This is a genomic window from Arthrobacter sp. 05N33_2 (assembly GCF_056397425.1).
Genome location: NZ_JBFTNJ010000008.1, coordinates 1 through 93,116, shown reverse-complemented (window position 1 = coordinate 93,116; position 93,116 = coordinate 1). Strand labels below are relative to the sequence as shown.

The window sequence follows — 93,116 nt, the reverse complement described above, 5'->3', positions numbered from 1 at the left end:
CCCACGTCCAGGGGTTCGTCCAGCAGCGGCACCACTGTCAGGCCCTGGCCGCCGAAGACTTCCGGACCGTCGACACTGTGCGCCAGGACGATGTCGTAGTCCGCGGTCAGCCCGGCGAACCCTGCAACGCCCGGGTCCTCGAAATGCGCCTCGAACCGCAGCCCCTCGACGGCCTTGACCCGGTGCAGCATGCCCGGCAGGAACATCTCCGCGGCGCTGGGAAAGAAGGCTGCCACCACCCGCGTCTGCCAGCCGCGCCGGTACGTGTCGATGGTTGCTTCCGCCCGCGCCATGGCCGTCGACACGTCGGCGGCGGCGCCTGCCATGGCCAGCCCTGCCTCGGTAAGGCGCACTCCCCTGCCGGACTTCTCCACCAGGACGACGCCCAGTTCCTCCTGGAGGGTCTTCAGTTGCTGCGACACTGCAGATGGCGTGACCTTCATGGCCTCGGCCGTGGCGCCTACGGTCCCGCGGCCGGCGAGTTCACGCAGTATCTGCAGTCGCTTGAAATCCATGAGGCGAGGCTACACGCCGGGCCGGGTTTGGTTCCGGTTCCGGGTTGCTCACCGGGCCGGGGATCCGCTCCAGGAATGCCCGGCATTTGGCCGCCGGGAGGGTGGACAGCCGGCTTTGCCCGGACGTAACGTCAAGCATCGGCAACCATGCCTCATGGGCTGAATACGGACTGAAAGGCTCTGCTATGGACTGGATCGTCTGGCTCGTTGTCATCATCGTGGTGGTCGCTGTGGTCTGGCGGCTGCTGAACCGCAACAAGAGCCGCCCGGGCGCAGATTCCTCATCCGCCGCAGGCACCAGCACCGGCACTGCTGGCGGCATTTCTTCTGGCAGCCCCGCCGGTTCGACGCCGGTGTCTGGCGCGGCGAGCGGTTCGGCGGCCAGTTCGACGGCGGCGGCCAGTCCGGTTGGCCCGGCAGCGGCCGGGGCCGCGGGTCCGACGTCGGGTGCCGCCGGTGCCGGGATGGCCGCGCCCGAGGCAGCGCCTGCGCCTGAGCCGGACGCAGCGGCCCGGGATGCCACGGCTGCCCCCGAGGCGACCGAGCCCGCAGCGGCCACCGCGGCCCCGACCATCGAGCCGGGCGCCGAGGCCGCCCCGGAAGCAACGGGAGCCCCGGGCAATGCCGAGTGGGAGACCCAGTGGTCCGAGACCGCCCCGCYGGCGGAGACACACACCGCCGCCCACGCTGAGCCGGCCCGCGGTGCGCACGCCGTGACGGCCGCCGAGCTTGGCGCTGCTGCGGAGACTGGACCGGCAGGCCTGCCCGTCCACCACCCCGAATACACTGAGCCCCACGCGCCGACTCTGCCCGGGGCGGAATCGGCAGCCGCGGAACCGGCCGACGACGAGGACACCGTTACCGGCACGGCCACTTCAACCAGCACTGGCGCTGGTACCGGCATCGGCACGGCGATGCCCGGAGTGCCCGACGCCGGGACACAGCCCGCAGGTCACGCTGACACGGAAACGACGCAGATGGCAGCCTCGCCGGCAGGGGCCGAGGCCTCCGCCAGCCAAACGGCCGAGCCCACCGGCCATTTGGCCACCGAACAGCCCTACGGCGAGGGGTCAGCGGCTCCGGTGGCCGACGGAAGCGGCCCTGAGGGTTTCACAGTCAAGGGCAATGCCTCGTCGATGATCTACCACGACGAGACCAGCCCGGCGTATGAAGAAACCCGGGCTGAGGTGTGGTTTGCCTCCCCGGCCCACGCCGAAGCAGCCGGGTTTCGGCCGCCGCGCCGGACACGGCAGTAGCCGGCGGTCCGGGCGGCCGACCTATCCCCTCTCAACGCGTCCCTTGATACTCCCGCGTTTTACCGGCAGGCGCTTCGCTGGCAGGGCAGCGGCCCGGGCCGTGGCGCTTGCCGTTGTCCTGTTTTTCTTGAGCGCCTGCACCGGCGGCTCAACCTCGCCCGTGGTTCAGCCGGGAGACCGCACTGCCACCGGCGCAGCGGGTACGGCCGGGTCAGCGGGTGAGCCCACGGTTGCGGGCCGGGTTAATGGGCTGCAACTGCCGTGGTCCACGGTCCATCTACCCGACGGCACCGCGGTCATCTCCGAGCGCGACACAGCACTGCTCAGGACCATCAAAGACGGACAGCTCGGCACGGTCGGCAAAGTGCCCGGCGTCGTGCCCGGCGGCGAAGGCGGTCTCCTGGGCCTTGCCCTTTCCCCCAACTTCGCGTCGGACCGTTACCTCTACGCCTACTTCACCTCGGCGGCGGACAACAGAATCGCCCGCATGCGGCTGGAGGARCGYGGCGGCAGGCTGGAGCTCGGCGCCCTGSARCCSGTTTTCACSGGSATTYCCAAGGCCGGCACGCACAACGGCGGMCGGATCCGCTTTGGGCCCGACGGTTTCCTCTATGTGGGGACGGGCGACTCCCAGCGCCGGGAGCAGCCGCAGGACCGCGCGGCGCTGGGCGGGAAGATCCTCCGCCTCACTCCGGATGGCAGGCCGGCACCAGGAAACCCGTTTGGCGATAACCCGGTCTACAGCTTTGGCCACAGGAACGTCCAGGGACTGGCCTGGGACAGCGCGGGCCGGCTCTGGGCCAGCGAATTCGGCCCGGACGTCAACGACGAGCTCAACCTGATCGTGCCGGGCGGCAACTACGGCTGGCCCGAGGTGACGGGCGCCCCGCACCGCCCCGGCTTCCTGGACGCCAAGGTGGTGTGGCCGTCGACGGCGGAGTCTTCCCCCAGCGGACTCGAAATTGTCGGCAGCACCGCCTACTTGGGCGCCCTGCGCGGCCAAAGGCTCTGGGTCGTTCCCCTCAACGGCGAATTCGCCGGAGATCCTGTGAGCTATTTCACAGGAAAGTACGGCCGGGTGCGCAACGTTTCACTCGCTCCTGACGGGCGCCTGTGGCTCCTCAGCAACGGGCAAAACCCTGATTTCGCGCTGATTTTGAACCTCCCCGGCTGACCCGGACCATCCCGCGCCCCTCGATTTCACACGACAGCCAATCTCGTGTAGAGTTTCATGTCGTTGCGGAGAACAACGCGGGAAATAAAAAGCCCCGGTGAACGAAAACAACAGATGCACCTCTAGCTCAACTGGCAGAGCAATTGACTCTTAATCAATGGGTTCCGGGTTCGAGTCCCGGGGGGTGCACAAGCGAGAAACCCCGTCTTACAGGCTTAGCGGCCTGCGAGACGGGGTTTCTTTTTTGTTGGCGAAAGGCCGGCGCGACGCCGCGACAAGCCGGATCCGGGCTGGTGCCGCAGACCAGACTCGTAATGAGGTTGGCTAAGTCCTCCCGACCGGCCGGCCCGGGATGACTCGCCATTTAGGGCACTGACCGTAGACTCGGCCCATGTCTGGTCCTGGGGGAACGAAAACAGTCCGCTGCGCTGCGGCATACGTTGTTGGCCTGCTGCTCGCCGGTAGTTTGGCCTCCTGCGCCTACGAGGACGAGGGCGATCCCCGGCCGACGGCGGCCGGGCAAAGCCACCGGCCGGCGCCCGCCGCCCCGACCAAAGATCCGGGGGTGCTGGGCGTGGAAGCGAGCAACTACGCCGAGCTGCACAAGCGTCTGGCCGAGGCGCCAGGGTCCGTCCTCCTCTCTGACGCCGGTCCGGCGGACGGGCCAGGGGTTGGCTTCACCAAAGCCGCAACGGTGACGACCGCCGGTCCGCACACAGTCACCGCGGCGTGCGTGGGCATCCCCCATGCCCAGATCTTCCTCTCCCAGAACTCGCTGGCCGGAACAGAGCACACGGTGTTCGAGGTCGATTGCTCGCGAACCCAATCGCAGGTCGTCCAACTGCAGAAGGGCTACGTCAGTGCCCAGTTGACCCGCCCGGACCCGACCGGCGCCTGGACCGGGGCGGTCGCCGGAATCAAAGTCACGGGCCAGTGAGGCTAACGAGCCTGTATGGACTCAACTCAGCGCATCGGACCCAGCCCAACATGTGGTGGAGGGACTCGCGCGGTGGAGGGACTACTGATGCCGACCGTAAATGCTGCTCTCGATCCCTTTCGCGTTGCGAGGCGTGGCTGTTCCAGGACATCGACTACGGCCGGGACGGGTGCGCGTAGTCTGTCGCCATGACCTCGGGAAGCGGTGATGGCGGTAGAACGTACGAGTGGCAATCGTGGCCGTCCGACTCACTGGAGGGAATGCCGCCGAAGCGCCGCCGGCTGGTCGTCTGGGGGTTGCTGTGGCTCTTCCTTTTGAGCGGTGTCCTGCAGGGCGTCCTGAGCGCAGCGGGCATACCCGAGCCGTGGCGGTCCGTGGTGTTCGCTGCCGCCTTGGCCGCGGTCTTCGTCCCCCTGATCCGGGGAGCAGYCGCTGAAACCCGCGCCCTGCGAGCCGAAGGTGTCGACATGCCCGCCTTCGTGATGAACCGCAAGGCGCTTGTCGTCCTCTCCGTCGTCACCGGCGGGCTCTGGATCGTTTTTGCGGTCCTCGCATTCCTGGGTGAGTCCGCCTCCCCGCTGGTGCCGATCGCCTGGACCATTGTGCTGGCCTTCCAGGGCCGCAGCTGGAGATCCTTGCCGCGTTGAGTGCCAGGTCTGCTGTGCGGCCGGAGCCGGTCCTACAGCTGCCGGCCCCGTTGGTCCCAGTCGGCTCGGCGGGCCTCTTCCGCGTCCCAGAATGGTGCATCGTTTCTCCGGACCCGGAGCAGATGCAAGAGTTGAATCACGCCCATCGCAAACATGGCCGTGTAGATCCAGAAGGAGACGGCGTCGAAGCCTCTTTCCGGCCAGAGCTTGTTGAAGGCGAGYAGAGCACCGATCAAGGCCAGCCCGGCGGCCGACCAGGCGCTGAACTTCCAGGAGCCGCGAGTCATCCGGGGTTCCATTCGCTTGCGGCCCTCAGTGGTCGGCATGAGTCAGATCTCCGGATGCTTGGGGCCTTTGGCTGGAGCGGGGTTCGCTGTCGCTGCCCAGTGCTGATGGCTCACCCTACCGATTCTTGGTCCACAGTGACGATGGCTTGCTGAGCGAAGACCTTGCCCGGGCAATGGAGACACGCAAAGGCCGGGATTCCGTGGCTGCCGGCGGTGGAACCCTACGATGGTGAGGATGAACTCCACCCGGAAGGTCTCGTCCGCATCCGCCGTGGCCCTGCTGCTCGCGGTCCCGCCGTTGGTCCTTGCGCTGCCCGCGGCGGCCGCGCCCTGCAAGCCTGCCGGCCTTCTTCCAGTGAAGATCTGTCCCGCCTCGCCGACGCCGGGCCCACCGTCCGCTTCCCCGGCGCCCAGTGTGACTCCCCCGGGCAGCACAGCGCCGCCGTCGGACCCCGCGCCGCCCCAACCACCGTCACAGTCGCCGTCTCAAAGCCAGGTCCCCGGACAGGACGCGGCTCCGCCGACGCCGGGCCCCGCCCCCTCCGTCAGCCAGGGAGCCCCCACCCCACCGGCCACGGGTTCCGTTCCGGTCCCGGCCACGGCGGGAACGTCCGCCCCTCAGTCGCCGGACGCTGGCCAGGGCCCGGAGTCCGCAACGGCGAATCCTTCCGCAGCGGCGGCCGGCAGGGTCGGTCCCGGACCGGACGGGCAAGGCAGTCTCGCCGGCGGATTCCTGCTGGCGCTCAGCGGCCTGCTCATAGGCGTCTCCGCGGCCATTGGCCTCCGCCGGCCCGTCCGGCCATGAAACGGCCGCCGAACCGTCACAGTGAACTGTGTGGTTCAGCGGCCGCCTCATGCACATCGATTTATCAGACCTTCTCGCGGGAACGGTCGCGCACCTTCTCCGGTTCTTCGACCGTGAACTCCTTGCTGCGGCGGGGGAAGGCCCAGAACTTGATTTCCGGCGCCTGCGCCCGCGTCTCCGGGCGATCCTCAGATTCCTTTGCGGCATCCTTCCTGGTTTCCCGCCAGGAATCCCTGTTGTACGAATAGCACATCACTGACCTCCTTCGTGGTGATTGCCTATTAATCGTCCTCCCGATCGGCTGGCGCGTCGATACTTCCGGACTGCCCTTTTGCGTCCGGGCGGCAGGCCGGCCCAAGGGTTCCAGCGGACGGGTCTGCGCCGTCGGCCGGCCTTTCCGCCGGCACGGGCCGCGGTTAGACTCCATCCAATGCACCACTGCGACCAATGGGGGAATCATGGAGTTGCCCATCCCCCTGTACGCTCTGTCACGGAACAGAAGAAGCCAACGCGCGCCACGCCCCGCAAAGGATGAACAGCCATGACCGTCCCGCCCAACGCCTCCGCCCCTGGCCCTGGCTGGTATCCGGACCCGGCGGGCTCGGGCCGGCTTCAGTGGTGGAACGGTTCGGCCTGGACCGGCCAGTTCAACGCACCCCAGTTCCAGGCGGCGCCGCCCCGCCACCCGGTGGCGCCGCGCAGGCGCATCAGCGACCGGACACCGGTCTACAACGCGTACATCTGGACAATTGTGGCCCTGCCGCTCGTGCCGCTCATCCTGCTGATGTTCTGGAACCCTGTGCTCCGGCTGCGCACCGTGGGCCCGCGGCAGATCCAGACAATTGATCCGGCGTCGATTTTCACGGCGCCTTACTTCCTCTTCATAGCAATCAGTTTCGTGGCCTACGGTGTGTCCGCCCTCCTGGCGTACCTGGACTGGGACCGGCTGCGCAAGGACGGCGTTGTCCGGCCGTTCCACTGGGCGTGGGTGTTCCTCAGCAGGGAGGTCTACGTGATTGGCCGCTCCGTGATCGTCCACGAGGTCGCCCCGCGGCGGGGGCTCGCCCCGGTGTGGGTCACGATCAGCATCGTCTTGCTCACGGCGGTGCTCACCGGCCTCAAAATGTCAGCCATCGTAGCCACCCTGGCGAACCAGGCCGTAACGGTGTAGGCAGCGTCAATCCAGGCAGCGGCCAACGTGCCGGGCTGCTCCGACCGCCAACATCCTGGCTCCTGAAGCGATACGTCCGATTGCGGCAGAAACAGGGTCTTTAGTCCCTTTTGAGAGTCAATGCTGGGGCGTTGACTGGAAAGGTGCTCCGGGCAACAGTTCTGGAGCGACCGGTCCTGCAGACCCGGACCGACAACAACGCCGGCCAGAGGGCCCGACGCGACCACCAAAGATGATATTCAGATCTCCCGGTGCCCACACTGAGGATCGCGTCAGCAGACACGGAAATCATGGGCCTCCGGCAGCATGCCTGCACGGCCCGCCCCCCCGGGCCAGGGAAATCGATCTCCGTAAGGACCAAGTTTCATGAACAAGGCTATTCGCATCATTGGAACAACCGCGGTGACCGCCGCACTGGGCCTGGGCGCCAGCGCCGTGCCTGCCAGCGCCGCCGCTACCACTTCGACCGCCTCCGCCAGCTCCTGGAGTCAGTCCTCATTTGTGAACCGGCACCACATGCGGGACAACAACCGGCACGACACGCGCAATGGCTGGTGGGACGGGGAGAACCGGTGGCATGACAACGCCGACGGATGGGGTTGGCGCGACGATCATGGCAATTGGCGTGACGACAACGACCACCGCGGCTCGTGGACGGGCCGGGACGGCTGCCGGCATGACAAGGACGGGTTCTGGGACCATCACGGAAACCGGCACGACAATAAGCACCACAACCACCACAGGAACACCTGGTGACCGGTCACCACTGAAGGCCTCGAGAACGGAACTGATTGGGACGGCGGGAAACCCTGYCGTCCCGTTCCCGTTCCCCCACAGCAGCGTGGCTAATTCAGCGGGGTGGCCCCGGCAATGGCGCCCGGCTCGGCAGCCGTGACGATGGCATTGGCCTCCGGCGAGGAAGACTTGGTTGCCAGCACCCTGACCACGGCCTGGAGCTCCTGCCGCAGCACGTCGGGGTCAATGGGCGTGGCGGCGAGCACGGAACGTTCCATGTCGGCGGCCGCGGCAACCGCCTCGCGCCCCTGGTCAGTCAGCGACACCACATGGCTGCGCCGGTCGGAGGTGCTGCGGTGCCGCGAAATGTGGCCGTGCGCTTCCAGCCGGCTCAGTGTCTTGCCCATCGTCTGGGCCTGGACCCGGACGAGCTGGGCCAATTGGGCTTGCGTCATCGGCCCATTCGCCGAGAGCACCTCCATGGCGATCACCCCGGCATGGGTCAGGCCAATGGCCCCCAATTTTTCGTTCCAGGAGTGTTCTACAAGACGTGCTGCCGTGGACAATAGGCGGCCCGTGGGCCAGCGATCCATATCAGGCATACCCAAGAGTATAGCGAGCAGCGGATTCGTCCGGCGCCGATCGCGTCACTACGCTGGATTATCACCCCGCTTCATGACCAACCTCACCAAGGAGACACCCGTGTCCGAGCGACTCACCGCCGGTGCCACAGCACCGGATTTCACCCTCAAGAACGCCGAAGGACAGGACGTCAGCCTGCGTGATTTCCGGGGCCGGAGGACCGTGCTCTACTTCTACCCGGCAGCCGCCACGCCGGGATGCACCAAGGAGGCCTGCGATTTCCGGGATTCCCTCGGCGCGCTTCAGGCCGCAGGTTATGACGTCGTGGGCATCTCCCCCGACCCCGTCGGGAAGCTTGCCGCGTTCGCGGCCGCCGAAGGGCTGAACTTCCCGCTGCTCTCCGACGAGGACCACTCCGTCGCCGAGGCATACGCGGCCTGGGGCGAAAAGAAAAACTACGGCAAGACCTACCAGGGCCTGATCCGCTCGACCATCGTCGTCGACGCCGACGGCCGGGTTGCCGTCGCACAGTACAACGTCCGGGCCACCGGGCATGTCGCCAAACTTCGCCGGGACCTGAAACTCGACGCCTAGTCCCCGGTCTCCGGTCCGTCCGCCCGCGGCAGCCGTTGCAACCAGCAAACCGGCAAATAGGTACAATGGAGCCTGGCGTCCGCCGCCGGGGTTCTTTCCCGGGACGACGACGGCGCCGCGCGCGAGTGGTGAAATTGGCAGACACGCAGGATTTAGGTTCCTGTGCCTTCGGGCGTGGGGGTTCAAGTCCCCCCTTGCGCACAGAGAGAACCCCGGTCTTCGGACCGGGGTTCTTGTGGTTTCCGGCGCTGTTCCGGGATTTTTCAGGAGTTTTGTCCCCGCCAAAAAGAATTTCACATCCGCACCCATCCGTTTCCTCCGAGCAGCCGAATACCCATTGAGACACCAACCAAGGGTCGGTGCCCAACAGTCGGGAAAGGGCCGCAGCGGCAAATATTCGCCGCCGGCAAACATCGGCACAACAAAGGAGAAACCGAAATGCAGAACATCAAGCGCACCACGTTCGCCGTTGCAGGTATCGCAGCTGCCGCCATGCTCAGCCTCACTGCCTGTGGCGGATCCAGCGCCTCGTCGGCCCCCGCTTCCTCGGCCCCGTCCTCCGCACCGGCGGAATCCAGCATGGCGTCCCCCTCCACGAGCGCCTCCGCCGCGGCCATGGATCCGGCCGCCAACCTCGTCGGCTCCGGCTGCGCCGCCTACGCCGCCCAGGTTCCCAGCGGTGCCGGCTCCGTCTCCGGCATGGCGCTTGACCCGGTAGCCACCGCGGCGTCCAACAACCCGATCCTCACCACCCTGACCGCCGCCGTGTCCGGCAAGCTCAACCCCAAGGTCAACCTGGTGGACACGCTCAACGGCAGCGAATTCACCGTCTTCGCCCCGACGGATGACGCCTTCAAGAAGATCGATCCGGCCACGATCGAGGCCCTGAAGACGGACGACGCCACGCTGAGCAAGATCCTGACCTACCACGTTGTTCCCGGCAAGATCACCCCGGACCAGATCGTCGGCACCCACAAGACGGTTCAAGGCGGTTCGGTGACGGTCACCGGCACCAAGGATGCCCTCAAGGTTGACGGCGCCAACGTTGTCTGCGGCGGCGTCCAGACCGCCAACGCCACTGTCTACATGGTCGACTCAGTCCTGATGCCCAAGTAGTCAGCCCATTTGCACTCCTGCCCGGCTCCAGCCTGACTCCCTGGACCACTAGGAGAAGCGGAGGCCCGCACCACCAGGTGCGGGCCTCCGCTTTTTGCGCTCCCGTGCGCCTTGCGGCGGTGTGCCACAAGAGCTGGCGGACCCGGCCGTCAACTAGACTGGGGCTGGTCCGCAGCCGGCGGACCATCCAGTTCCCAGAGGTGATTCTCGAGTGCCCAGCAGTACAGTGCCCAGCAGGACAGTGCGGCGGATTGCCGCCAGCATCGGGGCCGCCCTCCTTGTCCTGCCGCTCGCGTCCTGCACGGGCAGCCTCGGCCCGGCACCCAGCTCCCCCACCGCCTCTGCCACCGCCAGCGCGGCACCTACCGCGCTTTTCACCTTCGGCACCGGCTCGGAGCCGCTCGGGCTCGATCCTGCCCTGGTCTCCGACGTCGAGTCATACCGCGTCACCCGGCAGGTACTGGAAGGCCTCGTGGGCGTAGACCAGACCACCGGCCAACCCACGCCGCTGCTGGCCACCGAATGGTCCCAGAGCGATGAAGGCCGGACCTATGAGTTCAAGCTGCGCGGGAACGTTAAATTCCAGGACGGGACACCGTTCGATGCCGCCGCGGTCTGCACCAACTTCAACCGCTGGTTCAACTTCTCACCGGCCCTCCGCGAACAGGCCACCGGTACCACCTTCAAGGGCGTCTTCAAGGCCCATGCGGACCAGGCGTCGCTGTCCATATACAAGAACTGCACCGCCGTCGCACCGGACAATGTGCGGATCGGCCTCACCCAGCCCTTCACGGGTTTTCTCCAGGCCCTCACCCTSCCGGCCTTYGCGATCTCTTCGCCCAAGGCCCTCGCCGCGGAGAACGCTGACGTCCTGAACCAGCGCCGGGGCGGGCAGCCGGTATCCGCCTACGGCCTCCACCCGGTAGGCACAGGGCCGTACGTTTTCGGCTCCTGGGACTCGGGCAGCGTCTCCCTGGCCAGCAACAAGGACTACTGGGGTGACAAAGGGCAGATCGGCACCATCAAGTTCGTGACCTACGATCACCCGCAGACCCGGATGCAGGCGCTCCTTGAYGGCAAGATCGACGCCTACGACGCCGTCACCGTGGGAAACTTTGACCAACTGGTCAAGAGCGGAAAGCAGATCATCCAGCGGGACCCGTTCTCCGTGATGTACCTGGGCATGAACCAGCAGGTCCCCATCCTGCAGAACCTCAAGGTCCGCCAGGCGATYGAAATGGCGCTTGACAAGGACACTCTGATCCGCCGGTTCTTCATCGACAACACGGCCCAGGCATCCCAATTTGTTCCGCCCAAGCTCAGCGGCTTCAACAACAATGCCGCGGCGCTCGGCTACAACCCGGGCAAGGCCAAGGAACTCCTGGCCGAGGCCGGCTACAAGGGCGAGGAGCTGAAGTTCTACTATCCGCTCAACGTCACCCGGCCCTACCTGCCAACGCCGGAAAAGGTGTACGCCGAAATCAGCCGGCAACTGACCGCCGTCGGGCTCAACGTCAAGCCCGTACCGGTGGACTGGGCTGACGGCTACCTGCAGAAGGTCACGTCCCCGGGCGACCACGCCCTGCACCTGCTGGGCTGGAACGGCTCGTATTCAGACCCCGACAATTTCGTGGGCCCGCTCTTCGGCGAGAACACCGGCGAATTCGGTTACCAGGATCCCCAGGTCTTCTCCAAGATCGCCCGGGCCCGGGGCCTGCCGGACGGCAAGGACCGCACCGAGGAGTACCAGACCATCAACGGGCAGATCGCGGCCACGGTGCCCGCGGTTCCCATTGCCTTCCCGATCTCGGCCCTGGCGCTCTCGGACCGGGTGCTGAAGTACCCGGCGTCGCCGGTGCTGAACGAAGTTTTCACAAAGGTCGAGCTAAGGCCTTGACGCCCGGGGCCAATTTCAGTTAGTGGGCGGTGCGGGATATTCTGTGACAGCCAGAGCCGCTGCTATCGGAGACTGATTGTGACTTTCATTTCCAAGACCCAACACGCCGACGTCGTCCTGATTGGCGGCGGCATCATGAGCGCCACGCTCGGCGCCTTCATCAAGCAGCTTGAGCCGAACTGGACCATCTCGCTCTTTGAGCGTCTGGACGAGCCCGGACTGGAAAGCTCCGACCCGTGGAACAACGCCGGCACCGGACACGCTGCCCTGTGTGAGCTTAATTACTCCCCCGCAGCCAAAGACGGCTCGGTGGACCCCGGCAAGGCCCTGAACATCAACGAGCAGTTCCAGCTGTCCCGCCAGTTCTGGTCACACCTCGTCTCGAACTCGCTGATCGGCTCCCCCAAGGGCTTCATCAACACCGTTCCGCACATTAGCTTCGTGATCGGCGAGGACCACACCAAGTTCCTCCGCACCCGCTACGAGGCACTCAAGCCGAACCCGCTGTTCCGTTCGATGGAGTATTCCGAGGACCACGCGCAGATCGCCAAGTGGGCCCCGCTGATCGTCAAGGGCCGCGACCCCAARCAGCGCGTCGCGGCAACCCGCGCMGCCGAGGGCACCGACGTCGAYTTCGGCGCCCTGACCCGCGAGCTGACCACSTACCTGGGCAACAACGGCGTGGAGATCAACTACGGCCACAACGTCAGYGACATCAAGCGCGCGTCCGGCGGCGGCTGGGACCTGCGGCTGAAGCACGCCACGAGCGGCGAGCACGGCTCCATCCACGCGAAGTTCGTGTTTGTCGGAGCCGGCGGCGGTGCCCTGCACCTGCTGCAGGCCTCCGGCATCCCGGAAGGCAAGGGGTTTGGCGGTTTCCCGGTCTCCGGCCAGTTCTTCCGCTGCACCGACGAGAGCATCGCTGCCCGGCACAGCGCGAAGGTCTACGGCCAGGCGTCTGTCGGCGCCCCGCCCATGTCCGTGCCGCACCTGGACACCCGCTACGTCTCCGGCAAACGCTCTCTGCTGTTCGGCCCGTACGCCGGCTTCTCCACGAACTTCCTCAAGAGCGGCTCTTACCTGGACCTGCCGCTGTCCATCCGCCCCTCCAACATCATCCCGATGCTGGCCGTGGCCAAGGACAACATGGACCTCACCGCCTACCTGATCAAGGAAGTCGCCAAGCGTCACGGCGACAAGGTCGAGGCCCTGCGGGAGTACTACCCCGAGGCCAAGGACGGCGACTGGGAGCTCATCACCGCCGGCCAGCGGGTCCAGATCATCAAGAAGGACCCGAAGAAGGGCGGCGTGCTGCAGTTCGGCACCGAGGTCATCGCCGGACGCGACGGCACCATCGGCGCCCTGCTTGGCGCATCCCCGGGCGCGTCCACCGCCGTGCCGATCATGATCGAGCTGCTCCAGAAGTCCTTCCCGAAGAACTTCAAGGGCTGGCAGTCCAAGCTCAAGGACATGATGCCCGGCTACGGCGTCAAGCTCAACGACAACCCTGAGCTCGCCGCCACGCTGGAGGCCGAGACGGCCAAGGCGCTGCAACTCGAACAGGTCACCGCCAGCAACTAAGCCGGTGCCCGGCCGCGGCTGGTTTACACTGCTGGTTTGGGACCGCTGCAACCCGTGACGTCCCCGTTTTTTGATGTCCCGTTGTGCAGGACGCCCCCGACCCACCAGGAGACCATGAGATGTTCCGGCTCGCAAAGCTGTCTCTCGCCAACCGGGCCCTGATCGCGCTGATCACGGTGTTCGCTTGCGTTTTCGGCGTGATCACGATGTCCTCGCTGAAACAGGAGCTCATCCCCTCCATCGAGTTCCCGCAGATCACCGTGATCTCCTCGATGCCCGGTGCGTCGCCGGAAGTCGTGGACAAGCAGATCAGTGCCCCGTTGGAAAAGGCGCTGAACAGCGTCGAGGGGCTGGAATCGACGTCGTCAACGTCCCGGAACGGCGTCTCGCAGATTTCCCTGGCGTTCACCTACGGCTCCAACCTGGACCGGGCCCGGAACCAGATCGACCGCGCCATCTCCAACGCCAAGCAGGCCCTGCCGAAGGACGTCCAGCCGCAGGCGATCGCCGGGAGCATCAGCGACTTCCCGATCGTCTTCCTGGCCGTGTCCTCCGACAAACCGCTCAGTGAACTCAACGCCGATCTCGCCCGGCTCAGCGTCCCTGTGCTGCAGAAGCTCGACGGCGTGCGCGGCGCCGACGTGACCGGCGGCGCCACGCAGCACATCCAGATCCTGCCGCGGCCCCGGGACCTGGCGGCATCGGGCACGAGCCTCCAGGCCATCAGCGACGCGCTGAAGAACAACGGTGCATTGGTCCCGGCCGGCACCATCGAGGAACAGGGCAAAACCCTCTCGCTGCAGATCGGCAGCCCGGTCGACTCCCTCGACGCCATCAAGGCCCTCCCGCTGGGCGCGGCCCGTGATGCGGCGACGATCGGCAGCGTGGCGGATGTCAGCCTGGTCGAGGACGCCCGCACGTCAATCACGCGGACCAACGGCAAGGAAACCCTCGCCCTGTCCGTGACCAAGAAGCCCGAGGGCGACACCGTCGCGATCTCCCACGCGGTCAAGGACGCCATCCCGCAACTTGAGGCCGAGCTTGGCTCCAACGCCAAATTCACCCCGGTCTTCGACCAGGCGCCGTTCATCGAGAAGTCCATCAAGGACCTCACCACCGAGGGCCTGCTGGGACTGGGCTTCGCCGTCCTGGTGATCCTGGTGTTCCTGATGTCAGTGCGCGCCACCCTGGTGACGGCCGTGTCCATCCCGCTGTCCCTGCTGATCACGTTCATCGGCCTCGCTGGCACCGGCTACTCACTCAACATCCTCACCCTTGGCGCGCTCACCATCGCGATCGGCCGCGTCGTGGACGACTCGATCGTGGTCATCGAAAACATCAAACGGCACCTGAGCTACGGCGAGGACAAGATCACCGCGATCGGAACCGCCATCCGCGAAGTTGCCGGCGCCATCACGGCGTCCACCCTGACCACCGTGGCCGTCTTCCTGCCCATCGCCTTCGTCGGCGACCTGGCCGGTGCGCTGTTCCGTCCGTTCGCCCTGACAGTGACCATCGCCCTGCTCTCCTCGCTGCTGGTCTCGCTGACCATCGTGCCGGTGCTGGCCTACTGGTTCCTGCGCACGCCCGCCGTCACCGGCTCTCCGGCTTCTGCGGCTGGCATTGCCGCCAAGGCGCACGAGGCCGAGCAGAGCACGCTCCTGCAGCGCGGCTACCTGCCTGTCCTGTCCGGCACGCAGCGGCACCCGGTCCTCACCCTGGTCGCCGCGGCCCTGGTGCTTGCCGGCACCGTGGCGATGTCCCCGCTGCTCGCCACCGACCTCCTGGGCCGCTCCGGCGAGAACAGCATGACCGTCAAGCAGGCCCTGCCGGCAGGGACCAGCCTTGACGAGGCCAGCGCTTCGGCGATCCGCGTCGAGGACACCCTGCGGGGCATCGACGGAATCAAGGACGTCCAGGCCACCACCGGCAACGCCCAGACCGGCTTCTCGGCCCTGCTCTCCTCCGGCGCGTCCAATTCGACGTTCACCGTGGTGACGGACGAGAAAGCCAACCAGGGCAAGCTCCAGGAGACTGTCCGCAGCGAACTCTCCAAGCTCGGCGACGCCGGAAAGATCACGGTTGGTTCCCAGCAGGGCGGCTTCGGCACTTCGTCAACCGTGGACATCACCCTCAAGGCCGCCACCACCGCCGATCTCCAGACGGCCAGTGACGCGATGGTCAAGGCCATGGACGGTGTCCCGGGCAGCAGAGAAGTGGCCACCAACCTGGCCGCCAGCCAGCCGGTGGTCCAGGTCAAGGTGGACCGCGCCAAGGCCGTCGCGGCCGGCCTGAACGAGGAGCGCGTGGCCGGGGTCCTGGCCGCCACGATCAGCCCGATTCCGGCCGGGACGATCCGCATCGACACCAACGACTTCCCGGTCCGGATTGGCGAGGGCACCCGCTTCACGAGCATCGAGGCCGTCCGGGACATGCCGCTCCCGACGGCGGCCGGCGCCGTTGCGCTGGGCAGCATCGCCTCGGTAGAGCAGGTGGACGTCCCCGTCTCCATCACTGCCAGCAACGGCCAGCGCACCGCTCGGGTCTCGGTGACGCCGTCGGGCTCCAACCTCGGCGCGGTCAGCACCGAAGTGCAGAACCGGCTCAAGTCAGTCCAGCTGCCGCCCGGGGTGACCGCCACGATCGGCGGTGCCACGACGCAGCAGGCCGATTCGTTCCGCCAGCTCGGGCTCGCACTGCTCGCTGCCATCGCGATCGTCTACGTGATCATGGTGGCTGCGTTCAAATCGCTCGTGCAGCCGCTGATCCTGCTGGTCTCCGTCCCGTTCGCCGCGACAGGCGCAATCGCCCTGCTCGTGGTGACCGGTGTGCCGTTGGGCCTGCCGTCGCTGATCGGCATGTTGATGCTAGTGGGCATCGTGGTGACCAACGCGATTGTGCTGATCGACCTCATCAACCAGTATCGCCAGCCGCGCAACGGCGAACCCGGGATGAACGTGGCGGACGCGATCATGCACGGCGCCCGCCAGCGCCTCCGCCCCATCCTCATGACGGCGCTCGCCACGGTGTTCGCCCTGACACCGATGGCGCTGGGACTGACCGGCGGCGGCGGATTCATCTCCCAGCCCCTGGCGATCGTGGTGATCGGCGGCCTGATCTCCTCCACCGCCCTCACACTCATCCTGGTCCCGGTGCTGTACCGGCTCGTGGAAGGGCGGCGCGAGCGCAGGACACTGCAGAAGTCGCTGCGCCGCGGACGCCATTCCGGGCCGGCCGTGACCGAGGACTTCCCCGACGACTTCCCCGAAGACGCTCCCCTGCCAACCAGTTCGCACTAGGAACCAGAACCCGGCGTCCCTGCCTTGTCCTCGGCCTCGACGTTAGGCTTGACGAGGGTCCGCGCTGCCTTGGGCGCCCTGTGCGTTCCGTGAGTTGCGTAGGTTCCCTTCGAGAGTCTGACGAGTCCAGCGGGTACTGCGACGGCTTCCCGGTGGCGGGGGCCACCGTGGCGCGGAACGCCGTAGCGAGGGCTCCCAGAAACCACGGCCGCGAGCGGTTTAGGGGCGACGGGGCTTGTCACCTCCCGCGCCGGGTTGCCGGTATAGGTTGCATCTTCCGGGACGTCTTCGCCCTTCATCAAGAGGGCGTCGGCACCGAGTGACGAACCATCCTGCATCGTCACCCCGTAGTTGACCCACGAATCCACGCCAAGGGAGCAGCGGTTGCCGAGAACGATGTAGTCGGACTTGAAGGCCCCGTCTTCCATGGAGTGGCCCTGAATGGTGGCTCCTTCATTGAACGCACAATCATCACCGATAGCCACAAGAGTTTTCTCCGGTATGTTGGCGCCGGCATCGTAGAGCCGCTTGCCGACCTTGACGCCCAGCATTCGCCAGATCACGGGCTTGAACGGGGTTCCGTTGAAGCCCGGCATGGCCAGCAGCTTCCATAGACGTTCGTGCCGCCAGAAGTAGGGGTCGTAGATGGAGCAGTATTGCGGCTTCAGGTGGCGGAAGCCCATGACCGAGCGCTCAACAAGCACGGCAATCAGTACGCGGAACAGCAGCAAGGTGAGCATCATGGCTGCGATCGCCAGCACACCGAGGAAGCTGAATGCCGACACGGCAACGGCGGCGCTAAACGTGGCAACAAACAACAGGAACCAGCGCACGGCCAGGAACAGCACCATGCTCAGGATGTTGTGCCGGTTCTTTGCCGGGAGAGCGCTGTTCCGCGCCTCTGCAATCGTCTGTTCGTCAAACTGGGCGTCACGCTGAACAGACCGGGGAATCTCGAACGGCGGTGACCCCAGCAGGCCCACATCCGCACGGATCGGACCGTCGATCGGAATCATCACCTTCGTGGCCAAGAGACAGTTCTCCCCGACCCTGGATCCGATCGGAACACTGATGGCATTACCGAGAAAGTTGTGGCCAGCCAGGTGGACCCGCGAGAGACGGAACGACGTGCTTGAGAAGTCGGCGTTCATCATGTTGAGGCCGTCCGCGACCATAGTTCCTGTTCCCACTGAGCTCAGGAACGGCGACTCGTGGGCCAGTGTGGGGCCGAAGTTTGACCCGGTTTGCTCCACCCTGCCGAGGTTATAACCCAAGGCCTTCAGATAGTGCACTATGTACGAACTGTCGCCGAAGACGTCTTTGTACAGTTTGACGTTGGACACGCGGGCGATCATGCGCTGGATGGTGAAGTGCACGCCGTACAGCGGATAGACCTTTTCCGGCTTGATGAAGCGATTGAGCAAACGCGGGATGCTGAAGATGATGATCAGGCCGGTGATCAGYCCGACAACGAACAGAACCAGTGTTACGGCGAGTACGTCAATGAAAAAGTTTGGGGAGCCCGGCTGCAGGTGTCCCGTGCTCAGGTAGGGGGGCAGGAGCACGGCCAGCCCGAGAAGGCCCGCCGGAACCACCAGGACCAAACGGTTGAACAACTGGAGAAGGCTGAAAATGACCCTGCGTCGCGTGCCGCAATTAGTGGGCGGGACACGCAGGTAATTGGTGTTGGTGCGCGCAGCAGGCGAACCGTGCCAGATTTGTCCACCAGGTACAACCTGCCCGGTCTGCAACGATGAAGCATGTCCCAGCTGAGTGTCGTCTCCCATCGACGTAGCGATGTCCAACGTGGTTTTCTCCGACACAAGGACATTTCTGCCCAGCATCACGGGACCGGTTTCAATCATGCCCGAGCGTGCCCGATAGCATTGGAACGAGGAGTTCTTGTGGATGACTGTGTTGTCACCGACGGTGAGCAGGTCCGGGCACGCGGGCACCTTCCGGGAGAAGATCACCACCCCCTTGCCGATCTTTGCGCCCAGGAGCCGCAGGTACACCACATACAGCGGAGAGCCGGCGAACAAGACCAGTGGATTTGCCCTGGTAAGTGTCTTGACTGCCCAAAAACGGAGATAAGCCAGACTCCATATTCGGATGTTGCCCGGCTTCCACCGCCCAACCAGAATCCACTTGGCGAGGATCGGGGTCGCGGAAAGGATCAGGAACATGGCGGCGCCGAAACCAATGGACCGCAGCCACATGTCAAATGGATTGCTGCCCCCGGATGTCCACTGGAAGCCGATAATCAGCAGGGAAGCAGCGTACGAAGTGTAACCCAGGAAAATCAGCAACTGAATTGCCCCGCACATGACGAACTGGAAGGTGCTGGGTGGTGGCATCGGAACCGGGGGTACAGCGTCGGTCTCTGCTACGGCCGCGCTGAGGACGGATTCACTGTGCCGGGCTTCGAKGCAGGCGGCGAGCTGCCGGACCGTCGGGTTCTCATAGATATCCTGCATCGCGGCTGCGGGCAGGGCGGTTTCTTTCCTGATGCGGGCGCAATAGCGGGCCATCAACAGCGAGTCGGCGCCAAGGTCGTTGAAGAAGTGGGCATCGGTGGAAACCTTCTCAAGGCTCAGGACGGTGCCAAGCTGCGCGGCCAGGGCCTCTTCGGCGGCAGTTGTGGGGGCGGTAAAGGACCCCGCGGCCGCCCGGCTGATCCTGTGCTCGGGACGGGGTAGCCGCTTCCTGTCCACTTTGTCACTGGCCATCATGGGAATGGAGTCCAGCTGTTCAAAATAGGCAGGAACCATGTATCCGGGGAGCCTGGTGCGCAGCATCCGGTGGAGGTCATGAGCATCCACGCCCTCCACGTCCTGGCGCAGGGTGTAGTAGGCGGCCAGCTCCACGGTTCCTTGTTCCGGCTCATACGTCTGTACGACTGCCTGTGCAATGCCGGGGAGCTGCAGGAGGACGGATTCTATTTCGCTCAGTTCGATGCGGTAGCCACGTATTTTGACTTGGGTATCGATCCGGCCGAAATATTCGAGCTGCCCGTCGTCGTTCACCCGTCCGAGGTCCCCTGTGCGATAAATCCGGCCGGACGGGTTGTTCTCGATTCCGAGGAAATCCGGGACAAAGGCCCGCTCCGTCAGGTCCTGACGGTTCACGTACCCGCGCGCCAGCCCCACCCCTGCGAGGCCGATTTCTCCCATTTCACCGCGCGGCAGGGCCCGAAGCTCGGCGGGATCCACAATGACCGCGGTGTAGGTGGGCAAGGGCACTCCGAGGGACACGGGCAGGTCCGGGTCCAGGACCGACCAGGTGGCAGTCACGGTCGCTTCGGTGGGGCCGTAGACGTTCAGGAAGCGCCGGCCGGGGCGGTGCCAGCGCATCACGAGATCCTTCGGGCACGCCTCTCCGGAGACCAGCAGGAACCGCAAATCGGGCAGGTCCTCGTCAAGCGTCGCCAGCAGCGTTGGAACGCAGCAAAGGGCGGTGATCCGTTTTTCCTGCAGGTACTCCGCGAGTTCGGCACCCAGCATGCTGGACCGGCCCGGCTTGGGCACCAGCGTGGCTCCGACCATCCAGGCAACCCAGATTTCCTCCACCGAGAAATCGAAGGCGATCGTCATACCTTGGTACACGCGGTCCGTGGACTCAATCCCGTAGATGTCAGAGGCCACCCGGACAAAATTGCAGATGCTGGCCTGCTCCACTGCCACGCCCTTGGGCCGGCCGGTCGAGCCGGAGGTGTAGATAATGTAGGCCAGCTCATCCTTGGTTCCGCCATGGTCCGCGCTTCCCAAACGGGAGGAATCCTTGGCGTCGATCTGGGCCTGCACATCATCGACGCACACYGTGACAGCGGCCACCTCAGGCAGCAGATCCCTCAGATGGGACAGAGACAGGACCATGGCCACGTTGGCGTCCTCGACAATGTACTGAAGACGGTCAGGGGGGAAACCCGGGTCCAGGGGAACATAGGCCGCGTGGATCTTCAGAACGGCCAGCATCGCCACGTAGGCCCGCCATGGCTGGTCAAACAGCAGGGCGATGCGGTCACCCGGCCGGGCACCGCACACCAAGAGATGCCGCGCCAGCTGGTTCGCCCGTTCATCCAGCTCCGTGTACGTCAGGACAACGTCCCCCGCATCGACGGCAACCTGGTCGCCGCGCCCCTGTTCCCGCAAGCGGTCGCAACTATCCTCAAACAGCTGGTCCAACCGCTCGCCCCGCCGCCAGCGGGCGGCCTGATCGGGCGCAGCCGACGTCAGGACAGTTCCGCCTTCCGAGCCGCCGATCATCGACATGATTCCCCGCAACTCGGGAGGTCTGGTGAGGCCGTTTCCGGTCCTCGCGGTCTTGCCCATCCTTTAGCTCCTTCGCTAGAAGTGACGTGCCACAGTTCTGTCGCCCGCCGGAACAGGGGTCATATCCTGGCCGGAAATCGGGACCCACGTCTGGAGCGGGGGGCCAACAGCGGGTGTGAGATGGCCTTCATGACCGGCCGCCGTTGCCTCGTCCGCCGGGGTCATGCCGAAGGCCCGCCGGACAGCGCGCTCGGCATCCGCGAGCCGGTCGGCGTGCGTGACAGCCCCCACGGACGTCTCGGAGATGTCGACGAGATCGAGCTCCACGTCGGCGTCGGACAGGGCCTTGAGGAAGGTGCAGAAGATTTGCGGGGACGACCGCATGCCCAGTCCAGTAATGGACACCCGGCCCACCCGGTCGTCGTGCTGCAAACCTTCAAATCCAATGCTTCCCTTTTCGGCATCCAGCACAGCAAGGGCGTTACCTGCATGGGCAGCAGGCACGATCAGTGCAACATCGGAACGCCTCGGGCCGGGGCCGGCCGTATTTTGGACAATTGCCTGGACATGCGCCCCGGACCGAGAGAGGACATGCAAGATGCGCGCCATGCTCTCCGGCTGGTCCGGAATTCCCACGACAGTGATTTTCGACGCCGAGTTGACCCCGGCTACAGCGGTCACCTCGGGTTGTTCCCTGGCGGGCTGGAGCAGTGGATGACGGTCAAGGCCGGGCAGGATCAACGTCCCGGGCTCCGGCACGAAGGAGGACCTCACATGGATCGGAATACCGAACCGGCGGGCGTATTCAACACACCGCAGGTGCAATACCTTGCAGCCGGAGGCGGCGAACTCAAGCATTTCCTCGCTCGAGAGGATCTCGATCTTCCGCGCCGTCGGGACAACCCGGGGGTCCGCGGTGTAGACGCCGTCGACGTCCGTGTATATCTCGCAAATATCGGCTTCGAGCGCAGCGGCCAGGGCGACCGCGGTGAGATCCGAGCCGCCACGGCCGAGCGTGGTCACCCTGTTCCGTTTCTGCGTCCTGCCCTGGAATCCTGCGACGATGGGGACCTCGCCACGGGCCAGACTACTGCGGACGCGGTCCGGCCTGACATCAGTGATGTGTGCCTTGCCGTGGATGTTGTCGGTAATGAGGCCGGCCGCACTGCCCGTAAATGTGCGGGGCAGCTGGCCGAGATCCGCCAGGGCAATCGCCAAAAGGGCCGAGGACACAAGCTCGCCGATGCTCAGCAGGGCGTCAAGGTCCACAGGCAAGGGCCGGGCGGAAACTTCCGCGGCAAGATCGCAGAGTTCATCGGTGGTGTCCCCCATGGCGGACACCACCGCCACGACCCGATAGCCGTTGGTCCGTGTTTTGGCGATCCGCTCGGCTGCCCGGAGAATACCCGCGGCATCCGCCAGGGACGAACCGCCAAACTTTTGAACAATGACACTACCCGGGGGAATCGCCCGGTCGGTTTCCGCTAGATCACTGTCGTTGAAAGCTGTTGCCTTGCGGGTACCCATTTTGCTCCCCGAAATCTACTTCGATTCTTGCAAGGGGCACTGGCCCCTTCGAGCCGTTTCGCCCTGATCGGATGCTCAAATGGTTGATCCCAAGGCCACCGGCTCCCCGGTCACAGTCACTGCGGCTGCAGCGAGAATATCGAGTCCCTTCTGAAGATCCTCGGGGCTGATAGTCAGCGCGGGCATCGTCTTGACCACTTCACCTTCGGGTCCGGACGTTTCCACGAGCAGACCCCGGGCAAAGGATTCGGCCGCAATCTTCTCCGCAGTCTCGGGGTTGGGGTAGTAAACACCCGCGAGCAGTCCCCGGCCACGGACCGTGGCGCCTTCGACGCCCGCTGCGATCTGGGTAAGCCCCTCGTGGAGCTGGGAAATGAGCCCCGCGACGCTTGACTGGAAGCTGCCGTCCCGCCAGTAGTGCTCCAGGGCGGCGGCGCCGGTGACGAATGCCGGGTTGTGCCCCCGGAACGTTCCGTTGTGCTCGCCAGGCTTCCAAATATCCAGTACGGGTTTGAACAGTGTCAGTGCCAAAGGCAGCCCAAAGCCCGAGATGGACTTCGACAGGCAGACGATATCCGGAGTGATCCCCGCCTCCTCGAAGCTGAAGAAGGTCCCGGTCCGTCCGCAGCCGGCCTGGACATCATCCACGATGAGCAGGATGTCGTGTTGCCGGCACAGCTCGGCAAGGCCTCGCAGCCAGGACACCCGGGCGGCCCTGAGCCCACCCTCGCCCTGGACGGTTTCCACGATCACCGCTGCGGGCTTATCGATGCCCGATCCCCTGTCCTCCAGGGCTTGCCGGAGCCACAGAAAGTCCGGAATCTGACCATTGAAGAACCCGTCATAGGGCATGCTCGATGTGTTCGTCAGCGGGACGCCGGCTCCCTGCCGTTTCATTGAATTTCCCGTGACCGACAACGATCCCAGGGTCATCCCGTGAAACGCGTTGGTGAAGCTCAGGACATGCTGCCTGCCGGTAACCTTCCGGGCAAGCTTCAGGGCTGCCTCCACTGAGTTTGTTCCCGTCGGTCCGGGGAACATGACTTTGTAGTCCAAATTCCTGGGCTCAAGGATCAACTCCCGGAAGGTTTCCAGGAAGCGCCGCTTGGCCGGTGTTTTCATGTCGAGTGAATGAACGATTGCGCCGGAGAGAAGATAGTCCACCAGCGGCTGCAGCAGCACCGGGTTGTTGTGCCCGTAGTTCAGTGCTCCGGCACCGGAAAAGAAGTCCAAATATTCTCTGCCGTCTTCACTGTAGAGGCTGCTGCCGGACGCACGTTCAAACACGGTGTCCCAACTGCGGCAGTAGCTGCGGACCTCAGACTCCAAGCTTTCGAAGATATCCATCTGTCGATGTCCCCCGTACTTCCGACTAGCGACGTTGCCCGAGCGCAAACACAACCCGGGTTTTCCGGATGACGGGCGCGGGAAGGGGACAGCGCAGCGCCTGCGGCGCACTGACCGTTGCTTTCACGGGGCCCGTATTTACTCCCGCATAGAGGTGCTCTAGGCGGGAACTGGGCAGACCCTAGACGCCTGCCCAAATGCTTTTCCGTTTCTTATCGTAATCTCAGGAAACTCACAGCACCTGAGTAGCGGGTACCTGTCTTTTCCCCTCAAACGGCTGATTAACTACCCGATTCGGCGGGGTTTCTCACCTCTTGCGGCCCCGGGCTACTCGGAAAAATGCCGGCCGCCGGGCATCCGGCAGACATGGGCGCCGGCGCCATGGACATCCGACTTCCTCTGCCAACGGGGACGGCGAACGCGGCGAGGGATGGGACACCGTTTTGAGAGTCGTTTGAAAGGCGAAGCTGGTGTTTAGCCGGTCTTGGCCATCGCGTAGGCCACGGTGCCGTAGGCCAGGGCGCCGGACATTTCGGTGAGCAGTTCCGGGTTGGTGTTGGCGATCGTGTCGCAGGCCTCGTGGTAGCAGGGATCCAGGTCCTTGCCGGCCACCCCGCCAAAGGACTGCGCCTGGGCCTGGGTCTTCCTCTCGACATCGCCGGTGAACAGCCCGCCGCCGGGAATGCCGGCCGAGAGGAAGGCGTCGTAGTCCGAGCCGCCGTCAAAAGGCGTGGTCTCGGCCGGCAGCGCGTTCTCCTGGAAGTACCGGAACAGGATGTCCTCGATCGCCTTGGACCCGGCCGGGCCGCCGTCGCCGAAATCCGATCCGTCCCCGTCATGCACGGACCGCACACCGTTGGGCGAGGCCGCCATGTCCACGTTCAGGTTCGCCGCGGTCTGGCCGATCTCGGCCGCACTGAGTTCGTCGACGTAGTGCTGGGACCCGTACAGCCCGTCCTCCTCGCCGCCCCAGAACGCGAACCGGACCCGGTTGGCCGGGGTGATCCCGGCCTCCTTCATCCACCGCGCGGTCTCCAGGACGGCCGCGACCCCGCTGGCGTTGTCGTTGATGCCCGGGCCCTCCTGCACGGAGTCCAGATGCGCACCCACCACCACGGTGTGCCCGGCATCGCCACCCGTGTCGGCGAGGATGTTGAAGGACTCCACCGTCTTGCCGCGCCGGCCGTCCTCTTTGAACGTGAAGCTCTGCCGCACCGGCGAGTACCCGGCCGCGCGCAGCTGTTCCTCGACGTATCGGGCCGACTCCTCATACCCCGAGGTGCCCGAGGCCCGGTTCCCGCCGTTGGCATCGGCAACCCGCTGCAGCGCCTGCAGGTGCCCCACCACGTCCCGGGACTCGAACGCCGCCAGCACCGCGCGCGCGTCCACCGTGCTCGCCGGGGCCAGCACGGTGGGTGCCGAACATCCCGAAACCAAAAGGCTGATTGCCACCAGGACAGCCGCGGCCGCCGCGCGCCCCCGCTCGTACCTCCGCGTACCCGTCACGCTAAGAACATACTGCCTCAGTCGCCGGGGAGGAAGGCCACCCCTAGTGCGAGCCGGCCCTAAGCGGTGCGGCGGCCACGGCCGCCGGGTCGGAGAAGGCCAGACGGGGCACCACCACCAGCGCGGCAGCGGCGGCAAGCCCGGTGACTCCGCAGATGGTCCATACCGTGAGGTAGCCAGCGAGCGGCGCCGCGGTCTGACCGGCGTCCCCCGCGCCGGCCCCGGCCTCGGCCAGGACGTGGCTGACCAGGGCGATGCCGAACACCGCGGACGCGAAGGCTCCGCCGATGGTCTTGGTGGTGTTGGTCAAACCCGTGGCCATCGCGGTCCGGTTGAGGGGCGCGGCCGCGGCGGCCGCCGAAGGCAGCGCCGCCACGAGGGCCCCGGAGCCGACACCGGCGATCGCCATGTTGGCCAGCGCTTGGGCGAGACTGCCGTGGAACGGCAGGAACAGCMGGTAGCCCAGGCCCACGAGCGTGGCGGCGCCCACGAGGGTCCAGCGCGGGGTGAGCCGGCGGGTCACCACCGGGTACAGCAGCGCGCCCACCAGCAGCGCCAGCACGTAGACCCCGATGATGATGGAGACCTGCCCAGCGCGCAGCCCGAGGCCGTAGCCGTGCAGCGCGGGATCCGTCCGGGCGAAGGTGGACAGCGGGGCCTGCGCGCCGAGCACCGAGACGCCAAAGAGCCCGGCGGTCAGCTGGACGGGCCACATGGACTTACCCCGCAGCATTCGGATGTCGACGAGCGGATCGGCCGCGCGCAGCTCGAACCGCGCAAACGGAACGAACACCAGAATTCCGGCTCCCACCAGCGCCCACGGCCACCACGCGCCGGCCCCGTTGAGGCGCATGAAGGTCAGACCGGACGTGATAAGCAGCAGCCCGAGGGCGAGGAGCGTGAAGCCGCGGGTGTCCACGCGTCCGCCGCTGCGCTCCCGCGACTCCGGCACGCCAAACCTGACGGCGAACCAGCATGCGGAGACGGCCACCGCGGGGACCAGGAGCACCAGCTGCAGCTGGCCCGCGAACACTTCCACGAGCGCACCGGCGGCGAGCGCCCCGGCGATGACACCGGCTTCCAGCGCCCCGACGAGGACGCCGGCCGCGCGCCGCGTGCGGGCGGCGCCGTCGGGCAACTGATGGACGCGGCTGAAGATCAGGGCAATTTCCAGGGGCAGCCAGACCACGTAGAAACCCTGGAACGACCACGCGGCCAGGAAGGTCCAGAAGTCCGGGGCGAGCGCGACGCCCCAGGAGGCCGTGGCGGTGACCAGCGTGGAAACCAGCAGGATCCTCTTGTGCCCGTACATGTCCCCCAGCTTGGCCAGCACCGGGACGGCGAGGGCGCTGACCATGAGCTGCGCGGCCTCGAACCAGTTGACGTCGGCGTCGTGGATTCCCAGGTGCCGGGCGATATCGGTGAGGATGGGCGTGTAATAGCCCTGCAGGACTCCACTGGTGAGCTCCACCAGACACAGAAAAGCTACAACACGGCGCATGGCGGCCTTCCGGGAGGGCGGGCACCTCGCGGCCAGCCGATTGATTGCATCCTAGGCCCGCGCCGTCGCCGAAGGCGGGAACGCGGCCGGCAACGCGGCCGGGAAGACGGGGCGGCAAACCCGGCCGGAACGGCGCGGGAATATTCGTCCACGCCGGGCGTTATACCGGTCGATAGATGCAAACGCATCTAAATCGGCTATAGTAGAAACAGATCCCGGATCCACCCCGGCCACGGAAAGGCACACCATGCAGATCGGCGTATTCAGCGTCAGCGACATCACTACCGACCCCACCACGGGCCGCACCCCGACTGAGCACGAGCGCATCAAGGCGTCCGTGGCGATCGCCAAGAAGGTCGAAGAGATCGGCATGGATGTCTACGCCATCGGCGAGCACCATAACCGGCCGTTCTTCTCGTCCTCCCCCACCACCACGCTGGCGTACATCGCGGCCCAGACCGAGCGCATCATCCTGTCCACGGCCACGACCCTGATCACCACGAACGACCCCGTGAAGATCGCAGAGGACTTCGCGATGCTCCAGCACCTCGCGGACGGACGCGTGGACCTGGTCCTGGGCCGCGGCAACACCGCCCCCGTCTACCCCTGGTTCGGCAAGAACATCCAGGACGGGATCGAACTCGCGATCGAGAACTACTCCCTGCTGCGCCGCCTCTGGGACGAGGACACCGTCAACTGGTCCGGCAAGCACCGCACCCCGTTGCAGAACTTCACCTCCACCCCCCGCCCGCTCGACGGCGTCGCCCCCTTCGTGTGGCACGGCTCGATCCGCACGCCGCAGATCGCCGAAGTGGCGGCGTACTACGGTGACGGCTTCTTCGCCAACAACATCTTCTGGCCCAAGGAGCACTACCAGCAGCTGATCGGCCTCTACCGCGAACGCTATGAGCACTACGGCCACGGCAAGGCGGACCAGGCGATTGTGGGCCTCGGCGGCCAGTTCTTCATGCGGAAGAACTCCCAGGACGCCGTCAAGGAGTTCCGCCCCTACTTCGACAACGCCCCGGTCTACGGCCACGGCCCCTCGCTGGAGGACTTCACGTCCCAGACCCCGTTGACCGTCGGCAGCCCGCAGGAAGTGATCGAAAAGACCCTGACGTTCAGGGAGTACTTCGGCGACTACCAGCGCCAGCTCTTCCTGATCGACCACGCCGGCCTGCCGCTGAAGACCGTCCTGGAACAGCTGGACCTGTTCGGCGAGGAAGTGCTGCCGGTGCTGCGCAAGGAATATGCCGCGCTCAAGCCGGCACACGTTCCCGAACCGCCCACGCACGCCGGCCGGGTGGCGGCCGCGCTGGCAGCGGGCACCGTCGACGCCCCCGCGGCAGAGACCACCGTTCAGGGCTCATGATGCCCGCCAAGACTACCGAATCGCCGGTACGCCTGGCCGCGGAAACCTGGGAGTCCCTGTTCCGGGCCCAGGTGGCGGTGATGCGCAAGCTGCAGGCGGCGCCGGCATTCAAAGCCCTGGCGCTCAATGAGTACGACGTCCTGTTTACGCTCTCCCGCTGCCCCTCCGGGTGGCTGCGCCTGAACGAACTCAACGACAACGTGCTGCTGAGCCAGTCCAGCCTGAGCCGGCTGGTGGAGCGGCTCGGGAAGCGCGGGCTCGTTGAACGGACTCCAGCCCCGGAGGACGGACGCGGGATCCTCATCCGGCTCACCGATGCCGGACGGGACCTGCAGAAGCAGATCGGCCGGGAACACGTGCGCGACATCGCCGCGCTCGTGGGCCCGGCCCTCTCCGCCGCCGAACAGCAGGAGCTGCTGCGGCTGACCGAGAAGCTCCGCGCCGCTGTCTCCGTGCGCTAAGACCGTGCCCTGAGGCCGTGCGCTGCCTAGTGGATCGCGACGAGCTGGGCCGGGTCTTCCTGCGGCAGGTCATCGACGACGGCGGTGACGCTGAGTTCCTTCAGGGACAGGCTGCCGCCCACGGTGGACAGGAAGGCGGTGTCCGAGGAATCGCGTCCTGCCGTGATCCGCAGCATGCTCTCCCGCGGCGCCAGCCCCGTGGGGTCGATGACGTGCCAGGCGCCGTTGATGTGCGCCTCGGCCACGGCGTGGAAGTCCATCGGGGTCAGTCCCGGGGCGTAGACGGCGGCCAGCCGGGCCGGGACGTTCTTGGAACGCAGCAGGGCAATGGCGAGGTGGGCAAAGTCCCGGCAGACGCCGCGGCGGTGCAGCAGTGTTTCGACCGCGCCGTCGGTCCCCCGCGAGGATCCGCTGACGTAGCGCAGCTCGTTGAAAACCCAGTCCCGGACGGCGTGGAGTAGCTCCTCGCCCTGGAGCCCGCCGAATTCGGCATAGGCGGTGGGCAACAGCCGGTCCGATTCCGCGTAGCGGCTGGGCCGGACATAGCGGATCAGTTCCATGAGCCCGGGTTCCTCGGGCAGCGCGAAGCCGGTGACGGTGGCCGAATACTCAACCAGGACTTCGGTGGGTTCGGCGAATTCCATGTAGTGGAAGCGTCCGCCGTGATGGTCCGAGAGCTCGGTCAGCGGCACGTCCCCGCCTCCCGCGGTCACCCTGAGCGATTCTTCAATCGAGTCGTAGCCGGCGTTCCGGGCCACCGCCACGGCGAGAGCCACCTTGGTTTCGGCAACGGTCTTGAAGGCCAGGCGGGCGGCTACGGCGCGTTCCATGTATCTCTGTCTCCGGGATGTGGGATTGAGGTGGGTGCAGGGGAAGCCGCCGTCAACGGCCCGGGGATGTGCGGGGCGGGCGGGACTAGTTTTTGATCTTCAGAGACATTAGCATCCGCTGGAGGTTCGCGAATTCGGACCCCTCATTGACGTACTTGGCCGCCTGGTCGAGAGTGTCGAAGGCCTTGGCGGGGGCAACCTTCTGGTCCGGCGCCAACGCTTTGAGCACTGTCAGGTCCCCGAACGAATAGTCCCCCTTGCCGGCCGGGCCACGGACCACGTTCTGCAACGCGCAGCTCCTGCCGCCGGCGCCGCCCGCCACGTTGGTGATGCCGTAGGAGCCGAAGTACTTGTAGCCCTGGATCACCCGGAACACCACGTGCGGGTCAATGGTTCCCCCGCCGCCGGCGTGCGGCAGGTCAACCGGCACGCTGCTGACCACGACGTAGTTGCGGGCGGTGTCGTCCGGGCAGGCCGCGGCCGGCTGCGGGGGCAGGCCGGTCTGCAAGGTGGCCAGGTAAGCGCCGCCGGCGTCCTTGACGGTGATCTTCAGCGCCCCGGGCAGCGCACCGGCGTCGGGAGCTACGGACTGGACAATCCAGTCCTGCGGCACCTCAAAACTGACGGACTTTGCCGGGTCGGTAAAGACCTTCCAGGCCGCTGCGCTCGAGCCCGCGCTGGGGGAAGCGCCGGCCGAGGCGGCGGCACCAGTGGTGGCAGACGGCGTCGCACTCTCACTCGCACCGGGACCCGCACTGTCCGCCGCGCTGCTGCCCGCGGTCCAGACCGGCGTCCCCTTGCCGTCGCTGCTGCAGCCCGAAAGGGCTGCCGCCGCGACCGCGAGCACCGCGCCGGTGCGCAGCACAGCGCACCGGATTCCTGCAGTGCCTGCTGAAGAAGCGGTGCCTGCTGAAGAAGGGGCCTTCCCTGTCATGGTGCCAGCGTAGCCGGGACGCCGCATGACTCAGAGCTCCCGCATCAGTGTTTCGTAGAACCGGACCCCCTGCTCCAGCGTCTCCAGCCCGATCTTTTCGTCAACGGCGTGGATAGAGCCGCGGGCCCGGACGTCCATGAAGAAGGGCGCGAAGCGGTACACGGCACCGCAGATCCCGGTGAAACGGCGCGAGTCGGTGCCGCCCATCATGATGTAGGGGGTGATGATCGCCTCGGGGAAGACCTGCCCGATGCAGTCCGCCAGCAGGTCCCACTGGGCCCCCGAGGACGGCGACACCGGAGACGGGTCGTTGCCCTCCACGACGCGCAGTTCGACTTTCGGGTCGCGGATGATTTTCCGCAGCAGTGCCATGGTGCCCTCGACCGTCTCCCCCACCGCCACCCTGATGTTGGCGTTGGCCTTCGCCGTGGCGGCGAGGACGTTGGCCCCGGAGCTGCCTTCGAGCGTGGTGATGGCGACGGTGGTTCGGGTCATGGCGTTGGTCTCGCTGCCGAGCCGGCCGAAGAGCCAGGTGATCGGCGCCCGGAGCAGTGCCACGTTCGCGAACACGGCCCGCAGCGGTGGCGGGGTGTGCGGRCCGAAGCGGCGCAGCATCTCGGCGGTCACCTCCGGCAGCGACTGCGGGAACGGGCTGCGCTCGATCCGGGTGATGGCGCGGGCCAGCCGCGCTGTCGCCCCCATCCGCGGCGGCGTGGAGGCGTGTCCGCCCGGGTCCCGGGTCAGCAGCTCCACGTCCAGGATTCCCTTTTCGGCCACGCCGACGACGGCGGCCGGCCGGCTCACTCCCGGGAAGGCGCCGCCCGCGACGGCACCGCCCTCGTCCAGCACGAGCCAGGGCACCACGCCGCGGCCGGCCAGCAGGTCCGCGGCGGCCGCCGCGCTGTTGCCGGCCGTCTCCTCGTTGTTGCCGAACGAGAAGTAGAGGTCGTGCGCGGGCGCATACCCCGCCAGCAGCAGGCTCTCGGCCGCTTCCAGGATGGCCACGAGCTGGCCCTTGTCATCAAGCGTCCCGCGGCCCCAGAGGAACGTGCCGTCGTTGTGGCCGGAGAACGGCGGGTGTGTCCACTCCCCCGGGTCGTCTGCCGGGACGACGTCGTAGTGCGCCATCAGCACCGACGCCCGGTGCACGGCCGCTGGGTCCTCCGCTGGTGCGGCGCCGGGCCAGCGGTACAGGAGGGCGTGGCCGTTGACCCGCTCCAGTTCCAGGGCAGCATGGACCGCCGGATACAACCGGGGCAGCGCCGCGATGAAGGCCTCGAACTCCGCTGTTTCCACCCCGGCCCCGGCATGGGAGGCCCCGGCCCGGGAGGACCCGGCATGGGAGGACCCCGCGGCCCGGATGGACACGGTCCGGTACGTCACGAGCTCCGCCAGCGACGCCGCCGCGCGCCCGGCGCCCGGCGGGTGCCCGGGGCCGCCCGGTGTTCCGCCGGGGCTCTTGAGGGTATTGCCGGCGGCCGCGTCCTGCAGGGGGTTGCGCATGCGCGAAAGTCTACGGCCGGAGGGTCCGCCGGAACGGGCTATTCGGCGCGCGGGTCCGGCCCCGGAATCCGGGGCACAATTTCGGCGCACAAATTTCGGCCCCGCGAAAGCGGATACGCTGGGGGCATGGCCGAACAGAGCATTGACGGAACGCACTTTGGGGATCTGGGCGACGTGGCAGGCATGTCGGCCCTCGATATCGCGGACTGGCGGCTGCGGACCTTTGCCCTCTACGCCACCACGCGAAAGATTGCCGCGGACAGCCCGGCCGAGGCGCATTCCTACTGGCGCCAGGAGCGGGACCGCATGTTCGGCACCCACCCGGCCTCCGCGCTGACGGCCGAGGCCAAAGCCACTTTCGGCGGCCTGAAGACGGCGGACTACGATCCGATCTACCGTTTCCACGTCCCGCTGACCCCCGAGGGCGCCGGGCGGGAGATGAACGTAGAGACCGGGACCGACGGCCTGGTCCGGTTTGTGCGGCTGGGCACCTTCGACCTGCCCGAGATGGGACAGCTCGCGGTCTGGAAGCTCAGGGGCTACGGCGGGGGCATCTTCGTGCCGTTCCGTGACGCCACCGCAGGCCAGCCCGGCGGCAGTTACGGCGCTGGACGCTACCTCCTGGACACCATCAAGGGAGCTTTCCACGGCGTGCGGGGCTCCGGGCCCCAGGCCGAATTCATCCTGGACTTCAATTTCGCCTACAACCCCTCGTGCGCCTACAACGAGGCTTGGGCATGTCCGCTGGCGGGCCCGGCAAACCGGCTGGCCGTGGACATCCCCGTGGGCGAGCTGTACTGAGCGGATGGAGTCCCAGCTCGAACAGCTTGACCCTGCCCCCGCCGTCGTCCTCGGGCCGAAGACCCGCCGGTACCGTGGAGTCCTCCGTTACCCCGTGGTCCGGCAGCTCATCCGGTTCACCGGCGTCGGCGTTGTCTGCACCCTGACCTCCCTGGCCCTGTACGCACTCTCCCGGCCCTGGCTTGGGGCCCAACCGGCCAACGCGGCGGCCCTGATCCTGACGTCGTTCATGAATACCGCCCTCAACCGGCGCCTGACGTTCAAGATCACCGAACGCCGCCGGATGAAGCGCGACCACCTCAACGGCCTGATCGTGATCCTCGTCGCGCTGCTGATCACCGGCGGCAGCCTCGCCGTCCTGCACTGGGTCAACCCGGACGCCACCGTGGCCGAGGAGCTGTGGACCACCACCCTCTCCGGTTTCGCCGCCACCGCCGTGCGGTTCACGATGCTGCGGCACTGGATCTTCCGCCGCGCCCGCCACCGCTGACGTCGCCCGGGGCCCTCACCCCGGGTTGAGCTATCAGTTCAAGCCGCTATGGAGGCCCGATAAAGACATTTAGTGACAGCTCAACCGGTGGAGGGGGTGCCGAGGGAGCGGACGCCGGCGACGGCGGTGCGGACCGCGGCCGCCGCCTCCTGCAACTGCGCTGCCGTCCCGGTCGAGTCGAAGCTGAACCGCACCGCCGTCTGGGCGATCTCGGGCTCGATGCCCAGGGCCAGCAGCACCGGCGAGGGCGCATCCGAGCCGGCGGCGCACGCGGAACCGCTGGAGCAGATGATGCCCTGGCGTTCGAGCTCAAGCAGCACGGACTCGCCGCTGGTGCCCGGGAAGCAGAAGGATGCCACCGAGGGCAGCCGCTCGGTGGGGTGGCCGGTGAGCAGTGCGCCGGGAACACCGGCCAGCACGGCGTCAATGAACCCGTCGCGGAGGGCAGCGACGTGCCCGGCCGGTTCCCGTGGCAGCGCCAGTGCCGTCGCCAGCGCCACGGCCCCGGCCACGTTTTCCGTGCCCGACCGGCGGCCCCGTTCCTGCCCGCCGCCGTGGACCAGCGGTTCAAGCCGGACCCGGCCGCGCACAAACAGCGCGCCGCTGCCTTTGGGCGCGCCCAGCTTGTGGCCGGAAATGCTCAGCGCGTCCACGCCCAGTGCGCCGGTGTCCAGCGGCAGCCAGCTGGCGGCCTGGACGGCGTCGGTGTGGAACGGGACCCCGTGGGCATGGGCCAGCGCCGCGAGCCGGGCGATGGGCTGGACCGTGCCGACCTCGTTGTTGGCGTACATGATGCTGACCAGGGCCGTGCCGGGCTGCAGCACGGCGGCGAGGGCCTCTTCGCTTACCTGCCCGAAGCGGTCCACGGGGATCACGTCGACGGCGAACCCGTGGACCCGTTCAAGGTACCTGGCGGATTCTTCCACCGCGGGATGCTCGACGGCGCTGATCGCCACCCGGTCCAGGCGCGGATCGGCGGCGCGCCGGGCCAGGGCGATGCCCTTGACGGCGAGGTTGTCCGCTTCCGTGCCGCCGGAGGTGAAGACGACTTCCCCGGGGCGGCAGCCGAGGGCCCTGGCGGTTGCGGCGCGGGCCCCTGCGAGCGCCGCGGCAGCCGCCTCACCCAGGGAGTGATGGCTTGACGGGTTGCCGAATTCGCCCGTGAGGTACGGCCACATGGCCTCCAGCACCTCGCGGCGGACCGGGGTGGTGGCCGCGGCGTCGAGGAAGATCATGGCGCGCCTCAGCCGGCCGCCGGGCCGGCGCCTGAGTCGACGGCCGGCTCGACGTCAAGCTCAATGTCCAGGCCGAGGTCCAGTGCCGTGACACTGTGCGTCAGGGCACCGATCGAGATGACGTCCACCCCGGTGGCCGCGATGTCCGCCACGGTGGCGAGGTTGACGTTGCCGCTGGCCTCGACGCGGGCCCGGCCGCCCACCAGCCCGACGCCGGCCGCGAGCTCGGCCAGGGAGAAGTTGTCCAGCATGATGGTGTCCACCCCGGCGGCCAGGACGGGCTCGATCTGCTCCATGGTGTCCACCTCCACTTCGAAGTGTGTTGTGTGGCCGAGCTGGGCCTTGGCGCCGCTGAGCACTGCGGTCAGCTTCGCCGGATCGCCGCCGGTGAGGACGGCCAGGTGGTTGTCCTTGGCCAGGACGGCGTCGGAGAGGCTGAAGCGGTGGTTGGCGCCACCGCCGCAGCGGACGGCGTAGCGTTCGAGCACCCGCAGCCCCGGCGTGGTCTTGCGGGTATCGGTGATCCGGGCCCGGGTGCCGGCCACGAGCGCCACGAACTCGGCCGTTTTGGTGGCGATGGCGCTCATCCGCTGGACCAGGTTCAGTGCGACGCGTTCGGCCAGCAGCACGGCGCGGGCGTTCCCGGTCACGCGGGCCAGGGCGGTTCCGGCGGCGAAGGCCTCGCCGTCGTGGACCAGCAGTTCGACGACGGCGCCCGGGTCGGTCAGCCGCATCGCCGCGGCGAAGACCTCCCCGCCGCTCAGCACCCCGGGAACGCGGGCGTTGAGCACCGCGGTGGCCCGCGCCTGCGCCGGGATGAGCGTCTGGGAAGTGACGTCCCCGTACGGGGCGTCCTCCTGCAGCGCCGCGCGGAGGACGGCCAGGACGGCAGCCTCGGGCAGGCTCCCGGCGAGCGCCGCGGTGCGGGAGGGCAGGGTTTCCGGGGCAGCGGTTGCGTGGGCAGTGGTGGTCACGAGGAAATCCTTTGCATGGAATGGGTGAGGGCTGAGGCGTCGTCCGTGTCCGCCCGGTAGTGGGCTCCGACGGACTGCGTGCGGTTCAGGGCAGCCGCCACAAGCAGGCGGGCCGCGAGGAGCAGGTTCCGGTCCTCATGGGCATCCTGGCAGAGCCAGTCACTGTGGCCGGCATCGGGAGCGGTCTCAGAATGGACAACGGCGTCCCAGGCCGCAAGCACGGTCTCCGCCTCCCGCAGTTGCTCCCCGCTGCGCATTACCCCGGCGTCCGCCGTCATCAACCGCCGAAGAGCGTCGCGCGAGAAAACCCCGTACGCGGATACCGACTTCACAAGATCTTCGGACACGCTCGCTAAAGTGTCCTCCCCTGACGTGAAGTCGTGCGACGGCGCCGCGGAAGCGTGCGTCAAGGGGAGGCCGCCCGCGGCCGTAGGCCCACACGATCCGGGTTCCCTGGCCGAGCTTGCGAGGCTAGGGGGATCGTGGGGAGCACACGGAGCAGTGGTGTCGTGCGACGGGTCGGCGTGCAGGAAGTCCTCGACCGCCCGGCGGCCGAACACCAGGCCCTCCAGCAGCGAGTTGCTCGCCAGCCGGTTGGCCCCTTGGGCGCCCGTGCGGGCCATCTCGCCGGCGGCGTACAGGCCGGGAACGGACGTGCGGCCCCGCAGGTCGGTGCACACGCCGCCCATCCAGTAGTGCGCTGCCGGGGAGACTGGGACCGTTTCTGTGGTCCAGTCGTAGCCGGCGGCGAGGGTGGCCGCCGTGACGGTCGGGAACCGCCGGGCCAGGAAGCCCGCGCCCCGCTCTGCCTCGATGCCGCGGGCGTCCAGGTAGACCGGACTGTCCGGCGCGGCCCCCGTGGCGGCCAGGTGCAAGGCGATGCTGCGGGAGACGACGTCGCGGGGGGCCAGTTCGGCGTCGGGGTGGTAGTCGGGCATGAAGCGGTATCCCGCGGCATCCAGCAGCACCGCGCCCTCGCCGCGGACCGCTTCGGAGATGAGCAGGGCCGGCGGCCCGCCCGGAATCTCCCCGGCGGCAAGGGTGGTGGGGTGGAACTGGAAGAACTCGAGGTCCCGCACCGCGGCGCCGGCACGCCAGGCCAGGGCCAGGCCGTCGGCGGTGGCGACGGCGGGGTTGCTGGTGCGGGCAAAGAGCCGGCCCGCACCGCCGGTGGCGAGGAGGACGGCGTCGGCGGCCAGCTCCTGGGGCCGTCCGCCGGCCAGGTAGGCCACGCCGGTGACCCGGGCCGGCGTCGGGGGTGCGCTGCCGGGCTGTGACGGAGCTTCCGGGCGGACACCAGGTTCGGTCAGGAGCCCGGTGACGAACGCGCTGGTCTCCACCCGGAGCCGGCCGTGGCCGGCGCGGTCCAGGACGGCGCGTTCGAGGACGGCGGCGACGAGCCCGCGGGCGATGCAGGCGCCCGTCGCGTCCCCGCCGGCGTGCAGGATGCGCGGGGCCGAGTGTGCCGCTTCCAGGCCCAGGGCCGGTCCGCCGTCGGGAGCTGCGTCGAAGTGCACGCCGTAGCGGCCCAGGCCGGCGATGTCCCGGACAGCCTCCGTGCACAGGATCCGGACTGCCTCGGGGTCGTTGAGCCCGGCACCGGCGGCGAGCGTGTCCGCGATGTGCGCTGCCACGGAGTCCCCGGGGGCAGCATCCTCCGGGGCCAGCACGGCCGAGATGCCGCCCTGGGCGTAGAAGGTGTTGCTTTGCTCCAGCGTCCCCTTGCTCAGGAGGACCACTTCGATGTCACGGCCGCCGGTGGGGGCGTCGTCGGTGGCGAGCAGCGCGGCGTAGAGCCCAGCAATCCCGCTGCCGACGATCACGAGCCGCCTGGTCACGGCCGCGCCGCCAGCATGCGTTCCAGGGCCACCCCGGCCGGGGCGGCCACGTCCTCGTCCACGGTGATGCGGTTCAGCACCTCGCCGCGGACGAGCGCTTCCAGGACCCAGGCGAGGTATCCGGGGTGGATGCGGTACATCGTGGAGCAGGGGCAGATCACCGGGTCGAGGCAGAAGATGGTGTGCTGCGGGTATTCCGCAGCGAGCCGGTTCACCATGTTGATCTCGGTGCCGATCGCAAACGTGGTGGGCTCCGTGGCCGCGGCGATGGCCTTCTTGATGAAGTCGGTGGACCCGGCGGAATCGGCGGCATCCACCACCTCCATGGGGCATTCCGGGTGCACGATCACCTGCACGCCGGGGAACTCGGCGCGGGCCTTTTCGATCTGGCCCACGTTGAAGCGCTTGTGGACCGAACAGAAGCCGTGCCAGAGGATTACCCGGGAGTCGAGCAGGGCCTGTTCGTCGTTGCCGCCGAGGTCCTTGCGCGGGTTCCACATCGGCATCTGCTCCAGCGGCACCCCCATGGCCTTCGCGGTGTTGCGGCCCAGGTGCTGGTCGGGGAAGAACAGCACGCGCTGGCCGCGTTCAAACGCCCATTCCAGCACGGTCGCGGCGTTCGAGGAGGTGCAGACGATCCCGCCGCGCTCGCCGCAGAAGCCCTTGAGGGCGGCGGAGGAGTTCATGTAGGTGACCGGGATGACAGGGACCCGGCCCTCGGCGTCGGGCTCGGTGCCGAAGACCTCCTCAAGCTGTTCCCAGCACTCGGTGACCGAGTCGATGTCCGCCATGTCGGCCATGGAGCAGCCCGCGGCCAGGTTGGGCAGGATCACGGCCTGGTCGGGGCGGGACAGGATGTCCGCCGTCTCGGCCATGAAGTGCACGCCGCAGAAGACGATGGCCTCCGCGTCGGGCCGGGTCAGGGCGGCGTTGGCGAGCTGGAACGAATCTCCCACGAAGTCGGCGTATTCGATCACTTCGTCGCGCTGGTAGAAGTGCCCCAGCACGACGGCGCGGTCCCCCAGTGCCGCTTTGGCGGCGCGGATCCGGGCGTCGAGCTCGGCGTCGGAAGCGAGCTTGTATTCTTCCGGGAGCTGGCCCTGCCGGGGAGTGGAGGCCGGTGCGACGTCGGTGGAGGAGGCCCCCGGCCCGTAGGCGGGCACGCCGGCGAGGGCCTCGGCGAGGTCGTAGTCCCAGGGCCCGCGGGCCAGCGCGGGGCTGCAGGTGGAGGCGGCCGTGCCCTGTGCCAGAGTAGTGGCCTGCTCGCGCGTGATCAGCTGGATTGCCGTGTTGACGCTGCTCATGGTGTGCTCCTGTTGTCTGGGTCGAGGCCTGGGCGGCCGGTGAAGCGGTAGAGGCGGGGCGGGCGGTGCTTGCCGCCCTGCAGATAATGGTCGGTTTCTTCGATTTCCGGCGTGGCCTTGACCTGCCGGCGGAAGTTGGCGGGATCGAGTTCGCGGTCCAGGACGGCCTCGTAGACCTCCCGGACCTGGGCGAGGGTGAAGTACTCGCCCAGCAGGTGGTAGGCGATGGATCCGTAGGCCATCTTGTTGCGCAGCCGCCACAGCGCGTAGTCGACGATCGAGTTGTGGTCGAAGGCCAGCCCGTCCAGCCTGTCGGCGCGGAACCAGCGCACGTTCTCCGATTCGTCGGCCAGCGCGGCCTCCGTGGGCTGGACGAGTGCCCAGTACACGATCGAGACGACGCGCTGGGTGGGCGAGCGGTGCAGCCCGCCAAAGGCGTAGAGCTGTTCGAGGTAGTTCGGGGCCAGCCCGGTGGTCTCGCGCAGGTTCCGCGAGGCGGCGTCCTGGAGTGACTCGGAGTGCGTGAGCGGCCCGCCCGGCAGCGCCCAGAGGCCCTTGAACGGTTCGCGGATCCGGCGCACCAGCGGGATCCACAGCGTGGGCCGCCCGGAGCGTTCGCTGGGACGCAGCGCAAAGATCACCGTGGAGATGGCCAGCGACGGCGGCGCGGTCTGGCGCTCCGAGACGTTGGCTGCTGTGGTGTAAACGGTGATCTACCCGCCCTCTGAGGTCCCGGGCGGGTCCCGCGATGGACTGCCCGGCTGGATCCGGCCCGACCGCCGGATTAGTTATAGTCACATTGACTAGAACTAATGATACGGCCGCGCCGCCCGGGCGCAAAATGTTTCAGGTCACATGGGCCGGACCGGGATGCCGCCGGCGCACGGACCGGGCTTGTCCGCGGGTGCCGGCAACGGTATTAATCGAGGCTATGGACGGAGAAGTCATGGACGCAGAGGGTACGGACGCAGAGGCGGTCAGGGCCCGATACGCGGGAGCGGCCCAGGCATTCATGGAGCTCGCCGGGCAGGTACCGCACCAGGCGTGGTCGCGGCCGGCACTGGGTGAATGGGATGTCCGGGCGCTGACCGGCCACACGAGCCGGGCCCTGACAACCGTGGAAGCCTACCTCGCCACCCCGGCCGCCGGGGCGCGGGTGCCGGGTCCGGTGGAATACTTCCTGGGCGTCCGGGGCGCCACCTCGCCCGCCGCGATTGCGCAGCGGGGCAGGGAAACCGGGGAGGCGCTGGGCGAGGACCCTGCCGCTGCCGTGCGGGAGCTTGTCCAACGCGTCACGGCCCTCGTCAGGAACACGCCCGACGATGCCCTGGTGGCCACCCCGGCCGGAGTAATGACGCTCATCGACTACCTGCCGACCCGGACCTTCGAGCTGGCCGTGCACACCCTGGATCTGGCGCGCGCCCTGGGCCTGCCGCCGCCCGCCGCCTTGGCCCCGGCGGTCGCGGCCTCCCTGGAGCTCGCCGGAGCCATCGGCTCCCGGTTGCCGTCCGCCGGTGATTTGCTGCTCTTGCTCACCGGCCGGACCAGCCTGCCCGAAAACCTGAGTGTCCTCTAGCCCGTGCCGGCGGCCGCGGCTTCCAGCAGCGGCAGGGTGCGGCCCTGGAAGTGCGTATTGAGCACGATCACGGAGGACGAGCGCAGGACCGATCTGGTGGCGATCATGGCATCGAGGACGCGCTGGAGGTCCGAATTGGAGCGGGCGGCTATCCGGGCCATGAGGTCCGAGCTCCCGGAGACGGTATGGATCTCAATCAGCTCGGGGATCCGCGCCAGGGCCTCCACGACGGCGTCGTGCCCGAGGTCCTGGTTGATCGTGAGGGAGCAGAAAGCCACCACGGGGTAGCCGAAGTGCGCCGGATCGGGCTGGGGCACCCATGAGCCAATCACGCCGGCGTCCTGCATCCGGTCCAGGCGCGACTGCACCGTGGCGCGGGCAACCTTCAGCACCCGGGAGGCCTCCAGGACCGAGGCCCGGGGGGAATCCGTGAAAAATCGGACAATCTTTGCATCAAGCGGATCAACGTCCACTGATTCTTCCTTCCCAAGCGGGACCGGGCCGGACAAACAGCCACCGATGCCCCGATTCAGTTAGCAAACTGCCACCATGCTCTCACGGCGGAGGCGCCCCGGCGGCCGGGGGCCGGGCCCAAATCCGGTAAATTCAATAGGTCCCATAAGGACGCAAAGATCCAAACCACACGAAGGTTCGCCATGACGATGAAGTCCACCGCGACGCTACCCACCGCGGTTCCCGCCCCGAGCCTGGGGCACAGCATGAAACCACGCCAGCTGACCATGATGGGACTGGGCAGCGCGATCGGCGCCGGCCTGTTCCTCGGCTCGGGGGCAGGAATCCAGGCGGCGGGACCGGCCGTGCTGATCTCCTACCTCGTCGCCGGAACCCTGATCATCCTGGTGATGTGGGCGCTCGGAGAGATGGCCGCGGCCAATCCCAACAGCGGCGCCTTCTCCGTGTACACGCAAAAGGCCATGGGCAAGACCGCGGGCGCCACCGTCGGCTGGCTCTGGTGGCTGCAGCTCGTGGTGGTCATCGCCGCCGAGGCCCTCGGCGCGGCCGGGCTCCTGTTCACTGTGTGGCCGGTGATCCCCGTCTGGGCACTGTCCCTGATCTTCATGGCCCTGTTCACCGCCATCAACCTGGCGGGCGTGAAGAACTTCGGCGAGTTCGAATTCTGGTTCGCCATCCTCAAGGTGGCTGCCACCGTGATATTCCTGGCCATCGGCGGGGCCCTGCTGCTGGGCTTGCTGCCGGACGTCCCGTCTCCTGGCCTCGGCAACTTCACATCCGGCTTCGCCCCGGCTGGCCTGGGCGGCATCGCAACGGCACTCTTCGTCGTCATCTTCGCCTTCGGCGGCACCGAGATTGTCAGCGTGRCCGCGGCCGAGACGGAAAACCCGGAGCGCAGCGTCGCCCAGGCGATCCGCACCGTCGTCTGGCGGATCCTCGTGTTCTACATCGGCTCGGTATTCGTCATCGCGGCCGTCCTTCCCTCAACCTCCGCGGCCCTGAAGTCCCCCTTCGCCGGCGTCCTCGACGTCGCCCGGATCCCCGGCGCCGGCGCCGCGATCACCCTGGTCGCCGTGATCGCGCTGCTGTCCGCCCTGAACGCCAACCTCTACGGCGCGTCCCGCATGGTGTACTCGCTCTCTGAGCGCGGCGAAGCCCCCAAGTTCCTCTCCAGGCTCAACACGGCCCGGGTCCCGGTCGTGGCGGTGAGCGTCTCCGTGGCCTTCGGCTTCCTGGCCGCCGTCCTGGAACTGCTCTTCCCCGACCAGATCCTGCCGGCGCTGTTCCAGCTGGTCGGTTCCACCTGCCTCGTTGTGTGGGGCTCGGCCCTGGTGTCCCAGCTGATCCTGCGCCGCCGGGCAGACCGCGACGGCACGGCGCTGCCGCTGCGGATGAAGGGCTTCCCCGGGCTGACGATCTTCGGGCTCGTGCTCCTGGCACTGATCTTCGCCGTCGGCTTCAGCAGCCCGGAGAGCAGCAAGCAGCTGGTCAGCACCCTGGTACTGGTGGCCGGCATCGCCGTGGCGTGCTGGACCGGCGCCCGGATCACCCGGAACCGCAACGCCGCCGCCGCCGGCGCCGGCGCCGGCGCCGGCGCAAAAGCCGACCAGGCGGAACAGCCCAGCCGCTAGACAAATTGCCAAGCTCACCGGCGCGCGGGGCGGCATAAGTGTGCAGTCTGGGCACCCCAGCCTAGGCTGATTGCCCACCCCGCCGCCGGTGACTAGGGTCACAGGCATGGACACACTTCTCCCCGTGGCTTCCGGCAGCGCTGCCGGGCCGCTCACAGCCGATGAACTCCGCGAGCTCTATTCGCTCATGGTGGCCGTCCGGCACCTCGACACCTCGGCCATCGCCTGGCAGCGGCAGGGCATCATCCCCGGCTACGCCCCCGAACTCGGCCAGGAAGCGGCCCAGGTGGGCAGCGGCTACGCCGTGGACACCACCCGGGACTTCGTCTTCCCCACCTACCGCGAAATGGGCGTTGCCCGGACCATGGGGGTGGACATGGTGGCCTACATGTCCACCCACAAGGCCACGTGGCACGGCGGTCTGTACAACCCGCTGGAATCCCGGCTGGCCCCGATCCAGGCGGTAGTTGCCGGATCCGTCCTGCACGCCGTCGGCTGGGCCCACGGCCAGACGCTGGACAAAAAGGACGGCGTCGCAATGACGTACTTCGGCGACGGCGCCTCCTCCCAGGGCGACGTGCACGAGGCGATGAACTTCGCCGCCGTGATGAAGGCGCCCGTCGTGTTCTTCGTCCAGAACAACGGCTGGGCCATCTCGGTCCCCACCGAACGGCAGGTGGCCGGGGGCTCCGTCGCGGCCCGCGCCGCGGGTTACGGCATGCCCGCGCTGAAGATCGACGGCGACGACGTCGTCGCGGTCCTCGAGGCGACCCGCCGCGCCTTCGCCCACGCCCGCGCCGGCAACGGCCCCGTGCTCATCGAGGCCATGACGTACCGCCGTGGCCCGCACTCGACCTCCGATGACCCGGGCCGCTACCGCTCCCTCGACGAGGAACGCGACAGCGCCGGCACCGACCCGCTCGAACGGCTGCGGCAGCGGCTGCTGGCCGATGGTATCGCCGACGAGGCGTTCTTCGCCGAAGCGCTGGCCGCGGCCAAGGCCGAAGAGGAGCAGATCCGTACCGGCATCCAGGCCCTGGGCTCCCGGCCCGGCACCGAAATGTTTGACCTGGTCTTCCAGGAAACCACCCCYGCCCTGCAGGCCCAGGCCGCCAACTGGCGCGAGGAGTCCGAACATGTCTAACTCGATTCTCGAAAGCGAAAGTGCCAGCGGCAACAACACTGCCGACAACACTGCCGACGACACTGTCACCAACCCGGCCGGAAGCGAGCCCGCCACCACGGTGATGTCGATGCAGCAAGCACTCAACCGCGCCCTCGACGAGGTCCTCGCGGACAACCCCAAAGCCGTCATCTTCGGCGAGGACTGCGGCCGGCTCGGCGGCGTCTTCCGCATCACCGACGGGCTGCAGGCCAGGCACGGCGCGCAGCGCGTCTTTGACACCCCGCTGGCGGAATCCGGCATCCTGGGCATGTCCGTGGGCCTGGCGATGGCCGGGTTCCACCCCATTCCCGAGGTCCAGTTCGACGGCTTCGCCTACCCTGCCATCAACCAGATCGTCTGCCAGATCGCCCGGATGAACTACCGCAGCCGGGGCACCATGCCGATGCCCATCACCCTGCGGGTGCCCAGCTTCGGCGGCATCCGCGCCCCCGAACACCACGGCGAAAGCCTGGAGGCGCTCTTCGCCCACGTACCGGGCCTGAAGGTGGTCTCGCCGTCGAACCCGCATGAGGCCTACCACCTGCTCAAGTACGCCGCCACGCGGCCGGACCCGGTGATCTTCATGGAGCCCAAGTCGAGGTACTGGCAGAAGGGTGAGGTGGACCTTGCGCACTGCGATGCGGACGACGATGCAGACGGCGGCTCCCCCACCGGCGCCAAGGTGATGCGCGAAGGCCGCCACCTCACGCTGGTCGCCTGGGGCGCCATGGTGGCCCGCTGCCTGCAGGTGGCGGAGCTCGCGGCCGAGGACGGGATCGATATCGAGGTCCTGGACCTGCGCTGGCTCAAGCCGATCGACGCCGAGGCCCTCGCCGCCTCCGTGCGCAAGACGCGCCGCGCCGTCGTCGTCCACGAGGCGCCGCTGACCTCCGGCCTCGGCGCCGAAGTGGCGCAGCTGATCACGCAAAGGTGCTTCGACACCCTCAGGGCGCCGGTGGAGCGCATCACCGGCTTCGACGTCCCGTACCCCTCGGGCGACCTGGAAGATGAATACATCCCGAACATTGACCGGATCCTCTTCGGCATCCAGCGAGTATTGGAGTACAAACGTGGCTGAAATTTCCTTCCCGCTCCCGGATCTCGGCGAGGGCCTGATCGAGGCCACCGTGCTGGAATGGCTGGTTTCCCCGGGCGAGCAGGTGGAGCGCAACCAGCCGCTCGTGGAGGTCGAAACCACCAAGTCGGCCGTTGAATTGCCCAGCCCGCAGGCAGGTAAGGTAGTGCGTATCTACGGCGGGCCCGGCGACAAGATCAATGTCGGCGAGCCCCTGATTGTGTTTGAGGTGCCGGACAACACCGCCGGCATCGTGGGCACGGTCCCGAAGGAAGAGGCACCTAAGCGCCGGGTCCGCCTGAGCGCCGTACTTGATGAGGACTGAGAGCATGAGCGGCAGACACACCGGCGAGCAGCATTCGCACACCGTTGAGGGCACCGACCCCCAGCTGTACGTGCAGGTGCATGAGCCCCAGAACGACGCCGGGTTCCGTCCCGTCCTGCTGCTGCACGGCTTCTCCTCCTCCTCCAAGCTCAACTGGGAAGACAGCGGCTGGCTCACCGCGCTCCTGGAAGCCGGCCGGCGCGTCATCACCGTGGACCTGCCCGGCCACGGCCGCAGCGGCGCCCCGGAGGACATGGACTCCTACTCCCCCAGCCGGATCCGTGCGGACCTGCTGCAGATAGTCTTCGACGCCGGCGCGCGGCCGCTGCGCGACGGGGACCCGTCCAGCGGGCTCGACGTGATCGGCTATTCGCTGGGGTCCCGGCTCGCCTGGGAGTTCGGAGCCACACAGCACGAGCTGGTGCACCGGCTGGTCCTGGGCGGCCCGAATGTCGCCGACCCCCTGGCGGACTTCGACCTGATCGCCGCGCAGCGGTACCTGGCCGACGGCACGCCGATCGCGGACGAGTCGACCGCCGGGCTGCTGAAGATGGCCATGCTGCTGCCCAGCAACAACATCTTCGCGCTGCTGTCCCTGGTCGAGGCAATCAAGGCCGAGCCGTATGACCCCGCCGAAGCGGTCCCCCACATGCCGATGCTCCTCGTGGCGGGGGAAAACGACGACCGGGCCGCCACCATGCCGGAGCTCGCCGCCCTGGGCGCCAAGGCCGGCGGCATGGTCGAACAGCTCGTGCTGCCGGGCCGCAACCACACCAACGCCATCACCAGCCGCGCCTTCAAGCAAGGCGCCATCAGCTTCCTGGGCGTCTAAACCCGCCTCACAAAAGCGACGCGGGGTCACTTACGGCCCATCCGAATGATCTGGATGGGCGCGAAGTGACCCCGCGTTGCTCTTTAACCCAGAGGGGCACGGACCTTGCGGTCCGCGCCCCTCGTGCTTGCCTGGTTGCTAGTGCTTTGCGGCTTCGGCCGGCGCGTGGTGCGCGACGCCGAGCGGGCGGCCCTTCGTTTCCCCGGCCAACAGGACGCCGACGGCGGAGATGACGCAGAGGATCATGATGTAGATGCCGATGGAGCCGGTCCAGTGGGTGCCCTGCAGGAGGACTTCCGCGATGGTGGCCGCGAACGCGCCGCCGAGGATCGCGCCGAAGGCGTAGCCGATCGAGATGCCCGAGTAGCGCACCTCCGGCGGGAACATCTCGGCGTACATGGCGGACATGGGGCCGTAGGACAGGCCCAGGCCGACCGTCAGGACGAACAGCGCGACGCCGTAGAGCACAATGTTCTTGGTGTCGATGAGGGCGAACATCGGGATCATCCAGGCAAAGACAATGCCGTAGCCGATCAGGAACGTCTTGACGCGGCCGATCTTGTCCGAGAGCCAGCCGCCGACCAGGGTGAAGATCAGCCAGCCGAAGGAAGCCAGCGTCGTGGCGAGCAGGATCTGCGGGGTGGGCATCTTCAGCGTCTTGGTGGCGTAGGAGATGAAGAASGCRATCARCAGGTAGCCGGCAGCGTTGTTGCCGATGAAGATCATSGTSGARTAGAGGACAGCCTTCTTGTGCTTGCGGAKCAGCTCGCCCAGSGGCGCCTTGCTYTCTTCCTTGCGGTCCTGCATCTCCTTGAAGACGGGGCTCTCAGCGACTGCCCGGCGGATCAGGTAGCCGACCACGATCAGCACGATCGAGAGCAGGAACGGCACACGCCAGCCCCAGGATGCGAAGTCTTCCTTGGACATGGACGTGTTGAGGAAGTACAGCAGGCCGGTMGCGAGGATCATGCCGACCGGAACGCCGATCTGCGGGTAGGCGCCGAACAGACCGCGCYTGCTCTTGGGMGCGTGCTCCACGGCCATCAGGGCRGCGCCGCCCCATTCACCGCCGGCGGAGAAGCCCTGGATGACGCGGAGCAGGATCAGGAGGATCGGGGCCCAGACGCCGATCTGCGCATAGGTGGGCAGCATGCCGATCAGGGCCGTGGCGGCGCCCATCATGATCAGGGTGAAGACCAGCATGGCCTTGCGGCCGAGGYGGTCGCCGAGGTGGCCGGCGAYGATCGCGCCGAGCGGGCGGAAGAGGAAGCTGATGCCGATCAGGGCGAAGGACAGGATCTGCGCCAGGCCAGGGTTGGAGGCGTTCAGCGGGGCCAGGAACAGCGGCGACAGCAGCGTTGCTGTCAGCTGGGCAAAAATAAAGAAGTCGTACCACTCGATGGTGGTGCCGACCAGTGTCCCGGCGAGGACCTTGCGTTCCTCGTGTTTGCTGCTGGGACCCGCCTCGGAATCTACGGATGAAGTTACGGTCATTGGAACTCCGTTGCTGGGGGCAGAGGTACTGCCCGGGTGGGTGCGAAGTGGATAACTGATGCCTCATGAATTACTGATCGAACGGTCAGTTAGTATCCTGAATACTACTACGAAAGATGTGATAAGGCACACATGTTCCCGGAAAGTGTCTTCCGCGGGTCAGTCGGTGCGGTTGAGCAGCTCGCGGACCCTGGCCCGGACCGGCTCGCGGTCGTAGGTGTTGACCAGGGCGCCGGCCATGCGGACSGGRTCTCCGAAGAAGAAGTACTCGTAGAGCGACTGGCGCCCGGAGAACCCGGAGATCGAGGCGTCGAAGGCCAGTTTGAACAGCCGGACCCGCTCGGGGCCGGTCAGGGTCTTGCCCTGCAGGTACAGCTCGATATCCTCCCGGGCCTCGCTGTTGACGTCCGCCTYCCCCGGCAGGGCCATGAGGCCCGACGCCGAGAACTTCCGGATGATCTGCGGGAAGCGCTGGGCGATCTTCGGGTACCAGTTGCGGGCGGCGTTCAGGGTGGACCACTTCGGCAGCATGACGCCGGCGTCGTTGAGTCCGGCGTCGGCCTCGGACGCGCGGACCAGGGCCTTGCCGATTTCGACGTCGATAATCAGCTCTGCGATGTCCTCCTGGATGTGCTGGAATCCGTCGATGCCGATCGATTCGGCCAGTTCCGAGGCCAGGCCCAAGTAGAACTCGCTCTTGGCGATCGTGCGGGTGACCACCTGGTGGGTCATGAGCGCGCCGGCCCCGGTCTCGGTGTAGAAACTGTTGCACAGCTGCGGGTGGCCCAGCATGAAGATGCGCTCGTTGGGCACGAAGACGTGGTCAAAAACCGCGACGGCGTCCATTTCCTCATAGCGGGAGGCCAGCGGCTCGTCGTGGGTGCTGCCGCCGTTGTACAGCGAGGTGCGGCAGAGGTAGCGCAGGCCCGGGGCGTCGTTGGGGATGGCGAACGCGTAAGAGTAGGGGGCGTCCTCCGGGGTGCCCCGCAGGACCGTGGACGGAAACACGAGCAGTTCGTCGGCGATCGGGGCGATGGTGGCGAGCATGCGCGCGCCCTGGATGACGATCCCGTCCCCGCGCTCCTCCACGATCCGGGCCGAGAGCTGGCCGCCGAGCTGCTCCGACCCGGAGACGGACCGGTTGACCTGCGGCGGGATGAGGGTGTGGGTGGCGAGCACGTCGTTTTCCCGGGCCCACTCGTAGTAGTTGCGGATGTTCTCGCCAAACTTCGGATCCGCCTGCGCGAACCACTTCCCCGCCGTGCCCAGCGCGGTCAACGCGGAGTTCATATAGTCCCCGGAGCGGCCAAGGAAGCCGTTGGAGGACTCGGCCCAGGTGGAGATGGCGCGGCGCCGCCGCTGGAGGTCCTCGACGGTCTTCGGCACCAGGAAGGAGGCGCTGACCAGGTCCCCGGTGCTGGGCGAGGCGTAAGTGAGTGCCTCCTGGTACTGCGGATCATGCTGCATGTCGAAGAGCCTGGCGTAGGAGCGGGCCACATTGCGGAAGGCSGGGTGCTCGGCGATCTTCTCGCTGACCACCTCGCCGTCGATCACCACATGCGGCGTCATGGCATTGAGCTTTTCCAGGTACTGCCGTCCGGTACGGATACCCATTGGTCTTCCTCCAGTCGTCGTTGCGCTGAATTGCCGGGAAGGAATGTGGCGCTAGAGCAAATCCTCCATACCCAGCTGGCTTTCCGGGATGGTGGTAAAGGTGCTGTTGGCGAAGGCCAAGGCATCGCCGTTGCGGTAGTTGAAGTCCACTACCTCGCCGATATACAGGGTGTGGTCGCCGCCGTCGTACGCCGCCCAGGGCTTGCATTCGAAATAGGCGAGGACATTGGACAGCCGCGGCGCGGTCTTCCCCTCCACCCACAGCGGCTCGGGGCCGGGCCTTCCGGCGAAGCGCATGGCCAGGTACCGCTGCTCGGCGCCAAGGATATTCACGGTGAAGGGCCGGCCGGCGAGCTCGTCGTGGGCCCTGGCCGTGCGGGCGATGCTCACCAGCACCAGCGGAGGGTCCATCGAGACCGAGGTGAAGGAGTTCACGGTGATGCCGTGGCGTTTTTTCGTGGCCCCGTCGAAGGTCACGATCGCGACGCCGGTGGCAAACCTGCCGAGGCTGCCCCGGAAGTGGTTGGCCCGCGGTGCCGACGGGGGGCCCTGGGCGCCCCCGGCGTGGCCGCGCGGCGTGGCAATCATCATTGATCCCTTGCGTTCGTTGCGTTTCCCGACCGTGGTGTGGGTGTGCTTTGGATCAGCCGTGTTCTATAGTCGAGTTCTGTATTGTGTTCTATAATCGAACAAACAGTTCCCATATAGAACGCTAGCTGACCATGAGCCGGAACACAAGGGTAGCCCGGCGAGCCCGGCGTCCAGTAACCCCGCACCTAGGATGGACCCCATGACCCCGAATGCCGGCACCGCCCAGGCTTCCCCGTCCCAGACGCTGTCCCGTGGTATCAGGGCGCTGGAGATCCTCGCCGAGGCCCAGCAGCCGCTGACCATTGCCGAACTCGCCGACGCCATGGGCGTCCACCGCTCCGTGGCCTACCGGATCCTGCGCACGCTCGAGGACCACTCGCTGCTGGTTCGTGACGATGGCGGCCGCGTCCAGCCCGGCCCGGGCCTCGCGGTCCTGGCCCGCGGGGTCTCCCGGAACCTGCAGTCGGCGGCGTTGCCGGAACTGACCCAGCTGGCCAACACCCTGACCATGAGCGCCTTCGTGGCGGTCTGGGACCGGGAGGAGTGCGTGACGCTGGTGACCGTGGATCCGCGGCACAGCGGCGCCGCGGTGGTGCAGCACCCGGGGTCGCGGCACCCCATCAGCGCAGGGGCGCCGGGCATTGCGATCCAGTCAGCCTTCCCGGAGCAGGAGTGGCGGGCCCTGGTCCCGGGCATCCCGTACCGGTCCGAGGCGGCCGAGGCCCGGCGCCGCGGCTATGCCGCCAGCCATGACGAGGTGATCCCCGGGGTGTCCTCGATTGCGGTGCCGCTGCGTGTGCCTGGCGGGCGTCCGGCCGCCCTCGCCGTCGTCTATATCCGCGCCGCGCAGGATCCGGACGAGGTCGCAGCGGCCCTGACCGAGGCGGCGCGTCGCATCGAGGCGCAGCTGGGCTAAGCCCGCGCCCCGTCCCGCAGCAGCTCTGTCCCGTCGGGGTCTATGCGGCCGCGGCCGTCTTCTTCCCGCGTTGCCGGAGTACGACGGCGGCTGCCGTTCCGAGCAGGAACAGCGCCGTGGCGGCGCACACCGGAACCAGGAAGGCCGTCGAATACCCGAAGTTCTGCGCCAGCTGTCCGGCGATGGAGGATCCGAGCGCGGTGCCGGCCACAATGCCGCTGGCCAGGGCTGTCATGACCGTGCCGAGCTTTCCGGCCGGGGCCACGAGGCCGCCGATCGCGAAGACAGTGACCATGAGCGGACCAACGGGCAGGCCCAGGACCAGCAGTACAAGGACCATGGGCAGCGCCGTCGAGGGCAGCAACAGCAGCGATGCGAAGCCGGCCATCAGGGCCGCGCAGGCAATCCAGCGGGCGTTCACCGTGAAGCGCCGGGGCCAGTACGCGACCGAGAGGGCGGCCGCGGCAGAGCTCAGTCCCATGACTGCGTAGAGCAGGCCCGCGAGTTCGGAGGTGGCGAAGCTGGCGGAGAAAGAGCTCAGGGCTGTCTGGGTGGAGCCGAAGAACGTGCCCATGCACACCATCGCCAGCACGGGGAGGGCGACGGCGGCGAAGGTTTTGACCCGCCGGGCTGCCGTGCGGGTTTCCCCGTGGTTGTCCCCCGCCGTCGTGGGCGCCGGGCCGGCCGCGTGGCCTGCGGCCGGACCGGCGGGCCGGCGTTTCGTTGTGCGGACCACCGCAAGGTGCGTGGGGTGGACGGCGAAGGCGGGTACGAGGACCACGGTCAGTGCCGCGGCGAGGGCCAGCGGCAGCCACGGCGCGAGCAGGCTCGCGAGGATTCCGACGAGTGCGGGGCCGAGCACGAAGGTGAGCTCGTCCGCGGTGCTCTCATAGGAAAGGGCGGTGTCCAGGTCCGCGGAGTTCCCGGCCGCACGGGTTCCGGAGCCGGACGTCCGGGAGGTCAGCGCCATCCAGCGGACGCGGGCCAGCGGACCGACCTGCGGGCAGCTCACCCCGGCCACGAAGGCCGCGGCCAGCACGGGCACCGCGGCGGCAAGGTCGTGGACCCCGGGGATGAGGTAGGCCGTGAGGATCAGGGCAACGATGGCCACGGTGTTGGCGATGGCGGATACGAGCAGGACACCGCGCTGGCCGAGCCGGTCTGCGAGGACGCCGAGGACGGGGGCACCGAGTGCGGAACCGATGCCGACGGCGCCAGCCGCGGCGCCGCCCACGGCGTACGAGCCCGTGACGGCGGTGACGAGTGTCAGTGCGCCGACCGTCAGCATGGCAAGCGGCAGGCGGGCGAAGAGCCCGAGGGGGATGAAGCTGCGGCCGGCGAGCAACGGCAGCTGCGCRTAGCGGCCGCCCTTTGCGGGCGACGGGGCAGGCAGAGCGTCGGTCGAAATTGAAGCGGCCGGCAGCGCGTAGGTCGGCGGCAGTGGGGCGTCAAGAGTAGACACCAAAGAAGACGGTGAAGGGTTCATGGTTTCCGGGTTCGCTAAATACTGCGCATCGTCCCTCCTCCCGATGCGCGCGACCCGGTAACAGACCAATGATACCCGATCCCGGGACGCCGGCCCTGGGACCAGACCCCGGGACGGGTCCCAGAGTGGGCCCCGGGACCGGTCCCAGGGCCCACTCTGGGTCCGGCTCAGGCCCGGGTGTCGTCGCTGATGTGCAGGGTGGAGCCRCTGCGGCCCTTGACCACCTGGAGCTGGGTGCCGATGCGCTGCTTCATTTCGGCGACGTGGCTCACGAGCCCCACCACCCGGCCGCCGTCGCGGAGGCTTTCCAGGGCGTCCATGACTTGTTCCAGCGCCTGTTCGTCGAGGCTGCCGAAGCCCTCGTCCACGAAGAGGGTCTCGATGTCCACGCCACCGGACTCCTGCTGCACGACGTCCGCCAGCCCAAGGGCCAGCGCCAGTGAGGCCATAAAGGACTCGCCGCCGGAGAGGGTGGCGGTGTCCCGGCGTTGGCCGGTCCACTCGTCCACGACCTCCAGGCCAAGGCCGGACTTCGCGCCGCGTGCTGCCTTGGCGTCGGTGTGCTGCAAGGTGTAGCGGCCATCGCTCATACCGATCAGGCGTTCGGAGGCAGCGACGGCCACCTGCTCGAGCCGGGCGGCGAGGACATAGCTGTTCAGGCTCATGCGATAGGTGTTGTCTCCGCCGCCCTTGGCCGCGTCGGCGACGGCGGTGAGCATCGCGGCCCGGTCCCGCGGTTCCCTGCCGGCGGCAGCGAGGTCCGCGTAGTCACCGGCGATGCGCCCGAGTATCCGGAGCGAGTTTTCCGCCAGCCCGGCCGCAAGCACGGCTTCCCGGGCTTTGCGTTCAGCCGCCGCCGATTCCGTCCTGAGCTCCTCGAGGGCGGCGTCGCTGACGATGTCCCCGGCGGCCCGCTCGGCTGCCGCCAGGGCCAGGTCCTCTCCGGCGAACAGTTCCTGGATCCTGGCGGCCTCGTCCTGTCCGGCCCGGATGGCCGTTTCAAGGCTTGTGGCCACCGGCGTTGGCAGCAGCGCTTCCCGCGCCGCGGTTTCGGTGCTGAAACCGGCTCCGGGAAGGGCCACTTCAAGGTGCCGGCGTGCCTCCGCGGTGCGGGCGGCGGCCTGTTCGTGGGCCGAGTGTGCGGCGTCGGCGTGCTCCAGGACCGCCGTGGTTGCCGTCAGGGCGGCGATCCGCTGTTCGAGGGTCGCGTGGCCGGCGCGCAGCTTGTCCAGGGTGGCTTCGAGGGCCTGTGCCTGTTCGTCGATTTCGGCGATCGTCGATTGCGTCTGCACGATGCCGGAGGCGGCGTCGGCCTGCGCCCGCTCTGCGTCGGCGATCACCGCTTCGAGTTCTGCCATCCGGGCCCGGCTCGCAGCAAGGTCCGTGGCAGCGCGGACGGCGTCATCAGCCCGTTCCCGGGCCAAGGCTGCCTCCTCACGGGCTTCCCCGGCAGGTSTGTTGCCGCCCTGGGCGGCCAGGACGGCGACGTTCTGTTGGGCCTCGGCGAGCTCACGACCTAGGGCGGCGACGGCTTCTTCTGCCGTGTCGCTGGCCAGTTGCGCGGTTTTCTCGGCCTCGGCGACGGCCAAGGCGGAGGCTGCCGCTGGGGCAGGTGCCGGGTGCTCAGGGCTGCCGCAGACAGGACATGGGACCCCGGCCAGGAGCTGGGTGGCGAGCTCGGCGGCGGCGTTGGTGAGCCGTTGCTCACGGAGGTCCAGCCAGTGCTGCCTCCGGTCCTGGTGCGTGCTGAGGGCCGCGGCGTGCTGTCCGGAGATTGCCGCGCACTCGGCCTCGGCGGCGAGGAAGCGGCCAACGATGGTCACGAGTTCGTCCGCTGCCGTCGCCTCCTTGGTGCGCAACTGGACTTCCGCGGCCAGCTCCTCGAGGGGGCGGATGCCGGCGGACAGGGCCGCCGACTCAGTGCGCAGGGTGTCCAGTGCGGCGGCACCGGCCAGCCGTCCTTTTTCCAGCTCCTGCCGTTGCAGGCGCAGCCGGCTGCCGCGCTGGGTCAGCCCGAGGAACCGGGCTTCGTCGGGCAGGCGTTCGGTGAGCACGGCGTGCAGGGACCGCAGCCGGGCGAGGGTTCCGCGGACGGCCGCGCTGTCCAACATGACGGATTTACCCGCCCGGACGAGGTCGGCATCGTCGTCGTCGGCGGTGGGGGCGCCGGCGTCGAGGACGTCCTGCCCGGCGAGCTCCGGGTCTGTGGCGGCCGCGGACCGCAGCTGCCGCGCGGCCTCCAGCAGGGCCGTTCCTGCCAGGTCCTCGGCTGCCGCGGCGCTTTCGACCGCCTGCAACTGGCCGCCGAGCATTTCGGCCTGGCGGTGCAGGCCCAGTGTGACGGCCTTGCCCGCCAGGACGGGGGCGGCGGCGTCGGCGTCGATCCGCCGCTGTTCCCCGGCGGCGAGTTTGGCGTGGCGGTTGGCCCGCGCGTTCGCCGCCTCCAACAGGGACGCCTGATCGGCGGCCTGTTTCTCGGCTCCCGCGGCAGCGCTGCGCCGGCCCTCCGCGGCGGCTGCCGCGGCGGCGTCGAGCCAGGCCAACAGGGCATCGGGCTCGTCCCGGCCGGGGGCGCCGTCGGGGTCGAGTTCGAGCGCCGCTGTTTCGGCCTCCGCCTGGGCCACGAGCAGTTCCAGCTTCGCGTTGAGGTTGGCGAYCTCGGCCTTGGCGGTCTGCGCCTGCCGGGACAGTTCCTGTTCCACGGCTTCAAAGCGCTGGGTGCCGAACAGGCTCTGCAGCAGCTCCAGACGGTCGGACGCCTTGGAGCGCAGGAACGCCGCGAAGTCCCCCTGCGGCAACATGACCACGCGCGTGAACTGGTCCCGGTTCATGCCCAGGACGTCGGTGATCTCGGCGCCGGCCTCATCATTCCGGCCCGATTTCTCCACCCACGCGCCGTCGATGCGTTCGCGCAGCAGCGTGTTGGCCTGCTGGACCGTGAAGCCGTTCCGGCCCCGGGCACTCGGCTTGTCCCACGCGGGCGAGCGGGAGACTTCGAAGTGCCGGCCCTTGGCCGAGAATTCGCAGGTGACGCGCGGTTCGGCGGCGGCCTCCGCGTGGTCGCTGCGCAGCCGCTTTCCGTCCTGGCGGGCCCCGGGAACCGATCCGTAGAGGGCGAAACAGATGGCGTCCAGGACGCTGGTCTTGCCCGCGCCGGTGGCGCCGTTCAGCAGGAAGAGCCCGTGTGCGCTCAGGCGGTCGAAGTCGATCCGCTCCGTGCCGGCAAACGGGCCGAACGCGGAAATCTCCAGGCGGTGGATCCTCACAGGGACACTCCTTCCAGGCGTACGGCGTCGAGCGCCTCGGCGAGGACTGCGGCTTCGGCGTCGGAAGCCGGCCTGCCCCGGACGTGCTCGAGGAATCCGCAGCAGACGGAGAGGTCGTCCCCGGCTTCGGCCAGCCGGCTGCTGTAGCTGGCTTTGGGCGCCGCGCCGGGACCATCGGGATCGAAGCCGAGCACCAGGGCGTCGGGGAACCGTGCCCGCAGGCGGTCCATCGCCTGGGCCGGGCGGGCCTCGTCCGTCAGCGTGATCTGGCAGTAGGCGGTCTCGGCCCACGCGAAGTCCTCCGACTCCAGGAGCTCATCGAGCTTCCCGCGGAGCACGGCGAGGGTCCGGGGCGCGTCCCAGAGCACTTCGCGGACGCCGCCGATCCCCTCGGCGTCGACCTCCACGAGCCAGCTGCCCTTCCTGTGCTTCGCCTCCGAGAACGAATACGCGAGCGGCGAGCCGGAGTAGCGCACTGCCGGCGAGAGCTCCTGTCTGCCGTGCAGGTGGCCCAGTGCGGTGTAGCYRAAGCCGTCGAASAGRTCCAGCGGGACYGCKCCSACSCCGCCGATGCTSAGWTCMCGTTCRCTGTCSGAGCTGATGCCGCCGCTGGCGAAGGTGTGSGCCAGGACCACYGAATGGACGGTCCGGGTCTGACTCCGCTGCCGCACGTCGGCACGGATCCGTTCGGTGGCGGCGCGGGTGACCTCGAAGTGGCTCGCGGTCTCGACGCCCAGCTGCTCGGCGACCAGCCGGGGCTCCAGCCAGGGGATCCCGTAGATGGCGAGCACCGGCGCTGCCTCATTCCCGGCATCGTCTCCGAGCGGAAAGAGCACGGGAACGTCCAGTTCATTCAGCCGTGTGCGCAAATGCACTCCCCCGCGCTCGAGCAGCCGCGACGCGAACCCCAGCCTGATGGCGGAGTCGTGGTTGCCGCTGGTCAACACAACTTCGGCGCCGGCCCCGGTGAGGCGCACCAGGGCGTCATCCAGCAGGCCGACGACGTCGACGCCCGGCAGTGCGCGGTCATAGACGTCCCCGGCGATGAGGACGACGTCGACGCTCTCTTCCCGGACAAACGCCACGAGCTGGTCGATGAAGGCGCGCTGGGCATCCAGCATGCCGATGCCGTGGAAGGACCGGCCCAAGTGCCAGTCGGAGGTGTGCAATAACCGCATATTCCTACGGTATCGGCTGCCACCGACACTCTTGCGCCACCACCCCGGCGGTGTGACGGAGGTTAAAAGTGGTCAGCAGTGGCTACTTCCCGCCCTTGCGGTCGAAGAAGCTGCGGGCCTCGTCGTTGCCGGCGGGGACGGCCGAAGCAGAAGCGGTGGTGGCCGTGACGTCGGCCAGCCCAGCCTCATCGAAGCCGGCGCCATCCACATCGGCTTCCGTGAGCTTTCCGTCGGTCTGGGCGGTGGGCTGGGCGGTGGGCTGGTCGGCGGGCTGGGCGGTGGGCTGGTCGGCGGGCTGGGCGGCGGGCTGGGCGGTGACCGCGGCAGTGGCAGCGTCACTGGCCTGTCCACTGGTCCCGGCCGACTGCACGAAGCCGCGGAAAACCAGCCCGGCGATGGCCGCACCGACCACCGGTGCCACCCAGAAGAGCCACAGCTGCCCGAGCGCGTCCGGGCCGCTGAAGATGGCCGCCGCCGTTGCCCGGGCCGGGTTGAACGGCACATTGCCGAGGGCCTGGCCCAACTGCAGGAGCATCGCCGTCGTCAGGCCGACCGCGAAGGGCGCAGCCGCCCTGGCCGGATTCCGGCGGGCGGTCGTGGCAAGGAAGATGGCCACGAGCAGTGCCGTGCCGAGGACCTCCACGAGCAGGACGCCTGCCATGGGCACCTGGATGATCGAGTGCTCGCCGAATCCGGCGGCCACGGTGGCGAATGCGCCCTGGGAGTCGTTGATGGTCGGCACGGTGCGCAGGACGCCGTACAGGGCGACGGCCCCGAGCACGGCGCCCACCAGCTGCGCGCCGATGTAGGCGGCGGCGTTGGCAAGCCGGATCCGGCCGGCGATGGCGTTGCCCACGGTGACGGCGGGGTTGAAGTGGCCGCCGGAGACGTAACCGACGGCGAGCATCGCCGCCGTCAGGGTCAGGCCGGCGGCCAGGGCGGCGGGCAGCGGGCTCGACTGCGGAATGGTGAAGAGCGGCACGCCCAGGCCCGCAACCACGACGATCAGGGTCCCCAGGGCCTCGGCGGACAGCCGGGCCACGAGCCCGGGCCGGGGCGGGACGTCGCTGGCGGCCGGTGGCTGGACGTCAACGGAGTCTGGGGCTGGCACAAGCAGGGTCATGGTCAGGATTCCTTTGCTGGCGGCGCGCCCAGGGGCTGCAGTTGCGGCGTCGCTGGACCGCCGCCGGGTTCGTGGTCCGGGGCGGCCTCGGCCRCCTGGGAGAATGGGTCCGCCAGCAGTCTGCCAGCGCAATCTGGATGTTGGCTGGATTCCGGCTGGGTGCCCGTTCCGGGCCGCGGCTCAGTGCCTCAGTTCAGTGCCCCAGGGCCACCGCGGCTACGGCGCTGGCGGCCAGGACCACGACGGCGGCGGCGGCCCAGCGCAGCAACGGCGCCGGCGGCGCAGCGTTGGACCGCCGGAGCTCGCGCCCGCGGACCAGCACGCACACACCCAGGACCAGCGTCGCGGCCATGGCGGCCAGCGCGCAGATGCCAAGGAAATCAACGGGACCTACAACGCCGCCCCGGGATCCTGCGAGCGCCCAGCTGCGCCAGACCAACAGGTCCGCCACGATGAGGGCCAGCAACGTCCGGCGCCAGGCCAGGGAGGTCCGCTCGGGCTGCAGCCCGGGGTCCCTGGCCGCAACTGGCCTCACCGCGCCACCAGGATCAGGACCGCGAACACCAGGGCCGCAGCCGCGACGCCGATGGTCATCACCAGCATCACTCCGGAGAACGGCAGCTCCCTGTTGTTCCGCATGGCAGCCTCCATGAGCCCCCACCGGTGGTAGGACAGGGCGGCCAGGCCCGCGCCCAGGAACGCGAGGATGACGCACAACACGATCCGCACGGGTCCGGGCGCGATCTCCGGGGCCAGCTGGTCGATCGCAAGGGCTCCGGCAATCAGGGCCAGGGACGTGCGGATCCAGGCCAGGAAGGTCCGCTCGTTGGCCAGGGAGAACCTGTAGTCGGGGGTGGTCCCGGTCTTCCGCCACGCTGGTTCGCGCATTCGTTTCCTCCGCTGCCCGGCGGTACGGCGCCGGCGGTTGCCTCGTCTGACCGCTGGACGGGTCCTACCAGCACCCTACCGGCCTTCCGCATCCGCCGCCGCCCGGCCCCCAGGCGGCGGCGCTAAGTCCCCGGCGGGCGCCGGCATTGCGGGGTGCGGTGCAGCGCCGGGTAAATTTGAGGGCATGAGCACCGAGCCCGGGACCAGCCCCGCACCCGCCCCAACACCCGGCCAGCCGCACTCCCCTGCCCACGGCTCGCGCATCCACGGCTGCCTGCTGGGCGGCGCGCTCGGAGATTCGCTGGGCTACGCCGTCGAGTTCGACAGCATTTCCGCCATCCGGGCCCGGTTCGGCCCCGCGGGCCTGCAGGATTTTTCCGCGCTCGACGCCGGCAGCCCGTTTTCGGACGACACGCAAATGACGCTGTACACCGCCGACGGCCTCCTCGAGGCGCTGGAATGGGCCAACGACGGCGTGGCGGCGGACATCAACGCGTGCCTGTGGCTCGCGTACCTGCGCTGGCTGGGCACCCAGGGCGTCGCCGTGCCGGCGTCGGCCCCTTTCCAGCCGCCGCGCTGGATCGATGCCCAGGATGTCCTGAAGAGCCGGCGCTCACCCGGCGACGCGTGCCTGAGCGGACTCGCCACGGGCGAGATGGGTACCGTGAAGCGGCCCGTCAATCCGGATTCGAAGGGCTGCGGCACCGTGATGCGGTCGGCACCCTTCGGCCTGATCCCCCACCTCGGAGCGGAAACGGTCTATAAGCTCAGCGCCGATGCCGCGTCCCTGACGCACGGCCACCCCGCGGCACGGCAGAGCGCCGGAGTTTTCAGCCTTCTCATCCATGCCCTGTCCTCCGGCCACGGGCTGCGCGAAGCGGCGGAATCGGCCCTCGGGCAGCTGCTCGGCGGCATCCTGCGCAAGGGAGAAAATCCGGATCCGGAGGTGGTGGCACGGCTGGAGGCGGCCCTGCGGTTGGCCGGAGACCTGCCCGGCGGAGACGTGCTCAGCCCCGAGGGCCTGGTCGGCGAACTCGGCGAGGGGTGGGTGGCCGAGGAAGCCCTTGCCGTCGCGCTGTACGCCGTGCTGGCCACAGCCCCGGGAACCGGGACAGGAACGGGGACGGCGAACGCCGGCGCTGCCGAGGCCGATCCCGCCCAGGCCGCTGCCCAGGCCCACTTCCGTGCCGCGATCGCGGTGGCGGTGAACCACAGCGGGGACAGCGATTCGACGGCGTCGATCGCCGGGAACATCCTGGGCGCGTTCTACGGCGAGCGGTGCCTGCCGGCAGACTGGCTGGCGGCCCTTCAGGCGCCGGAGGTCATCCGGGGCATGGCCTCGAAGCTGGCCGCCGTCACTGGCTCATAGCTTCGGCGGGCAACTGTCAGCCGGGCCCCTGCACGCCAGGCGTCGAGTCTCCGGCATTTGCGCAGTGCAGCCGGCTCCGCTTGGAAGCAGCGGCCCGGCCTGTCCGCGGGACATGCCCCGTACCTCCCCGCTGCGAAGGACATGTCCATCCCCGGCCGCTGCATCCTCAGGACATGCCCATCTCCGGCGGCGGGGACTGGGCATATTCCCACTTTGTCCACCCGTCAGAGCCTCCGGAGGCCATGTCCGGTCGCCCCCGCTGCGAAGGACATGTCCATCCCCGGCCGCGGCATCCTCAGGACATGCCCATCTCCGGCGGCTAGGACTGGACATATTGCCACTATGTCCACCCGTCCGAGCCTCCCGAGGACATGTCCATCCCTGGCGGCCGCTTCGGCGGAGCCCCGGCGCTCCGGACCTAAGCGCCCCGAATCCTAGGCGCCGCGGAGCGAGATGTTGTTGCAGGCTTCGCAGACGTCCTCGGGGATGAGCCCGCGGCGCTGCAGGAAGCCGAAAATGGTGCAGCCGAGGCAGAACCCGGCGAAGGCCTCAAGGGACGCGGCGGCGATCAGCACGGCGAGCAGCACCCACGCCGCCGGCGCGAGGCCGGCGGCCAGCAGCACCGCCGACGCCGTCGACACGGCAGCGCCGATGCCCTGGGCGAACCGCTTGGGCGGTCCGGGAACGAGACGGGTCCGCCCAAGCCAGGGCGTCAGGACCTTGACCGAGAGCTGGGCCAGGGGCGAGATCCGGGGACCGAACAGCACGCGCAGCCAGAACCCGGCGGCGATGACGGCGAGCCCCCAGCCGAAACCGGTCAGCAGGGTCACGGCGGACAGCGCCACCACCAGGGCTGCGGTGATGCGGGCGGCGTACTCATTCACCGGGTTCGGAAACGCGAACACCCGATGCCAATCAATTCCGCGCGTCGCCGGTGCTGACTTCGCGGGCGCCGACGACGCCGAGTCCGCCGGCATTGACGCCGGCGGCGCTGACTTGGCCGGCGCTGTGGGGGCCTGTGCATCCGTGGGTTTGCTCATCCGCCAAGGCTACGAGCGGGCGCGCAGTGGGAGGAATGATTGTTGCGCCGTGTGACTGCCGGGTCAGGCAGGACCCGGGCAGAAAGGACCCGTCAGCCAGGACCGGATCAGGCAGGACCCGTCAGCCAGGACCGGGTCAGGCAGGTGCGGCAGCCAGATGTCCGCCGACCATCTGGAGGAATTCGCCCTCGGACAGGACCTCGATCCGTTGCCCGCGTTCGTGCAGTTCCAGGACGCGGCGCGCCTTGCCGGTCAACCGGCCGGAGCGCAGGTCCGCGGCCACAAACCCGTCGCCCACCACCAGAACGGTGGTACGGGCCGTCACCCGGCTTTCAGGCCTGGCGCCAAGCTCCGCGGAACGGACCTTTGCTTCGGGGCGGGGAATTGCCAGTTCGCCGGTGAACACCACGGTCTGGCCGAACAGCGGGTGGTCGGGGCTGGCGGCGGCGTTGGGGGCCGGGTTGGGGCCTTCCTCCGGCCAGCCGGCCACGAAGCGCCGGCCCGGGGGCGAGCCGGCGGTTCCCCCCGCGAGCGCCTCCATGGCGGCCACGGTGGCCTTGGACAGCGGGTCGCGCCGGGGGTCGAACGCCGGCTGGTGGGACACCGTCAGGCCGAGGGACAGGTACAGTTCCGCGATGCTTGCTGCCCCGTTGCGGGCCGCGATGTCGATCAGGATGCCGGCACAGGCGCGGGCGTCCTCGGCGGCATCGTGGTGGTTGAGCAGCGGGACCCCGGCCTCCTCGGCGGCGTAGGGCAGGGAATTCGACACCAGGGAGTAGCAGCGCCGGGACAATATCACTGTGCAGACGTAGTCGTAGGCGGGTCCGGACAGCCCGGACACCTCCAGGCCGGAGCGGATCACACCGAGATCGAACCCTGCATTGTGGGCCGCGAGCACGTCGCCGCCGATGAACGCGCCGATCTCCGGGAACAACTCCCCGAACCGCGGCAGTCCAGCCACCTGGTCCGGCCGGATGCCGTGGATCCGGACGTTGTGGGGATCAAATGTGTCATGGTTTTCCGGTGGCCGCATGAGCCAGGAGGCTTCCTCTACGACGACGCCGCCACGGACCTTGCTCAGGCCAACAGCGCACGGTGAACCGCGGAAGCCGTTCGCGGTCTCAAAGTCGATCGCCGTAAAGTCCAAAGTCACGGCCCAACTTTACCGCCCGCGGACGGACCCTCCCGCACCGGACCGGCCCGCGGGGCTCGGCCCCCGGGCCTGCAGCCTGCCGTCAAGTACCCTTAACAGGTGAACGTACTAGCAATGAGCGACCTCGCCGTGTCCGCCCTTGGCGGCGCCGGCCCCGTCCAGCCGCACCTGGCCTCCTTCCTGCCGGACTGGCTCAACCCCCAGGTTTTCCTGGCGAATCCGGCCTTCGCGCCGTGGGTGGTCCTGCTGGTCTGCGGCATCATCTTTGCCGAAACCGGGCTGCTGATCGGATTCTTCCTGCCTGGGGACTCCATGCTGTTCACGGCCGGGCTGCTCGTGGCCACCGGCACCATCCAGGTCAACATCTGGGTCCTGACCGCGCTGATCATCGTCGCCGCGATCATCGGCAACCAGGTGGGCTACCTGATTGGGTCCAAGGCGGGACCTGCCCTGTTCAACAGGCCCAACTCCAAGCTGTTCAAGCGTGAAAACGTGGATAGTGCGCATGCGTTCTTCGAAAAGCACGGCGGCAAGGCCCTGATCCTGGCCCGGTTCGTTCCGATCATCCGCACCTTCGTCCCGGTGATCGTGGGCGTCGCGCAGATGAGCAAACGCAAATTCTTCACCTACAACGTGATCGGCGCGGTGCTGTGGGGCGGCGGCGTCACCCTCCTCGGTTACCTGCTCGGGGACAAGGTCCCGTGGGTCAAGGACAACCTGGACATCATCTTCATCGCCATCGTGCTGGTCTCCGTGATCCCGATCGCCATCGAGGTTGTCCGCGGCACGATCGCCAAGCGCCAGGCCGAGAAGTACGGCACCGACGTCGTGGACGAATTCATCGAAGAGCACGAGCCGGAAGAAGAACGCCGGACCCCGTAGCGCAGCGCCGCAGTAAATGTAGCGCAGCGCCGCAGTAAATGCAGTGCCGCAGTGAACGCAGCAGTTAACAAGGAAGGCGCCCCACCGAGTGGGGCGCCTTCCTTCGTCCTGAGCCTGGCCGGGCCGGCTACTTCCCGGCCAGGGCCTCGACGATGGCCGGCAGGAGCGCCCGGAACGCATGGCCCCGGTGGCTGATGGCGTTCTTCTCCTCGGAACTGAGCTCGGCGCAGCTGCGGTCCAGCCCGTTCGGCTGCAGGACGGGGTCATAGCCGAAGCCACCCTCCCCGCGCGGCTCCCGCAGGAGTGTCCCTTCCAGCTGCCCGTATTCCACGACTTCCCGGCCGCCGTCGGGCGAGGACCCGGGGACCGCCAGCGCTGCCGCGCAGACGAACGCGGCCCCGCGGTACTTGTCCGGCACGTCGGCCAGCTGGGCGAGCAGCAACTGCAGGTTCGCGGCGTCGTCGCCGTGCCGGCCGGACCAGCGGGCCGAGAAAATCCCGGGCGCGCCGCCGAGGACGTCCACAGAAAGCCCGGAGTCGTCGGCGATCGCCACGAGCCCCGTGGCCTCTGCCACCGCCCGGGCCTTGAGCAGCGAGTTTTCGGCGAAGGTTACGCCGGTTTCGGCGACGTCGGGGGCACCGACGGCGCCGGCGTCCACCACCTGCGTGTCGACGTCGAGCCCGGGAACCTGGCCGCGGAGCAGCTCACGGAGTTCCCGGAGCTTGCCTTTGTTGTGGGTGGCGAGGACGAGCCGCGGGCCCGGGCCGTCGGCTTCCGGCCGGTCCGCGACGGGCGTCTCCGTCACGGGGCCTCCGCCAGGGTGTCGCGCTGGATCGCGGCGAGCTGCTCCGTGCCCAGCAGCGCCAGGTCCAGCAGCTTGTTCAGCTCGTCGCGGTCGAACGGTGCGCCCTCGGCGGTGCCCTGGACTTCGACGAACTTGCCGGAGCCTGTCACCACGACGTTCATGTCGGTCTCGGCGCGCACGTCTTCGACGTAGGGCAGGTCGAGCATCGGGACGCCRTCGATGATGCCGACGGACACCGCGGCGATCGTGTCGATCAGGGGCTGGGCGTTGCGGGCGATCATCTTCTTCTCGCGGGCGAACCGGATGGCGTCGGCCAGTGCCACGTAGGCGCCGGTGATCGCCGCGGTGCGGGTGCCGCCGTCGGCCTGCAGGACATCGCAGTCCAGCACGATCGTGATCTCGCCGAGGGCCTTGGTGTCGATGATGGAGCGCAGCGAGCGGCCGATCAGCCGGGAGATCTCGTGGGTGCGGCCGCCGATTTTGCCTTTGACGGACTCACGGTCGGACCGGGTGTTCGTGGCCCGSGGCAGCATSGCGTACTCGGCCGTGACCCAGCCGCGGCCCTCGCCCTTGAGCCAGCGCGGCACGCCTTCGGTCAGCGAAGCCGTGCACAGGACCCGGGTGTTGCCGAACTCGATCAGGGCCGAACCCTCGGCCTGCTTGGACCAGCCGCGCGTGATGCTGATCGGGCGCAGCTGGTCGGGGGTACGGCCGTCGGCGCGGATGACGGGGACACTGGGAGCTTGGGAAGTCATGCCTTTAGCTTATCGACTCACCCGCCCCGGCCCGCACGGGCGGCCAGCGCGCGCTAGACGGTGTAGTGCACACCCGCGACGGCGACGGCCACGTCCTTGCCGAAGATCTCTTTGGCCTCGGCCATGACGGTGGTCGGCGACGTCCAGACGGGAATGTGCGTCAGCAGCAGCCGGCGCGCGCCGGCGGCGACGGCGGCCTCCCCCGCCCGCTTGCCCGTCAGGTGCACGTCCTTGATCCCGTCGTCGCGGCCTTCCTCGAACGCCGCCTCGCACAGGAAAAGGTCGGCGTCGCGAGCGGCGTCCTCCAGGCCCGCGCAGGAATCCGTGTCCCCGGAGTAGCTCAGGACGCGGGTCACGGGCGTGCCGTCCTTGGCGGGCTCGGTGACCTCCACGCGGAGGGCGTAGGCCTCCTCAACGGGGTGGTTCACCGCGTAGGGCGTCACCGTGAACGGGCCGACGCTGACCGGCTTGCGCTCGGACCAGTTGCTGAAATCGAATTCCTCGTGCATGCCCGGATCCAGGTCCAGCCCGTAGGCCGTGGCCATCCGGTCGGCCGTCGCGGCAGGCCCCCACACCGGAATCCTGCCCCGTCCCCAGCCGCCCGGCTTCCAGCGCACGGCAACATGGAGCCCGCACAGGTCCATGCAGTGGTCCGGGTGCAGGTGGGTGAGGAAGATCGCGTCAATGTCCTCCAGGTCCGTGTAGCGCTGGATGGCGCCGAGCGCCCCGCTGCCGAGGTCCAGGACGATCTTCCAGTTCCGCTCGCCGTCGTTGGCGGTCAGCAGATAGCACGACGCCGGCGAGCCCGGCCCCGGGAAGGAGCCGGTACAGCCCACGATGGTCAGCTTCACAGCCGTGGTCCCCCGCCCGCGGATCCGCCGACAAAGTTGGAGATCCGCGGCCGGCCCGCGCCGGCCCGGGCGGCGGCGATCATTTCCGGGGTGATCCGGGCGAGGCTGCCGGTGGGGTACTGCGCCGCGACGTGGTCCACGTGGCGGAMACTGAGGACCTCGGGGCCCAGGAAGCGCCGGGCGAGGTGCTCAAACTGGGCGGCGTCGCCGGTGGCGATGAAATTGTGCTCCGGCGCCGCGGTGTCCGTGCGCTCCAGACCCCGGGAGGCCAAAGCCCGGTAGACGTCCTTGGCCGTCTCCTCGGCGCTGGAAACCAGCGTGACGTCCTCGCCCATAACGAAGGAGATCACGCCGGTGAGCAGCGGGTAGTGGGTGCAGCCGAGCACCACGGTGTCCACCCCGGCGGCAATGAGCGGTGCCAGGTAGTCGCGGGCGACGGGGAGCAGTTCCGGTCCGGTGGTAATCCCGGCCTCCACGTACGGCACGAACGCCGGGCAGGCCACGGACGTGATCTCCAGGTCCGGGGCCGCGGCGAAGGTGTCCTCGTAGGCGCGCGAGCCCACCGTGGCCGAGGTCCCGATCACGCCCACCCGGCCCGTCCGGGTCRCCGCGACGGCACGCCGCACGGCCGGCTGGATCACTTCGATCACGGGGATCCCGTACCGGGCCGTGTACCGTTCGCGGGCGTCACGCAGCACGGCGGCGGACGCGGAGTTGCAGGCGATGGTCAGCAGTTTCACGCCGGAATCCACGAGCTCGTCCATGACGCCGAGGGCGTTGGCCCGGACTTCGGCGATGGGAAGGGGGCCGTAGGGGCCATTCGCAGTGTCACCGACATACAGGATGGATTCGTTGGGCAGCTGGTCGATGATCGAGCGGGCCACCGTGAGGCCGCCGACGCCGGAGTCGAAGACGCCGATGGGGCGCGATGCCAGCCCGGCATTTCCGGCGCTGCCCGCTGCGGTCTCCGCCGCAGCTGGCGCTGCCGGATCCGTATTTGATGCTGAAGTCATGATTATTCGAGGATAGGGCTTCACTACAGGCGCGGCCATCACATTGTGTCCTGCAACTCGTGTCTGATGGGTCACACGGGTTTCCGGCGGATGGGCAACGCGGGGAAGACCCCTGCTCATCGGTGGCAGCCTGCCGCTGTCCCCGCCCTGTATGCTATGGGCGCCGTCGAGATATCGGGGGCGACCGTCGTGCCCCCACGATGGACGAAACAGCGAAAGGACCGCATATGACATGCGACGGCTGCACGACGTCGTCACAGCTCGACTTCGATTTCAGCATGGCCTTCCAACCGATCTATGACGCCGTTGCTGCTCGCGTATGGGGCTACGAGGCACTGGTCAGAGGCTTGTCGGGCGAGGGGGCTTTTCACGTCCTGTCCAGAGTCGCACCTGAGCAAAAGTACCGTTTCGACCAGGACTGCCGCGTCAAGGCAATCGAGCTGGCATCGCGGCTGTTTCCTGCCGGTGAGGGCTTGATTCTCTCCATCAACTTCATGCCGAACGCGGTCTACGAACCGGCTGCGTGCCTTCGTGCGACGCTGCTTGCAGCCAGGCGTTGCAGCTTTCCGACGTCGTCGATCATGTTCGAGTTCACGGAGAATGAGGAGGTTTCCGACACTGCCCACCTCACGAACATCATCACCGAATACCGCAAGCATGGTTTCACCACCGCCATCGACGACTTTGGTGCCGGTCATGCAGGGCTGGGGCTCCTGGTCGATTTCCAGCCAGACCTGATCAAGATCGACATGAAGCTCATCCGAGGAATCGACACCAGCCCGGCCCGCCAGGCTGTCGTTGCTGGCATCGTCGGCATCGCCAGGGAGCTCGACATCACGGTGCTCGCAGAGGGCATCGAGACGGAGGCGGAGTTCCGGATTCTGAAGGACGCCGGCATCCGCTTGTTTCAGGGATACTGGTTCGCAAAGCCGGCATTCGAGGAGCTTCCACCGATACAGTCCGTGCCTGTTTCTGACGCCACCGCTGTCGCTTAGCTGCCCTACCTATCGAGCGAGTGCACCATGGCCTGGACCAGCGACTCCTGCAGCCACGTGGTGAAGTTGTACACCAGGGCCAGGTAGCTTTCGACGTCCTCGGCCTGGGCCCAGTCCTGCATGAGGTGGATGTTGTCGGCGTCGGCATCATCACGGATGTCGAGGCGTTCGGCCAGCACCAGCCGGACATCGTTGAGCGCGGTGGCCCAGTGCCGGGCGTCGTCCGGGGTCAGGACGAGGTTGTCCCGGTCCAGGCTCAGTGCGGCCGCCTTCAGCGCGCCGATCTTGCTTTCGCGCAGCGACCGCTCGGTGTAACGGCGGAACTCCAGGGAGGCGTCGTCGTCGTTCTTCATCACGTTCGGCAACAGCCGCCGCATGGCGCGGTCCGAGGGTTCGCGCGCTTCGGTGTCCAAACCCACCAGGGCCGCCAGCGGGTCCTCGTTGGCGCGCTGCTCCGGCTCCAGCATGGAGATGACGTCATCGAAAAGGCTGCGCAGCAGCTCCCGCTCGGCCGGCTCCAGATGGCCCTTGATGCCCTTGAGCCCGTACTTGAATGCCTTAGCCACGTTTTCCCTTGCCTTTGCCGGAACCGCCGGCGTTGCCGCCGGTGGCCTTTTCCACCGTCGCCCAGAGTCCGTAGCCATGCATCGCGACGGCGTGCTGCTCCACCTGTTCCTTGCTGCCGTGCGCCACGATCGAGCGGCCCTTCTTGTGGACTTCCATCATCAGCTTGTTCGCCTTAGCCTCCGAGTAGCCGAAATAGCTGCGGAACACATAGCTCACATAGCTCATCAGGTTCACGGGATCGTTCCAGATCACAAGGTTCCAGGGGRCGTCCGGGGCGGTCAGGACGTCGCCGGACGTCACTGTTCCGGTCTGGGTACTCTCCCGTGTGTCGGGGCCGAGCGCAACGCTGAGGGTCATCTGTCCATTCTATGGGGATGCACACTAGAGTGAATTTGTGAGTACCTCCGCTGGCTGGGACCGTCCCCGCACGTCCCTGTACACAGACCACTACGAGCTGACCATGCTGCAGGGCGCCCTGCAGTCCGGCGCGGCGCACCGCAAATCGGTCTTCGAGGCCTTCGCCCGGCGGCTCCCGGACGGGCGCCGCTACGGCATCGTGGCAGGCACCGGCCGCCTGCTGGAGGGGATCGCGAACTTCCGCTTCGGCGAGCCGGAACTGGACTACCTTCGCCGGACCAAGGTGGTCAACGACCAGACACTGGATTACCTGGCCGGCTACAGCTTTTCCGGCGACATCTGGGGCTATCCGGAGGGTGAGGCGTACTTCCCGAACTCCCCCGTGCTGATCGTTGAGTCCACGTTCGCCGAGGCCTGCATTCTGGAGACCTACCTGCTCTCCGTGCTCAACCACGACTGCGCCATCGCCTCTGCCGCCTCCCGGATGATCTCCGCGGCCGGGACCCGCCCGTGCATCGAAATGGGATCGCGCCGGACGCACGAGGAATCGGCGGCCGCCGCTGCCCGGGCCGCTGTCATTGCCGGGTTCGACAGCACCTCGAACCTGGAGGCCGGATTGCGCTACGGGCTGAAGACGGTGGGCACGGCCGCCCATTCCTTCACGCTCCTCCATGACACCGAGCGGGAGGCCTTCGAGGCCCAGATTGCCGCCTTTGGGCCGGACACCTCCCTGCTGGTGGACACGTACGACGTCGAAACGGCCGTCCGCACCGCCGTCGATCTCGCCGGGGACAAGCTGGGCGCTGTCCGGCTGGACTCGGGCGACCTCGTGGCCCAGGCCCAGTGGGTGCGCCGGCTGCTCGACGAGCTCGGCAATGACCACACCAAGATCGTGGTGACCTCAGACCTCGACGAATTCGCCATCGCGGCGCTGGCGTCCGCGCCGGTGGACTCCTACGGCGTGGGCACCTCGCTCGTGACCGGGTCCGGGGCCCCGACGGCGAGCATGGTCTACAAGCTCGTCAGCCGCACCGACGACGCCGGCGATTTCATCTCCGTCGCCAAGGCCGCCAAGAACAAGGCCAGCAAGGGCGGCCGGAAGTACGCGCTGCGCAAGCTCAACGAGCGCGGGACCGCCACGGCCGAAATCGTCGGCGTCGGCCATCACCCGGAGGACGACGGCAACGACCGTCCGCTGCTGCAGCAGTTCGTCAAGAACGGCGAGCTCCTCCCCGGGTGGACGGGCCCGGAGGGGGTCCAGCGCGCGCGCCGGCGCCACGCGGAAACCATGCGGGAGCTTCCCGCGGTGGTCAACCGGCTCCAGCGCGGCGAGGCGGCCATCCCCACCATCTACGAGGAGGACTGAATGTCCCGCGCCCTGATCATCGTTGATGTCCAAAACGATTTCTGTGAGGGAGGTGCCCTGGCCGTCCCCGGCGGGGCAAGCCTGGCCGGGGAAATCAGCGAGTACGTTGACGCCCACCACGGCCAGTTTGACCACGTCGTGGCCACCCAGGACTGGCACATCGATCCGGGTGAGCACTTCTCGGAGAAACCCGATCTCGTGGACAGCTGGCCGCGGCACTGCGTGGCGGGCACCCGCGGGGCCGAGCTGCATCCTGATCTTGATCCCGAACACATCCAGGCGTACTTCCGCAAGGGCCAGTTCGCCGCGGCGTACTCCGGCTTCGAAGGGCTGCTGGCCCCCGAGGACGAAATCCCCACCGGTGACCGCCAGCCCGGCGCCATGCCCGTTACCGGCGCCGGAGGCTCCGGAGACTCCGAAGACTCCGACAACACAGTGAGTTCCTTCGCCGGCAGTGATTTCGCCGCTGGCGAGGACGCGATCGGGCTGGACGACTGGCTGCAGAGCCACGACGTCGAGGACATCGTGGTGGTGGGCATCGCCACGGACTACTGCGTCAAAGCGACCGCCCTGGATGCCGTCCAGGCCGGCTACTCCGTCACGGTGCTGCGCGGCCTGACGGTCGGCATTGCCGAAGACCTGGACGATGCCGTGGCCGAGATGGAGCTCGGCGGCGTCGATGTCCTCTGAGCCAGTAGACTCGAAATCCTTGCCCCATCGCCAGTCTTGCCATATTGACAGACCCGTAGAACCCCGGAGTAAACCATGAAGAAGACCCTGACCGTCCTGATTGCCGCCGGAGCGCTGCTCGGCGCGGCCGGCTGCTCTGCCACGCCGCAGCTGACCAACGAGGAAACCTGCGCCCGGGTCAAGACCGTGGTCTCCGCCCAGTCGGCCACATCGGACAAGACCGGCATGACCCGGGTCGCCAACCAGCTGCGGCCCATCAAGGCGGCGGCATCCGAGGACCTCCGGGCCCCGCTGCAGACCATCATCGAATACTTCGACGAATCGGCCAAGCCCTCCCCGGACACCGCCAAGCTCGAGGACATGAAGGCCGACTACACCGCGGCAGGCCAGACCTACGGCCAGGTCTGCGGCGCCGGCCAGTAGCCGAAGCAAAGTTCACAGCAGAGTAAACAGCAGAGGGACCAGTTCACAGTGAACTGGTCCCTCTGCTGTTGCCCGGCGCCTATTGGCCTGAGCCCATAACCCCCGGGCCCATGACCCGGCGCCCATAACCGCCTGCGCGGGGCTACTTCCGGCCGATGAACCAGTCCTGGAGCTTGCGCAGACGGGTCTGCAGCTGTTCCTCGTTGGCCTGGGCGACGGCCGGGCCGCCGCAGACGGTCCGGAGCTTGGTGTGGATGACGCCGTGCGGGGTCCCGGTGCGGGCCGACCAGGCCGCGACGTTTTTGGCCAGCTCGGTGCGCAGGTCCATGAGCATCCGGTGGTCCGGCACGGCCGGGGCCGCAGCCGCGGCTGCCTCAGTCTGCGGGGAGCGCCTGTTCTTCCGGTTCAGCTGCTCGTGCTGGCGCTGGCGCAACAGCGTGCCGACCTGTTCAGCGTCCAGCAGTCCCGGGATCCCGAGGAAGTCGAGCTCATCCTCCGAGCCCACCTCGCCGCCGGTGCCRAATTCGCCGCCGTCGAAGAGCACCCGGTCAAAGGACGCCTGGGAGTCGAGGGCCTCGAACTTGCCCTTCATCAGGGAATCGGAAGCCTTCTCCTCGCGGTTCGCCTCGTCCATGAGCGAATCCTCGGGATTGAAGAGGCCGTCGCTGTCTTCCTTCTCCGGGCGGTCCAGGGCGTGGTCGCGCTCGGCCTCCATCGAGTTGGCCAGGGCCATCAGCTGCGGCACCGAGGGCAGAAATACCGACGCCGTCTCGCCGCGCTTGCGGGCACGCACGAAGCGCCCCACGGCCTGGGCGAAGAACAGCGGGGTGGAGGTCGAGGTGGCGTAGACGCCGACGGACAGCCGCGGAACGTCGACGCCTTCGGAGACCATCCGGACGGCCACCATCCAGCGCTTCTCGCTGGCGGTGAATTCCTCGATCTTGCTGGAGGCCTTGGCGTCGTCGGAGAGGATGACGGTGGGCGATTCGCCGGTGATCTTCTTCAGCTGGCCGGCATACGCGCGGGCGTCCTCGTGGTCGGTGGCAATGACCAGGCCGCCGGCATCCGGGACGCTGCGCCGGACCTCGCTGAGACGTTTGTCCGCGCCGGCCAGGACGGCGGGGATCCATTCGCCGGCCGGGTTCAGCGCGGTGCGCCAGGCCTGGGATGTGATGTCCTTCGTGACGGCCGACTCCCCGAGCGAGGCGGCCATCTCGTCCCCCGCGCTGGTGCGCCAGCGCATTTGGCCGGAGTACGCCATGAACATCACCGGGCGGACCACGTGGTCGCGCAGGGCCTTGCCGTAGCCGTAGGTGTAGTCGGCCTTGGAGCGCCGGATCCCGTCCCGGTCCTCGGCGTACTCCACGAACGGGATGGGCGAGGTGTCCGAGCGGAACGGGGTGCCCGTCAGGGAGAGCCGCCGGGCCGCCGGGTCGAACGCCTCACGGAGGCCGTCACCCCAGGACAGGGCCTCGCCGCCGTGGTGGATTTCGTCCAGGATCACCAGCGTGCGGGCGGCTTCGGTCTTGGCCCGGTGCAGCATGGGCTTGCTGGCCACCTGGGCATAGGTCACGGCGACGCCGATGAACCCGCGGCCGTGCTGGCCGTCGGCATTCTTGAAGTTCGGGTCGATCGCGATGCCCACCCGGGCAGCGGCGTCGGCCCACTGGCGCTTGAGGTGGTCGGTGGGCGCCACGATGGTCACGCGGTTGACCACCCCGGAATCGATGAGCATGGACGCCACGCGCAGGGCGAAGGTGGTCTTACCCGCGCCGGGGGTTGCGACGGCGAGGAAATCCTTGGGGTGGGTGCTGAAGTAGCTGTCCAGCGCCTCCTGCTGCCAGGCGCGCAGCTTGGGGGCGGTGCCCCAGGCGGCCCGCTCGGGATAGGCGGGGGGAAGCGTGGGTCCGCCGAAAAGTGTCTCCGTCATTAAGGCGCCCTCCATCCGCGCATGGCTGCAGCCGACGGAGAAACCCAATTAAGCACAAAAACACCAATCTTTTTGGATGGACCGTAAGGCAGTACCTGGACAGCATGGACCGGCAATCAGGAAAGCAGAAAATCAGGGGCGCGACGACGCGCCGCCATAGGGAAGCACCGTCAGAAGACGGCTAACGGAACCTGTTGGTTCCGTTGATTGCCCTTACTTGTCGCCGGAGCCCTTGCCGCCGTCGTTTCCGGGGCGCAGGCCCTCGTAGACTTCCTTGCATTCGGGGCAGACGGGGAACTTCTGCGGATCCCGGCCCGGAGTCCAGACCTTGCCGCAGAGCGCGATCACCGGTTCACCGGTCAGCGCGGATTCCATGATCTTTTCCTTGCGCACGTAGTGCGAGAAGCGCTCCCGGTCACCGGGCTCAACTTCCTGGCGCAGTTCCTCGCGCTCGATCGTGGCCGTTGACGTCCCGGCTCCGGAGAGCTCGCGCATCGGATCGTTTTCGAGAGGATCGGTCATGCTAGTCATGACACCCATCTTAGCCGTTGGAAGGGCGCTGCCGGACCTGCGGGGAGCCGGCGGCGGGGCCTAGAGGCCCTGCCAGGCGGGTTTGTGGTCGTAGCTGTGGCGGTAGTAATCCGCCAGCCGCAGCGACGACGCCGCCGCCTCGTCCAGGAGGATGGTGGCGTGCGGGTGCAACTGCAGCACGGAGGCCGCACAGATGGCGGCGACGGGGCCCTCCGCGAGGTCCCGGACGGCCTGGGCTTTTTGCGCACCGGTGGCGATCAGGATCACGTGGCGGGCATCCAGGATGGTGCCCAGGCCTTGGGTCAGGACGTGGTGCGGCACGTCGGCCAGGCTGCCGAAAAACCGTGCGTTGTCCCGGCGTGTCTGCTCGATCAGGGTCTTGATCCGCGTCCGGGACGCCAGCGACGAGCCCGGTTCGTTGAACCCGATGTGGCCGTCCGTTCCGACGCCGAGGAGCTGAAGGTCCACTCCCCCGGCGTCGCGGATGGCGTCTTCATAGGCCCGGCAGGCCGCGGGGATGTCCGCCGCCGCGCCGTCGGGCACGTGGACGTTGGCCGGACTGATGTTCACCCGTGCGGTGAATTCGCGGGCGATCACCTCGCGGTAGGACTCCGGGTGGCCGGCCGGCAGCCCCACGTACTCGTCCAGGGCGAAGGCGCGGACCCGGCTGAAATCCAGTCCGGCGCGCTCGTGCCGCGCCGCCAGTTCGACATACACCGGCAGGGGCGTGGAACCGGTCGCCAGGCCCAGGACGGCGTCGGGCTTGCGGCGGAGAAGGGCTTCCACCGCATCCGCGGCAAGCGACGCGATCCGTTTGCTGCCGGGAAGGATGACAACTTCCATGATCCTGCCTTTACTGGCCTACCTGGTGTCCGAGTCTGCGCACTCCCAGCATGCACCCGTCAGCGGTTGACGGCCAGTTGTGCCAGCAGCTCCGGCGCCCGCCGGTCCAGCCATGCGCCGCCGGTCCGGACACCGACGGCGAAGAGCGTGAGACCGAGCACGGGTCCGAGGGCCAGCGTGATCCAGCCCGGCATGGAGCTGCCGGTGATGAACTGCGCGGCCACGAGCGCCGCCTCGGGCGCCACGAGGACCAGCAGCACGGCCATGCCGCCGAACTGCACGGCGAGGGTCTGGGCCACGTTGCCCGGCGGCTTCTTGAAAGGGCTGTCCCCCGGGAGCGGGACGCTCACGGTGTAGCGCGCCGAGATCACCGAGGCCAGGCCCAGGCCGGTGAAGAGGACGCCGAGGCTGAGGCCCAGGACCGCGGGCAGCTTGTCCCAGTCGCCGGTGAAGAAGAACGGCCCGACACTGAAGAGGACCGCCACCGGCAGCGCGAAGCTCAGGCACGCCAGCGCACGGCCGAGCCGGTCGTCGGCSCCGCGCACMCCSGTKGCCACGTGCAGGGCGAASGCGGTGCTGTCRTAGGAGACRTCCGTGGAGATCGACCACGCCAGGAGGAAGGCCGTCAGCGGCCCGACGAACTGGAACGGGCCGTAAAACCCGCTCTGGCTGCCCTGGAAGAGGAACAGCACCGGCAGGAGCGGAACGACCACGAGCGCGCCGGCGTAGCGGGGATCGCGCAGCCAGTAGTACAGGGACCTCGCGGCGACGGCGGCGGCAGGCGTCGCCGGGAGCAGCCCGAACAGGCCCGTGCCGCCGGTCCGCCGCTTGGATGTCCCGGCATAGGGCGGGGTCACCAGGGCGCGCTGCAGCAGGAGCTTCCACGCCAGGGCCAGGCCCGCCAGGGTGGCCACGGCGATGAGGAATTTCACGGCCGCGGCCGCGTAGCTGCCGGCAGCCAACTCGCCGCCGAGCGAGAAGGCCGCCCCGGCCGGCGTCCAGGACAAGGCCCGGGCCAGGCCGGTCAGGAAATCGCCGGACCCGGCGATTCCCCTCGCGATGCCCGCCACAATGGGCCCCGTGAGCACGAGCGGGATGAGGAAGGCGACGGAGCTGATGTCCTTGAAGCGCCGGGAGCTTGCCAGTCCGGCCGTGGCCGTGGTCACGACCTTGGACAGAACGATGCAGCTCAGCACGCCCAGCACGGCACCGACGAGGGCGCCGGCTGCGGCCGGCAGGCTGCGGGACCAGGTGCCCACCGTGGCGAGCGCAACGAGTGAGGTTGCGAGACCCGGTATGCCGATCAGGCCGCCGAGCGCCAGCCCGGCCAGCAGCTTCGGCATGGGCACGGCAAAGGTGGTGAACCGGGCAGGGTCCAGCGTCATGTCCGCGGCGGAGACAGCGACGGGAATGATGGCCCAGCCCAGCAGCGCCGTGGCGCCGCCCAGGACCACCACGGTCTGGGCGAGTTCAATCTCCACCCCGCGCAGGACGAACAGCCCGGCAACGCAAACAGCCACGATTCCCAGGGCATACAGGGCGCCGATCCCGAGGCCCACCAGCTGCCACGGGCTGCGCCGGACGCTGTTGCGCAGCAGGGTCAGCTTGAGCCTCAGAAGGTGCGCAACCATTCCAGCCCTTCCGCGTGGTTCCGGCCGCCCACGAGCTGCACGAAGCGGTCCTCGAGGCTGGCGCCGGCGCGGACTTCCTCCACAGTCCCGGCGGCGAGGACCCGGCCGCCCGCGACGACGGCGACGTGGTCGCACATGCGCTGGACCAGGTCCATGACGTGGCTGGAGACGATGACCGTTCCGCCCGAGGAAACGTAGCGGTCCAGGATGTCGCGGATGTTCGCCGCGGAGATCGGGTCCACCGATTCGAACGGCTCGTCGAGGACCAGSAGMCGYGGGGCGTGGATCAGCGCCGAGGCCAGCGCGATCTTCTTGGTCATGCCGGCGGAGTAGTCCACCACCAGTGTGCCGGCGTCATTGGCCAGGTCCAGGGCAGCGAGCAGTTCCGCCACCCGCGACGCCACCATCTCCCGGTCCATCCCGCGCAGCAGGCCGGCGTAGGTGACCAGCTGCTCACCGCTGAGGCGGTCGAACAGCCGGACGCCGTCGGGCAGGATGCCCATCAGCTTCTTGGCCTCCAGCGGATGCTGCCAGACGTCGACGCCGTGGACCAGCGCTGTGCCGAAGTCGGGGCGCAGCAGGCCGGTCGCCATGGACAAGGTGGTGGTCTTGCCGGCCCCGTTGGGCCCGACCACACCGTAGAAGGAGCCGGCCGGAACGTCCAGGCTGATGCCGTCGACGGCGATTTTGTCGCCGAAGCGCTTGGCGAGGCCGAGCAGGGACAGGGCAGGCACCTGCAGGACAGCCGCCGGCGGCGAAGTCGGACCGGGCGGGGCTGGCTGTCCCTGCTGGCCAGGGGGTTGGAATGTCATGACGCCAGACTAACCGCCGGACGGCGCGAAAAGGATAGTCCGCAAGGCGTACGTTTTCACTCGCGGGAACCGCGCAGCTGTTTCTGGAATAAATGCCGGTTCTGGAATGAATGCCGGTTCTGGAATGGATGCCGGTTCTAGAACGAATGCCGGGGCATGGCGCGCTCGTACTGCGGCGGCCACGCGAGGTCATGGCCGAGCTCAAACGCGGCCCGCAGCCACCAGTGCGGATCCCGCAGGGCGGCACGGGCGATGAACACGCCGTCCGCCTGGCCGGTGGCCACCGCGTGCTCGGCCTGCCCGGCGGACGTCAGGAGTCCCACCGTGCCGGTCCTGACCCCGGTTTCGCGCCGGATCCGTGCGGAGAACCCGGTCTGGTAGCCRGGGCCTACGGGAATCTGCTGGTGGGCCACGGCCCCGCCGCTGGAAACGTCCACCAGGTCCACTCCGCGCTCGGCGGCGGCCGCGGCCATCCGGACCGAGGCGTCGGCCTCGATCCCGCCCGGCGCCCAGTCCGAGGCCGAGATCCGCAGCAGCAGGGGCATGGAGTCCGGGATGACCGCGCGGACGGCGTCCACCACGGCAAGCGTCAATCGGTTCCGGCCCGCCTCGTCCCCGCCCCAGCGGTCCGTGCGGTCGTTGACCAGCGGGCTTTGGAACTGGTGCAGCAGGTAGCCGTGCGCGCCATGGATTTCGATCGTGTCGAACCCGGCATCGACGGCCCGCACGGCGGACGCGGCGAAATCGGCGATCACGCCGTCGATCTGCGCTTCCGTCATGGCCGACGGCGGCGCGTAGCCGTCGAATGCGCCGGTGCCAGGACCCACGGTGTCCCAGCCGCCCTCGGACGCCGGCACGCTGCCCACCTTGCCGGAGAACGGCCAGTAGGAGGACGCTTTCCGGCCGGCGTGCGCCAGCTGGGTGCCGATCTTGGTCTCCGCGGTGCCGTGGCGGTGCACGAAGGCGGTGATGCGTTCCCAAGCCGCGGCCTGGTCGTCGTTGTAGAGTCCGGCGTCGCGGGGGCTGATCCTGCCCGCGGCGTTGACGGCGTTGGCCTCGGTGAGGACCAGGGCCGCTCCCCCGGTGGCAAAGGAGCCCAGATGCATCAGGTGCCAGTCTGTGGGCACGCCCTCGCCCGTTTCGGGGTCGCAGCTGTACTGGCACATCGGGGACACCCAGCCACGGTGCTGCAGCCGCAGTGACCTTAGATCCAGCGGCGCAAAGAGTGCCGATCCCACTAGAACAGCACCCGGGCCAGCCCCTGGCGGGCCTTGGCGACGCGCTCGTCGCCGGTGCCGACGACGTCGAAGAGTTCAAGCAGCCGGACCCGGGCGGTCTCCCGTTCCGGGCCGAAGTTGCGGCCAATGAACGTCACGATCCGGCCAAGGCCGTCCTCGATGTGGCCGCCGGCGATATCCAGGTCCGCAACCCCGAGCTGGGCCTCGAGGTTGTCCGGTTCGTCGGCCGCGAGCCGGCGCAGGGCATCTGCCTCGGGCCCGGAGAGGGCCTGCAGGCGATCCATCAGTTCCACCTGCGCCAGGCCGGCCTTGGCCTCCGCGTCGGCGGGCATCTCGTTCAGGGCCTGCCGGTAGGCGGCGGCCGCGGCCGCGTAGTCGCCGGCCTCGATCGCATCGAACGCCGCCTGGTGCAGCGGCGGCAGCGGCGGCGCCTCCGGTTCCGCGCCAACCGGGCCGCCGGCGCCGATCCGTCCGGTCACGCCGTTGGTGGCCGCGACCTTGAGAAGTTCATCGAACAGGCTGCGTACCTGCTGTTCGTCCGCGCCTCCCTGGAAGAGCGGCACGGGCTGGCCTTTGACCACCGCGACGGCGGTCGGCACGGCCTGCACCTGGAAAGCCTGGGCAAGTTCCGGGAACACATCGATGTCCGCGGCCCCGAGGACCAGCCGGCCGTCGTAGCTCTCGACGATGCCTTCGAGGACGTCCACCAGCTGGCCGGAGCCTGGCGAATAGGAGGCCCAGAGGGCGATCACCACAGGCACCTGGGCCGAGAGGTCCACGAGCTCCTGGAAGTTGCCCTCGGTCACATCCACGCGCAACGGCCGGCCTGTGTGGTCGGCCGGGCCGGATGCCGGGGCCGCCGGGGCACCGGCAGAATCGGCGGACCCCGCCGGGCCGGGGGCTGCGGCGCCGGGACGGGCAGGTCCCGGAGAACTCGGTGCCGGCCGCTGTTTCAGGGCGGAGAGATCGACGGCGCCGCGCAGGTTCAGCGGGCTGGCGGCAACTGGCGGGACCGGGCGGGAAGCTGGCGTAGTCATAGCTCCACTCTAGCCATTGAAGTCCCGCCCGGCGCCACCATGCCCGCCGGCGAAGGCTACTTGAAGGACGCCCCGACCAGGCCGCGGGTGGCGGCCACGAGCTTCATCGGGTCCGTGGAACCGGCCGGCGGAACATAGACAGCCACGGACTCTGCGAAGTCCAGCACCATGCCGGTGCTGGTCTCCTTGCCGCCGGCCAGGGCGGCCGCGTCGTCGCCGATGGTGAGCTTGTCCCCGTCAGCCTTCGGAGTGCCGTCGAACGAGAAGTTCAGCCGTCCCAGGACCAAGGCCCCGCCGTCAGCGGTTCGGAACACGACAGTGTTGTCCGCGGCCGCCTTGTGCGTGAAGGCGAAGGTGCCGTTGACGCCTGATTTGACGACGTCGGCCTGGTAGGCGAGGGTGTCCGCGATGTACGGGGAGGACTGGCCTTCTACGAGCTTGTCCTTGAAGGTGGAGTCGGCCTTGGTCAGGCGGTCACCGAGCCCGGCGAGGGCTTCGTCGCCGCTGTACGCGAGCCCGGTCTTGTCCGCGGGCGCCAGCGTCTCCGTACCGGCCCGGCCGATCCCCGGGAAGGTGGCACCCGGCTGCAGCGGGGTGCTGCTGACCAGCTTGTAGTTATCCCGCGGGGAGTCCTGGGTCAAGGTCAGCAGCTGCGGGACGACGTTGCCCTCGCCCTGCGTCACGGCCATGACCGAGCGCGGCCAGCTGCGCTTGTTAGTGACCACGGTGGTCAGCAGCTTGGTGGAGCGGACAGGCATGCGGGCCTCGTAGGAACCGACCTGCGAGCGGATCTTGTAGTTCTGTGTGCGCACCTGGAGTTCGGACTTGGCCACCCGCGGCGCCAGCTTGGCGGCGTCCTTGGCAGCGTCTCCTGCATCGACGGCACCGGCAACCTGTTCCAGGACGCGGCGGAACTGCGCGTCCAGCAGCACCGGCGCATCGCCGGTCTGGCCCTCACTGCCCGGGGTCGCGGCGTCGGAGGCCGGGGCACCGGAGGCGGGAGCACTGGAGGCCGGGGCACCGGAGGCCGGGGCACTGGGCGACGGCGCGGGCGTCTGGCTTGCCTGGGCGGCCACTGACGTTCCGGCGACGGCGGCGGCGGTCAGCACTGCCACCACGATGCCGGAACGGCGCACCGTGCCGGAGCCCTTCTTCTGGCCGGCCGCTGCTTTCTCCGGCGCTGTTTTTTCCGGGCCTGTTTTCTCCGGCGTGGCCGGCTGCGGTGCAGTCTCGGGTGCGGGTGTGCCGGGTGCGGCAGGATCCTGGGTGCTTTCCGTCGAGCCGTTGTCCCCGCGGCGTGCCGCTGCCTTGGCCTGCGCGCGGCGGGCGAACGTGCTGCCGCCGCCGGTGCCGCCCCCGGTGCGGTTGCCTGACTTCGGCTTGAGGACCAGCAGCGCCCCGCCGGCGATGATCAGCAGGCCGCCGAGCACCATGAGCGGAATAGCCCAGGGCGTGGAGGTGTCGTTCGGGAAAGTCATCGTGATGGAGCCCGGGGCGGTCTTGGTGCCGTCCGCGGCGAGGAGCAGCGACCAGTCGCCGTCGGCCGGCGCGTTCCACGAGTAGTCCATTTCGCCGGTGGCGTTCTCGGTGGTGACCCAAAGATCCGATCCGGCGGGCGACGGCGCGGTAGCTTCGCCGTCGGTATGCGTCAGCTGCAGCGCCTTGCCGTCCTCGGAGACGCCGGCGACGGTATTGTGGGCCGTCTTACCCACCCAGGCGTCGACGTCGTCCGGGCGTCCCGCGGCCAGCAGGAAGGCCCCTTCACCCTTGACCGTGATCTTCACGGTCCCGGGGTGCAGAGTCTTCAGCTTCTGGTCGAAGACGGTCAGCGGCGCGGCGGTGCCGGTCGGAGCGGTGGCCGTAATCGTCTCCGGGGGAGCCCAGAACGTCTTCTGGCCAATCCCGGCCAGGAGTGTCAGGAGGCCAAGCAGCACCAGGGCGACTGCAGTCTTGAAACGCAAAATACTACCTATCATCAGCGGACAGTTAGCTTCAATAGTAACCATTTTGTTACCCGCGAGTCAGATCGGGGACCCGGACGGCCCCCGGCGGCGGTGCCCGCGGGGGCGTTCTTCTCCTCTGGTGACAAGCCTGCTGATAGTGTTTGCGGTGATCATCACACCAGTGCCGCCAGTGTGGCGCAGCAAGGAATTAAGGGCATTTAACGCAGTGACTGAACATACGGATTCGTCCTCCGCCGGACCAGAAGAAGCGCAGGAATCCGACAGCCAGGAACCCGGCCCCGAACAACCCGTTTCCAGTCCCCGGCCTACAACCTCCCGGCCCCGGATTGCCGCGGCAAATGTCCTTCTGTCCGCGGCCCGGCGCCTGCGCCAGCCCCTGCCCGGAGCCCAGCCGAGAATCCGCTTCGAGATGCCCCCGGAGCATGAGGCCGGGGCCGGGGATGAGGAGACGTCCGCGGCCGATGCCCGCTTCGGCAGTCCCGGTCCGCGCATGTCGGCCCAGCACCCGTTGTACATGGGCTTTATGGGCACGGTCGGCGTCGGCTTCGCCCTCCTGGTCTACTGGATCGGATCAAATACGACGCAGCTGCTTTTGTGGATCATCACGGCGCTCTTCATCACCCTCGGCCTGGACCCGGTAGTGCGGTGGCTCGAACACCGGAATGTCCCCCGCGCCGCCGGCATCCTCCTGTCCGTGTCCACCCTGGCACTGGGCGTCGCCGCATTTTTCGCCACCCTGATCCCCACGATCGTGCAGCAGGTGACGCAGATCGTGCAGCAGGCGCCCAAGTGGGTCCAGGACTTCATTGACTCGGACTTCTTCCGGAGCATTGACAGCCAGTTCGGCATCCGGGACCGCATCAGCCAGGAGCTGGAGAAGTTCGTCAACAACCCGGACGCCATGGGCGGCATCTTCGGCGGCGTTGTGGGCTTCGGCTCCACCGTGGCAAACGGGATCTTCGGCGCACTGATCGTGCTCGTCCTGAGCCTGTACTTCCTCGGCGCCCTCCCTTCGATGAAGAAATGGGGCTACCGGCTCGCGCCGCGCTCACGGCGGGCCCGGGTAGAAGCCCTGTCCGAGGAAATCACCGGTTCGGTGGGCAACTACGTGATCGGCCAGGCCGCCGTGGCAGTGCTGAACGCGACGTTCGCGTTCATTGTGATGTCGATCATCGGAGTGCCTTTTGCAACGCTGCTGGCGTTCGTGGTGGCCCTGCTGGCCTTCATCCCCCTCGTGGGCGGCATGATTGCCGGGTGCCTGGTGACGCTCGTTGCCCTAACCGCCGGCTGGCAGACCGCGCTCGTCTTCGCTATCTGCTATTTCGCGTACCTCCAGTTCGAGGCCTACTTCATCTCTCCGCGGATCATGCAGAAGGCCGTGGCGGTCCCCGGCGCCGTCGCCGTCATCTCCGTGATCGCCGGCGGCAGCCTCTTGGGCGTCCTCGGAGCCTTGATCGCCATTCCCACTGCGGCGGCCATCATGCTGCTGGTCAAGGAAATCCTCATCGCGCGCCAGGACAGCCGCTAACGAGTGACCGGTTTTCGCGCCGAAATAGGACAGCCGCACTGTGGATCCACGGTGCGGCTGTCCTATTTCGGTGCGGTTTTCCGTCTCCGGCGCGCTCAGGCGTGTGCCGTGGCGACCGGCCCGTCCCATTCCTGCGGCAGCACCGTTCGGGCACCCCCTGTGGCGCCGCCGGGGATGACCTCGTCCACGATTTCGTTGAGAACCCGCCCGGCGTACTTCTCCCCCACCCACAGGTGTTTGGCGCCGTCGACCCCCACCACCTGCGCCTGCGGCACCAGCGCGAACCTCGCGGCCGCAGCCGCCGGCTGCAGGTAGTCGTCGTGCTCGGGGACCAGGACCTTCAGCGGCTTGCCGGCCTCGGCCCATTCCTTCAGGTGCACGTCTGTGGCCCGGTGCAGCGGGGGCGAGAGCAGCACAGCCCCCTCGATTTCCGAGGCGACGGGCTCGGCGGCGCCGTACATCAGGGCCAGCTCGGTGCCGAAGGACCAGCCGACCAGCCACCGGTTCGGCAGGCCGCGGTCCACGGCGAACTGCACCGCGGCCTCGACGTCGAGACGCTCGCCTATGCCTTCCTCGAAGGCTCCCCCGCTGGTTCCCCGCGGCGATGAGGTGCCGCGTGTGTTGAAGCGCAGGACGGCGATTCCCGCGAGGGCGGGCAGCCGGTAGGAGGCCTTGCGGTAGACGTGCGAATCCATAAAGCCGCCGTGCGTCGGCAGCGGGTGCAGCGTGATGAGTGTTGCCTTGATTCCGCCGGTTTCCGGGACGGCGAGCTCGCCCACCAGCCGGTGCCCGTCCGACGTGCGGAGTTCGACGTTCTCGCGGCGGGCAGGCAGGACCGTGGAAGCGCGAATGGCAGTGGGAGCAGAGGGCTGGGTGAAGACGTACGACGCGGGATCAAAGCTCATGCTGACCAGCTTAGCGATACCGGTAGCTCCGCGAAGTCCAGCAGTTGCTGTGCCAGTGCCGCCGCTCGGCGAGACCCGCGGCGGCGCCAAAGAGGTGGTCCTCGGACCAGACCACCAGGTGGGCGATTCCCGGCAGAACGGCGGTTGAGCAGCCCGGGCAGATGTAGGTCTTCTCGGCGCGGCCCGCGGTGATGGGGCGGACCATCCATTCGCCGTCCGGTGCGCTCTCGCGGCGGGCGAAACCCGAGCGGGCGCGCTCCAGGTCAAGTTCCGGTGCCGGGCCGTGCTTGGCTCCGGCGGCTTTGCTCTTTCCGGGCACTGTGCCCTTGCCGGAGCCTGTCTTCGCAGAACCGGCGCGGCGGGGGCGGTTGGAACGGGGCATGCCTCCATTCTGCCCCAGTCCGGCTGCCGCTCATTGCCGCCCCGCCAAGCCGCCGCCCGCGCAGGCGGTAGAGTTGACCGGGTGCGTTTAGTCATAGCCCGCTGCTCCGTTGATTACGTCGGCCGCCTCAAAGCCCACCTGCCGCTGGCCACCAGGCTGTTGCTGGTCAAGGCCGACGGTTCGGTCCTGGTCCATTCCGACGGCGGGTCCTACAAGCCGCTGAACTGGATGAGCCCTCCTGCGTCCCTGCGGGTCTCCACACCGGATGAGGTCGACGTCGAGGTCGGCGTCGTCGAACAGTGGACGGTCCAGTCGGCCAAGACCGATGACCGGCTCATCATCAACATCCACGAGCAGCTGCACGATACCTCCCACGAACTGGGCCAGGACCCCGGCCTGATCAAGGATGGCGTCGAGGCGGACCTCCAGCGGCTCCTGGCCGCCCAGATCGAACTGCTGGGCACCGGGTTCTCGCTGATCCGCCGGGAGTACTTCACCGCGATCGGCCCCGTGGACATCCTGGCCCGGGACGCGGATGGCGCCACCGTGGCCATTGAGCTCAAGCGCCGGGGCGACATCGACGGCGTCGAGCAGCTCACCCGGTACCTCGAACTGCTGAACCGGGACCCGCTGCTGGCCCCGGTCCGGGGAATCTTCGCAGCCCAGCAGATCAAGCCGCAGGCCAAAGTCCTCGCCAAGGACCGCGGAATCGACTGCGTGACCCTGGACTACGACGCCATGCGCGGCGTTGACGACAGCGAATCCCGGCTCTTTTAAGCACGCTGCGGCAGGCTTTCCTCGGGGACGATTCGCGTTAAGACGTTCTTTGCACAATTTTTATGCAATTCTTCCGTTCGCCCGTTGACCTGACGCAAGTGTCATGAAATTCTTATACGAGTCTTTGTGTAGGTGTTTTTTCATGCTCGCAAGACATGTTGCGAGCGTGAAGCTCCTGCCGCCACGGTCCGTGAATCCGGTTCCGTTGCCAAAGGTTCTTCTCGCAGAGTGACCAAGTCCGGTGCGAAGTGCGCCGGATTTATTCAAGATCCACAATGAGGAGAAACAAATGGCTCAGGGAACCGTCAAGTGGTTCAACGCAGAAAAGGGCTTCGGCTTCATCACCCCGGATGACTCCGATGGCGATGTCTTCGTTCACTACTCCGAGATCCAGACCGGTGGCTTCAAGACCCTCGACGAGAACCAGCGTGTTCAGTTCGAGATCGGCCAGGGCGCCAAGGGCCCCCAGGCCACCGGCGTAACGCTGGTCTAGTCTGCCGTCGGGAAGTGCTTTAGGGCATTTCCGGCACCAGGAATGATCCCCGGCATTTGTGCCGGGGATCATTTTTTTGTGCATTCTTGGGCGCGGCGTTTCAGCTTGTCCGCATTGGCCCGGATGCATTCTTCAGCCGAATTCCGCACTAACCCCGGGCACTAACCCGCCGGGCCCTGCCTAACGCACCAAAGTGCGCAGCAGGCGGGCACTTTGCCGGACGGACAACCCGGGAAGGTACGCGCGGCTCAGGGCCCGGCCCATCGCCGGCAATTGCAACGGATCCTGGTAGTAGAGGTACAGCGTGCGGTAGTCCGGTTTGAAACGCGACTTGAAGGTTGCCAGCGAGCGGAAGCCGTAGACGGGTTCCAGGGCCCTGCCCACCACGTCCAGGATCCCGGCCAGCCCCTCCGGCCCGGCGTCGCTGCCGCCGGAGTCGCTGCCGGAATCGCCTCCGGAGTCGCCGCCGCCGGCACTGTCTCCGTCACGGTCCTTCGCCAGCGGCGAGCCGGACAGGGAGATCACCTCAACCGTGCGCTTGAGCTCCAGCACGGCGGAAGCAATGAGGAACTCCATGACACCGGGGAACGCGTCGCCGCGCCGGCGCATGAAGTCCAGGGTCCAGCTCACGAGCTGTCCGTCCGCGTACACCGGCAGCCAGCTCGTAACGCCCTGCACGCGTCCGGAAGCGTCCACCGCCAGGCAGCACAGCACCTCGTCGTCGTCGAGCTCGTCGATGCTGCCGAGCGTGAAACCCATCTCCGGCACGTGCTTTTGCGCCGCCCACTCYTCGGRGACCTCGCTSAGCTGGGTCCGCAGMGGGGCCGGGAATTCGCTGTAGCGCCCCCATACSGCSYGGACRCCGGTYTTCGCGGCACGGTTCAGGGCGGTGCGGACGTTTTGCCATTCCTTGCCCTTGAACTCGAGTTCGCGCACGGCGAGCCTGGTTTCCTGGGCCACGGCCACGCGGCGGAATCCGCGGGCCCGGAGCATCGGCCAGAGGCCGGCTGTGCAGGAGTAGAAACACGGGATCAGGGCGTGTTCGGCGCAGTAGCGCATGAAACCCGCCGCGGTCTCCTCGTGGAGGGCGGCGGATCCGAACGGGCCCGCCAGCGTCAGGGCCACGTTGCCGTGCTGCTGATAGGCCACGCCGCCGCGCCGGTCCGGCGTAAACCAGTATTTGTTCGGTTCCCAGAGCGCCATCCAGGACAGTGAGTCCCCGCCTTGGCGGATCAGGTCACGGGCCGTGTCCCGGTCCCCGGAGCCGACGTCGGTGCTGTGTCCGGTACCGTGCAGCCGCCGCCGCAGCACCAGCCAGACCGCCGCCAGGGCCACCCCCCAGAAGATGATGCCGGCATAGGCGAACAGAAATGACTCGACGGCGTTGCGGTTCTGGAACAACCTGCTGTAGGCGCCCGGAATGGGCAGCGGCAGGTACTGCCGGGCGAGTTCCGCCGCGAGGCCCAGCAATCCCCCGTCGCGGTCCATCCCGCCGGCGGCGAGCCAGGCCACCGAATAGGCCCCGGCGAGCACCAGCCACGTGCCCCCGACCACGATGCCCAGGATCCGCCTGGCCCGCGGAGCAGTCTCGACCCGGAACTGCCGGCGGTTAAGCCAGAGCAGCACAACGAGCAGCAACGGGACGGCCACGAGCGGAAGGACGCGGACGAAGCCGGAGCCCATCACGGCCGTGTGCGGCTGGCTGGCGTAGTGCGGAATCCGGGCGAACAGGGCCAGGTACACGGCGGCCAGGGCTGTCACGCCAAGCTGGACGATGATCGCGATCCGCAGGGCCAGGCGGCGGCCCTGCCGCATGCCGTCAGCACAGATCAACAGCAGGACCACCGGGACAACCGCCAGTGCAAGGCCCAGCGGACCGGCGAGTCCGGCGCGGCCGGCCTCCAGGCAGCTGACGTCCACCGTCCCTCCGCAGTTTTCCTCCAGCTGGCCCAGCGTGGGCAGCGGGTTCAGCACGACGTCGCGCAACAGGGCCAGGGGCCCGGTGGGGCTGCTGACGGCGGCCGTGAGGATCGGCCCCACCGCGAAGATCGCGACCGTGAGGGCCAGCAGGTTGCGGGTCTCGCGTCCGGTTGAACGGTGCCGGTGCAGGGTCCCCCGGTCGCCCTGGATCCACCAGCCCGCGGCCAGGCCGGCAAGGGCACCGGCGAGCCCAACCACTGTCTCCGGATGCCCGACGTAGAGCACCAGCAGCAGGGACGCGGACAGGCCGGCGGTCCGCAGCCTGCGTTGCCACAGCGTGGGCAGCAGGCCGCTGGCGGCCAGGGCCACGGCCAGGACGGCGGCGTAGGGGCCAATCAGCCGGGCGTTGACCATGGGCCCCAGCCAGCCGTCGCCGACATACCGGGCCAGCTGGGTAACCAGCAGGAACACCGTCACAGCAGCGAACTGGCCTACAAAGAAGAATACGGCCGTCCGCAGGGTCCCCAGATGCCGTTCAGCGAGACCCAACAGCAGGAGGATCATCAGTGATGCGGCCAGGTAGGCCAGCAGGTTGGTGGCGAAAAACAGCGAGGTGAACAAGGACCACCAATGCCCCGCTTTCAGCCCCGAAGCGTTGACGGACGCTACGGGCAACAGGGCGTCGGGCGGGCCCGACAGGAAGCTGCCCGTGACGGCCCCGACACCGAGGAAGGCCGCGAGGACCGCCAGCGTGAAGGGTACGGCACGGAAATGCGCCAGCGTCCGGCGCAGGCCCTGGCGCCAGACACCCTGCAGCGGCGGGATCTCCGGCCCCGGGGCCGCCGCGGTCCGGTTACTCCCGGTCTTGGCCTGGCTCATGGCGCGATCCCCCAGCGTCGGGCCAGGAAGTCCAGGCCGCCGGGAAGGCCGCCGGATGCCACGTCCCAGGAGTGCCCAGCGTTGGCGATCCGGTGTGTTTCAACGCTGAACCCGGCACGGCGTGCCGCCTCGGAGAGCACGTCCATGTAGCCGGTGAACTGCGGATCGCGGTCTCCGGCGGCGAAATACACGCCGTGGCCGTCGAAGCGGTGTTCCGCCATGACGCGCAGCGGGGTCAGCTGGTCGAAGGCCGCGGCGTCGGCGCCGAAGGAGGCCTCAATGGTCTTGGCCCGCACCTTCGCGAGGGCCGGCTCCTCCTCGCTGGAGAAGGCCAGCGCCGCGCTGTAGACGCCGGGATGCCTCGTGACCATCTGCATGGCGCACGTGCCGCCGAAGGAGAAACCGCCCGCGGCCCACCGGCGGGGATCCGGGTCGACGTCGAGCGTGCGCTTGATCCAGTCCGGAACGTCCCGCGCCAGGAAGGTGTCCGCCTGGGCAATCCGGCTGTCCATGCACAGCGTGTTTCCCGACGCCGAGCCGTTGGGATCGACCACCACCGTTACGGGCGCCACCCCGGCGTGCTCCGCGGCGAACCGGTCGAGCCGGCTCCGGAGTGCGCCGCCAGTCAGCCAGTCGGCAGGACCGCCCGGCTGGCCGGAAAAGAGGACCAGCACCGGCAGCGCAGGCCGGGGGGAACCCAGGTAGGCCGGAGGGAGATAGACGTAGGCGTCCCGGCTCTGGAAGCCGGAGACGGTGCCCGGGATGACCGCCTTGCGGATGACGCCGTCGGGAAGGTGGTCCGGCGCCTGCCAGTTGGTGAGCCCGGTGGCGGCAGGGGCGCCGGCGGCGCGCGTCAGGCCGGCCTCGAGCGGCTGGATCCGGGCTGCGGCCGCTCCGGTGAGGTCGCCGACAGTGTGGTTCAGGCCGAAGTAGATGTTGATCTGGACGGCGGACAGCGCGAGGACGGCCAGGAAGGCGGCCGTGGCTGCTGCGCCTGAACGCCAGCGACGGCTACGGCCCGGATTAGTACCGGTCGGATTAGTGCCGGTCGGATTAGTGCCGGTCCGTCCGCGGCCCCAGAGTCCAAGCAGGCGCATGAGCCACAGCAGCAGGGCGAGGACGCCGGCAACGGACCAGGCCAGGGTCTCCCACGGCAGTTCGGCAGGGAAGACGGTGACGGCGTAGAGCAGGAACCAGTGCACGGCCGCGACGAGCGCCGCGGCGAGCAGGGTCATGGCAGCCGCGACGGCCACGGCCGCGCCGGGAGCGCGGCGGCCCGTGCGCCGGAAACCCGTGTGCCGGAGGGCAACGTGAGTCAGGAGGTAGGCCAGGCCCGCCGCGGCGGCTGCCCACACGATCCACACCACCGGGCCGTCGACCAGGCTAAGGCCATCGAGGTAGTCCACCGGGGCTAGCGCCAGGTGCCGACGCCGATGACGGGTCCGGCCTCAAGCCAGGATGACAACCCTGTGTAGGCATCGAATCGCATGGCCAGGAGGACCTGCTGGCCCTCGTAGCGGAGCTCCACGATGACGGCGTCGGGCTGGACCTTGAGGAGCTCGGATTCGGTCGGCTTGCGCCGGCCAAGCAGCTCCAGCGAACTGCGCCGGAAGGTGTGCTTGGGGCGGACGCTGAGTGAGACCAGGCGGAACCATTCGAGGTCGTTGTCCTGATAACGACAAACCCCCATCTGCCAGCTGTTTCCAGCCGTGCAGATGGAGGCGTCCACCGTGCCCAGGGCGCGCCGCAGATTGAAGCGGCGCACCCCCGAAAGGCACAGTGCAAATACCAGCAACCCAAACGCAGTTGCCAGGACGATGAACGGCAAACCAATATCGTTCATCAAGGTCGTGCTAGCGGATCCCCGCAGTAGCCGCTTCGCCCATTTGGGCGTTGTCAGCAACAATGACCACCCTGTTGTTGTCGACAGAGAAGAATCCCCCGTCAACAACTACAGCGATGCGGTCACCGGATACCGGCTCGATTGCCAGTTCACCTTCGGCCAGAATCGCCAGCAGGGGCGAGTGGCCGGGCAGGATTCCGATTTCACCATCGCTGGTGCGGGCCTTGACCATCTTGGCCGCTCCGGACCACACAAAGTGGTCCGCTGCGACAATCTCAACCTCAAGCTCAGCCATATTACTTGGTCTGTTCCTGGATCTTGGCCCACTGGCGCTCGACGTCGTCCAAGCCACCGACGTTGAAGAACGCCTGCTCTGCAACGTGGTCAAGGTCGCCGTCGCAGATAGCGGTGAAGCCTTCCACAGTGTCCTTGATGGACACGGTGGAGCCCTCGACGCCGGTGAACTGCTTGGCGGTGTAGGTGTTCTGCGAGAGGAACTGCTGGATGCGGCGTGCACGGGACACGACGATCTTGTCTTCTTCAGAGAGTTCGTCAACGCCAAGGATGGCGATGATGTCCTGAAGTTCCTTGTTCTTCTGCAGGATCTGCTTGACGCGGACGGCCGTGTTGTAGTGGTCGTGGCCGATGTACTGCGGATCCAGGATGCGTGAGGTCGACGTCAGCGGGTCAACGGCCGGGTACAGACCACGGGAAGCGATTTCACGGGAAAGTTCCGTGGTCGCGTCGAGGTGTGCGAAGGTCGTGGCCGGAGCCGGGTCGGTGTAGTCATCTGCGGGAACGTAGATGGCCTGCATCGAGGTGATGGAGTGGCCCTTGGTGGACGTGATGCGCTCCTGGAGGAGGCCCATCTCGTCAGCCAGGTTGGGCTGGTAGCCCACGGCCGACGGCATGCGGCCGAGGAGGGTGGAAACCTCGGAGCCTGCCTGGGTGAAGCGGAAGATGTTGTCGATGAAGAGCAGCACGTCCTGGTTCTGCACATCGCGGAAGTACTCCGCCATGGTCAGGGCGGACAGTGCAACGCGCAGACGCGTTCCCGGCGGCTCGTCCATCTGGCCGAACACAAGGGCGGTGTCCTTGAGGACGCCGGCCTCTTCCATTTCGACCCAGAGGTCGTTACCTTCACGGGTACGCTCGCCGACACCGGCGAACACCGAGGTGCCGCCGAAGTTGCGGGCAACACGGGTGATCATTTCCTGGATCAGCACGGTCTTGCCGACTCCGGCACCACCGAACAGGCCGATCTTGCCACCCTTGATGTACGGGGTGAGGAGGTCGATCACCTTGATGCCGGTTTCCAGCATCTCGGTGGAGCCTTCCAGGGTCGCGAAGGCCGGAGCCTTGCGGTGGATAGGCCAGCGTTCGCTGATCTGGAGTTCGGACTCGGCAACGTCGAGGGGCTGGCCCAGCACGTTGAAGATGTGGCCCTTGACGCCGTCGCCCACGGGCACGGAGATCGGGGCACCGGTGTCCACCACGTTGGTACCGCGGACAAGTCCGTCGGTGGCCTGGAGGGAGATGGCACGGATCAGGTTGTCACCCAGGTGCAGGGCAACCTCGAACGTGATGGTTCGGGTCTCACCGTTGAGAGTGATCTCGGTGGTGAGTGCGTTGTAAATCGAGGGGATTGCGTCAGCCGGGAATTCGACGTCGACAACCGGGCCAATAACACGTGCAATACGACCGGTAGCACCGGACGTTGCGGCTACGTGATCGGTAGCAGTGGCAGTCATCTCTCTCACTTCACTCAGTAGATGGCGTGGGGTTAAGTTTATCTTTTGGTGCAGGTACAGCTGGATCCGGGCTCGTGCTGGCTAGGACGCGGACAACGCGTCGGCACCGGCAACGATTTCGGAAAGCTCCTGCGTAATTTCAGCCTGACGGGCAGTGTTGCGCAGACGCGTGTACTTCTTGATGAGATCCGTCGCGTTGTCGCCGGCGGACTTCATCGCACGCTGGCGGGCTGCGAGCTCGGAAGCTGCTGCCTGCAACATGGCGGCGAAGATACGTGATTCGATGTAGCGCGGCAGCAGGGCATCGAGAACCTGCTCCGTTTCCGGCTCGAATTCGTAGAGGGGCAGCAGGTCCGATTCGGACGCGGCTTTCTCTTCGACAACCTCGAGCGGCAGCAGACGGACGACCGTCGGCTCCTGGGTCACCATCGACTTGAAGCGGGTGTAGACGACGTGGATTTCGTCGACGCCGCCCTCTTCGTAGGCGTTAGCGAATTCGGCCAGCAGTGCTTCACTGACTTCGCGCGCGGTCGCAAACTCCGGTGCATCCGTGTTGCCGGTCCATACGCGAGCGTATTCACGGTTCCGGAAGTCGAAGTACGCCTGCGCCTTGCGGCCGACCAGGAACGTCTTGACTTCCTTGCCTTCCCCGTGGAGCAGCTCGTTGAGGCCTTCGGCCTGCTTGAGGACACTCGCCGAGTAAGATCCCGCGAGGCCACGGTCCGAGGTGATGACCAGGACGGCGGCCCGGCGGATCTGCGCCGGCTCGGTGACCAGGGGGTGGTCGATTTCGCTCTGGCTTGCGACAGCAGAAACGGCACGCGTGATCGCGTTCGCGTAAGGCAGTGAAGCTGCTACGCGTGCGCGGGCCTTGCCGATGCGCGAGGTAGCGATCAGTTCCATCGCCTTGAAGATCTTGCGCATCGACGTCGTCGAGCTGATCTTCTGGCGGTAGACCCGGATCTGGGCTCCCATACTTATCCTTTCCTAAGATCCCGATGGCCGGGACTGCCGGAACCCGTGCGGGTCCCGGCAGTCCCTGCCAGCGAAACTAGCGCTTCTGCTTGACGATTTTTTCCTGGTCGACCTGATCCTCGCCGATGGGGGCGTGCTCCTCGTGCCCCGCACCGACCAGGAGGTTGTCTCCCTCGCCGAAGAAGCCCTTCTTGAAGTCCACGATTGCGGTCTTCAGTGCTTCAGCGGTGTCATCGTCCATGACGTTGGTCTGGGCCAGCGTCGTCAGGATGGAGGACTTGTGCTTGAGGTGCTCCAGGAACTCGGTCTCGAAGCGGTTGATGTCTTCAACCGGAACCTCGTCCAGGTGGCCGTTGGTGCCGGCCCAGATGGAGACGACCTGGTTCTCGACCGGGAACGGCGAGTACTGGCCCTGCTTGAGCAGCTCCATCAGGCGTGCACCGCGGGTCAGCTGCTGGCGCGATGCGGCGTCCAGGTCCGAGGCAAACATGGCGAAGGCCTGCATGTCGCGGTACTGGGCCAGTTCCAGCTTCAAGGTACCGGAGACCTTCTTCATGGACTTGACCTGGGCGGCGCCACCAACACGGGAGACGGACACACCGACGTCGACAGCGGGGCGCTGGTTGGCGTTGAAGAGGTCCGACTGCAGGAAGATCTGGCCATCGGTGATGGAGATCACGTTGGTCGGGATGTAGGCGGAAACGTCGTTTGCCTTGGTCTCGATCAGCGGCAGACCGGTCATCGAGCCTGCACCGAGCTCGTCGGAGAGCTTGGCACAACGCTCCAGCAGACGGGAGTGCAAGTAGAAGACGTCGCCCGGGTAGGCTTCGCGTCCCGGCGGGCGGCGGAGCAGCAGTGACACTGCACGGTAGGCCTCGGCCTGCTTGGACAGGTCATCGAACACGATGAGGACGTGCTTGCCGCCGTACATCCAGTGCTGGCCGATGGCCGAGCCGGCGTACGGTGCCAGGTACTTGAAGCCTGCGGGGTCGGACGCCGGGGAAGCCACGATCGTGGTGTATTCCAGGGCGCCGTTGTCCTCGAGGGTCTGGCGGACGGCTGCGATCGTGGATGCCTTCTGGCCGATCGCCACGTAGATGCAGCGCACCTGCTTCGTCACGTCGCCGGAAGCCCAGTTGGCCTTCTGGTTGATGATCGTGTCGATGGCAATGGCGGACTTGCCGGTCTGGCGGTCACCGATGATCAGCTGGCGCTGGCCGCGGCCGATCGGGATCATGGCGTCGATAGCCTTGAGTCCGGTCTGCATCGGCTCGTGGACCGACTTTT

Annotated in this window: 83 protein-coding genes and 2 tRNA genes; 33 read left to right on the top strand and 52 right to left on the bottom strand. The window is 67.9% G+C overall.

Annotation, left to right across the window (positions count from 1 at the left end):
- The coding region (locus AC1DHX_RS07125; RefSeq protein ID WP_476899935.1) for a LysR family transcriptional regulator at window positions 1–515 on the bottom strand (515 nt) is incomplete at its 3' end.
- Window positions 516–700: 185 nt separating this feature from the next.
- Here AC1DHX_RS07125 and AC1DHX_RS07120 point away from each other — a divergent pair.
- The 5 genes from AC1DHX_RS07120 to AC1DHX_RS07100 all read left to right on the top strand — a co-directional run bounded on the left by AC1DHX_RS07120 (window position 701) and on the right by AC1DHX_RS07100 (window position 4,529).
- On the top strand, window positions 701–1,771 hold the full coding sequence (locus tag AC1DHX_RS07120) for a sunset domain-containing protein (protein ID WP_476899934.1): 1,071 nt from the start codon (window positions 701–703) through the stop codon (window positions 1,769–1,771).
- 46 nt (window positions 1,772–1,817) lie between these two features.
- On the top strand, window positions 1,818–2,945 hold the full coding sequence (locus tag AC1DHX_RS07115) for a PQQ-dependent sugar dehydrogenase (RefSeq protein WP_476899936.1): 1,128 nt from the start codon (window positions 1,818–1,820) through the stop codon (window positions 2,943–2,945).
- Between the two features lie 116 nt (window positions 2,946–3,061).
- A tRNA-Lys gene (locus tag AC1DHX_RS07110) sits at window positions 3,062–3,134 on the top strand.
- Window positions 3,135–3,336: 202 nt separating this feature from the next.
- Window positions 3,337–3,882, top strand: a complete 546-nt coding sequence (locus AC1DHX_RS07105) for a hypothetical protein (protein WP_476857806.1) — start codon at window positions 3,337–3,339, stop codon at window positions 3,880–3,882.
- 188 nt (window positions 3,883–4,070) lie between these two features.
- Window positions 4,071–4,529 (top strand): hypothetical protein, encoded by a 459-nt coding sequence (locus tag AC1DHX_RS07100; protein WP_476899933.1) that lies wholly within the window; start codon window positions 4,071–4,073, stop codon window positions 4,527–4,529.
- Window positions 4,530–4,561: 32 nt separating this feature from the next.
- Here AC1DHX_RS07100 and AC1DHX_RS07095 read toward each other — a convergent pair whose 3' ends face one another.
- Together AC1DHX_RS07095 and AC1DHX_RS07090 are read right to left on the bottom strand one after the other, a co-directional pair.
- Window positions 4,562–4,816, bottom strand: a complete 255-nt coding sequence (locus AC1DHX_RS07095) for a hypothetical protein (protein ID WP_476857807.1) — start codon at window positions 4,814–4,816, stop codon at window positions 4,562–4,564.
- Between the two features lie 869 nt (window positions 4,817–5,685).
- On the bottom strand, window positions 5,686–5,874 hold the full coding sequence (locus tag AC1DHX_RS07090; RefSeq protein ID WP_476858789.1) for a hypothetical protein: 189 nt from the start codon (window positions 5,872–5,874) through the stop codon (window positions 5,686–5,688).
- Between the two features lie 288 nt (window positions 5,875–6,162).
- Here AC1DHX_RS07090 and AC1DHX_RS07085 point away from each other — a divergent pair, with 288 nt between their 5' ends.
- Together AC1DHX_RS07085 and AC1DHX_RS07080 are read left to right on the top strand one after the other, a co-directional pair.
- Complete coding sequence (locus AC1DHX_RS07085; RefSeq protein ID WP_476858790.1) at window positions 6,163–6,792, top strand: DUF2510 domain-containing protein; 630 nt, start codon at window positions 6,163–6,165, stop codon at window positions 6,790–6,792.
- A gap of 366 nt (window positions 6,793–7,158) precedes the next feature.
- On the top strand, window positions 7,159–7,548 hold the full coding sequence (locus AC1DHX_RS07080; protein ID WP_476858791.1) for a hypothetical protein: 390 nt from the start codon (window positions 7,159–7,161) through the stop codon (window positions 7,546–7,548).
- An 89-nt stretch (window positions 7,549–7,637) separates the two neighbouring features.
- Here AC1DHX_RS07080 and AC1DHX_RS07075 read toward each other — a convergent pair whose 3' ends face one another.
- Window positions 7,638–8,120: a MarR family winged helix-turn-helix transcriptional regulator gene (locus tag AC1DHX_RS07075; RefSeq protein ID WP_043433894.1), complete on the bottom strand. Its 483-nt coding sequence runs from the start codon at window positions 8,118–8,120 to the stop codon at window positions 7,638–7,640.
- A 109-nt stretch (window positions 8,121–8,229) separates the two neighbouring features.
- Here AC1DHX_RS07075 and bcp point away from each other — a divergent pair, with 109 nt between their 5' ends.
- From bcp to AC1DHX_RS07045, 6 genes are all read left to right on the top strand, one after another.
- Window positions 8,230–8,703 carry a thioredoxin-dependent thiol peroxidase gene (bcp, locus tag AC1DHX_RS07070; RefSeq protein ID WP_476858792.1) on the top strand — a complete coding sequence of 158 codons (474 nt, stop codon included), beginning with the start codon at window positions 8,230–8,232 and terminating at the stop codon, window positions 8,701–8,703.
- 119 nt (window positions 8,704–8,822) lie between these two features.
- Window positions 8,823–8,904 (top strand) — tRNA-Leu (locus AC1DHX_RS07065).
- Window positions 8,905–9,141: 237 nt separating this feature from the next.
- Complete coding sequence (locus AC1DHX_RS07060) at window positions 9,142–9,819, top strand: fasciclin domain-containing protein (RefSeq protein WP_079553543.1); 678 nt, start codon at window positions 9,142–9,144, stop codon at window positions 9,817–9,819.
- A gap of 241 nt (window positions 9,820–10,060) precedes the next feature.
- Complete coding sequence (locus AC1DHX_RS07055) at window positions 10,061–11,716, top strand: ABC transporter substrate-binding protein (RefSeq protein ID WP_476849013.1); 1,656 nt, start codon at window positions 10,061–10,063, stop codon at window positions 11,714–11,716.
- Between the two features lie 78 nt (window positions 11,717–11,794).
- Complete coding sequence (locus AC1DHX_RS07050) at window positions 11,795–13,297, top strand: malate:quinone oxidoreductase (protein WP_476899932.1); 1,503 nt, start codon at window positions 11,795–11,797, stop codon at window positions 13,295–13,297.
- 119 nt (window positions 13,298–13,416) lie between these two features.
- Window positions 13,417–16,596, top strand: coding sequence for an efflux RND transporter permease subunit (locus AC1DHX_RS07045; protein ID WP_476899931.1), 3,180 nt, complete (start codon window positions 13,417–13,419; stop codon window positions 16,594–16,596).
- On the opposite strand, the gene AC1DHX_RS07040 is transcribed toward AC1DHX_RS07045, so the two are convergent.
- From AC1DHX_RS07040 to AC1DHX_RS07020, 5 genes are all read right to left on the bottom strand, one after another.
- Window positions 16,593–20,927: a Pls/PosA family non-ribosomal peptide synthetase gene (locus AC1DHX_RS07040; RefSeq protein WP_476899930.1), complete on the bottom strand. Its 4,335-nt coding sequence runs from the start codon at window positions 20,925–20,927 to the stop codon at window positions 16,593–16,595. The genes AC1DHX_RS07045 and AC1DHX_RS07040 overlap by 4 nt on opposite strands.
- A 15-nt stretch (window positions 20,928–20,942) precedes the next feature.
- Window positions 20,943–22,394, bottom strand: a complete 1,452-nt coding sequence (locus AC1DHX_RS07035) for an aspartate kinase (protein WP_476848891.1) — start codon at window positions 22,392–22,394, stop codon at window positions 20,943–20,945.
- A gap of 75 nt (window positions 22,395–22,469) precedes the next feature.
- Window positions 22,470–23,741, bottom strand: a complete 1,272-nt coding sequence (gene ectB, locus AC1DHX_RS07030) for a diaminobutyrate--2-oxoglutarate transaminase (protein WP_476858796.1) — start codon at window positions 23,739–23,741, stop codon at window positions 22,470–22,472.
- A gap of 474 nt (window positions 23,742–24,215) precedes the next feature.
- Window positions 24,216–25,247 carry a M20/M25/M40 family metallo-hydrolase gene (locus AC1DHX_RS07025; RefSeq protein ID WP_476858797.1) on the bottom strand — a complete coding sequence of 344 codons (1,032 nt, stop codon included), beginning with the start codon at window positions 25,245–25,247 and terminating at the stop codon, window positions 24,216–24,218.
- Window positions 25,248–25,290: 43 nt separating this feature from the next.
- Complete coding sequence (locus AC1DHX_RS07020; protein ID WP_476899929.1) at window positions 25,291–26,718, bottom strand: MFS transporter; 1,428 nt, start codon at window positions 26,716–26,718, stop codon at window positions 25,291–25,293.
- A gap of 277 nt (window positions 26,719–26,995) precedes the next feature.
- Here AC1DHX_RS07020 and AC1DHX_RS07015 point away from each other — a divergent pair, with 277 nt between their 5' ends.
- Complete coding sequence (locus tag AC1DHX_RS07015; protein ID WP_476858799.1) at window positions 26,996–28,120, top strand: LLM class flavin-dependent oxidoreductase; 1,125 nt, start codon at window positions 26,996–26,998, stop codon at window positions 28,118–28,120.
- Window positions 28,120–28,581 (top strand): MarR family winged helix-turn-helix transcriptional regulator, encoded by a 462-nt coding sequence (locus tag AC1DHX_RS07010; protein ID WP_223916163.1) that lies wholly within the window; start codon window positions 28,120–28,122, stop codon window positions 28,579–28,581. Before AC1DHX_RS07015 ends, AC1DHX_RS07010 begins: the two co-directional genes overlap by 1 nt.
- A gap of 26 nt (window positions 28,582–28,607) precedes the next feature.
- Here the strand turns inward: AC1DHX_RS07010 and AC1DHX_RS07005 are convergent, their stop codons facing one another.
- The 3 genes from AC1DHX_RS07005 to AC1DHX_RS06995 all read right to left on the bottom strand — a co-directional run bounded on the left by AC1DHX_RS07005 (window position 28,608) and on the right by AC1DHX_RS06995 (window position 31,848).
- The gene (locus AC1DHX_RS07005) at window positions 28,608–29,411 is read right to left on the bottom strand and encodes a transglutaminase-like domain-containing protein (RefSeq protein WP_223915942.1); all 804 of its coding nucleotides are present in this window, start codon (window positions 29,409–29,411) and stop codon (window positions 28,608–28,610) included.
- An 85-nt stretch (window positions 29,412–29,496) separates the two neighbouring features.
- Complete coding sequence (locus AC1DHX_RS07000; RefSeq protein ID WP_476858800.1) at window positions 29,497–30,276, bottom strand: hypothetical protein; 780 nt, start codon at window positions 30,274–30,276, stop codon at window positions 29,497–29,499.
- Window positions 30,277–30,375: 99 nt separating this feature from the next.
- Entirely contained in the window at window positions 30,376–31,848 is a 1,473-nt protein-coding gene (locus AC1DHX_RS06995) for a M20/M25/M40 family metallo-hydrolase (RefSeq protein WP_476858801.1), read from the bottom strand.
- Between the two features lie 126 nt (window positions 31,849–31,974).
- On the opposite strand from AC1DHX_RS06995, the gene AC1DHX_RS06990 reads away from it, so the two are divergent.
- The gene (locus tag AC1DHX_RS06990; protein ID WP_028277528.1) at window positions 31,975–32,649 is read left to right on the top strand and encodes a DUF1684 domain-containing protein; all 675 of its coding nucleotides are present in this window, start codon (window positions 31,975–31,977) and stop codon (window positions 32,647–32,649) included.
- A 4-nt stretch (window positions 32,650–32,653) separates the two neighbouring features.
- Entirely contained in the window at window positions 32,654–33,139 is a 486-nt protein-coding gene (locus AC1DHX_RS06985; RefSeq protein WP_476858802.1) for a GtrA family protein, read from the top strand.
- Between the two features lie 80 nt (window positions 33,140–33,219).
- On the opposite strand, the gene AC1DHX_RS06980 is transcribed toward AC1DHX_RS06985, so the two are convergent.
- The 5 genes from AC1DHX_RS06980 to AC1DHX_RS06960 are packed head-to-tail and all read right to left on the bottom strand — an operon-like array spanning window position 33,220 to window position 39,203.
- Entirely contained in the window at window positions 33,220–34,374 is a 1,155-nt protein-coding gene (locus AC1DHX_RS06980; RefSeq protein ID WP_476858803.1) for a cysteine desulfurase family protein, read from the bottom strand.
- A gap of 8 nt (window positions 34,375–34,382) precedes the next feature.
- Window positions 34,383–35,309, bottom strand: coding sequence for a carboxylating nicotinate-nucleotide diphosphorylase (gene nadC, locus AC1DHX_RS06975; RefSeq protein ID WP_476857533.1), 927 nt, complete (start codon window positions 35,307–35,309; stop codon window positions 34,383–34,385).
- 35 nt (window positions 35,310–35,344) lie between these two features.
- Entirely contained in the window at window positions 35,345–37,186 is a 1,842-nt protein-coding gene (locus AC1DHX_RS06970; RefSeq protein ID WP_476899928.1) for an L-aspartate oxidase, read from the bottom strand.
- Window positions 37,183–38,490 (bottom strand): quinolinate synthase NadA, encoded by a 1,308-nt coding sequence (nadA, locus tag AC1DHX_RS06965; protein WP_476858805.1) that lies wholly within the window; start codon window positions 38,488–38,490, stop codon window positions 37,183–37,185. The genes AC1DHX_RS06970 and nadA overlap by 4 nt, the downstream gene beginning before the upstream one ends.
- Complete coding sequence (locus AC1DHX_RS06960) at window positions 38,487–39,203, bottom strand: NUDIX hydrolase (protein ID WP_230012031.1); 717 nt, start codon at window positions 39,201–39,203, stop codon at window positions 38,487–38,489. Before AC1DHX_RS06960 ends, nadA begins: the two co-directional genes overlap by 4 nt.
- 233 nt (window positions 39,204–39,436) lie before the next feature.
- Here AC1DHX_RS06960 and AC1DHX_RS06955 point away from each other — a divergent pair, with 233 nt between their 5' ends.
- Entirely contained in the window at window positions 39,437–40,066 is a 630-nt protein-coding gene (locus tag AC1DHX_RS06955; RefSeq protein WP_476858806.1) for a maleylpyruvate isomerase N-terminal domain-containing protein, read from the top strand.
- On the opposite strand, the gene AC1DHX_RS06950 is transcribed toward AC1DHX_RS06955, so the two are convergent.
- Entirely contained in the window at window positions 40,063–40,539 is a 477-nt protein-coding gene (locus AC1DHX_RS06950) for an Lrp/AsnC family transcriptional regulator (protein WP_028277521.1), read from the bottom strand. The genes AC1DHX_RS06955 and AC1DHX_RS06950 overlap by 4 nt on opposite strands.
- A gap of 183 nt (window positions 40,540–40,722) precedes the next feature.
- Between AC1DHX_RS06950 and AC1DHX_RS06945 the strand changes: the two genes are divergently transcribed.
- From AC1DHX_RS06945 to AC1DHX_RS06925, 5 genes are all read left to right on the top strand, one after another.
- Window positions 40,723–42,171 carry an amino acid permease gene (locus tag AC1DHX_RS06945; protein WP_476899927.1) on the top strand — a complete coding sequence of 483 codons (1,449 nt, stop codon included), beginning with the start codon at window positions 40,723–40,725 and terminating at the stop codon, window positions 42,169–42,171.
- Between the two features lie 106 nt (window positions 42,172–42,277).
- Entirely contained in the window at window positions 42,278–43,315 is a 1,038-nt protein-coding gene (locus tag AC1DHX_RS06940) for a thiamine pyrophosphate-dependent enzyme (RefSeq protein ID WP_476858808.1), read from the top strand.
- Window positions 43,308–44,414 (top strand): alpha-ketoacid dehydrogenase subunit beta, encoded by a 1,107-nt coding sequence (locus AC1DHX_RS06935; RefSeq protein ID WP_476858809.1) that lies wholly within the window; start codon window positions 43,308–43,310, stop codon window positions 44,412–44,414. Before AC1DHX_RS06940 ends, AC1DHX_RS06935 begins: the two co-directional genes overlap by 8 nt.
- Window positions 44,407–44,736 (top strand): biotin/lipoyl-containing protein, encoded by a 330-nt coding sequence (locus tag AC1DHX_RS06930; protein WP_018775751.1) that lies wholly within the window; start codon window positions 44,407–44,409, stop codon window positions 44,734–44,736. Before AC1DHX_RS06935 ends, AC1DHX_RS06930 begins: the two co-directional genes overlap by 8 nt.
- Window positions 44,737–44,740: 4 nt before the next feature.
- Window positions 44,741–45,568 carry an alpha/beta fold hydrolase gene (locus tag AC1DHX_RS06925; RefSeq protein WP_476858810.1) on the top strand — a complete coding sequence of 276 codons (828 nt, stop codon included), beginning with the start codon at window positions 44,741–44,743 and terminating at the stop codon, window positions 45,566–45,568.
- Window positions 45,569–45,706: 138 nt separating this feature from the next.
- On the opposite strand, the gene AC1DHX_RS06920 is transcribed toward AC1DHX_RS06925, so the two are convergent.
- The 3 genes from AC1DHX_RS06920 to AC1DHX_RS06910 all read right to left on the bottom strand — a co-directional run bounded on the left by AC1DHX_RS06920 (window position 45,707) and on the right by AC1DHX_RS06910 (window position 49,267).
- Window positions 45,707–47,062 (bottom strand): MFS transporter, encoded by a 1,356-nt coding sequence (locus AC1DHX_RS06920; RefSeq protein ID WP_476899926.1) that lies wholly within the window; start codon window positions 47,060–47,062, stop codon window positions 45,707–45,709.
- Between the two features lie 159 nt (window positions 47,063–47,221).
- Complete coding sequence (hpaB, locus tag AC1DHX_RS06915) at window positions 47,222–48,676, bottom strand: 4-hydroxyphenylacetate 3-monooxygenase, oxygenase component (protein WP_476899925.1); 1,455 nt, start codon at window positions 48,674–48,676, stop codon at window positions 47,222–47,224.
- A 51-nt stretch (window positions 48,677–48,727) separates the two neighbouring features.
- The gene (locus tag AC1DHX_RS06910) at window positions 48,728–49,267 is read right to left on the bottom strand and encodes a flavin reductase family protein (protein WP_476858812.1); all 540 of its coding nucleotides are present in this window, start codon (window positions 49,265–49,267) and stop codon (window positions 48,728–48,730) included.
- Window positions 49,268–49,466: 199 nt separating this feature from the next.
- On the opposite strand from AC1DHX_RS06910, the gene AC1DHX_RS06905 reads away from it, so the two are divergent.
- Window positions 49,467–50,183: an IclR family transcriptional regulator gene (locus tag AC1DHX_RS06905; RefSeq protein ID WP_223915970.1), complete on the top strand. Its 717-nt coding sequence runs from the start codon at window positions 49,467–49,469 to the stop codon at window positions 50,181–50,183.
- 40 nt (window positions 50,184–50,223) lie between these two features.
- On the opposite strand, the gene AC1DHX_RS06900 is transcribed toward AC1DHX_RS06905, so the two are convergent.
- The 6 genes from AC1DHX_RS06900 to AC1DHX_RS06875 all read right to left on the bottom strand — a co-directional run bounded on the left by AC1DHX_RS06900 (window position 50,224) and on the right by AC1DHX_RS06875 (window position 58,124).
- On the bottom strand, window positions 50,224–51,648 hold the full coding sequence (locus AC1DHX_RS06900) for an MFS transporter (RefSeq protein WP_476858813.1): 1,425 nt from the start codon (window positions 51,646–51,648) through the stop codon (window positions 50,224–50,226).
- A gap of 188 nt (window positions 51,649–51,836) precedes the next feature.
- The gene (locus AC1DHX_RS06895) at window positions 51,837–54,935 is read right to left on the bottom strand and encodes an AAA family ATPase (RefSeq protein WP_476899924.1); all 3,099 of its coding nucleotides are present in this window, start codon (window positions 54,933–54,935) and stop codon (window positions 51,837–51,839) included.
- Window positions 54,932–56,113: an exonuclease SbcCD subunit D gene (locus AC1DHX_RS06890; RefSeq protein WP_476899923.1), complete on the bottom strand. Its 1,182-nt coding sequence runs from the start codon at window positions 56,111–56,113 to the stop codon at window positions 54,932–54,934. The genes AC1DHX_RS06895 and AC1DHX_RS06890 overlap by 4 nt, the downstream gene beginning before the upstream one ends.
- A gap of 82 nt (window positions 56,114–56,195) precedes the next feature.
- Entirely contained in the window at window positions 56,196–57,236 is a 1,041-nt protein-coding gene (locus tag AC1DHX_RS06885) for an aquaporin (protein ID WP_476858816.1), read from the bottom strand.
- A 193-nt stretch (window positions 57,237–57,429) separates the two neighbouring features.
- Window positions 57,430–57,771, bottom strand: a complete 342-nt coding sequence (locus AC1DHX_RS06880; RefSeq protein ID WP_476858817.1) for a DUF202 domain-containing protein — start codon at window positions 57,769–57,771, stop codon at window positions 57,430–57,432.
- On the bottom strand, window positions 57,768–58,124 hold the full coding sequence (locus AC1DHX_RS06875) for a YidH family protein (RefSeq protein WP_018775740.1): 357 nt from the start codon (window positions 58,122–58,124) through the stop codon (window positions 57,768–57,770). Before AC1DHX_RS06875 ends, AC1DHX_RS06880 begins: the two co-directional genes overlap by 4 nt.
- A 184-nt stretch (window positions 58,125–58,308) precedes the next feature.
- Between AC1DHX_RS06875 and AC1DHX_RS06870 the strand changes: the two genes are divergently transcribed.
- Window positions 58,309–59,493, top strand: coding sequence for an ADP-ribosylglycohydrolase family protein (locus AC1DHX_RS06870; RefSeq protein ID WP_476858818.1), 1,185 nt, complete (start codon window positions 58,309–58,311; stop codon window positions 59,491–59,493).
- A 434-nt stretch (window positions 59,494–59,927) separates the two neighbouring features.
- Here AC1DHX_RS06870 and AC1DHX_RS06865 read toward each other — a convergent pair whose 3' ends face one another.
- Together AC1DHX_RS06865 and AC1DHX_RS06860 are read right to left on the bottom strand one after the other, a co-directional pair.
- Window positions 59,928–60,470, bottom strand: a complete 543-nt coding sequence (locus AC1DHX_RS06865; protein ID WP_223916168.1) for a DUF4395 domain-containing protein — start codon at window positions 60,468–60,470, stop codon at window positions 59,928–59,930.
- Window positions 60,471–60,669: 199 nt separating this feature from the next.
- Window positions 60,670–61,686, bottom strand: a complete 1,017-nt coding sequence (locus AC1DHX_RS06860; RefSeq protein ID WP_476858819.1) for a 3'-5' exonuclease — start codon at window positions 61,684–61,686, stop codon at window positions 60,670–60,672.
- A 114-nt stretch (window positions 61,687–61,800) separates the two neighbouring features.
- On the opposite strand from AC1DHX_RS06860, the gene AC1DHX_RS06855 reads away from it, so the two are divergent.
- Window positions 61,801–62,568 carry a VTT domain-containing protein gene (locus tag AC1DHX_RS06855; RefSeq protein ID WP_476849009.1) on the top strand — a complete coding sequence of 256 codons (768 nt, stop codon included), beginning with the start codon at window positions 61,801–61,803 and terminating at the stop codon, window positions 62,566–62,568.
- 127 nt (window positions 62,569–62,695) lie between these two features.
- Here the strand turns inward: AC1DHX_RS06855 and rdgB are convergent, their stop codons facing one another.
- Genes rdgB through murI form a run of 4 tightly spaced genes read right to left on the bottom strand, consistent with a single transcriptional unit; the run spans window position 62,696 to window position 65,992 of the window.
- Window positions 62,696–63,373 carry an RdgB/HAM1 family non-canonical purine NTP pyrophosphatase gene (rdgB, locus tag AC1DHX_RS06850; RefSeq protein ID WP_476857506.1) on the bottom strand — a complete coding sequence of 226 codons (678 nt, stop codon included), beginning with the start codon at window positions 63,371–63,373 and terminating at the stop codon, window positions 62,696–62,698.
- On the bottom strand, window positions 63,370–64,128 hold the full coding sequence (gene rph, locus AC1DHX_RS06845; protein ID WP_028276043.1) for a ribonuclease PH: 759 nt from the start codon (window positions 64,126–64,128) through the stop codon (window positions 63,370–63,372). The genes rdgB and rph overlap by 4 nt, the downstream gene beginning before the upstream one ends.
- Before the next feature lie 53 nt (window positions 64,129–64,181).
- Window positions 64,182–64,979 carry an MBL fold metallo-hydrolase gene (locus AC1DHX_RS06840; RefSeq protein WP_223915988.1) on the bottom strand — a complete coding sequence of 266 codons (798 nt, stop codon included), beginning with the start codon at window positions 64,977–64,979 and terminating at the stop codon, window positions 64,182–64,184.
- A complete protein-coding gene (gene murI / locus AC1DHX_RS06835; RefSeq protein WP_476899922.1) occupies window positions 64,976–65,992 on the bottom strand; it encodes a glutamate racemase in 1,017 nt (338 codons plus the stop codon). The genes AC1DHX_RS06840 and murI overlap by 4 nt, the downstream gene beginning before the upstream one ends.
- Before the next feature lie 227 nt (window positions 65,993–66,219).
- On the opposite strand from murI, the gene AC1DHX_RS06830 reads away from it, so the two are divergent.
- Window positions 66,220–66,987, top strand: coding sequence for an EAL domain-containing protein (locus AC1DHX_RS06830; RefSeq protein ID WP_476899921.1), 768 nt, complete (start codon window positions 66,220–66,222; stop codon window positions 66,985–66,987).
- A gap of 5 nt (window positions 66,988–66,992) precedes the next feature.
- Here the strand turns inward: AC1DHX_RS06830 and AC1DHX_RS06825 are convergent, their stop codons facing one another.
- Entirely contained in the window at window positions 66,993–67,553 is a 561-nt protein-coding gene (locus tag AC1DHX_RS06825; RefSeq protein WP_223915995.1) for a DUF2017 domain-containing protein, read from the bottom strand.
- Complete coding sequence (clpS, locus tag AC1DHX_RS06820) at window positions 67,546–67,911, bottom strand: ATP-dependent Clp protease adapter ClpS (RefSeq protein WP_476899920.1); 366 nt, start codon at window positions 67,909–67,911, stop codon at window positions 67,546–67,548. The genes AC1DHX_RS06825 and clpS overlap by 8 nt, the downstream gene beginning before the upstream one ends.
- 37 nt (window positions 67,912–67,948) lie before the next feature.
- Between clpS and AC1DHX_RS06815 the strand changes: the two genes are divergently transcribed.
- The 3 genes from AC1DHX_RS06815 (at window position 67,949) to AC1DHX_RS06805 (ending at window position 70,390) form a co-directional block, all read left to right on the top strand.
- Window positions 67,949–69,277 (top strand): nicotinate phosphoribosyltransferase, encoded by a 1,329-nt coding sequence (locus AC1DHX_RS06815; protein WP_476858822.1) that lies wholly within the window; start codon window positions 67,949–67,951, stop codon window positions 69,275–69,277.
- Complete coding sequence (locus AC1DHX_RS06810) at window positions 69,278–69,967, top strand: isochorismatase family protein (RefSeq protein ID WP_476858823.1); 690 nt, start codon at window positions 69,278–69,280, stop codon at window positions 69,965–69,967.
- A gap of 75 nt (window positions 69,968–70,042) precedes the next feature.
- Window positions 70,043–70,390 carry a hypothetical protein gene (locus AC1DHX_RS06805; RefSeq protein WP_223915998.1) on the top strand — a complete coding sequence of 116 codons (348 nt, stop codon included), beginning with the start codon at window positions 70,043–70,045 and terminating at the stop codon, window positions 70,388–70,390.
- A gap of 142 nt (window positions 70,391–70,532) precedes the next feature.
- Here the strand turns inward: AC1DHX_RS06805 and AC1DHX_RS06800 are convergent, their stop codons facing one another.
- The 8 genes from AC1DHX_RS06800 to AC1DHX_RS06765 all read right to left on the bottom strand — a co-directional run bounded on the left by AC1DHX_RS06800 (window position 70,533) and on the right by AC1DHX_RS06765 (window position 80,388).
- Window positions 70,533–72,320 carry a DEAD/DEAH box helicase gene (locus AC1DHX_RS06800; RefSeq protein ID WP_079554437.1) on the bottom strand — a complete coding sequence of 596 codons (1,788 nt, stop codon included), beginning with the start codon at window positions 72,318–72,320 and terminating at the stop codon, window positions 70,533–70,535.
- A 213-nt stretch (window positions 72,321–72,533) separates the two neighbouring features.
- Window positions 72,534–72,851: a DUF3039 domain-containing protein gene (locus tag AC1DHX_RS06795; RefSeq protein WP_370122952.1), complete on the bottom strand. Its 318-nt coding sequence runs from the start codon at window positions 72,849–72,851 to the stop codon at window positions 72,534–72,536.
- A gap of 60 nt (window positions 72,852–72,911) precedes the next feature.
- Entirely contained in the window at window positions 72,912–73,694 is a 783-nt protein-coding gene (gene nagB / locus AC1DHX_RS06790) for a glucosamine-6-phosphate deaminase (RefSeq protein WP_230008509.1), read from the bottom strand.
- Window positions 73,695–73,753: 59 nt separating this feature from the next.
- The gene (locus tag AC1DHX_RS06785) at window positions 73,754–75,325 is read right to left on the bottom strand and encodes a transporter (protein WP_476858824.1); all 1,572 of its coding nucleotides are present in this window, start codon (window positions 75,323–75,325) and stop codon (window positions 73,754–73,756) included.
- Window positions 75,307–76,137: an ABC transporter ATP-binding protein gene (locus AC1DHX_RS06780; protein WP_476858825.1), complete on the bottom strand. Its 831-nt coding sequence runs from the start codon at window positions 76,135–76,137 to the stop codon at window positions 75,307–75,309. The genes AC1DHX_RS06785 and AC1DHX_RS06780 overlap by 19 nt, the downstream gene beginning before the upstream one ends.
- Before the next feature lie 137 nt (window positions 76,138–76,274).
- Window positions 76,275–77,375 carry an NADH:flavin oxidoreductase/NADH oxidase gene (locus AC1DHX_RS06775; RefSeq protein WP_230008676.1) on the bottom strand — a complete coding sequence of 367 codons (1,101 nt, stop codon included), beginning with the start codon at window positions 77,373–77,375 and terminating at the stop codon, window positions 76,275–76,277.
- Window positions 77,375–78,412, bottom strand: a complete 1,038-nt coding sequence (locus tag AC1DHX_RS06770) for a co-chaperone YbbN (RefSeq protein WP_476858826.1) — start codon at window positions 78,410–78,412, stop codon at window positions 77,375–77,377. Before AC1DHX_RS06770 ends, AC1DHX_RS06775 begins: the two co-directional genes overlap by 1 nt.
- A gap of 56 nt (window positions 78,413–78,468) precedes the next feature.
- On the bottom strand, window positions 78,469–80,388 hold the full coding sequence (locus tag AC1DHX_RS06765) for a hypothetical protein (protein ID WP_476858827.1): 1,920 nt from the start codon (window positions 80,386–80,388) through the stop codon (window positions 78,469–78,471).
- Window positions 80,389–80,581: 193 nt separating this feature from the next.
- On the opposite strand from AC1DHX_RS06765, the gene AC1DHX_RS06760 reads away from it, so the two are divergent.
- On the top strand, window positions 80,582–81,904 hold the full coding sequence (locus tag AC1DHX_RS06760) for an AI-2E family transporter (protein ID WP_476858828.1): 1,323 nt from the start codon (window positions 80,582–80,584) through the stop codon (window positions 81,902–81,904).
- Between the two features lie 95 nt (window positions 81,905–81,999).
- Here AC1DHX_RS06760 and AC1DHX_RS06755 read toward each other — a convergent pair whose 3' ends face one another.
- Together AC1DHX_RS06755 and AC1DHX_RS06750 are read right to left on the bottom strand one after the other, a co-directional pair.
- The gene (locus AC1DHX_RS06755; protein ID WP_476858829.1) at window positions 82,000–82,809 is read right to left on the bottom strand and encodes an alpha/beta hydrolase; all 810 of its coding nucleotides are present in this window, start codon (window positions 82,807–82,809) and stop codon (window positions 82,000–82,002) included.
- Window positions 82,810–82,819: 10 nt separating this feature from the next.
- Entirely contained in the window at window positions 82,820–83,191 is a 372-nt protein-coding gene (locus AC1DHX_RS06750; protein ID WP_476848852.1) for an ATP/GTP-binding protein, read from the bottom strand.
- Between the two features lie 81 nt (window positions 83,192–83,272).
- Here AC1DHX_RS06750 and nucS point away from each other — a divergent pair, with 81 nt between their 5' ends.
- Entirely contained in the window at window positions 83,273–83,968 is a 696-nt protein-coding gene (nucS, locus tag AC1DHX_RS06745) for an endonuclease NucS (RefSeq protein WP_026266819.1), read from the top strand.
- Between the two features lie 289 nt (window positions 83,969–84,257).
- Window positions 84,258–84,461 (top strand): cold-shock protein, encoded by a 204-nt coding sequence (locus AC1DHX_RS06740; RefSeq protein WP_011692441.1) that lies wholly within the window; start codon window positions 84,258–84,260, stop codon window positions 84,459–84,461.
- A gap of 180 nt (window positions 84,462–84,641) precedes the next feature.
- Here the strand turns inward: AC1DHX_RS06740 and AC1DHX_RS06735 are convergent, their stop codons facing one another.
- From AC1DHX_RS06735 to atpA, 7 genes are all read right to left on the bottom strand, one after another.
- Window positions 84,642–87,260 carry a bifunctional lysylphosphatidylglycerol flippase/synthetase MprF gene (locus tag AC1DHX_RS06735; protein WP_476899919.1) on the bottom strand — a complete coding sequence of 873 codons (2,619 nt, stop codon included), beginning with the start codon at window positions 87,258–87,260 and terminating at the stop codon, window positions 84,642–84,644.
- Window positions 87,257–88,666: an alpha/beta hydrolase gene (locus AC1DHX_RS06730; RefSeq protein ID WP_476858831.1), complete on the bottom strand. Its 1,410-nt coding sequence runs from the start codon at window positions 88,664–88,666 to the stop codon at window positions 87,257–87,259. The genes AC1DHX_RS06735 and AC1DHX_RS06730 overlap by 4 nt, the downstream gene beginning before the upstream one ends.
- 5 nt (window positions 88,667–88,671) lie before the next feature.
- Window positions 88,672–89,103 carry a DUF2550 domain-containing protein gene (locus tag AC1DHX_RS06725; RefSeq protein ID WP_223916017.1) on the bottom strand — a complete coding sequence of 144 codons (432 nt, stop codon included), beginning with the start codon at window positions 89,101–89,103 and terminating at the stop codon, window positions 88,672–88,674.
- 10 nt (window positions 89,104–89,113) lie between these two features.
- Complete coding sequence (locus AC1DHX_RS06720) at window positions 89,114–89,398, bottom strand: F0F1 ATP synthase subunit epsilon (protein WP_018775711.1); 285 nt, start codon at window positions 89,396–89,398, stop codon at window positions 89,114–89,116.
- A 1-nt stretch (window position 89,399) separates the two neighbouring features.
- On the bottom strand, window positions 89,400–90,854 hold the full coding sequence (atpD, locus tag AC1DHX_RS06715) for a F0F1 ATP synthase subunit beta (RefSeq protein WP_018775710.1): 1,455 nt from the start codon (window positions 90,852–90,854) through the stop codon (window positions 89,400–89,402).
- A gap of 81 nt (window positions 90,855–90,935) precedes the next feature.
- Window positions 90,936–91,829 carry a F0F1 ATP synthase subunit gamma gene (locus AC1DHX_RS06710; protein WP_028276063.1) on the bottom strand — a complete coding sequence of 298 codons (894 nt, stop codon included), beginning with the start codon at window positions 91,827–91,829 and terminating at the stop codon, window positions 90,936–90,938.
- Between the two features lie 76 nt (window positions 91,830–91,905).
- The coding region (gene atpA, locus AC1DHX_RS06705) for a F0F1 ATP synthase subunit alpha (RefSeq protein ID WP_476899918.1) at window positions 91,906–93,116 on the bottom strand (1,211 nt) is incomplete at its 5' end.

Excerpts from the sequence above, each read along its gene's own strand:
- AC1DHX_RS07105 (WP_476857806.1), top strand. The coding sequence starts at position 3,337 with ATGTCTGGTCCTGGGGGAACGAAAACAGTCCGCTGCGCTGCGGCATAC.
- AC1DHX_RS07090 (WP_476858789.1), bottom strand. The coding sequence starts at position 5,874 with ATGTGCTATTCGTACAACAGGGATTCCTGGCGGGAAACCAGGAAGGAT.
- AC1DHX_RS07085 (WP_476858790.1), top strand. The coding sequence starts at position 6,163 with ATGACCGTCCCGCCCAACGCCTCCGCCCCTGGCCCTGGCTGGTATCCG.
- AC1DHX_RS07080 (WP_476858791.1), top strand. The coding sequence starts at position 7,159 with ATGAACAAGGCTATTCGCATCATTGGAACAACCGCGGTGACCGCCGCA.
- AC1DHX_RS07075 (WP_043433894.1), bottom strand. The coding sequence starts at position 8,120 with ATGGATCGCTGGCCCACGGGCCGCCTATTGTCCACGGCAGCACGTCTT.
- AC1DHX_RS07060 (WP_079553543.1), top strand. The coding sequence starts at position 9,142 with ATGCAGAACATCAAGCGCACCACGTTCGCCGTTGCAGGTATCGCAGCT.
- AC1DHX_RS07045 (WP_476899931.1), top strand. The coding sequence starts at position 13,417 with ATGTTCCGGCTCGCAAAGCTGTCTCTCGCCAACCGGGCCCTGATCGCG.
- AC1DHX_RS07035 (WP_476848891.1), bottom strand. The coding sequence starts at position 22,394 with ATGGGTACCCGCAAGGCAACAGCTTTCAACGACAGTGATCTAGCGGAA.
- ectB (WP_476858796.1), bottom strand. The coding sequence starts at position 23,741 with ATGGATATCTTCGAAAGCTTGGAGTCTGAGGTCCGCAGCTACTGCCGC.
- AC1DHX_RS07015 (WP_476858799.1), top strand. The coding sequence starts at position 26,996 with ATGCAGATCGGCGTATTCAGCGTCAGCGACATCACTACCGACCCCACC.
- AC1DHX_RS07010 (WP_223916163.1), top strand. The coding sequence starts at position 28,120 with ATGCCCGCCAAGACTACCGAATCGCCGGTACGCCTGGCCGCGGAAACC.
- AC1DHX_RS07005 (WP_223915942.1), bottom strand. The coding sequence starts at position 29,411 with ATGGAACGCGCCGTAGCCGCCCGCCTGGCCTTCAAGACCGTTGCCGAA.
- AC1DHX_RS06990 (WP_028277528.1), top strand. The coding sequence starts at position 31,975 with ATGGCCGAACAGAGCATTGACGGAACGCACTTTGGGGATCTGGGCGAC.
- AC1DHX_RS06985 (WP_476858802.1), top strand. The coding sequence starts at position 32,654 with ATGGAGTCCCAGCTCGAACAGCTTGACCCTGCCCCCGCCGTCGTCCTC.
- AC1DHX_RS06980 (WP_476858803.1), bottom strand. The coding sequence starts at position 34,374 with ATGATCTTCCTCGACGCCGCGGCCACCACCCCGGTCCGCCGCGAGGTG.
- nadA (WP_476858805.1), bottom strand. The coding sequence starts at position 38,490 with ATGAGCAGCGTCAACACGGCAATCCAGCTGATCACGCGCGAGCAGGCC.
- AC1DHX_RS06955 (WP_476858806.1), top strand. The coding sequence starts at position 39,437 with ATGGACGCAGAGGGTACGGACGCAGAGGCGGTCAGGGCCCGATACGCG.
- AC1DHX_RS06935 (WP_476858809.1), top strand. The coding sequence starts at position 43,308 with ATGTCTAACTCGATTCTCGAAAGCGAAAGTGCCAGCGGCAACAACACT.
- AC1DHX_RS06925 (WP_476858810.1), top strand. The coding sequence starts at position 44,741 with ATGAGCGGCAGACACACCGGCGAGCAGCATTCGCACACCGTTGAGGGC.
- AC1DHX_RS06910 (WP_476858812.1), bottom strand. The coding sequence starts at position 49,267 with ATGATGATTGCCACGCCGCGCGGCCACGCCGGGGGCGCCCAGGGCCCC.
- AC1DHX_RS06905 (WP_223915970.1), top strand. The coding sequence starts at position 49,467 with ATGACCCCGAATGCCGGCACCGCCCAGGCTTCCCCGTCCCAGACGCTG.
- AC1DHX_RS06885 (WP_476858816.1), bottom strand. The coding sequence starts at position 57,236 with ATGACCCTGCTTGTGCCAGCCCCAGACTCCGTTGACGTCCAGCCACCG.
- AC1DHX_RS06875 (WP_018775740.1), bottom strand. The coding sequence starts at position 58,124 with ATGCGCGAACCAGCGTGGCGGAAGACCGGGACCACCCCCGACTACAGG.
- AC1DHX_RS06870 (WP_476858818.1), top strand. The coding sequence starts at position 58,309 with ATGAGCACCGAGCCCGGGACCAGCCCCGCACCCGCCCCAACACCCGGC.
- AC1DHX_RS06865 (WP_223916168.1), bottom strand. The coding sequence starts at position 60,470 with ATGCCGGCGGACTCGGCGTCGTCGGCGCCCGCGAAGTCAGCACCGGCG.
- AC1DHX_RS06855 (WP_476849009.1), top strand. The coding sequence starts at position 61,801 with ATGAGCGACCTCGCCGTGTCCGCCCTTGGCGGCGCCGGCCCCGTCCAG.
- AC1DHX_RS06830 (WP_476899921.1), top strand. The coding sequence starts at position 66,220 with ATGACATGCGACGGCTGCACGACGTCGTCACAGCTCGACTTCGATTTC.
- AC1DHX_RS06810 (WP_476858823.1), top strand. The coding sequence starts at position 69,278 with ATGTCCCGCGCCCTGATCATCGTTGATGTCCAAAACGATTTCTGTGAG.
- AC1DHX_RS06805 (WP_223915998.1), top strand. The coding sequence starts at position 70,043 with ATGAAGAAGACCCTGACCGTCCTGATTGCCGCCGGAGCGCTGCTCGGC.
- AC1DHX_RS06795 (WP_370122952.1), bottom strand. The coding sequence starts at position 72,851 with ATGACTAGCATGACCGATCCTCTCGAAAACGATCCGATGCGCGAGCTC.
- nagB (WP_230008509.1), bottom strand. The coding sequence starts at position 73,694 with ATGGAAGTTGTCATCCTTCCCGGCAGCAAACGGATCGCGTCGCTTGCC.
- AC1DHX_RS06770 (WP_476858826.1), bottom strand. The coding sequence starts at position 78,412 with ATGACTACGCCAGCTTCCCGCCCGGTCCCGCCAGTTGCCGCCAGCCCG.
- AC1DHX_RS06765 (WP_476858827.1), bottom strand. The coding sequence starts at position 80,388 with ATGATAGGTAGTATTTTGCGTTTCAAGACTGCAGTCGCCCTGGTGCTG.
- AC1DHX_RS06755 (WP_476858829.1), bottom strand. The coding sequence starts at position 82,809 with ATGAGCTTTGATCCCGCGTCGTACGTCTTCACCCAGCCCTCTGCTCCC.
- AC1DHX_RS06750 (WP_476848852.1), bottom strand. The coding sequence starts at position 83,191 with ATGCCCCGTTCCAACCGCCCCCGCCGCGCCGGTTCTGCGAAGACAGGC.
- AC1DHX_RS06740 (WP_011692441.1), top strand. The coding sequence starts at position 84,258 with ATGGCTCAGGGAACCGTCAAGTGGTTCAACGCAGAAAAGGGCTTCGGC.
- AC1DHX_RS06725 (WP_223916017.1), bottom strand. The coding sequence starts at position 89,103 with ATGAACGATATTGGTTTGCCGTTCATCGTCCTGGCAACTGCGTTTGGG.
- AC1DHX_RS06720 (WP_018775711.1), bottom strand. The coding sequence starts at position 89,398 with ATGGCTGAGCTTGAGGTTGAGATTGTCGCAGCGGACCACTTTGTGTGG.
- atpD (WP_018775710.1), bottom strand. The coding sequence starts at position 90,854 with ATGACTGCCACTGCTACCGATCACGTAGCCGCAACGTCCGGTGCTACC.
- AC1DHX_RS06710 (WP_028276063.1), bottom strand. The coding sequence starts at position 91,829 with ATGGGAGCCCAGATCCGGGTCTACCGCCAGAAGATCAGCTCGACGACG.